Below are 114,247 nucleotides of genomic sequence, written 5' to 3'. Positions count from 1 at the left end.
CTCGTCCGACGGTATTATTGAAGCCATTGATATGACGGAGAAGGGATTGATGGGTGTCCAATGGCATCCGGAATCGATGACCGCCGGCGGCAGTGAAACCATGCTCAACTTATTCAAGCACTTTGTCGATGCCTGCATCGAAATGAAACAAGCAAATTCGGAAGTGTAAGGCCGCGTTTTTGATTATAAGGAAAGAAGATCTTCCTTTAGGAGGATTTTTTTTGCGTAAATAAAAGTGTTCTTGAGTAACGGATGTGCAAATAAAACGCATCGATACATGAAAAATGTCTATTAAAAAAGCTTCTGAACCGCTTGTTCGGTTCAGAAGCCTTTTTCAATTTTCAAGAGCATTCATAGCAAGTGCGGCCAGTACGGCGGATCCGTAAGGCAGGGCGCGTTCGTCAACGGTGAATTGCGGGTGGTGGTTTGGGTGACGCGGTATCGCATCGCTGCCTGCTCCAAGCACAAAAAATACGGATGGGAGCTGCTCCGTGTAGAACGAGAAGTCTTCTCCTCCGAGGCTCGGCTTACTTTGCAAGCGATGACCTTTGCCAAGCAGCGCATCAACGGTTTGCTGTGCGAGCAGCGTCATGCGGTCGTCGTTAATGATCGATGGTGAGCTGAATGTGTAGTCTAGATCATAATCTGCTCCGAAGGCTGAGGTGATGCCTTTTACAATGCTCGTCATTCGTTCGGGCATCGTTTTGCGCAGTTCGGGATTCAATGTACGCACCGTTCCGGTCATTTTGACTAAAGGAGCAATGGCATTGTTTGCCGTTCCGCCATGGATGGTAGCAATCGTCAAAACGACGGGATCAGCGGGATCTATCTGGCGGCTGGCTAATTGCTGGAGTGCAGTAATCACCTGCCCGGTGACTGCAACAGAGTCAACGGTAAGGTCAGGATGTGCCGCATGACCGCCTTTTCCTATAATTGTTAAAGAGAAAAAATCAGTAGATCCGCAGCCAATCTTTCCTGAGAAGGCGATCTTGCCAAGATCGATACCCGCATTAATGTGAAGGCCAGCCATCTCGTCAATTCCATTTAAGGCGCCGGCATCAATCATCGCTTTGGCTCCTTTGCTGACCTCTTCGGCAGGCTGAAAGAGAAAGGCAATGTTGCCGTGCTCCGGTTGACGCTTTGCCAAAAGCTGCGCGGCACCCATCAGCATGGCCGTGTGCGCATCGTGGCCGCAGGCGTGGCTTTTACCGTCATTCTCAGATTTGAAGCAGAAAGTGTTCTGTTCCTGAATCGGAAGTGCATCCATATCCGCTCTCAAACCAATTGTTTTGCCAGGCTTTTTGCCTTTAAGTAAGGCAACCATCCCGGTTTCGGCAAACGGTCCGCTAATTTCAAGATTGAGTGATTTGAGAAAGCAGCTAACCTTTTCAGAGGTGCGCTGTTCTTCAAAAGCAAGCTCGGGATGCTGATGAAAATCACGCCTCCATGCGGTTAATTGGGGCTGCAGCAGCTGAGCTTCCTGCAGCAATTGCTTCGATCGTTGCGCGTTCAGGGCGATCACTCCTTAACCGCGGCGGAACCGCTCACTTTTTCAAATGTCTTGAGTACTGCAGTGGCTAAAATCAGTACGCCGTCATACATGGCATCGTGGTTAAAGGTCATATATGGGTGATGCAGGCCGGGCTTGAGATCGCAGCCGAGTCCAAGCATCGTCGATTTCAGTTTTGGTGTGCGAATCGCATATTGATGGAAATCGTCGCCGCCGCTTGATAAGCTGGCAGGGTCGAAATGGTCGTCGCCAAGGACCTCTTTAATAGCAGCCCCCATAATCGCGATCGCTTCGGGATCGGAAACGGCGGCAGGGCTGCCATGTGAATCGTCAAGGCTTATGCTGACTCCGTAACTCGCTGCTACTCCTTGAACAATCTGTTTAATTTTCTTTTTGAATTCGGCCATGACTTCATTTGTCTGTGCACGCACATCCAAACTGAATTCAGCGTGACCCGGTATAATGTTGGTTGCCGAGCCAGCATGGAGATTGGTCATCTTGACTGAACTCGGGATCATCGGATTGACGTGGAGGTGTCCAAGTGCATTCACGATGGAGGCTGCGACTTCAATGCTATTGGTTCCGAGATGGGGACGAGCACCATGTGCGTCTTCACCATCGATTACGCCGCGGATCGTGCCGCAGGCACCGTGCAGGATTGCAGGCCGGGCGCGGCCGTCTTTTGTTTCTTCAATAGGGCGCAGATGTACGCCGTAGAAGTAGTCGGCATCGTCCAGAACGCCTCGTCTGCTTAACTCCAGAGCGCCTTGACCGATTTCTTCAGCAGGTTGGAACACAAGACGAACCGTGCCTGCGCCAGAATCAAGTTTTTCCTTCAGCACCATGGCGGCTCCGAGTACCATCGACATGTGAGCATCATGGCCGCAGGAATGATTGGCCTGCAATTTACCGTTGACTTCCTGCCAAAGCGCGTCCATATCGGCACGTAAGGCGACGATCGGTTTTCCGCTGCCGATTTCGCCAATAACACCGGGACAGTCATCAAATGTACGCGTACGATATCCGAGCTCGTCCAATTTTTCTTTAATAAAAGCGGTCGTTGCGGTTTCTTTCATGCTGATCTCTGCATGGGTATGCAGGTAGTGGAAAAGGTTCATCACATTTTCTCTTACGGAGCTGCTTAATTCTCGATGCATCGAATCGCCCTGCCTTCTCATTTTATTTGTTAATCAGTTCTTCATTAACAATCGCTACTGCCAATCACAGGTTCATGTCCATAAACGACTTGGTCCACATAAATAAATAATTCCTCGGCAATATCAACATCGGATACTTTTGATATGGTCCTAAAGCCTGCATTACCATTCACTTCGCAAACGGTAAATCCGTTGTTGGTGAATAATAAATCGATTCCGCAGAATTCCAGATTAAGAGCTTTTGCGGCTTGGACTGAGAGCAATTCAATAGCTTTACTCGTTTCATAGAACTCAGCGGTGCCGCCTAATGAGTAATTGGCTCTGAATCCTGACTTTGATTTTCTAAGAACACTCCCTATTACACGCCCGCCAAGCACATACACTCTAAGATCTTTGCCATAGCTGTTGTCCATGTATTCCTGACAAAGACAATACCCTTTTGTTGTGTTGAATGCTTCTGTAAAATCATGTTCATTTTTGATTAAGAAAACATTTTTTCCCTGTGATCCTTCCACCTCTTTTAAGATGAAAGGCTTTTTGCTAAAGTGATTCGAAATCAGGGAATAGTCATTCGTAACGGTGTAAACGGTTTTCGGTGTCGGAATCCCTGCATGAGTGAGAAGCTGCGACGTAATGACTTTGTTGCGCGACTGAAACATGGCGGATATAGGATTGATGACCCTGATCCCTAATTGTTCCAATTGAGAGCCGACAATTCTGTTGTAGCAACGCATGAGAACAAAATCCGGGAGCTTCAACTGCTCATTTTTATGATAGAAAGTCACCGATGATGCGATTTGAATCATTAAGTCTTCAACAAAAAGAATATCCAAATGGATATGATGTTTGGCGGCAGTCTCCGTCATCCAAGCAAATGCATTGTTGCCATATCGATTATGTATTGCTGATTTCGAATAGATCATCCATCCGTATTTCACATTTTTCACCACTAGTTTGATAGTTTATCGCATTCGTAAGCGAGACCGATGACCAAACAGAACCTGAATATTCCGGCTTTTAAAAAAACGTTTGTATCTTGTTCAATCATAGCACGGTTCGATTGTCAGTCATACGTAATTTGTGCCGAAAAAGGATTGGGATACATACAATTAAATCAGCTCAAGGTTTCTTGCAATCGCTCGAATGTATGGTGTCTAATGAATAGTCAAAAAAAACAGCCGAGTAAAAAGTGTGAACAAATGGAAGAAAACATCTGAGTAATCTTAATTAACGGAATTGTAACATACCGAAGTACCGTGTTCAACAAAGGATTGGCACCATGAATACAATCTATTGAATCATTTTATTTAGAGTACCTCGGTTGTTTTTGGTATATTAATAACTGAACGCGAGTAGTGCGTGGAACAGAAATCATCATTGATTAATCGGAGGGTTCGTCATGCAAATTCTTTTTTGTGTCGGTAAATCATATGTGCCCATCCACAGGCAAATGGCGGATCAGTTGGAAGCGATGGGTGCGCATGTCCGCTGCCTGATGTATGACCAGGCTCTGGATAAAGAACTGATTAAGAAGTCAATTCGAGACTGTGAGGTCTGCATCACTGCGATTGCTCCTTGCGACCGTGAAGTCATTGAGGCAGCTCCTAACCTTCGCTATATACTGAAGACGGGAACGGGATTGGATAATGTGGCAATCAGTGACGCGACGGATCGGGGTATTCTGGTCAGCAATGCACCGGGCGGAAATGCTACCTCGGTTGCGGAAATGGCTTTTGGCCAAATGATCAGTTTGTCGCGGATGATTCCAATGTTGGACCGTGGAACGAAAAAGGGCGAGTGGCCGAGCGGCGAGGCTTATGAACTTGACGGAAAGACGGTTGGAATTATCGGTTTCGGTTCCATCGGGCAAAAGGTAGCACAGTTCGCAGGCGGTTTTACTATGCGTGTACTTGCTTTTGGCAATTATCAAGATCAAGACGCAGCCAGTAGACTGCACGCGACGTTTGTAGATTTGGATCGTCTTCTGCGCGAAGCGGATTATATCGTGATCAGCACAGCGCTATCCTCCTCAAACTACCATCTTATTGATCAGCATGCGATCGATAAGATGAAAACAACAGCCTTTCTAGTCAATATTTCCAGAGGAGCGTTGATTGATGAGCAGGTACTGCTCGACGCTCTGAAGAAAAAGCGGCTTGCAGGAGCTGCGTTGGATGTGTTTGAGCAGGAGCCGCCTGAATCTTTGCCGGATTTGGATAACCTGATTGTTTCGCCTCATGTTGCCGGAACAACGCGGGAAAGTATTGCCCGAGTCGCTCGCGTGACCGTCGAGAATGTGCGCAAGTTCATGAATCATGAGCAACCGGATTTTGTCGTAAACACAGAAGCGCTGCGGCAGAATCAATGAGTATGAATAAAAGATAGATTTTAAAAAGTGACGGACGGTGATCGTCCGTTTTCTTTTTTTTGAAATTTTATAGAGCCGTTCAGGAACATTTTTTTCTGAACATGCAGTACATATGGTTATGGTGTGATGCATTTTACAGACATCAATTTGTCTGCAGATCTTCTGGCTAAGGGTGATATACTAAAAAAAAGAACAAGTACAAAATCGTCTGACAGCACGATTCATACGTTGGATCGAGCGGCGAAGCTGATTCATGCATCGCCTGAATCGCTCAAGAACGATACTGAGAAGAATATTCTTGGCGGTGCTGCGTTGCCTTCTGATTATCAAAAACAGATCACTGGTACACGTTCAAGGGATCTCGAGGATTGGTTTGGCACTGTCGCTGAAGATAGCGGATCTGTGCCGATTATGAAACGCGTCCGATTTTGCCGATCAAGTCTATAAAACGAACAAGAAAGGTGCTGTGTGCACCTTTTTTCAGACGAAACGCTTCGACTTTCGGCGAAAAATGTTAAGCCTGATAAAAGTAGTTTGGCACATCTTCATCTGCAAAAACACAAGCACAGCAGCGCTGACGGTCCGAAAGGAGTCGACATGCAGAACGTTCCTGCATTATACAAAGCATTTTCCGATGCGGACGGTGATTACGGCAACTATGACCTTGCTAATCGTCCGTATGACGGACAAAAAATCCGTTACATTATTATTCATGATTCAGAGGTCAGCTATGAAGGCACGATGAACACCTTTTTACAGCAGAACTATGTCAGCTCGCATTATGTAATCCGATCCTCAGATGGACAAATTACCAAGATGGTGGATCCGAAAGATGTTGCTTGGCATGCAGGCAACTGGTACATCAACAGCCATTCAATCGGCATTGAGCATGAAGGTTATGCGGTTGAAGGCTCGACATGGTACAGTGAACTGATGTATCGTGCTTCAGCAAAACTGGTTAAGTATTTAGCGAAGAAATATGATATTCCTCTGGATCGCGAACACATCATTGGCCATGAGGAAGTACCGGGTCTCAGTCCGTCACGACAGGTGGGCATGCACTGGGATCCTGCAGCGTATTGGGACTGGGCTCATTACTTTGATTTACTTGGTGCTCCATTTTCCAAAAAAACGCATGCGTTAAATCTGAAGAAAAATAATGGAATTATTACAATCAATCCGGATTATAAAACGAACAAACCGGAAACGTCTTATAATAACCAGCCGCTTGAACCGAAATCTTCAAACTTTGTTTATCTATATACGGAGCCAAGTTTTGACGCGCCACTGATCAGCGATCCGCTTCTTCATTCGAACGGCAGCGGGACAAATGTGCTTAATGATTGGAGCGATAAAGCCGTTGCCGGTCGTTCCTATTATACAGTAGATCAGATGAAGGATTGGACGGCTATCAATTTCGGAGGCCAAAAGGCGTGGTTCTACAATCCAAAGGGCGTCAATACAGTTACGGGCAGCGGTCTGATGATCACGGCAAAAAAAGGCGCGGCATCAATCCCTGTTTACGGATCTGCCTATCCGGAGGTATCTGCCTATGAAAAATTCAGCATTCCTGCTGTGGAAATTACGCCGATTTATTCGATGCCTGCCGGCCAAAATTATGTCGCTGAGAAAGCAACTTGCTCGGATTATTACTATGCCAAGCTGTTTAATAAACCAGAAACCGATCATGTTGTGAGCGGTGAGGATCAGTATTACCAGATTTCTTATAATCACCGCATTGCATTTGTGAAAAAGAGTGATGTTCGCATCATGCATCCTTTTTTCCACTGATAAGCTATTTTAAATGCCGCCTCAATAATGAGAGCGGTTTTTAAATGTTTTGAAAAGTATTGCAATGACTGCTCACCTAACGTTAGAATATCTATGTACAAAAGCAAATGACCAAATTCAAAAAGGTTTGGTAGGATCAGGTTTTCTAAGCATTAACACCTTCGCCAGAAGCTTGACGAAACCAAGTCTTCGAATCAAGTGCCATTCTGTTTGCAAACTGTTGGAAGTTGCCAAATAGATCAGGTATGCTAGTTTTATAGTTCAATCATACAGCATGGATTTATTACACTAACGAGGTGAACACGTAATGACAATAAATAATTCTTATGTAGAACAGGCGCCGAAGCAACTCTTTATCGGCGGGAAATGGATCGATGCGGAAAGCATGGAGGTCGATGATGTTGTTAATCCTGCTACCGGTGAAGTGATTGCTCAAGTAGCGCATGGAGGCGCGGCAGATACGGAAAAGGCGATTGAGGCTGCGCAGGCGGCTTTTCCTGTTTGGTCATCGATGCCTGTAGACGAACGCGCTAAAATCATGCGTAAGGTTGCGGATCTGATTACAGAAAAAGCGGATGAGCTTGCAGAGATTATGACAATCGAGCAAGGCAAACCGCTCGCTCAGGCTAAAGGCGAAGTGCTTGGCGGTGCGGAGAGCGTGCGCTGGCACGCGGAAGAAATGCGCCGCATCTATGGGGAAACCATTCCGGGACCAGGCGGCCATTTATTTCTTGTCAAAAAAGAACCACTTGGCGTGGTCGGTGCAATTACGCCTTGGAACTTTCCGTCTTCAATGATTACTCGAAAGATTTCACCTGCCCTTGCAGGCGGAAATACAATCGTGCTGAAGCCGTCACCGGAAACGCCGCTTTCTGCGACTTCACTGATGAAAATTTTCCAAGAAGCAGGAATTCCTGATGGGGTCGTAAATCTTGTAATTGGCGACGCACCTGCAATCGGTAAGGCACTGACTTCGAGCAACGTGGTGCGTAAAATCACTTTTACAGGTTCAACCGGAGTTGGAAAGATGCTATTCGGACAGTCAGCCGATACATTGAAAAAAGTATCCTTAGAGCTTGGCGGTCACGCACCGTTTATCGTATTCGATGATGCCCCAGTTGATCAAGCGGTGACCGATTTGGTATCATCGAAATTCCGCAACAACGGACAAGTCTGCACATCGCCTAATCGAATTTTCGTGCATGAATCGATTTTCGATGAATTTACAGACAAGCTTGTCTCCGCTGTGAAAAAAGTTAAAGTCGGCAATGGCTTGGAGGAAGGCGTGGATGCCGGACCGCTTATTCGTGAAGATGCAATCGGAAAAATCCAGCGTCAAATTAACGACAGTGTTGAAAAGGGTGCGTTGCTCGCAACCGGAGGCAAGCGTTTGACCGATGGTGATTACGCAAACGGTTACTACTATGCGCCTACCGTTCTGATTGGCGTCACGAATAAAATGGATATTTTTTACCAAGAAACGTTCGGGCCGGTGCTTCCGGTAATTAAGTTTAAAGATACAGATGAAGTAATTAACATGGCTAACGACACCAATTACGGGCTTGCCAGCTATTTTTACACTTTGGATCTGAAGCGGATTGCCAAGGTCAGTCAAGGATTGCAGTACGGCATGGTCGGTGTCAACAGCAACACGGTTGCTTACACTCAAACTCCATTCGGCGGTGTTAAACATTCCGGATTCGGCAGAGAAAACGGTCATCAAGGCATTGATGATTATGTAAATGTAAAATTTATCAATCTCAATTACGGGATTTAAACAATTTAATTAAGAAACTCCGGATCCGGAAAATTGGGTCCGGAGTTTTTGTTTTACAGAGCGGAAACGATTTAAACCGCACGATAAAGTTTCGAGGGCACTTGGTTATCAGAAGATAAGTTCATGAAACATACGAAGCCAAGCTTTAATTTAGCTTTTCTAGGAGCTCTTTGAGATAGCCGTTAGCTCGAAAACGCTGTAATGCGGTTTTTCGAGCATTTGCACCGAGTCGATTGCGTAAATCCGGACGAGCTGCACAGCGTAGCAAGGCATCAGTCAAGCGTGGACCAATGCTGTTTCCCGTTTGGACCACAAGTCCTGTTCCTGTTCCTGTTCCAATAAGTTCGGGAATGGCACCGGCATCGGTTGTGATGATGGCTTTGCCGAGCATCATCGATTCGGCAATTGTTAAGCCGAACGCTTCATTGCATAACGAAGGAAGTGCGACCATATCGGCGACAGAGAGATATGCCGGCAATTCAACATGGCTGATGTAGTTCATCAGAGAATAGGAGTCTTTTGGAAGTAAATCGAGTGCCTCCTGGATTTTCTTCTGCTCCTTTTTGTAAGTATAGCTGCCAAGCAGCACTAAATAGAGTGACGGTTTGACTTTTCGTGCGCGCGTGAAGGCTTTTATCAGTTCCAGCACACCTTTTTCGATATTCAAGCGTCCATAATAGAGCACAACCGGCCGGTTTTCCGGTATGCCGCACTGTTCACGGATTCTGTTTGAGAAACGGTTATCAAAGGACGGCCTGAACAAAGCGTGATCAATACGATTGTAAAGAACACGTGCTTTCCATTTATCCTGCTCAGATGCAGCGGTCTGTACACGATTATTGATAAAGCTGCTGACCGAGAGCACACGGTCGCACAGTAGAACAATTGAGCTCGCCTCATAACACCCTTTATTCAGCGTATCATTATGCAGATGCAGTGCGATGCGCACCTTGCTGCCAAGATGTCTGCGCAGCGATTTGATGAATTTCGGACGATTTTCCACGATGATCCAATCGTAGTGATGTTTTTCAAGCAGACGAATCGTTCGATGCAAGAACATGTCTGAATAAATAGAGATATGATATTTGTTGAAAACTCGATTCATCATACATCGGATAAAATGAAATGGATCGTTCTTTTTTATAAAAAAGAAACGCGTGTGTCGTATGCCCTCACTCTGCAGTCGTGCAGCAGGATCATCAATGGAGTAGATATCAAGTGCAGCCATCGGATTTCGTTCATTATCCTGAATGAGCAGATCGACTAATGTCTCTACTGCTCCCCCTCGTACGGCAGGCACAGGCTGCTTTTCCGTACAAATGAGTGCGATCTTCATAACGCTTCCCTCCGATTCATTCTTGATTTTTTCCATAATGTCCAAAGTCCGCGAATGGTGCTGTGCTGAACAGCAAGGACTAGGAGCAGTATAAAAATGTTTGCGAATGTGATCCAACGAAAGTTCACTAGGTTTAAAAATGCACCGGCAAAGAGAATGAGGAATACCGTGTAATGCTTGACAATTGGAAAATAGACCCAGTGTTTTCCTGAGAAAAATGTTCGCGCCGCAAAAAAGAAGAGAAACGCAACCGCTGTTGCGATCGCCGCACCTTTTGCACCGAACGGCGGTACGAGAAGGATATCGAGTATGACCGCCGGAATCAGGGCACAAAGGCCAACCCAAATGTTCAAATAACTTTTTTTTGAAAAAACAATACCGAGGCAAGTCGTTTCACTTACAGTGTAGATGAGCGGCTGCATACATAAAAAACAAACAAGGTACCGTGCGCTGCTGTAGTGAGAAGATAAAAGAAACACAATCACTCCTTTAAATAGGAAGATACCGGCGGCAAGCAGCGACATCGCGAGCAGAACGGTATCACTAACCAATTTAAAATAGATAACAGGCCGGTCCTCTGAGTACCAGCGATAGGCAGTTGGGACCCAAAAACTGGTAAATCCGCTTTGAAATACGGAAAGAACGGCGGCAATTTTCAAGGTTGCAGAAAAAATGCCGATCTGATCAAAATTACTCCAAAGCCGAAGTGCCAGCCGATCTAATCCACCGAGAAGACTTGAAAGCGAGGTCGCAATCACTATTGGCAACCCGAACGTGACGAGCGTCTTCAACAAAACACGATCCACAGAGAATCCAATTGGGTTGAGCAATCTACGGTAGTGCCAGAGCAGCCAGACATCACCAATGATCTGGCCAAAAACCGTGGCATAGACAACAGTCAAGAAATCTCGACGAATGAAAAAAATGAAAAGCAAGGTTAAAAGAAACACCGCCGATTTAGTCATTATTGCCAGCAGGGAATATTCAAACGCTTTTTCTCGCATACGAACGGAGAGCATGAGAAAGCGTTCCAGAACCATAAATACGGCCATCACACCAAAAAGGATCGTAGGCAATAGTTCACCCTGACGGCCGAATAACAACTGTGAAAGGGGACTGGGATAAAGCAGCGCAGCAAGCAAAACCAGAAGTGCCAGTCCTAGGGGCAGCAGCAATGCATTTTGTAACAGTCTTGTTTTGTCGATGGCACCATGATATTCCCGTGTGTAGGCCTGATCAACGCCAAGAAAGAGAAACGTGCCGACGATTGTCTGGAACAGGAGAAACATGCTTGCTTTTCCATATTCGGCGGGATCAATGTAATACGTAGTAATCGGGATGGTCATGAATGAAATCAGTGCACCAATGATCGGTCCCATCGAAAAGCCGATTAATTTCTTAATCAATTTGTTCATAGGGTTCAGCCGTTTCGTTAGCAGTTTTTACTAAAAATTATGTTATTAGTCTGTCACTTGTATGCGCATTTCATACAGATACACGTAAGCTTTGTTGAAAGGAAGGTGTTGACACTTTAGTGAGATACATTTTCATTTATAACACCAGGCGAATCATGTATAGTAGAGTATAGATTAGTTTTTTCGGACCGTTTGATGTCCCTTCGTTTCTCGGGCAGGGACAGAACAACTGTGGGTGAGAAGGGTGGCGGTTTGTTTTGATTAATAAGAGACTGTTCCGTTTGACAAAAGGCGCAAGAAAATGGTTGTTCATCAGTGTACTGAACAGTTATTTAAGCGCTGTTTTTTATATGGCAAGCATGCTGCTTTTTGCTCTTGTACTTCAATCTGTTTTAATGGGACAGGCTGTGCTTTGGTACGTGATTGCTGCGTTGCCGGTATTACTCGTACTGGTTTTTGCGCGAATGCAGACGAATGGGCACATGGTTGCAGCAGCGGCACGCTATTCAAATGCTGCACGTAGTATCTTAAGGCGTCGGCTTTATCAAAAAGTAGCGGAGCAGGAGATTCGTGAGCATGGCTCATTCTCGACCGCGGAGCTCGCACAGACAGCAGCAGGCGGCATTGATCAGCTAAGTGCTTATTTCGGCCGTTATATCCCTCATGTGTTCAGCACCATACTGATTCCGCCGACGATTTTGCTGGTGCTCAGTGCATTTAATTGGGTTGTTGCGCTTGTGCTTCTGATTTGTGTGCCGTTGATTCCGCTTTCAATTCTTGTTATTCGTAAAATGGCGAAAGGGCAGTCAAGGAACTACTGGCGTGCGTATGTCGGATTGGGTGAACATTTTCTTGAAAATATTCGCGGCTTGACGACACTTAAGATCTTTCAGATGGATGAAACGATTCATCGGGAAATGAATCAGAACTCTGAGCGCTTTCGTACCTCGATTATGCAGGTACTTAAGGGTCAGCTCAATTCGATCACCGTTATGGACTTTATTGTATATGGCGGCTCTGGGGCCGGCATTGCGACCGGTTTGATTCAGGCATCACAAGGCAATCTTAATCTAGTCGGATTGATCCTCGTCCTGTTTTTAAGCACTGAGTTTTTTCTCCCATTGCGGTATCTCGGTTCACTTTTCCATGTTGCGATGACCGGTGTATCGGCTGCAGAACGTCTCTTTCAGTTTTTTGATCTTCCGGAAGAACAACAGGGACAGCAAACATTGCCTGAGGCATCGAACTGTAGAATTGAGGCAAACGGACTCAGTTTTTCTTACGATGGAACCCGTCCTATTCTGCAAGCCATAGATTTTAAAGCGCAAACAGGAGAACGAATTGCGCTTGTCGGCCAATCCGGATCCGGCAAAAGTACACTGGCAGCATTGATTTCAGGTTTGCTTCGAGGATATAAAGGAAGTTTAACAATTAACGGAGACGAATTGCGCAGCGTAGCTCCGGACAGTGTGTTTCAACAGATCGGGCTTATGTCCTCGGACAGTCGGTTATTTACGGCTTCTCTGAGAGAAAATCTGCGTTTCGGCAATCCGAATGCATCAGACAACGAACTTATTGCCGCTTTGGAACGTGTTAACCTTGGAACGTTTCTTGATCAGTTGGAGCAGGGGCTTGATACGCCGCTGACGGAGAATGGCGGCAATTTGTCGGGAGGTCAGAAGCAGCGGCTGATTATGGCTCGGCTTTTGCTCGCTGATCGGCCGATTTATCTTTTTGACGAAGCAACTTCGAATGTCGATGCTGACAGTGAAGAAATCATGCTTGATGTGATACGGGAACTCGCTCGAGAAAAGCTGGTGATAGTGATCGCGCACCGAATGTATTCAATACGTGATGCAGACCGTATTTATGTGCTGGATCATGGTGTTGTGGTTCAGACGGGCATACATGAGACACTGATGAATGAAGAAGGCGTTTATAAACAGTTTGTTGAGGAAGAAGAAAAACTGGAAGAGGGTGTGCATGCAGATGAGAAAAACGAATTCGGCAGTTATTAAACTTCTGAAACTAGCCGGACCACTGACACCTGTATTGCTCTTTTCCGCATTTTCAGGGGTGATGAGCAGTCTGTCCGTGACCGCGATCTTTATGCTGGGTTGTTATGGAATAGAAAAGCTCATGTATAGAAGTCCGCTCATTTTATGGAGCGTGTTTGGCGGCATGCTCGTGCTTGCCTTGATCCGCGGCGTATTTCGCTACACGGAACAGTATACCGGGCATTATGTCGCCTTCCGGCTGCTTGCAGAGCTGCGCAATCATGTCTTCGCGGCGCTGAGACGGCTTGCACCTGCAAAAATGGATGCGAAGAACAGCGGTGAACTGGTCTCAACGGTTACCAGTGATATCGAACTCATTGAAGTGTTTTATGCGCACACAATCGGTCCGGTATTAATCGGTGTGACGGTGTCGACGGTCATGACTAGTGTCCTCTGGATGATGCATCCGATTTTCGGGATGATTGGGTTACTCGCTTATTTAACGCTTGGCTTCGTTATTCCGATTATCAATTATCAGCTCGAAAAAGATAAAGGAACTGCGCTGAGGAAACTAGCCGGTCAATTTCATCACTTACAGCTTGACGTCTTTTCGGGTATTCGTGATCTTCGCTTATTTGGGCGAAAAAAGGTCTATGAGCAGAAGATAGCGGACATGGAACGAGAATTGAATCAGGAAGAAATTGAGCTTGGTAAAAATGCATTTTTTCTTCGCGGCCTCGGTGAGAGCGGGCTGCTGCTTTTTACCTTTGCCATCATTTTTGCGGGTACCATCCTGGTTTCATCCGGAACACTTATCGGGTCAACCGTCCTCTATGCAGCCATAGCTTTATTTGCTTCATCGGCGCCGGTTCTTGCGTTAAATCAGCTCGGCAATGGACTGATTCCGGCATTTGCTGCCTGTCGCCGCGTTGTGCAGCTCATCGAAGAACCGCCGGCCGTGCAGGAGGCAGCAGGCGGCTACGAGCCGAGTACATTTGAGGACCTTGAACTTGGACAAGTAGACTTCGGCTATAACGATCAACCAGAAATACTGAAAGCAATTGATCTTCATTTAGAAGAAGGCAAAAGAATTGGTCTGTCCGGCGCAAGCGGATCAGGAAAGAGTACGTTGCTCAAATTGATGATGCGTTTCTGGGATCCGACTCATGGTGAAGTCACGCTGAATGGAGCGCCCATGACGCTGATTAAAACGCGCGCACTGCGCGCGATCGAAGGCGCATCGCTCCAGGACGCTTTTCTGTTCAATCAATCCATTGCCGACAATATTAGGATCGGCAACCCGGACGCAACGGATGAAGAAGTGGCAACAGCAGCAGAACAAGTTAACCTGAAGCAGATGATTGATACACTTCCTCATGGCTTTGAAACAAAGGTTGGCGAGCTTGGGGATCGTTTGTCAACAGGTGAACGTCAGCGGCTGGCCTTGGCACGTTTGTTTGTGCGCGACAGTGATTTGATTCTGCTTGACGAGCCGACAAGCAATGTCGACCGTTTGAATGAACGGATTATTCTTCGCTCCATTGATGAACGATTTGACGGAAAATCGATGCTCATCGTGTCGCATCGCCGTTCCGCACTGAATCATGCCGATGCGGTTTACGCCTTGGAACAGGGCACACTAAAGAAAATCAGATAGATAAGGATTGAGATGTCATGAAAAAAAGATTTTTAGGTATACGTGATGTAGTTACGATTGCAATTTTTACTGCAGCGATCATGATGATCGGAAGTGCACTTTCTAAAGTGTTTGGGGTTTTAAGCTTTTTGACCGCAGGAGGCGCCATTTTGGTTTCAGGGGCGATTATATCCTTTTTAACGGCACCGCTGTTTTTGCTTATGGTTTTGAAAGTGGGGAAGCACGGAGCAATTTTTCTGCACAGTATTCTTTACGGGTTCATTTTTCTGCTCGCTGGTCTGCCGCATATGGTCATTTTCTATGCTCTGGTCGGACTGATTGGCGAAGTGATGATGATGCCGCGCGGGAACGGGTATCACAATGTGTTCCGAGCAGGGCTTGCCTGCAGCGTTTTTCTCAGTGTTAAGGCGCTTCATCCGGCGGCCATACTATGGATTATCGGCAATTATAATCCGCAGGGTGTTCATGGCTATACCGCGGCACAGATCACCAAGATGATGGACATCTACTTTAATCCGATCACAGTAGCGCTTATTTTCGTTCTGACTTTTGCCGGGTCTGCCGTTGGTTCTTGGGCAGGGGCCAAGATCTTGCGCAAGAATTTTGTTAAATCGGGTATTTTACAGATCAATGAGTAAACCTTTAATTCTGGATCCTCGAACTAAGTTCAGTGTTGTTTTAATTATTGGTTTCCTCATTTTTGGATCAAGCGTGACGCAGCTGCTGTTCTTATTCGTGGTTATGGGAATTTACGGATTTCTGAATGGGGTGCGAAAATCACTGCCCATTTATGTGCTGTTCCTTTTGCTTTATTTTCTATCTGATTATTTAGCATCCGAGACGCGGAATATTCTTTTTGTCAGCATTGCATTTTTTTCTTATTTTATTGTTTGTTTCCTGCCTGCATTACTTGCCGGAGAAGTACTCGTACGCACGCCTGCAGGCCAACTCATGTCTGCACTGGGGCGCTGGCATTTTCCGAAGACAATGATCATTGCCTTTGCCGTCAGTCTGCGTTTTATCCCCATTGCCGGTTTGGAAATACGATCCATTCATGAGGTCATGAAGCAGCGCGGTGTAGCTTTTTTCAGCCGAACAGGCTGGCTGCATCCGTGGCGTACCTTTGAGTATGCACTTGTTCCACTGATGATTCGATTGTTGAAGATTTCCGATGAATTAACGGCATCGGCAGTAACCCGTGGGGTAGAGGCTCCGATAAGACGTACATCAGTGCATGTGATCAAATTTCGTTCCTGCGATTATGTGGTTATTCTGCTGGTTCTTGCCTTAGCATTCTTTTTACTGATGACGAGATAGTCCGCCGATGAATTGATGAAAGAGTTGATCTCATGATCCAATTAAAAAACATTGATGTACATTCGCGTCAAGGAACGCCGATTCTCAATGACTTTTCTTTATCTGTGGCGTCTGGAGAACTGGTTGTATTATCCGGACCAAGCGGAAGCGGCAAGTCAACGATCATTCGCCTGATTAATGGGCTGGCTTACATGGATGATGCATTAGTCATTGAGGGAAAGGCGGAGCTGAACGGCCAATCGATTAAAAGTATGAATTCATGGGAACGATCGGAGCAGGTGGGCAGTGTGTTTCAGGACCCTCGAAGCCAGTTTTTTGCACCGATAGTAGAGGATGAACTTGCATTTTATTGCGAAAATTTCGGTATGAAACCGGAGACAATAACAAAACGTGTGCATCAGGCTGCAAAGGAACAAAACTTGCTGCCGCTGCTTGATCATCGAATCATGACTTTATCGAGTGGAGAAAAACAAAAAGTAGCGATTGCTGCTATCCGTGTTGCCCGGCAAACGGTCTACGTGCTTGATGAACCGTCATCGAATCTGAACTTGGCAGCGACGACTCAGCTCGCCAATCTGATTCGAAAATGGAAGGCGGCCGGCCATACGGTTGTGATTGCGGAGCATCGCCTGCATTATTTAACAGATTTGTTTGATCGAATGGTTTATGTGCAAGACGGCCAAGCAGTGCACAGCTATTCAAAGGATGAACTCACAATGCTGCCGGCTGAACAATTGGCTGCATCCGGGTTGAGGCAGACACGTTTAGTCTGGAAAACGGGTATTAATCGTCGGTCAGTACCGCAGAATATCCATGAATTGAGCATTCATCAATTAACAATTAACAGCTGGTCCGGTGGAGAAGCACTTTTGCATAATCTTACTTTTTCTATTCATTCCGGTGAGGTTGTGATGCTGACCGGCTCAAATGGGATCGGCAAGACAAGTCTTGCTCGCGCACTCTGCGGCCTTTCCAGAAAGAGTGAGGGAAAGGTCACAGTGGATGGACGGCTTGCTCTGCGCAGAAAAAGAAGTCGGCAAATTCGCTATGTCATGCAGGAAGCGGATTACCAGTTATTTGGACAGAGCGTTTGGGATGAACTGTTTGTCGGGATTAAAGAAGATGCTGATCAGGTAACGCGTGCGCAGCAGCTTTTACGAGAACTCGATTTATGGTCGCTGCGTGACAGGCATCCATCGACACTCTCGGGAGGAGAGAAACAACGGGTGACGCTCGCAGCCGCTTTAATGAGTACCGTACCGGTCATTATCCTCGATGAACCGACCTCCGGACTCGATTGGCGCAGCTTAGAAAAAACAGCTGAATGTCTAAAAAGAGAAGCGGAAAAAGATCGGATTTTTCTAGTGATTACGCATGACTATGAATTGATCAGCCAGGCAGGTACGCGGCTGATTCATTTAAAGGACCGCATCGTCACTGATGATTTTCCTTTAGATGACACATCCGGTGCTCGTGTACTAAGCCTTTTAACTCAAGATGAATCATGATGTGGGAAGCCCTTTTTAGGGTACGATAGGAAATAATAAAGGTAAGGGAGGGAAAGCATGAAGAATCGATATGCCATTTATGAAGAGTATGACGGCAGGCAACGATTTCCTATTAATATCCGGCTGCCGAAGAAAATAGTTGAGGCGGCATCAATACGTGATGCGGTCAACGCCTTTTCACTTACCCACAATCTTGAAATCATCCGCTATGCTGAACTTCCCGAGGACGATGTACGGGTATGGTTTCGCCGCACAAATCTGTTTGGACAAAGCAGCAATTTCGGTTATTATTTTCGACTACTTAAGTATGGAGAATTATCTGAAGAAAAAGATCCGTTTCCGGGAAAGTGAAACGGATCTTTTTGTACAATAAAAACGTTCCCATCGATCGTCCATAAAATCTCCCAATACCCAACTCTTTCCCGCCATGCCGAGTGCTGATATAAAATTTAACTAAATTCATGTATTTCCTTAATACTTTCTTTACGTGCGATATTCATAATAAGAACCAATGCATGATTTTATGCGTTCAAGGATATTTTAGTAATTAAAGAGGAAAAATGTGGGGGGACATATATGAAAATCGCAGTGATCGGCACAGGTTATGTTGGATTGGTTACAGGTGTTGCGCTTGCTGAAATCGGTCATACGGTCACGTGTATTGATGTTGATCCGGAAAAAATCGCTGAGCTCAACCAAGGCATTCCAACCATCTATGAGCCGGGACTCGGTGAAATGATGCTGAGAAACCAGAAACGTCAGCGTTTGCACTTTACTGATCAGCACCGGGTCGGATTGGACGGAGCGGATGTTGTTTATCTGGCGGTTGGAACCCCACAGCTTGCCGATGGTTCGGCAAACTTGCGCTATATTGAACAGGCGGCAATGGATGTAGCTGAGCATGTGCAAGAATCAGTTATTGTCGTTATCAAAAGTACAGTACCGGTCGGCACAAACATGCGCATTAAGCAATTGATGCTCAACCATGTTCGTCCCGGTGTTGCCATTCGAATCGCTTCAAATCCGGAATTTCTCCGAGAAGGATCGGCCATTCACGATACCTTTCATGGCGATCGAATCATTATTGGAACGGAAGATCAGGGAACTGCGGATGTGCTGGAAGAAATCAACGCGCCTTTCGGCATTCCTGTAGTTAGAACTGATGTGTCCAGCAGTGAAATGATTAAATACGCCTCGAACGCATTCTTGGCAACGAAAATAAGTTTTATAAATGAAATTGCGAATTTATGCGAAAAATTGGGTGCTGACGTTGAAGAGGTTGCTAAAGGCATGGGCTTGGATCATCGAATCGGCAGTGCTTTTCTGAAAGCGGGAATCGGTTACGGCGGTTCTTGTTTTCCAAAGGATACCAATGCACTGGTGCAGCTGGCTGGAAATCATCATCATGATTTCAATCTGCTCAAGTCGGTAATTGAAGTCAACAATCATCAGCAAAGGCTCTTAATTGAAAAAATGCTTACGCGTTTTGGATCGCTTAGCGGAAAAAAGGTTGCCGTGCTCGGACTTGCATTTAAACCGAATACTGACGATTTGCGTGAATCGCCTGCACTTGTGCTGATACCGAAACTGACAGAGCTTGGCGCGGAGGTTGTGTGCTACGATCCGATTGCGGCAAATCAAGGAAGCAAATGGATCAGTGCACCTGCAGTGTATACGAACAGTGTTGCCAAAGCATTGAACGATGCAGATTGTGCGGTGATTGTTACCGATTGGCCGGATATTAAGCGAATGGATCCGCAGACGTTTGCCCGTCTGCTGCGCGAACCGATCGTTTTTGACGGTCGGAATTGCTACAGTATTCCTGCAGCACGCAAGGCAGATATTGAATATTACTCGATCGGCCGACCAGATGTGATTCCGGAAGTCAGCAAGTAAACGAGCATCGCGGTCGAATGTCTCAACATGATGGTGACACTCAATGAAAATTTTGTATTTTGTCGGGGAGTTTCCTAAACTCTCACAAACATTTATTTTAAATCAAATCACAGGGCTGATTGACGCAGGAAACGAAGTGACCATCCTCGCAAAGAAAAGCGCGCCGGATGCAAAAATTCATCCTGATGTGGTGAACTATGAACTGCTCAGTCGAGTGGTCTATTATGGAGATTCAACTCAGGTGCAAACGCGTATCGGCAAAGGAATGTCTTTCGTTCGAGCACTAGGTGCGCACTTGTATTCCTGCGTTTTTAATCCAAGATATAAATGCGAAGCTGCTTTTCGCGATCTGATCAAGATGCCAAACTTAATAATGCTTATTCGCAAGCTTAATCAAGTTGACTTGACGGATCGAACGGTCATTATGGCTCACTTTGGACCTAATGGGCTGCTTGCGCAAAAGTGCATTGAGATGGGACTGCTCAAGGGAACTTTGTTCACCACTTTTCATGGTTACGATATGCTGCGTTATGTGAAACAAAAAGGTCAGGATGCTTATCGTGACCTTTTTCGTTCGCCGTCATTTATCCTGCCGATCAGTGATTTTTGGCGCAGGCGCTGCATCGAACTCGGAGCAGATTCGTCGAGAATCATCGTTCATCATATGGGGATCGATTTGTTGCGTTTTGACAGCCATCCCTCTCAGCCTGCGAAACCGGCAGTCATTGTCTCCGCCGCACGTCTGGTTGAAAAGAAAGGATTAGTTTATGGCATTCAAGCAGTCGGACAGCTCGTAAAAAAGGGCTATTCCGTCCGCTATTATATTGCGGGGGACGGTCCATTACGGGACAAGCTGCAACAATTGATTGACGAGAATAAACTGACTCGTCATGTTCAGCTGCTTGGCTGGAAAACGCAGGATGAATGGATTGAACTGATGAAGACGGCACAAATTGTGCTTGCTCCGAGCATCACAGCGAGCGATGGTGATATGGAGGGTATTCCTGTTCAGTTGATGGAAGCAATGGCGATGAGAAAAATCGTTGTTTCTACCTATCACAGCGGTATACCTGAATTGATTCACGACAAAGAGAACGGATTCCTTGTGGCTGAGAAAAATTCGGAAGCACTGACGAGTGTTTTGGAGGAAGTCATATTGTCACCGGAGAAGTGGAGCAGAATCACGCAGAATGCGCGTCAAACGATTAAAGATCAGTTTAATATACAAAAGCTGAACGCTGAACTGCTTCGGCTTTTCGATACAGTTTTGTAAGTATAAACGATATAAAAATCAGAAGTAACAAGTAGGAGAAAGAGGAACAAGTTCAAATCATAGTTTTTTTATCGAAAAGGGGAAACAATGAAGGAATTTATTCAACGTCTGCTTGCTTTTTCAATCGGACCTGCCGGCGGTGCGCTCATCGCTTTTATTACCATACCAGTGACCACACACTTTGTGTCACCTGAGGAATATGGCAAAGCGAGCATGTTTGCGCTCGCGTTGACGATGCTGTCAACCTTTCAATATTTAGGCATCGATCAAGCGTATGCCAGAGAATTTAATGAGGTGAATGATCGGAAGACATTGTTTCTTCATGCACTGCTGCTTCCGCTTCTATTTGCCTTACTGTTATTGCTTTTAATCGCTTTGAATTTTGGAACTGCTTCGCATATTCTTTTTGGCGCAAGCGATCAGCATAGTGCGGCACTCCTTCTCGGCGTTTCGCTCGTTTTTATTACGTTCGAACGCTTTATTTTGCTGTCGATTCGTATGGAGGAAAAAGCATTTGCATATTCGATGTTTACCATTTTTATTAAGCTGGTCATCTTGGCCGCCACCTTGCTGTTTGTCTTGATGATTCGAAGAGATTTTCTTGCGGTTGTGTATTCAGCGGCTGCCGGTCAAATTATCGGTGATTTATTTCTGTTGATTCGCTACCGTTCCTATTTTGCTCTTCACGATTTTCATTTTGATCGGGCGCTGCTGCGACGCATGCTTATCTTCGGACTGCCGCTGGTTGTTGCAGCGTCTGCATCGACAGTACTGAATTCTGCCGGACGCATTGCTCTTAGAGCATGGAGCGGTTTTTATGAAATCGGCATGTTCACAGCCGCGCTGAAAATTGCCGCTGTTCTTGCCGTTGTTCAATCAAGCTTCACCAGTTTTTGGGTGCCGACCGCTTATCGGTGGTACAGCGAAGGGCGATCCATTCGTACGTTTCAGGCGGTCAGTGAAGGCGTTCTTTTGTTCATGTCGGTTCTGTATTTTGGTGTTTTGCTCTTTAAGGATCAATTAATGTTTCTTTTATCTCCTCAATATGTGCCTGCCGCAGGTGTGCTCGGTTTGCTTTGCCTTCAACCTGTACTGTATACGGTCAGTGAGACAACGACACTCGGTATCGTTTTTTCTCGCAAGAGCTACTTGAATATTTGGGTTAGCCTTTTTTCGCTTCTGCCATGCCTCATCATCAATTGGCTCTTCGTTCCTTCTTACGGCGTTCTTGGCGCGGGACTTGCAACAGGTATCTCCTATGTTCTGTTCTTTTGGAGTCGAAGCTACTTTTCCTCAAAAAATTGGAAGGGTTTTTCACTCACAAAGCATTACTCGGTTATGCTCGTCCTTTTAACGGCAGGCATCCTCAATGCTTTTCATTTCCCATTCATGGTTTTGGCAAATTTGGGCATGCTTTTATTAGTGATTATCATTCAGAGACGATCGATTATCACTGTTTATATGAAATGGCGCGGGTCGAAAGATAATAACCGTTCATCTGCCTTTTTTCCTTGAGGCAGGCCTAAAATCGGCAAGCATTTCAGAGGTCTTGCCGCTTGCAAACGAAAAAAGTATGTAAATTTTTCTAAAATTTTAGGATGCACTTTTACATTGCCTTAATGAATAGTCCATATTTGCTACATAAACGTTCACTATAATTGAAACAAGTTCAGAGGCAAGTAAACGATGAACTGGAGAGGTGTTTCATGTGAAGGCGGAAAAAGAAATAGAGGTCTATAGCGGTTATTCAGTGGTGAAACCGCCGAGAGTCGTTCTCCCAGAGAATGCACGCACATACCTCTTGGTTAAGAGAGGCTTTGATTTACTCCTTGGCCTAGTTGGAATGGTTATTGCAGCACCGATTATTTTTATTTTTTCAGTGCTCATTGTTATGGAGACGCCTGGATCTCCATTCTATGTGCAGGAACGCGTCGGCAAAGGCGGTAAGACCTTTAGACTTGTCAAGCTCCGATCAATGCGGAAGGATGCTGAACGAGGCGGCGCACAATGGGCACAGGCACATGATCCTCGTGTCACTCGTATCGGACGCTTCATTCGCAAGACAAGAATTGATGAGCTTCCTCAATTTCTTTCCGTAGTTAAAGGGGACATGTCGCTGATTGGGCCAAGACCTGAGCGGCCGATGTTCACTGAGGAATTCGACCGCGAAATTCCGGGATTCAAGAATCGTCTGCTTGTGAAACCAGGATTGACGGGACTCGCACAAGTAAGTGGCGGCTACGATTTGTCGCCGAAAGAGAAGCTCGTTTATGACTTGGAATATGTCCGTAATCTATCGCCGGCGCTTGAGTTGAACATATTGATGCGCACGGTCAAGGTTTTATTGACCGGAGACGGTGCTCGATAAGAACAGGAACAACTTGAAAATCAGGAGGTATTTCCATGGAAAAAGTATTAGTTACCGGTGGAGCAGGATTTATTGGCTCTCACGTTGTTGAGGCTTTGCTAAGACAAGGGTACGCAGTTGCTGTCATGGATAACTTTTCAACAGGGCACCGGGAGAACATTGCCGATCTGCCGGTTGACTTATATATTTGCGATGTTGCCGATCCGGCAGTTATTAATGTCATTCAAGCGATTCAACCCGATTACATCGTTCATCTTGCGGCTCAGATCAGTGTGTCGCATTCGGTTGCCGATCCGTTGTTTGACGAACGTACAAATGTGACCGGTTCGTTGAATGTAATGAATGGAGCACGGCAGACAAAAGTGAAAAAAATTGTTTTTGCATCATCTGCTGCTGTTTACGGCAATCCGATTGAAATACCTGTGACAATTGACCATCCGACGAACCCGGAGTCTCCATATGGACTGACAAAGCTGACTGTCGAGCATTATCTGCGTATGTTTGATAAATTTTATCAGCTGCCTTACAGTATTTTGCGGTTCAGCAATGTTTACGGACCACGACAAGATGCGGAGGGTGAAGGCGGCGTTGTATCGATCTTCTCAGATCGGATTCAAAAAGGAACGCCTCCAATGATCTATGGCGATGGTGATCAGACACGTGATTTTATCTTTGTGAAAGATATTGCATCGGCTATAGTAGCCGCTCTTTCAGTAAAGGAAAGCTTGTGTGTCAACGTTTCATCGCAAACAGCGATCAGCATTAAGGATCTCTTTCTATTAATGAAGGATGTTTCAGGATCTGATCTTGACGTTTATTACGGCCCGAAACGAAGTGGAGATATCAGGCACAGTGTCCTGTCCAACCAGCTGACAAAGGAACTGCTGCAATGGCGGCCGGAAGTATCATTAAAAGACGGTCTCCGAATGACCCTGCGTTCACTTAAGAAACGAAAAAGAGAAGCAGTCTGATACGGAGGAAACAATGACATCAGCGTCACTAACTTTATGTAAAAGCCATCTCAGCGCGCATCGCTCGACGCTTGAAACATCAGCGATCGTCACAGCTTTGTCTGCAGCGCTGATTGGTGTCTACTGGATCGGCAACGCGTGGATGCAGATGCTGCTCGCTTTGGGGTGGATCTGTTTTGCGGCGATTGCCGCTCTTTATTTAAAGAAACATGCATCAAGCTCCATTCTGTTATCGAGCATGATGTATGTACTGGTCGCATCAACCTTTTTAAATCAGGAACTCCTTAGTCTTTCTACCGGATTCTTTACTTTGTTTGTATACCGATTAATTCTGATCTTCAGTCTTATTGCTTTTTTGGTACATGCGGCGAGGATTGGCGGATTCGGTAATCAATGGTCGGCGACTCCTGTTAAAGGAGTGCTTGTGTTTCTTCTGCTATGGCTTGCCTATGCGGCTGTGTCGCTGCTTTGGGCTTGGTCGCTTGTTGAAGGAATGAAAGCTTTGCTTCTTCTTGCGATCGGTATTTTATTTGTTTTTTTGGCCGTATTTACATTTACACATGTCCGTCAGTTGGCTGCCTTTCACTGGATCTGGCTGGTGATGAGCGGTGCACTGATTTTGATCGGTTTGGTCAACCATTTTGCCCGCATTCAGTTGCCGACTTCAACTCTTTTTGGAGGTCCGGTATATAAGCAGGCTTATCCGACAGCGGTGTTTACGAACCAAAATGATTTTGCAACTTTGTTGTCGATCTCGTTCTTTTTTTATTTAGCGGCAGTACGGAATTTCCGGAAACCATTGCTGCGCATGGTTTGTTTTTTATTCGCTGCTCTCTCGGTTTGGCTTATTTATCTGACGGAATCCCGTGCCTGTTTACTTGGCGTTGCGGCCGGAAGTGTTCTCTATTTGTTCTTAATGCTGCCGCCGAGACTAAAAAAGACGTCGCTTTGGATTGGCGGAGTTACAGTTGTCGGAGGACTGCTCATCCTTTTGCCGAAAGTGATTGCAAAAGTGCAAGAGATTTTGTTTGTCCAGGCAACCTATGCTGTAAATGAAAATCCATCGTCAAACACTGTTCGTGTTCATTTATTACAAAGCACATGGAGTTACTTGAAGGAATCGCTTGGTATGGGTGTCGGAGCAGGGAATGTACCTGTTTATCTTGAAAATCAGCCGATTCAGAATACGGATCAGATTTTTGAAGTTCATAATTGGCTAATGGAATTGACGGGTAATTTCGGGTTTTTAATTGGTGCAGGCTATTTAGCCATGTACTTGACACTTTTTTTCACATTAATGAAGATACATTCAAAGCTAACCAGCAGAAATACACGACTGCTTGCAGAATCCTGTCTGACGGCTCAGATCGCGTTTCTCATATCCAGTATCAGTCCGAGCTCGGTCAGCAACTTGTATTTTCATTGGGTTTTTCTGGGTTTTGTCATTTGCACGGTTTCAGTTCTTCATCAATTGATACAGTCGGGAGAGTCGTATTGAATGAATGTGTTTAGAAATGTTGTGACGAGGTTAAGAAAATACCTGTGGATCGTTGCTGCTCTGCCTATTATTCTCGGCATTGTCGGATTCTTTGTTCCGGCTGGGAAAATGCCCTCGTCGTTCGAAGCGCAAACAACGGTTCAACTAGGCTCGTATGGAGACGATACCACGAACGATCCCAATCAAGTGATCGTGCTTCTTTCGAATGCTCCGTTTTATGAAAAACGGCTGCCTGAACTTTGGGAGCAGCAGGAACAAGCATTGCTCAGTCAGATCAGTATCACGGATTTAACCAATCATTTGATTCAAATTAGTTATAAAGGAACATCCGAGGCTGAGGCGGTTGAAGGAGTCAATCGTGTGACGAGCGCCTTTCTAGATGAGGATAAAAATCGTTTCGATAACAAAGAAAAAATTATTGATGAGGCAATAAATAACTTAAATAAATCGCATGTTTCAAGTGAAGAGACTGTGAGCCGCGCTCGGTTTCTCTATACACTTCAGTCAAGAAAAGTACAAATGAGGCGTGCTCAGGTTCTCGAGTCGGCGCAAAAGAAAAGCGGGTCAGGCGTTTCGACGATTTCTTCGAAAAAGAGAGCGGTACTTGGCTTTATGCTCGGTATTACATTGGTCATTATCGGTGCCGCACTGCCTGAGTTTGTAAGGAAAAAAGAATAGAAAAGAGGCGGAGGGTTCATGGCTATTGAACATACACTTATCTCAATTATCACGCCTACCTACTGCTCGGAAAGGACAATAAGGAAAACGATACGTTCGGTACGTGAGCAAACCTATCCCCATTGGGAAATGATCATTGTTGATGATGCATCGACCGATCGAACACGTCAACTGCTGCAGGAAGCTGCTGCGGCGGACAGCCGTATCCGTCCCGTTTTTCTCAACGAGAATCATGGTGCGGCATTTGCCAGAAATACTGCATTGGAGCAAGCCAAGGGTCGCTTTGTTGCCTTTCTTGACAGTGATGATTGCTGGAAGCCGAAAAAGTTGGAGGAACAACTGCAATTTATGGAGCTTCATCATTATGCGTTTACCTTCACAGGCTATGAACTGATGGACACAAATGGGCATTTGCTCAACAAAATAATCAGTGCACCGGCTCGTGTCACCTATAAACGCATGCTGAAAAACACGATCGTCGGATGTCTGACTGTGATGATTGACCGGAAACAAGTCGGTGATTTTCGCATGCCTGATCTTCGTTCGCGTCAGGACTTGGCTACTTGGCTGTCGTTGCTGAAAAAGGGGGCTGTCGCTTACGGACTTGATAAGATATTGGCAGAATACCGTATAAGCGGCAAAGAATCACTTTCGGGTAATAAATGGAAGGCGGCTAAAAAAACATGGTTTGTGTATCGGCGTGTTGAGCACCTGCCGCTTCTGCCTTCATGCTGGTATTTCGTCAACTATGCAGCGAATGCGGTTATTAAACGGTTTATCAGCATTTAATAAAGAGGGAAGGTCAAATTTGTGAAGGATATACACGTTATTGTCGGCGCCGGCACATGGCAGCAAGACGGTTTGCGCTATCGCCGTCACCGACTTGCTGAATTTCTAGCTGCGCAGCCGAACACGAAACATGTGTTTTGGATCTGTCCGTCGCCAGAACGGCTGACGGATCGAAAGGTTGGCGAATCCGAAACCATTGAACAGTGGACGATTACCGACGTGCTTCCGCACAAATTCTTTCGTTTTGCACGTTATTTGTCGGTCTTCCATAAGCGGCGACTGTCCGAATTGGCACGTTTGCTGAAGTCACATGTCGGTCATGATCATCTCTACTTATGGTATACCTTTCCCGGATTTTCGAAATTAGCTGATCTCCTCACGTGGGATCGCGTCATTTATGATCGCAGTGATCTATGGGCGGCGCCAATAAGCGGCAGAATGTCACTTGCAGCAAAGCTGCGAAGACGTTTGATTGCGCACTCGGAACAAAAAATAGTGCATCGCGCCGATTTAATTTTTTGCACATCCGATTATCTGCATCATGTCACTGATCTGGAAATGCCTGCGGAAAAACGCAGCCGCATTGTGACTTTGGAAAACGGCGTGGATTATTCGCTTTTTGCAGGTAATGATGGATTCGGAGTGCGGAGTACCGGAACGGTTCTCGGATATATTGGCGGAATCAAGCCAAAACTTGATTTTGTTCTGCTGCGTGAAGTCGCGCGCAAAAAGCCGGAGTGGCAGATTCTACTTGTCGGTCCTAATGGGACTCAAGGAGATCCTGATTATTCACGCCTGCTTGAGGAGGATAATGTACGCTGGATTGATGCTGTTCCTCCGGAGGATGTACCGCGCTTCATGAATCAGATTTCTATCGGGCTGATGCCCTATAAAGCATCGCCGTATAACAATGCAGTATTCCCGTTAAAATTATTTGAATTTCTTGCTTCAGGGAAGGCAGCAATCGGCATTCATTTGCCTTCAACGAAAAAGTATGAGCAAGAATCTGCGTACCTCTGTCTGGATTCTTCTGATCCTGAATCTTTGATTCAAGCGTGCGAACATCTTGAACCAGTCGCTTTTGATTCTGAAGCGATACGCGCACGCAAGGAATTCGCAAAAACAAAGGATTGGCCAATCATTTTTAAAAAAATGCTTTCCTATTTGTGATAGAAAAGACTGTAGTTGATCTGGTTAAATAAACTTAAGCAGATGTTTCGCAGAATAAATTTCCGCTAAAAAGTTAGGCATTCTGCCTGCTTTTTTTCTTTGGATAATACTTGCCGATATGTTAATAAATAATAGAAGAAATTCGTTTCTTGAATGGATTTAACTACTTGACTTAAACGTGCTTGTCTATATAATTAAAATAGAATTTTTGCCGCGTTTTTGTTAACATAAGCGAATGAATTCATTTCTTTGCATGCGCAATTATTTTCTTCCTCTTTGAAACGAAGCGGCGCTATAGATCATGAATAACCGGGAAAGGTTGTGAGGATAGGGTTGGAAAATAAGCTGAAATTGTACGGCTTTAACAACCTCACGAAATCACTGAGCTTCAACATTTACGATGTGTGCTATGCGAAGAGTGAACGTGAGCAAAGAGACTACATTACTTACATTGACGAACAGTACAATTCAGAGCGACTGACCCATATTCTTTGCCGTGTAACGGAAATGATCGGCGCCCATGTCCTCAACATCAGCAAGCAGGATTACGATCCACAGGGCGCAAGTGTCACCATCCTGATTGCGGAGCAGGAATTTCCGAAGGATCAAATCGACCGTTCATGCAATCTCGGTCAGTACGCAGACACTGTCGTAGGCCATTTGGATAAAAGCCATGTGACGGTGCATACGTATCCGGAATTCCATCCAGGAACAGCGATCGCGACGTTCCGCGTCGACATTGATGTGGCTACCTGTGGAGAAATATCCCCCTTAAATACATTGAATTATTTAATAGGCAGCTTTGACTCGGATATCATTACTGCGGATTATCGAGTACGCGGTTTTACCCGAGATGTAGATGGTAAAAAATTGTTTATGGACCATCCGATGGCATCGATCCAAAACTATATTGATGATGAGACGCTTGAAAAATATGACGCGATGGACATTAATGTTTATCAGGCCAATCTTTTTCATACCAAAATGCTCATTAAAGAACCTGAGTTGCAGAACTATTTGTTTAATCGTGATGTGCTGGAAATTCCGCCAAAAGAGCGTCTGAAGATCAGCAACAATCTTCGCAAAGAAATGATTGAGATCTTTAGCGGAGCGAACATATTTTGATTAGTGAGGAGAGAACATGACGACTTTATCACAAGAGCGTGCGCCGGTTCTTGAGGCGCTTAATCGTTATAAATCTATGCGCGTCGTTCCATTTGACGTACCGGGTCACAAACGCGGCAAAGGCAATCGCGAACTGACTGATTTTCTCGGTGAAAAATGCCTGACCGTCGATGTTAATTCGATGAAACCGCTCGATAATCTCTGCCACCCTGTTTCGGTGATTAAGGATGCGGAGGCGCTTGCCGCAGAAGCCTTTGGTGCAAAGCACGCATTTTTTATGGTAAATGGCACGACCTCTGCGGTCCAATCCATGGTGATGTGTGCCTGCAAACGCGGTGAGAAAATCATCATGCCGCGCAATGTGCACCGCAGCGCGATCAATGCGCTTATTTTGAGCGGGGCGGTACCGGTTTATGTCAATCCCGGTGTGAATCATGAATTGGGTATTTCACTTGGCATGGCGCTTGCCGATGTGGAGCAGGCGATTCTGGAAAATCCGGATGCGAAGGCCGTTTTGGTCAATAATCCGACTTATTATGGCGTTTGCTCCAATCTGAAGGCGATTACTGAGCTTGCACATAAGCATAAGATGCTTGTGCTCGTCGATGAAGCGCATGGGACACATTTCTATTTTGGAGATGGACTCCCGGCTTCAGCAATGTCGGTTGGCGCGGATATGGCAGCGGTCAGTATGCATAAATCCGGAGGTTCCCTGACCCAGAGCTCGCTGCTTTTGGTCAACGGACTTGACGAGGGTTATGTTCGGCAGATCATTAACCTCACACAGACAACAAGCGGTTCTTATTTGCTGATCTCTTCACTGGATATTTCCAGAAGAAATCTGGCACTCAGAGGACGAGCGATTTTTGAAAAAGTTGCCCAAATGGCTGAATATGCACGTACGGAGATTAATCAGATCGGCGGTTATTACGCCTATTCACGCGAATTGATCAATGGAGATTCAGTCTATGACTTTGATCGTACGAAGCTGTCGGTGCTGACCTTGGATATCGGACTTGCAGGGATTGAAGTCTATGACCTTTTACGCGATGAGTATGACATTCAGATCGAATTCGGTGATATTGGCAACATACTGGCTTATATTTCAATTGGCGATCGAATCCTTGATTTGGAGCGTCTCGTGTCCGCACTGTCCGAGATCAAAAGGCGCTATGCGAAAGATCGCGCGGGAATGCTCAGCCAGGAATATATTCGTCCACAGGTCGTGCTTGGTCCGCAGGAAGCTTTTTATGCGGAAAGCGAATCGACCCCATTGCAGGAGAGCCTTGGACGCATCTGCGGCGAGTTCGTTATGTGCTATCCGCCGGGCATCCCGATTCTCGCACCGGGTGAAAAGGTGACGGACCGGGTACTCGAGTATATTCAGTATGCGAAGGAAAAAGGCTGTTTTCTGACCGGTACCCAGGACAGTCTGGTGAACCGAATACAGACCGTGAAGGAGTGATCGGGATTGGAATTATGGTTTACTGAGAAGCACACAGAAAACGTCAATTTTTCAATCAAAGTGGATCGTCAAGTGTATAGCGGACAAAGTGAATTTCAGCGAATTGATATTTTCGATTCACTTGAATTCGGACGTTTTCTGACCCTGGACGGCTATATGATGCTGACCGAGAAAGACGAGTTCATCTACCATGAAATGATCGTTCATGTGCCGATGTCCGTACTTCCAAATGTGAAAAAGGTACTCGTCATCGGAGGCGGTGACGGAGGTGCTGTTCGCGAGCTCGTGCGCTACCCGGAAATTGAGCAGATTGATCTGGTGGAAATCGATCAACAGGTGATTGAGGCGTGCAAAAAGTATCTGCCGCAGACCGCGGGAAAATTGGATGATCCAAGAGTGACGATTCACTATGCCGATGGTTTGAAATTCGTGCGTTCAAAGAAGGACGAATACGATTTGATCATCGTCGATTCGACTGATCCGTTTGGTCCAGGTGAAGGGTTGTTTACGAAGGAATTTTACGGCAACTGCTATAAAGCACTTACGGACACCGGCGCAATGGTGAATCAGCATGAGAGTCCGTTCTATCCTGTTGACGCAGTAGCCATGCAGCGCGCGCATAAACGGATCATTGATTCGTTTCCGATCAGCCGCGTCTATCAGGCACACATTCCGACCTATCCATCCGGACATTGGCTTTTCGGGTTCGCTTCGAAGAAGTACCATCCGGTTGAAGACTTTAACGCCGCCGGATGGAAAGCGCGAGGCATGAAAACCAAATATTATAATGATAAAATTCACGTTGGCGCCTTTGCATTGCCAAATTATGTAAAGGAACTGTTGGAAGAAATGGAATAAAGCCTTGTGTGTCTGAGGGCTAATGCAGGAATCATGTGGACAGGCTAAATGTTGAACGTGTCCTCAAGTTCCCTAATTCGTATGGGTCAATACAGTTTGCTGACAGAGATAAATTTTTAAGGAGGCGTTTAGTTTGGGTAAAGCATTAATTATCGGCGCAGGCGGCGTTGCTGGCGTTGTGGTACATAAATGTTGTCAGAATTCTGAGGTGTTTGAAGAAATTTGTATTGCGAGCCGCACTGTCTCAAAATGTGATGCGCTTAAAGCGAAGCTTGATGGCGGAAAGACGAAAATTACGACGGCGCAAGTAGACGCAAACAATGTTTCGGAACTGATTGCACTCATTGAGAAGGTGAAGCCGGACATCGTAATCAACGTCGCGCTTCCTTATCAGGATTTAACGATTATGGATGCCTGCCTTGCGACTAAAGTGGATTATGTGGATACGGCTAACTATGAACCGGAAGATACGGCAAAGTTTGAATATAAATGGCAATGGGCATACCGCGATCGCTTTAAAGAAGCGGGAATCACTGCGCTGCTCGGGAGCGGTTTTGATCCGGGTGTGACGAGTGTATTCTCAGCTTATGCACAAAAGCATTATTTTGATGAAATTCATTCAATTGACATTCTTGACGCAAATGCCGGTGATCATGGCTATCCTTTTGCGACGAACTTCAATCCTGAAATCAACATTCGTGAAGTGACGGCGAACGGCAGCTATTTTGAGAATGGAAAATTTATCGAAACCGAACCGATGTCGATCAAGAGTGTTTATGACTTCCCGCAGATCGGAGAAAAGGACATTTACCTGCTACATCATGAAGAGATGGAATCACTCGCCCTCAACATCAAGGGCATTAAGAAGATTCGTTTTTGGATGACCTTTGGTCAAAGCTATCTGACCCATCTTAAGGTTTTGGAAAATGTCGGCATGACCTCGATCGAACCGATTGAATTTGAAGGAAAACAAATCGTTCCGCTACAATTCCTGAAAGCCGTTCTACCGGATCCGGCGTCACTAGGACCGAGGACAAAGGGCAAGACGAATATCGGATGTATCTTCCAAGGCGTCAAAGACGGCAAGCCGCGCACTTACTATGTTTACAATGTCTGCGACCACCAGGAATGCTACAAAGAAGTCGGCTCACAGGCGATCTCTTACACAACCGGTGTTCCGGCAATGATCGGAGCCTCTATGGTCATGACGGGTAAATGGAAGCGTCCGGGCGTGTTCAATATTGAAGAATTCGATCCGGATCCATTCATGGATGCCCTAAATAAATTCGGGTTGCCTTGGCATGAGAGCTTCGCGCCGGCACTGATTGATTGAGGAGTCTGTGAATGACTATTGATTTCTCGGCGGCTCCGTCGCCAAGTTATGTTGTTGATGAACGCCTGCTTGTGAAGAACTTAGAGCTTTTAAAGCAGCTTCAGGACCGCACCGGCTGCAAGGTTTTACTCGCCCAGAAGGCATTCTCGATGTATGCCTTTTATCCGCTCATCGGTCGCTATCTTAGCGGTGTAGCCTCCAGCTCGTTATACGAGGCAAGACTTGGACGCGAGGAAATGGATAAGGAAGTCCATATCTACTCACCGGCTTATGACGAAAAGGATTTTGCCGATATTCTTAAGGTCAGTGACCATATTGTTTTTAATTCGTTCAGCCAATGGGCACGATTCAAGGACCAAGTAAAAGCATCGCCGCGCCGGATTCAATGCGGGATGCGTGTCAATCCGGAGTATTCGGAAGTTGAGACTGGACTATACGATCCCTGTGCTCCATTTTCGCGCATGGGCGTTACGGAAGCAAACTTTGAACCTGACGCTTTGGATGGTCTTGACGGGCTGCATTTTCATACTTTGTGCGAGCAAAATTCGGACGCGCTCGAACATACACTTGAAGCAGTGGAGCGCAAATTCGGCAAGTACCTTAAGAGAATGAAATGGATTAATTTCGGCGGTGGACATCATATTACACGCGCGGACTATGATATGGATCGCCTTGCTCGATGCATTACGTCGATTCAAGAAAAATATGATCTTGATGTTTATCTTGAACCGGGAGAAGCTGTTGCCTTGAATACAGGCTACCTTGTCTCCACCGTACTCGATGTTTTCGAAAACGGCATGCCGATTGCGATTCTGGATACATCGGCGACCTGCCATATGCCCGATGTGTTGGAAATGCCTTATCGTCCTGAAATTATTGATGCCGGAAAACCGGGGGAGCGAGCGCATACGTATCGACTCGGCGGGCCAACCTGTCTCGCCGGTGACGTGATCGGCGATTATTCTTTTGACCATCCGCTTCAGGTCGGTGATCGTCTCGTGTTCTGCGATATGGCGATCTATTCCATGGTTAAAAACAATACGTTTAACGGGATTGCACTGCCTGCCATTGCTTCGTACAACGATACAGAAGGCATTCATGTGATTAAGCAATTCAATTACGAAAATTTTAAAACAAGACTTTCATAATAGAGAGTATTTAATTCAAGGAGAGGCTCATGAAAAACCGTTGGTTTTTCATGAGCCTCTCCTTTATATAGGGTTTCTGTTAGAAAATGTTGCAAGAGAGTGCAGAAATCGACAGAATTTTGCTATACTTAGCGTTAAGGGTTAGACTTCCGTAAAGTTGCACCTTCAGACAAAGACAACAGAGCCATTACTGCGAGTCGTAAAAAATCGCTCCTAAAGGGGGAACGAAACAACTGAGAAACACATTGTACCATAATTGTTCTGAACATTGGCACGATTGGAGGGCAGCCGCCCATGGTTCTCGTTTGTCAGAGTGCCATACGTCAAGCTGCTTGCCAAATGCCGATTATATTTGTGGAATTGAGAGATCGGTAAACGCATTTTTAATAAAATAAACAGACTTTCGTCCTAAGAAAAGAGGTATAATCAATGGATAATGAGAGCGCAATTGAGCTGCTCAAGAACTTATTAAAAATCAACACGACGAACCCTCCGGGAAATGAGGCTGAGGCTGTTGCCCTGATTCGGCCTTTATTTGAAGCGGCGGGTATTGATACTGAAGTTGTTGCATACAGCGGAAAGCGTCACCAGTTAATTGCGACATTAGAAGGTGCAGAACCAGGAAAAACGTTGGCCTTTACCGGGCATATGGATGTTGTACCGGTAGGAGAAATTCCATGGGATTATTCTCCGTTCGGTGCTGAAGAGGCAGATGGAAAGATTTATGGACGCGGTGCTTCAGATATGAAGAGCGGCCTTGCGGCAATGATTGCAGCGATGATTCAATTGAAGGAGGAGGGTGCGTCAATAAAAGGAACACTTAAATTCATTGCGACTGTCGGTGAAGAAACCTCCTCGATCGGAGCGGAGCAGCTGGTTAAAGGCGGTTACGCAGATGATCTTGATGCAGTGCTGATCGGCGAACCGACCGATAATGAGCTCTCAATCGCGGAAAAGGGAGCATTGTGGGTTCGATTGACTACATTTGGCAAAACTGGACACGGATCAACGCCGAGCTGCGGAATTAACGCTAACGAGCACATGATTGCGATCCTCTCAAAATTTCAATCTGAATTTCAATTCGACTATGAAGCAGACGATCTGCTCAGTGAGCCGACCTCCAGCATAGATGTTATGCACGGCGGAAATGGAACGAACGTCATTCCGGACAAATGCACCGTGGAAATCGATATGCGGACACTGCCTTCACAAAATCATAAAGAAATCATCGCTGCAATAGAGTCTTTAATTAATACAGTTAAAAATGATATTCCTGAATTAAATGCGACAATCGACATTCTCAATGATATGCATCCGGTCAAAACACCGAAGGATGATGACTTTGTGCAACGGCTTGTGAAAGTCATTGAGGAAGTACGTGGGAAAAAAGTTGAGCCGTATGGTTTTTCCGGATATACCGATGGTGCATTCTTCTCTCAAGTCGAAAAAACCTTTCCGATCACCGTTGTCGGACCAGGCTATCCTCCGGTCGCGCATCAGCCGAATGAGTATGTTGAGCGTGAACCATATTTTGATTCAATTAAGATCTATAAGAAAATTGCTCTTGATTTCCTTAACTGACAGGGATTGTCTAAAGATGAATAAAGGGATCCGTTCCAGATCTTTTACCGCTGGCGATTTGACGGTGCGCCGAGGATGAATTCACGAGATGACATGCGTTCAGGAGTTATTTATACATTCTTTGCCTTCTCGATTTGGGGTTTCCTCACGCTCTATTGGAAATGGCTGGGGTCTGTTCCATCAAGTGAGGTACTTGCTCACCGCATCATTTGGGCATTTGTTTTTATGGTAGTTATGATCCTGATTCGCAAGAAATTTAACGATTTGATCGTTCAAAGCAAATGGCTGCTGAAGCAGCCGAAGCAGCTGATCATTGTCATCGCAAGCTCGTTATCAATCAGTGCTAATTGGATCATTTATATCTGGGCTGTTGCCAATGAACATGTAATTGAAGCAAGTCTCGGTCTCTACATTATCCCACTGGTCAGCATGCTGATGGGCATTCTCTTTTTAAGTGAAAGACCGGGGAATAAAGGGATCTTTTCTATTTTTCTCGCAGCTGCTGGTGTCCTTGTGATGGCATTCAGCTATGGGCATGTACCTTGGCTGGCATTGTCGCTTGCCGCGACTTCCGGTGTCTATAGTCTCAGCAAGAAATTCGTTCTCTTTGAAGCATACGTCGGCATGACCATCGAAACGCTGGTGGTTGTTCCGTTTGCATTGATCTTTCTCATCGTTCGTGGCATTCAAATACCACAATCCATAAGCGTCTTTTCTCAACCAACAGGACTGTTGCTCATTGGCGCCGGTGTGCTTACTGCGCTTCCACTGATTTGGTTTGCCGAAGGTGCGAAACGTATTCCATTAACAATGATTGGCTTTTTCCAATACATGACACCATCGGCTGCTTTCCTTATTGGCCTTTTTGTTTTTCACGAACCGATGGATCGGATTCAGATCGTATCCTTTATTTTCATATGGCTGTCCATTGCGGTCTATGCATGGAACGAAATGGCTAAAGGATCGAATAGACGTGTGGATCGATCTTCCACTATATAGCGGCGCAGCTGCTCATTCGTTGACAAGCATGAATGTATATTGGACAATAAATATACCTTTATTTTTTTATTATGATAATTGTTTCTTCTTATATTTGATGAACAAGTAGGGCGGTGGTTTTATCAACGCGGAATTAGAAAGGTATAAAGATTTGGTCGATTTTCTGGGAGAAGTGCTTGGAGATGATACTGAAATTATTCTTCATGATGTGACGGATCTCGAGAATTCGATTGTAGCGATTAGTGAAACCAATTTAAGTGGACGCGAAATAGGTTCTCCGGTTACCAATTTGATTCTTAAAATGCTTAAAGAAGGCAGATCGCAAAACAAATCGTTCATCACAAATTATGAAGGCGTAGCCAAAGACGGCACGATTTTGCGTTCGTCGACTTTCTTTATTCGTAATGAAAAAGATGAGATCATCGGCATGCTCTGTATTAACGTTGATTATAAAAAAATGGAACGAGTTATAGACTATCTAAGTAAGTTTATCGGTGTCCGCAAACCGGAAGAAAAGAAGAGCTTGCCGACTGTTGAACATTTAAGCCCGTCCATTGAAGATCTTGCCAAGGCAAGTATTAAAGAAATTGTCGGCGGCGTGAATATACCGCCGGAGCGAATGTCTCAAGAAGAACGCTTGGAAATCATTGAGAAACTGAATGAAAACGGAATCTTCCTGCTAAAGGGGATTGTCAGCATTGTTGCTGAGGAACTCTGCACTTCGGAAGCATCGATCTACCGCTATCTGAGCAAGGTTAAAAAAGTGCACGGCAGTGTGTGAAAAAATAGTGAAAGAACCGGTCCTGAATAAACTGCCCCATAAATTGGACAACAAGATCCAAATTTTGGGGATCAGATCAGGATACCGGTTCTTTTTGTTCTTGGAAGAAAAAAGAAGTGAAGATTTTAATGGATTTTCTGAACAGTAGTCGGAAGATGCTCAAGAACCCGTAAGATGTGCGGATGTCTGGACTTGTAACGAATCGAGAAAAAGTCGTAACGAAATCATGAAAAGTTGAAACGAATGAAGTTCGGTAACGAGATAATAATAGGTGCGGTTCGCTTTCACTTTTATAGGTTTGGCTTTAAACTCTGGGGTTTCGCTTTAATTTTTAATGGATTAGCTCTAAGCTTTCCGCCATTAGTTTTCACTTTTCTCGGGTCCGCATTAGCTTGCAATGTTGCTGCCGTTCATGTCGCTTTCATATACCTCGCAGTTCGTCTTTCTTGCCCACTACTTCATTTCTTTATCGTATAAAAAATGCCTGAAAGACCGGTTTCCGATCTTTCAGGCATTTTCTGTTTGAACCAGATGAGATTATAAATCTGTGACCTTCTTTAACATATCAACCGCTAAATTTGCGAAGAATTTGGCACTTGGGAGAATTGCTGTTTCATCGATAATCAAGTCGGGATGATGCAATCCGGAATTTCCGGAGACACCCATGAAGAAGAAGGCACCGGGAATCTTTTTCATATATTCGGCAAAGTCTTCACCGGCAGACGAAGGAATCGGTGTGATGACATTCAAACCTGATGCTTTAGCGGTATCGACCGCCCAATTCGCCAGTTTCTCGTTATTGATTGTTGCCGGTCCAAGCTTCGTGTAGTGCAAGGTACCTTTTGCACCAAGTCCTGCGGCAACTCCTTCAACAACTCGCTGCATTTTAGCAGGGATCTGGTCGCGTACATGTTCTTGGAACGTGCGCACAGTGCCTTCCATCTGAGACGTTTGCGGAATGACGTTCCAAGTGTTTCCGGCTTCCAGACGTGTGACACTGATTACGGCATTATCCAAAGGCGAAATATTTCGAGCAACAATAGATTGAAGCGCGGTCATGATGTGCGCTGCAACGAGAATAGAATCAATTCCTTTTTCTGGTGCTGCAGCATGAGTTCCAGTCCCTTCAACATCGATGGTGAATTTATCAACAGCGGCCATCAGGGCACCTGGCTTGATACCGATGGTTCCCGTTGGAATATGCGGCATATCGTGCATACCGAAGATGGCTTGTACATCGTCAAGGACACCGGTTTCCAATACTTTTACTGCACCACCGCCATTTTCTTCAGCAGGTTGGAAAATGATTTTAACAGTTCCCTCAAGCTCATCTTTACGTTCATTGAGCAGCAAGGTTGCGCCGAGAATCGATACCGTGTGAAAATCGTGACCGCAGGCGTGCATTTTGCCCGGAACTTTGGAAGCGAAAGGAAGTCCGGTTGTCTCTTGGATGGGTAAGGCGTCGATATCCGTACGCAGACAAATGACCGGACCCGGTTTTTCTCCGCGAATAACTGCGAGTACTCCGGTTTCCAGCGGTAAATCCAGCATTTCCACACCGGCTTCGGACAACCAGCCTTTCAGTGCCTCGGTTGTTTCATATTCTTCAAAGGACAACTCGGGATTTGCATGCAGCTGATGGCGGCATGCAATCAGCTTCTGTTCTAATTCTTTTTCTTCGAGAGTTTTAGTCAATGGTAAGTCCCCTTTATACGGTTTCGTTTATTAGTCCGTTAAAGCCGCAGGATGCGGTTCTAAGCAAAAAATAAGTAGTTAGGGTAATACAGAGGGTGAAGCTTCCGCGATGCCTGAGAATGCGAGTGCGGTCAATAGAACCGTTTGTGCACCGATATAGGCATTTTTTGGATTATAAAATTCTTCCAAAGTATGCATACCGCCGCATTCACCGCCTCCGCCAAGAGTGAGCGCGGGAATGTCTAAATGGATGGCAACATTGGAATCGGTGCTCATCGGCAGCAGTTTCGGTTCAAGGTCAAAATCTTGAATGACAGCCATTGCGGTTTGAACCGCCGGAGCGTCTTTCATTTGAGCTCCGGCCGGGCGGTCTCCGACAAGCCGGATTACTGCTTTAATCAATTCTCCTTTTTTCCAACGCGCATTCTCTTCTTCAACCGCTTGATGGATACAGGCAAGCGCCTTATTCTCCAGCTCCAGCAGCGCTTCCTGCGAAATCGAACGCATGTCCAATCCCATTTCCGCATTCTGTGCAATCGAATTGATCGATGTGCCGCCGCTGACTGTACCCACAGTGAATGTAGTTACCGGATTGTCAGGAACCTGAATCTCACTTATTTTTGCAATAGCTCGTCCGAGTGCGTGAATGGCACTTGGAATGCCGAAGTTTCCGAAGCTGTGTCCGCCCGGTCCTGTAAATGTAATCGAATAACGATGGCTGCCGACTGCAGTCGCCGTGATTCGATCGGGACTGCCGGGCTCAACGGAGATGAAACCGCCAATGTCTCTACGTGTTTTAAAGAGTGCTTTGACGCCGCGCAAGTCTCCCAGACCTTCTTCTCCAACGGTGGCAACAAAAAGGAGTGTACGCTGCGGCTTAATTCCGGATGCACTCAATGCACGAATAAGAGTCAAGAGTACGGCAAGACCACGGCCGTCATCAGAGATGCCTGGAGCGTACACAATGCCATCTTTGATGATGGGTTTAATTTGTGTTCCTTCGGAAAAAACCGTATCAAGATGAGCGGAAACAACGATTTTCTTTGCATCCGAATTACCTTGAATCAATCCCATGACATTTCCTTCATCGTCCGTATGTACATCTGTCAAGCCGAGTGTTTGAAAACGATGAACCATCCAGGCTGCCTTTTTAGATTCTTTGAACGGCGGCGCAGGAATCGATGTCAACTCGATTTGTTCTGTGGTGGTCCTGTCATTGTCCGAAGCGAGATACGTCAATGCATCATTAACGGAGGGAAGTGCCCGCAAGTCGCAAACGATTTTGCTGAAGTTCGGTGATTGATTCTGACCATCCATAACTACTCACCCCTGAAAGAATAATAGAAAAATTAATGAGTCAGAAGATGCCTGACTTTCTTTATTAGAATACACTATTTAAATAATTTATAGTATTTCTTATTGTCAAATCATAAATAATTTATTATTATTGTAATAAATTCTATCATATCTCTCCGAATTAAAGCTCGTTATTCAAAAAAAAGTGAAAAATAATTCATTGTAGTCATAATAATGACTGATGTGTTAGGATTCTTAACGCATATTTGTAAAAACATTTTATCATTTTAATAATTTTTTTGACTAATTGCTTTGCGTCATTTATAATTGCTTTATAGTTTTTGTGAATTCTGAAAATAATTTATAGTTTCATTGTTTTAACTTGTTACTATTCGTAATTAATTCATAGCAGGGGGTCAGAAAATGAACACTTCATGGTCTGACGATTTGGAAAAATCATTCAATTCAATGGTGGAGTGGCGAAGATTTCTTCACCAGCATCCGGAACTCTCATATCACGAGACAGAAACATCGGCGTTTATTTTAGAAAAGCTTAAAAGCTTTGGCATCACCGATATTAAGACTCATGTCGGCGGTTACGGAATTGTTGCAAGAATTCATGGAACAAAACCGGGATTGTCTGTCGCTTTGCGCGCGGATTTCGATGCACTTCCGATCAATGAAGAAACCGATGTTTCTTACAAATCGAACGTACCGAATGTGATGCATGCATGTGGACATGACGGACACACATCCACTCTGCTTGGGGTTGCGAAAGTTATCCAAGAGCATCGAGATGAACTCGCCGGCGACGTTGTGTTGCTGCACCAGCCAGCTGAAGAATTTCCGCCGGGAGGAGCTCAGGCAATGATTAAAGATGGTTGCCTGGATGATGTGGACTTGGTCTTTGGAACACATCTATGGAGTACGGTACCTTATGGCACGATTGGCTACCGTAAAGGCTATTTCATGGCAGCAGCCGATTATATAAAAATTGAAATTCAAGGCAAGGGTGGACACGGATCCGCACCGCACATTTCAATTGACTCTGTTGCAGTGGCCGCTCAAGTTGTCAATCAGCTGCAAATGATTGTCAGCAGGGAAGTCGATCCGCAAAAAGCAGCAGTCGTAACGATTGGAAAATTCAATGCGGGCGTTGCTCCGAATGTAATCGCAGATACGGCGACACTTGAAGGAACTGTTCGAACTTTTGATCCGGAGGTTCGCGAAAAAATAAAGAAGGAATTAGATTCTATCGTTGAAAATGTTTGTGCTGCGTATCATGCACAAGGTCATGTCGACTATCATGACGGCTACCCGGCGGTTTACAATCACGAAAAAGAGACCGATGTTTTCAAAACGGCAATGGATGAGACATTCGGTGAAGGTACAGCCGTTGAAATCGCTCCGCAAATGGGCGGCGAAGACTTTTCAAGCTTCCTGCTGAAAAAACCGGGTATGTTTTGGTTTTCCGGAGCAGGCAATCCGGAAGTGGGAGCCAGCTATCCGCATCATCATCCGAAATTCAATTTTGATGAACGCGTGATGCTGGTAGCCGGAAAAGCATTCCTGTCGCTGGTTGATAAATATCTATGTGCGAAGGAAACGCCACAATTAACCGACAATGCGGCTGCCGTAAAATAACTGAGGAGGGACAACGTTTTGAGTGAACTCTTAAAGGTAGACAAAATTAAAACCGAATTTCAAACGGAAAAAGGTCCCGTTACTTCCGTTGACGAAGTGAGTTTCGATTTAAATGAAGGAGAAACGATCTGCCTTGTCGGCGAGTCAGGTTGCGGGAAGTCAGTGACCTCACTTTCGATCATGCATCTCCTGGATCGAAACGGCTCAGTAACTGAGGGCTCTATCCTTTTCAACGGCAAGGATATCGCACATGCAACTGAATCAGACATGCGAAAAATCCGCGGGAATGATATTTCCATGATTTTTCAAGAACCGATGACGTCACTCAACCCTGTCCTTACTATCGGCGATCAGCTGACTGAAGGTATCAAGCTGCATATGAAGCTTTCAAAGAGTGAAGCAAAAAAATATGCGGTAGAAATGTTGAAAAAAGTAGGTATTCCAAGAGCTGAAGGAATTATTGATGAGTATCCGCATAAGCTGTCCGGCGGTATGAGGCAGCGTGTCATGATTGCCATGGCGCTCAGCTGCCGCCCGAAGCTGCTGATCGCTGATGAACCAACGACAGCGCTCGATGTGACGATTCAGGCTCAGATTTTGAAACTAATGAAAAATTTGCGTGAAGACTCGAATACCGCAATTATCTTGATTACTCATGACCTAGGTGTTGTAGCTGAGATGGCGGATAAAGTTGCGGTCATGTACGCGGGTCAGGTTGTTGAGGAAACGGATGTTTATACCCTTTTTGACAACCCGAAACATCCGTACACACTGGGATTGATGAAATCCATTCCGCACATCACCAATCCGGACGATATGCGTTTGAACTCCATCCCGGGTTCCGTACCGAGTGTTCATAATATGCCGAAGGGCTGCCGTTTCTATGACCGTTGTCCGCACGCAATGAAGCGCTGCTTGGAAGAAAAGCCTGAACTTAAGCCAATTGAGGACAAGCAGGCTCACAGCATTCGATGCTTCTTATATGAAAAAGAAGAGCAAGAATATGAAACGAAGCATGCAGAAAAGGAAGTGAGTTCATAACATGCCATCCGTTGAAAAAAAAGAGCCGTTGCTCCAAGTCAAGAATTTAAAAAAGTATTATCCAATTAAGAAAGGCGTTATCTCAAGAACAGTCGGCTACGTAAAAGCAGTCGATGATGTAAGCTTCGACATTTATCCGGGCGAAACGATGGGTCTGGTTGGCGAATCCGGATGCGGAAAATCCACGACCGGACGCTCGCTGGTTCGTTTGGAAGACCCGACAGCCGGACAAGTTTTATTTCAGGGCAAGGATTTAGCGAGTATCTCGCATAAGGAAATGCGGAAGCTGAGAACCGATCTGCAAATCATTTTTCAGGATCCATATTCCTCATTAAATCCGAGAAAACGCGTCGGCGACTTGCTTGCTGAACCACTGATCGCCCATAAGTTGGCGACCAAAAGCGAGGCAGACAAAAAGGTGAATGAAATTCTGGAAATTGTCGGTCTCTCGAAACAATATAAAAACCGTTACCCCCATCAATTTTCCGGCGGACAGCGGCAAAGAATCGGGATTGCCCGTGCCTTGATGCTGCATCCGAAGCTGATCATTTGTGATGAACCGGTTTCTGCTCTTGATGTTTCCATCCAAGCTCAGGTATTGAATCTGCTTAAAGATCTTCAAAAAGAGCTCAATCTGACTTATGTGTTTATTGCACACGGACTTGGCGCTGTAAAGTACATAAGCGACCGGATCACTGTCATGTATTTGGGAAAAGTTATGGAGCTTGCGACTACACGAGAAATATTTGAACATCCGAAACATCCTTACACGGAAATCTTGCTTAACGCTTATCCAATTCCGAATCCGCATATGCGCGATCGGAATCAGATGGTTGTCGAAGGCGATGTTCCGAGTCCGGCGAATCCGCCGAAGGGCTGCGTGTTCCATACACGCTGTCCGTTCGCAAAAGATATCTGCCGCGAAAAAGTGCCCGCGCTCACAGGAAAAGATCATCTCGTTGCTTGTCATTTTCCGCTTGAGCCAGTAAATGCATGAAAGGAGGACTTTAAGTGTTTCAATACATCATTAGGCGAATTTTAATCGCTATTCCCGTGCTTTTTGGGGTAACCGTACTGAACTTTTTCATTATTAATCTTGCTCCAGGAAATCCCGTGGATATGATGGTCAATCCTTCCGCAACACCGGAGCAGCTTGCTGCCACCAAGCATGCGCTTGGTTTGGATCAGCCGGTTTGGGTGCAATATTGGAATTGGCTTACTCAGTTGTTTCATGGTAATTTGGGCTTTTCCTATTCAACACGTGAACCCGTAACGCAGATTTTGCTTGCTCATGTAGGTCCTACGGTCATGTTGATGGGTGTGTCACTAATTGTCGGCTATCTCATTGCCATTCCACTCGGTATCCTTTGCGCGCGAAAGCAAAATTCTTGGATTGATTATCTTGTTACCGGTTTTTCATTTTTCGGCATTTCAGTTCCTCACTTTTTCTTAGGACTCGGCGTTATTTATGTATTTGCCAGCAAACTGTTGCTGTTCCCAACGGGTAGCATGAATACTCTTGGCGGAGACGGAGGGTTGATGGATACGATTAATCACCTCGTTCTTCCGGTTCTGGTCCTTGCAACAGGAATCGCTGGAAACATGGTGCGCTATGTTCGTTCCAGTATGCTGGACGTCCTCGGCAAAGATTATCTGAGAACAGCGAAGGCTAAGGGACTTTCACAGTTTATAATTACGAATAAGCATGCGCTGAGAAACTCATTGATTCCTATTATTACTGTAATTGGAATTGATATTCCGATGCTGATCGGCGGTGCGATTGTTACCGAGCAGGTCTTCCAATGGCCGGGACTTGGGCTGCTCACGATCCAATCAATTACTTCTCGGGATTACTCGACACTGATGGCGATCAACTTGCTTGCAGCATTAACCGTACTTGTTGCTAACCTGCTGACAGATATTCTGTATGCCGTCGCCGACCCAAGAATCAGGTATGACTAAGGAGGAGCGGAAGAGATGGCTATGAAATTAAACCCGAATAAAAATGTTCCGGAAGCAGACGGCCTTGCGACTTCCGAACAAATGATTGCAAAGCTTGGAGATGAAGAAAGTTATCTGCATATGGTCAGCCGGCGCTTCTTTAAACATCGGCTCGCTTTTATCGGACTAATTGTCTTTCTGTTAATTATCCTTATTGCTGCGCTGGCTCCTGTGATCGCGCCTCATGATCCAAATAAGATTTTTAATGAATTTGAGGCCGCACCATCAGCAACACACATATTAGGTACCGACCCCGTCGGGCGCGACGTGATGAGCCGCTTGATCTATGGCGCTCAAGTATCCATCTCTGTTGGGATTGGAGCTGTGGCCATTTATGTTGCAATTGGTATTGTTTTAGGACTTGTTGCCGGTTATTTCGGCAAATGGATCGACATGATTATTATGCGGCTCACCGATATCTTCATGTCTTTTCCATACTTCATGGTTATTCTTGTCTTGGTTAGTATTATAGGACCTAGCCTTTTCAATATTACCATCGTTATTGGTCTTCTCGGTTGGCCCGCTATTGCCCGCTTGGTCAGGGGCAGTGTGCTCTCTATAAAAGAAATGGACTACGTAAAGGCAGGTGTTGCACTCGGCTATTCAACGCCGAAGATCCTATTCCAGCACATTCTTCCGAATGCGCTGGCGCCAATCCTAGTTAACGCCACATTCGGCGTTGCGTCGGCCATTATCATGGAGGCGTCATTAAGCTTCCTTGGAATGGGCGTTCGTCCGCCGGCGGCGAGCTGGGGAAATATGCTCACACAGGCGGAATCGATTACCGTGCTTTCATCGCAGCCTTGGCTGTGGATTCCGCCGGGCATGATGATTTTACTTGCCGTGCTATCGGTTAACTTTATCGGTGACGGCCTCCGTGATGCAATTGAGTCACAGAACGCAAAATAAGAAACAATAAAAGGGGATGCAAACAACACAATGAACAGACACAAAATCATTTCAAAACGTATCTTAAAATATGTGATCACATCCTTTATGGCTCTGTCCCTCGTTTTTCTCGCAGCTTGCGGTGGCGGTTCAGGATCATCAGGAAGCAGCAAGAAGAAAGATACAATTTATGTTGGAACCGTAAACCCTCCCGGCGGTTTTAATCCGATTAATACCGGAGATATTGGGGGACAATTCGCGATTCGCGTTATGTTCGATGCATTTCTTGATATGACGTCACCATTGAAGTTTCAGCCGAAACTGGCAACGTCGATCGACACGACCGATAACCAGACCTATACAATTAATTTGAATCCTAAAGCGAAATGGACCGATGGCAAACCGGTTACCGCTGATGATGTTATTTTCACGTTCAACTTGATTGCCAACCCGAAATCAGAAGTAGCTGTCGGAACGAATATCTCGACGCTAACAGGCGTTGATGCCAATGGTAAATTGACCGGCGGCGCGACGACGATTCCTAATCTGAAAAAAGTTGACGAACATACGGTTACTTTCAAAACGAAGAAACCGGTTGATCCTAATTACATTAAAGAAATGATCGGTACGAAGATCATTACGATGCCAAAACATGTCTTGAAAGACATTGCTCCGGCAGATTTCTCTAAGAGCAAATTTGTACAGGCACCTAACGTAACAGACGGTCCATATAAATTTGTAACCTATAACAAGAACACATACATTCAATATAAAGCGAATAATGACTATTACCTTGGTAAGCCTAAGACACCTAAGTTCTTCATCAAGATTATGCAAGCTTCTAACCTGTTAGCTGAATTGCAAGCAGGAACCATTCAGGCAAACACATCAGGCGGTATCGGAAATCTACCGTTCCAAGATGTTGAAACAGCTCAGAAACTTAAGAATGTAAAAACAGAAATTCATCCGCAAATTGGATTCCAGACCATGCAGTACAACACAAAGACATTGCCAAACGCGAAAGTTCGTCAAGCACTTGCGTATGCAATTGACCGTCAGCAGATCGTTGACAAGCTGCTCAAAGGAAACGGTGAAATTGTCGACGGACCATACACATCACAAAGCCCTTATCTCGACAAGAGCACAAACGTGATTAAATATGATCCTAAGAAAGCAAAACAAATGTTGAAAGATGCTGGATGGGATTTCAACAAGACGTTGAATTTCGTTGTTCCGATCGGAAACAAAGTGCGTGAACAATCCGCCGATATTATTGTTCAGAACTTCAAAGCGATCGGCGTAAAAGTTAAAGAAACAACTTATGATTTCCCAACGATCATGCAAAAAGGTGCGGCAGGCGATTTTGATCTGCTCTTGATCGGATTTACATTCAACCTTGATCCTGATGTTTCCGCACTTTATGGTCCAACAGGTGCATACAACTTCATGAAATATGAAAATAAGGAAGCAACGAAGCTTATTGCCGAAGGCAAGGCTGAACCGGACAGCGCGAAGAGAAAGGTTATTTACAGCAAGCTTCAATCAATCTGGGAAAAGGATATGCCTGTAATTACGCTCTACTCTGACAACGAAGTTGTTGTGAAGAGTAAGGATCTTGCTTACGGCGGTGCTTCTGCTTACTGGCCGGGCACAGTTGCCAATTTCCAAAAATGGGCTTTTAAATAATAAACAAGCTTGAACTTTTGGATCCAGCTCAATTAAATGGTTAAAAATTTAAACAGCTGCTCTTCTGAGTCAGCTGTTTAAATTTTTTATACCGCTTTAGCGACTTAATAAAACGAGATAAGGAAGCGATATCATGGAGAGCAGCAAGAGAAAAGCACTGGAGGAAGAAGTACGCGCACAAGCGGATCGGTCGATTGAGACACTTTACAGCTATTTGCGGCTTAAAACAGTTTCTGCTCAGAACTTGGCAATTCCGGAAACAGTCAATTTTGTTTCTGAATTGTTGAATGGTCTTGGCGCAGAAGTTAAGGTTCTTGACGATTTGGGTGGCAACCCCGTTATTTACGGTTTTTTACCTGCGGGGGAAAAGGGCAATGCAAACAAAACCTTGCTTTTCTACGATCATTATGATGTTCAACCACCGGATCCGCTTGATGAATGGAACTCAGAGCCATTCGAACCTTATTTAAAGGATGGCATTCTTTACGCACGTGGTACTGCTGATAATAAGGGAACGTTGATGCAGCGTTTGGCGGCGATTAAAGCATTGGAACAAACCGGCGGACTGCCATGCAATATCAAATTTCTTATTGAAGGGGAAGAAGAGATCGGGAGTCCCAGTCTCACCGCATATCTAAAAAAATATGCAGAACTTTTTAAGGCTGACGCATGTATCTGGGAGTTCGGCAATAAGGATGCAGCGGAACGCGTTTCGCTTTTTGCAGGAATAAAAGGATCTGCTTATTATGAATTCTCTACGAAGAGCGCAAATATCGATATCCATTCATCACTTGCCGCTGTCATTGATAACCCGGCCTGGCGTTTGGTGCAGGCACTGGCCAGCATGAAAAACCAGAATAACGACATAACTGTTGAAGGATTTTTTGACGAGATAGAGGAACCCGATGAGGCATTAATTAAAACGGTTCGCGCCGTTCCTTTTAATGATGAAGCATTGAAAAAATCGTTTGGACTCAGTCGTCCGTTTATTACAGAGGCGCGCGGCGAGGTGCCCCAAGACGCACTCATGCTGCATCCGACTTTGACCATTTGCGGTATGGTGAGCGGTTATATCGGTGAAGGCGCTAAAACCGTGCTGCCTAAGGAAGCAAAGGTTAAGATTGATTGCCGCATGGTTCCCGGACAAACTGGAGAACATCTGCTTGCTTGTTTCGAGCGTCATCTTGCCCGTCACGGTTTTTCAGACGTCAAGGTGGACATGATCGAATCACAGCGTGCCTTCCGCTCAGATATTAATGATCCATTTCTTAAATTAGTTAAAAAAACAGCGGAAGAGGCTTATCAGTCTGAGGCCATCCTGTATCCGAATTCAGCAGGAACGGGTCCGATGTATGTTTTCGATAAATACCTCCATCTTCCGATTGTCAGCACTGGTGTCGGCTGGGCTGAATCTAAAGCACATGCACCGAATGAATCGATTCGTATGAAAGATTATGTGGATGGAAGCCTGCACATGGCTTACTTATTGACTGATTTCGCTGCGCAATAAAAGAGAGAAGGAGAATCTAACTTGGGCCTAATTGATGAGATAAAGCATATGATTTATGAAAAAAGAGACAGCTACCAAGCGCTGAGCGAAAAGGTATGGGATTTTGCAGAACTCCATTTTGGCGAAGTGAAATCAGCAGAGCTGCTGAGTCAAGCACTTGAGGATGAAGGTTTTACAGTTCAAAGAGAGATAGCAGGATTAAAAACCGGATTTGTCGGCAGCTATGGTGAAGGTAAGCCGGTCATTGCATTCCTTGGTGAATTCGATGCGCTTGCAGGGTTGAGTCAGAAGCGTAATAAAACGGTTCACGATCCGATCGTGCCGAATGGCAACGGTCACGGCTGCGGCCATAATTTACTGGGCGTCGGCTCGCTTGCTGCGGCATTTGCTGCAAAAGAATACTTAACGAAGCACCAACTCAAGGGTACGATTCGTTATTATGGCTGCCCGGCTGAAGAAAGCGGAAACGGTAAAGCCTATATGGCACGCGAAGGCTGTTTTAAAGATGTAGACGCTGCTTTTTCGTGGCATCCGGATTCAAAAAATACGGTGCAGCATCTTTCAAGCAATGCGGTCATTGAAGCTCGTTTTACATTTAAGGGAGTCAGTGCACATGCTGCTGCTTTGCCGGAACTGGGGCGCAGCGCGCTGGACGCATTAGAATTGATGAATGTTGGTGTCAACTATTTGCGCGAGCATATGGCAGATAAGGCACGTGTCCATTACGCAGTAACGAACACTGGCGGTGTCTCGCCAAATGTTGTTCAAGCAATTGCTGAGGAGCGTTTCCTCGTTCGTTCGCCGAAACCAAATGAAGTAAAAGAATTGTTTAAACGCGTGGTTAATGTTGCCAAAGGCGCAGCATTGATGACAGATACGGAAATGAGCTATAAGATTGAGGGCGGCTGCTGTAATTTGATTCCGAACACTGCGCTGCATCAAGTGATGGCTGATTTAATGGAAGAAATCGGTTACCCTGAACCATCAGAGAAAGATCTTGCTTTCATTAAAGATATCTATGCATCGCTAGGAGATAATGAAAAGAACTTTGCGAAAAAGTTCCTTACGACTGAACAGCGTAAAACGATTGATGAAAAGCCTATTGCTGATTGGGTGATTCCATGTCCTGAACACGATACATTTATGGAGGGCTCTACTGACGTTTCCGATGTCAGCTGGAATGTTCCGACTGCGCAATGCTTTACATCAACATGGGCATTTGCAACGGTACCGCATACTTGGCAAGTGGTTGCTCAGGGAACTCAAGACTTTGCTTTGAATGCGGCTCTCTACGCCGGAGAAGCCATGGCTTGCACTGCACTCAAGGCATTGGAAGATCCGGAACTGCTTGCTGAGGCAAAGCGGGAATTCAAAGAACGACTTGACGGTGAAACCTATGAATGTTTGATTCCACCGGATGTAACGCCATCTAGTTTATAATGAAAAGTCAGCTTTAAGAGGATAGTTGACTTTTTTCAGCAAACATCTAAAGAGAACTTTTTCCGTAACTTGGGAGAAAGTTCTTTTTTTATTGCATGAAATGAGCAGAAATCGTGCAATTTAAATACAGTTGCTCGTGTGAGAATCGATATTTTTTCACAGTTAAAACGGGAAGGGACTCAAAGGCGAACCTAAGATGGCGAGCTTGCCCTCCGGGACAATCGTCCGATACGGAAGGGAGAAGACAGTATGCGGCATATGAACTGGCGAGATTTTTTAGCTGTAAAGATTATGATTGTTATTCTTTTTCTTTGTTGCGTCATTTCAGGGATTCTTAGTCTTTTCCCAGGTAAACAAACGGAACCCAATGCTCAAACGACTAGTGTTAAGCGGCATGCAGTGAATACAAAAATAGCTCACCATGTATTTTTTCAACGACCGAGTTTAAGTCCGGTTGATCATCAGGAACCAAAGGTAGCCCATGAGCTGTTTAAAGGAATTCACTCCATTGATTTTACTTTTGGTGTGCTTCCGGATACGCAATACTACAGTAAATTGCATCCGGATATTTTTAAACGGATGAATCACTGGTTTGTTGCTAATCGCGATTCGTTAAATCTGAAATATATTTTTCACTTAGGTGATATTGTTAATAATTATGATCAGCCTTATCAATGGAAAACAGCTGACAAGGCAATGAAAATCCTGGATGAGGCAAAAGTGCCCTATGGGATTATTACAGGTAATCATGATGTTGGTTTTCAAAAAAAATATGCGTCATTTGATCGTTATTTTGGGGAACAACGTTACCAGTTGAACCCATGGTACGGCGGTTCCTATGATAACAATAAAGGCCATTTTGATTTAATTAACTCAAATGGTCAAAAGTACATTATGCTGGGTATGGGCTGGGGCATGGGCGGTGAAGAAATTTCCTGGATGAATCATGTACTGCAGGTCTATCGCAAACGGATAGCAATCCTGTTCGTGCACGATTACTTGGGAAGCTATGGGAGGCGTACTGCGCAGGGACAGATGCTCTTTGAAAATGTGGTGCGTCCCAATCCCAATGTTCGAATGGTCATGAATGGTCACAGTTTTGGGGCCGCGCGTCGAATTGATAAGATTGACGATAATTTCGACGGAAAACCGGATCGGAAGGTCATGCAAATTTTGTCTGATTATCAATCGGTGAAAGGCGGGCAAGGCTACATTCGTGTCATGGGCTTTGACCTTAAGCATGATAAAATTTATGTGCGCACCTTCTCACCGCAAGTGAATCGAACGCATGCATTTAAGAAAAACAAAGACAACTTTACATTCGGCTTCGACCTTGACCAGAAGACCAAAAAGGTGAAAAAAACGAAAAAAAAACATGTTGCACGGTGACTGGGTATTAAAGTCAAAAATATCACACAATTCGTTAATCTTTTCTTCAAATAACTGCGTTATGATTTAGTTAACAAGAAGAGAGGATGATTGAAATGAGAAAAAAGGTTACGTATCTGCAATTAGTGAAAAAAAATAAAGAAGAGATAATGAGGGATCGGATCGAATTGAACAGGATCGATCGAATACTTGATGAACGCCGCACCTCGCAAGTAAAAAAAAGCGCGACGAGATAAATGATTGTGTTTGGGTACATGAATAACCTGTCTATTGTTGCTTTAAATAGAGACGGCTGAGTTAATCTCAGGCCGTCTTTTTGACAAGTAAAGAAACATCCATGACTTGCTTGAGGGGCGGGGGACACCACTTAATGAAAATACTATGGAACTGAGAAGCTAGCTTGTATTTACGTACAAAAGTATATGATTTTGTACGCCGATAAGATCACAAGCTGCTAGTTCCCAATCCGCATGGATCGGTTAGGCGATCAGTTAAGCGCCCAGTCTGATAAATAGACGGAGAAATTCCGCTTAATTCGAAAATGAACGAGAAAAAAGCCTAAATAGACGGAAAAATTCCGCCTATTGAATAAAAAAAACGTGAAAATGGAGGGCTTTTCTGTGAATAAGCGGAAAAATTCCCCTTATTTACCAGTGAAACAAGCTTCGGAGTGCAAATAGCCGGAATATCTCCGCTTATTTTACTTGTTCCTTATTGAAGGGCAAGGATGCTCAATGCAACGCGAAAATCACCGCATTCTGCCGAAGTAAGGAGCGGGCGCTTTTTGACCGGTTTTTCTTATTTGATGGTGGGTCGACCAATAAGTACAGGTTATTCAACTACTTTAATTCCAAAAGATGAAATCAGACTTGCTGCCTGAAATTGATTGATTTTAAGCCCGTGGGATAAAGTAACATCAATTCGAATCATTGAAAATTCGCAGCTGGACAAGTTGATATCCTTGAGCTTTGTTTCACTAAAATCGGAACCGTCAATCAATGAACGGTTAAATTTCATTTTTTTCATTTGCACATTTTGGAAGGAACTCTCGTTTAGTTTATCTGTTTCAAAGGTGACATTTGTGAACTTGGAATCAGAAAAATTGATATAGGTCATCAAGCAATCCGTGAAAGTAGTGTCTTTAAATGTTGCTTTGATAAAATTGGTTCCCAAAAATTTGCACGCAGTAAAAGTGTCTCGATACAGGATTGATTTCTCAAAATCGCAATTTGAGAAATCACAGTGTGCGAACGAACAGTCAAGCAGCTCCGTTTTTGTAAAATCTTCAAAGAGGAAGACACAATGGTTAAATTGAACATCGCTCAAAAGCTTTTTTTCCTGATGGCTGTCAATTTCACAGTTTTTCAAGACGGATCCTTCTTCAATTTCTTCGAGATAAAGTGTTTTATTTTCAATTGGTGTTCCTGATTCCATTGCTATTCACCAGACTTTCATACAATAATAACCTACTCGGGAACAATTCGTATCCTAATGAGCCTTTTTCAGATAAAATGAGAGAGACACATGCTTCTTAATCATTAATCCATAAGGAATGGTTCATTTGATTAAAAATAGAATTCCAAATCATTATCTTCTCTTATTCTCTTGGATTGCCGCGATCTTTGCTACAGGAGGCAGCTTGTTTTTCAGCCAGGTCATGCATTTCGTGCCTTGCACATTGTGTTGGTACCAGCGTATTCTCATGTATCCGCTGGTCATCAGCCTCGGTATTGCCTACTTACATAACGATGTTTCAATTAGAAGATATATTTTGCCCGTTTCTATCCCAGGCTTTGTTTTAGCGTGCTACCATTATACCATTCAGATGTTGCCGAATGTCAGTACTTCGCAGTTCTGCTCACCGAACAATCCATGTACCGACAAGGAATTTTCAATTCTTGGTTTTATTACGATTCCACTGATGTCCGCAACTGCTTTTTTTCTGATCACTTTGTCAATGTTGCTTCTCAAAGCAAATCATCAAAATGAAATGAAGTGATCGCACTAGTTGTTGCTATGAAAAAATCTCCTTTCCAACTCACCTGGAGTGGAAAGGAGATTGCACGAAGTGATTAAAATCCATAAGCTTTTTCTTGTTCCTCACGAATCGCTGCGTAGGTTTTTGTCAGGACAACGGTGTCCTCAGCCAGACGACTGATTCGAAATAAGATGTCTTCATTAATCATTGCTTTTTGGTAAAAGTCCTTTTCTTCAATAAATACATAGCTCTGCACCATTTGTGCTTTCATATAAGCGAGTATCGGTTTTAACTGCTGTTCGGCAATCAAGTAATGTTTAGGCGAACCTGCGGTTACGATCATGCCGATTATTTTATCTTGGAAGGCATTTACGGGCAGCAGATCAAAGATGTTCTTTAAGGGAGCAGGTATTGATGCTTGAAAAACAGGTGTCCCGATAATAATCGCATCTGCATCCATTAAGCTCTTGGCAACGAACTGCGTGTCGCCGTCATACTCCAAATAATTGCGTCCATCACTGAATCGAATATTATATTCAGCCAGATCAATCAAGGATGCATCAACATTCGGATCTTTTTCTCTTAACGTTGTGAGCATATAATCCATGGCGATCCGCGTTTTGTGACCGACAATTGTGCCGACTAATCCGACAATCTTCATGTTTCCACCTTCTTATTTTTTTGCTGTGTATTTCTTGATCGCCGGTACTATTTCTGTGCCGATCACTTCTACATTCTTCATGACCTTATCAAACGGCATACCGCCGAAATCAATTTGAGCAATATAGCGCTGATGGCCAAATAATTCATATTGGTAAAGTATTTTTTCAATGATTTGCTGAGGACTGCCCACATTAATAATACTATGAGGATCGGCTCCTTGTGCAAAAAGCTGCTTAGAAAATCCCTGACCATTCGTTTTTTTCATGCCTTCATTAATACGCGGATACAGCTCACGAAGTGCTTGCTGCGTGCTCTCCGCAGTGTAGAAAAATCCGGCAGTAGTCACGGGCAGCTCGGCCGGATCAAAGCCGCTCGCTTGAGCCGACTCTCGGTAAGCATCAATGGTACGCTTGAAAATGGCGGCAGGTCCGCCTAAGTGGGCCATAAACATGGGAACGCCGGCATAGCCTGCCTTCATTGCACTGGCAGCCGTGCCGCCTACCGCTCTCCATATCGGCAGCGAACCATTTTTGGGACGTGGCAGTATTTTTGCATTGGTTAAAGGGGCGCGGAAATTTCCCTTCCAATTCACGATCTCTTCTTCATTTATTTTCAAGAGCAGATCAAATTTTTCTTCAAACAGTTCTTCGTAATCCCGAAGATTATAGCCCAGCAAATCGAAAAGGCCGATTCGCGATGCGCGTCCGGCAATGATTTCCGCACGTCCGCCGGAGATCAGATCAATCGTTGCAAAATTTTCATAGACGCGGACCGGATCTGAAGTACTTATAATTGTGGACGAGCTTCCGATTTTTATCTTTTTCGTCGCCTGTGCAATAGCCCCAAGCACAACGGCATGTGCCTGGGTCGCAAAGTAGTCCTGGTGGCTCTCGCCGACACTGAAAAAATCAATACCCGCCTGATCGGCGAGCTTCGCATACTCAATGATTTCATGAATGCGCTGTTCGGCCGAAATCCGCTCACCGGTTACAGGATCCGGCAAGTGATCGCCTAGCGTATAGATGCCGAATTCAAGCCCTTTACTTGAATCAATACGATATTTTCTCATGGATCATCATGCCTTCTTTTCTATTTTCACAAGCTTTGTCTTTTATGTTCCTACGAAAAGATCTTCTCATATATTTCATGTAATGTTATTATAAAAGATAATACCTATTTATGTAAGTACACACTTTCAAGTGGTATAGTATACAAATGGATACTATTGGAGCGAATGAATATGAAAATTGAACCTGATTTATGCCATGTGGAAAACGCATTGAGTATATTAGTGGGAAAATGGAAGCCGATTATTTTATTGTATCTGCTCAGAGACGGCACCCAGAGATTCAGCGAATTGAAACGAAATGTGAACGGTATTACGCAAAAAATGCTCACTAAGCAGCTTCGTGAACTGGAAGAGGAGGACATTGTGAAGCGTGTCGTTTACCCTCAGGTGCCGCCAAAAGTTGAGTATTCAATCACCGAATACGGGAAGAGTCTGCAACCAATTCTAGAAGACATGCATGAATGGGGCTTGAAGCACATCGCACATAAGCAGCAAATGCATCTGACCCGTCTCCATTAAGAAACAAATAGATCGAAAGGCATCTGAGTTCAGGTTTTGAGGAACCTACTCAGATGCCTTTTTCTATTTTCATATTTATTATGGAGCATAGGGGGCTCGAACCCCTGACCTTTGCGCTGCCAGCGCAACGCTCTCCCAGCTGAGCTAATGCCCCGCAATCAAGAATGATAAGCTCTACCTTATGGCAATGCTATTATATTACATGATGTCCGGCGTGAAGGTCAAGAAAAGATCCGATAAATTAGCCATAACCATCTCGAATTATTGAAAAAAACCTCCGCTTGATTTGCGGAGGTTATGCAGAAGCAGTTACTTCATGAAATCGGCAGGCGTTCTGAGGTGCCAATTCAGTGATTGATTTAATTGGTTAATGAATGGTTTCATGGTTTCATCCAAATAGTTCTGCGACATCAGTATTTTTGGGGCACTCATTGACCAGCCGAAAATGAGTTTCTGATAAGGACCAAGCTTTTTCCATGACGGATCAAGTTCCTTATAGACTTGATCGAGCATTTCTTGAATATCTGATTCCGTGTATAAAGAGTTTTTCGCAGCATCAATGGCAGTTGACGGATCATCTAAATAAGACTTAATGTCTTCGATTGTCACAAGTACCACCTCTACGACTATGGTATCACAATCATGGTGAAATCAATTATTTCTTTACGGTAAATCTTTTCCATGCTTCACTGCAGTCAAGCCGTATCCGCTGATCATATTACGACACGCATCGTCTATTAGTCTTGCCTTTGATATAATAAAAGATATAGCAAAAAAACGGAAGGAAGAACAGCCTTCATGAAAGCACAGGACAGAGTATATAATGCCTTAATACAGTCAGCCGATCACAGCGATGAAGGTGTTACCGCTTCAGAACTTGCAGAACAGATGGGGTTGAGTCGGCCGGTCGTCAGTCACTATTTGAGTGGATTGTTAAAAGAAGGCCGTGCTCAGAAGAAGGGAACAAAGCCGGTTTATTGGAGCGCTGTCCAGCGTGAAGCAGATGAGCCGAAACAAGAAACAGACGCTTTCCAAGCATTTGTTGGACATGACGGAAGCCAAAAATCGGTGATTGAACAATGCAAGGCGGCCGTTAATTATCCGCCGAATGGCTTGCCCCTGATCATCAATGGCAGGAGCGGCGTAGGCAAAAGCTTTCTCGCCAGTCTAATCTACCGTTATGCTCTGGACAAAGGCGCGATTGGCGCGGATGCGCCGTTCATTATTTTGAACTGTGCGGATTATGCCAATAATCCCGAGTTGCTTTCTAGCACTCTGTTTGGTCATAAAAAAGGGGCATTTACCGGGGCTGATCAGGACAAAGAGGGTTTGCTGAAGCAAGCGGACGGCGGGTATCTGTTCTTTGATGAAATTCATCGGCTGTCCTTCGAGAATCAGGAAAAACTGTTTGTCTTTATGGACAAGGGACAGTTCCGTCCAATTGGTGAAAATAAACAATGGCAGTCAGCTAAGGTTCGACTGATTTTTGCAACCACCGAACAAAACGATGAGGTTCTTCTTGCCACATTTCGAAGAAGAATTCCGCTAAAAATCCATATCAGCGATTTGAGTGAGCGTCCATTCTCCGAGCGCTTGCAGCTGGTCTATAATTGTTATCTTCAGGAAGCCAAAAAGATGCGCAAAAATCTTGAGGTGAGCAGTGAAGTGCTCAATCAATTATGCTTTCAAAGACTTGAAGGCAATATCGGGATGCTGCGGAACATAATTCAAATCAGCTGTGCTCATGCGTTCACCGAACAGCAGAGCCGGGAATCCTTGCAGATCACGATTGACCAGCTTCCGCTCTCAAAAAAGGACAGAACAGGTGAGAATGTTCTTAAACGGAATTTTTCCCCGTTGCAGATTGGAATGAATGACGAGCTTACTGCTGTGGCAAATGAACCTCGTCATCAGAAGAAGCAAATGACAGGCTTTTTCTCCTATCTGTCGCAGTACCCTGAAGAGGATACAGCCAAGGATCGCGCCGCATTAATCTTGGAATTTAAGAAGCTGGCACAAAGTATTGACCAAGCCAAGCCAACAGATAACGAGATTATCAATCGATTTTCTGCAATTCGTGAACGATTTGATGAACAGGTGCAGTGGATGCAGGAACGCTATGGTGTGACGTGTTCAACCAATACGATTGACGCGATGTTCCATGCGTTTATCTTATTCCAAAAAATGGTGCTGCCCTCAGATCAAGGTGATGTGCTCAATAAAAAGACAGCTACCTTATTTCCAAAGGCACATTATATCGCTGAACGCTTTGCTGAGCGCTCAGCGGCGTTAACCGATCATGGATTAAATTCACTTACACAGCTGTTCACCTTCTATTTACAGCCTTATATTGAAGAGAATATTCGCCTGCACGGTCTGATCGTTGCCCATGGACGGCATACGGCGAGCAGTATTCAGGCAGTGGCGAATCAGCTCTGTCACACGTTCGTATTTGAATCGATTGATATGCCGATTTCAACCGATCTTGGAGAAATCATTGTCAAGGTTAAGGATTATTTGAAGAGGCAGGATACAAGCGACGGACTCATTCTGCTTGTCGATATGGGCTCGTTGACACGACTGTACTCTTCTATTAAGAATCAGCTCAATGGAGATCTTCTGATTATCAACAATCTAACGACACAAGTTGCACTTGATATTGGGATGAAAATGGTACAAAACACTCCGTTTCGGAAAATTGCGGAGCAGGCAAAGACAAATTACACGATTGATGCTCGTTATTTTGAAGGGCTGACTCAAGGAAAAAATATCATTATTTCGTGTATGTCCGGTGTTGGTATTTCCAATCGTGTACGTGAAATCATGACACACTACATTCCTCAGGATCGACTGGATGTTTTGACCATGGAGTACAAGGAGCTCAGAGATGCGATTGCACGCAATGACAAGTCGTATTTTAAACAGACGCTGTTTATTATTACCACATCAGAACTGCCGTCAACACTTGATGTTCCTAATGTTAATATCTATGAAATTCTTGAGGACCGAGGCCAGGGGTATCTGTGGAAAGGGTTGAAGCCATTCATCGGACGTCCGCATTTTGAATTAATGATTCAGGACTTCTTGAAGAATTTCACGATTGAAGGCATTTCTAGCCGCCTGAGCTTCTTAAATCCGACTGTCATTATTAACGAAGTTGAGCATGTGATTTCTTTATATGAGAACTATTACGAAGTTCGGCTGGACGGCAAGGTCAAGTTGAATCTCTATATGCATATTGCCTTGATGGTGGAACGATTAATTACGACCAAAGACAGCAGCGTGCGGGACAATGTCAGCGTTCAACTTTCTAATAAAGAACAGGAATTTATTGCGATCACAAAAGAAATCTTTCATGATATGGAAACCAAGTACAATATTCGCGTAAACGGCTATGAACTTTCACTGCTTTATGAACTGTTGAAACCGTTTATTAAACGAAATAGTGAACAGGAAAATTAAACGGTTTTATGATGTGTTTAAAAAAGACACTGGATTTGTGTATAAGTGTTTAAAGGTAAATAAAATACGTGCTTTGAAAACGGTTAATGAATCGCAAATGGTCAGATAGTGACGCATTTTGCGGATTCTTGGCCGTTTTTTAATGCGCTTACAAAGTGTTTAAAAAAGTTGGCACGAAAATTGCTTAGTAAAAAGAGAAGGCGAGGTGGAAAGAAATGAAAAAGATATTAGTAGCAACTCATGGGCAATTTGCCGACGGAGTAAAAAGCAGCCTGTCAATCTTAGTCGGTAAAACGGATTCGATTACTTTTCTAAACGCTTACGTAAACAAAGAAGATGTGGATGAAACGATTGACCGATTTTTCGCAGATGCTGCAGAAGATGATGAATTGATCATTTTCACCGATTTGCTTGGCGGTAGTGTCAATCAGAAAGTAACGCTGCGTGCACAGAAGCATCATGCATTTATCATTGCAGGATTTAACCTGCCGATTATTTTGGAAGTACTGCTTGCATCCGCGCCGATAACCAAGGAACTTTTAAACCAAAAACTTGAAGAATGCAGGAAAGCAATGGTTCTTGTTGAACCGGAAAAACTGGCAACGGTTGAAGATTCGGAAGAAGATTTCTTAAGCTGAGACAGCAGGCTAAACGGAGCTTTAAAAATAAGAATGGAGCTGATTTAAATGATCGTAGCACTAAGAGTGGACGAACGGCTGATTCATGGACAGATCGCGATGACTTGGTCGAAGGAACTGAAAATTAAAGGAATCGTCGTGCCGAATGATGAAGCAGCGGCCAACGAAATGCAGAAGATGGCATTGAAAATGGCCGTACCAAGTGAAATCAAAGTGTTAATTAAACCGGTAAACGAAGCGATTAAGGTGCTCAATAATCCAAAGGCGGCAAACATGCGCATGTTGGTTATTGTAAAAACGATTAAGGATGCACTCACCATCGTGCAAAACGTCCCGAACATTCAGTACGTGAATATTGGAAACGTCGGCAAATCTGTAAGCGGTGACAAAACGGAACTCAGCAGCTTTGTTCTCTTGACAGACGAAGAAATCGAAAATCTAAAGAAACTTGTTGAACTCGAACCGAAGACCGCATTGCAGGTTGTTCCTTCAGCGGAAAAGAAATTGGCTGTGGATGTATTGGCACAGTTAAAAAAATAACAGAAACTAGGTGATGAAAAAATGTTATACGAAGCAATTATTGTTTCATTGATTGTTATTGCCACAGTCGGCGGTGCTGAATTACTTGGTATGACCATGTTGAACCGTCCAATCGTAATCGGTCCCTTAGTCGGTCTTGCACTTGGTGATATTCAATCCGGCGTGCTCATTGGCGCGTCTCTCGAGGCTGTTTTCATGGGCGTTGTCAATATCGGCGGTGCCAGTGCTGCTGAACCAGGTCTTGCAACCGCAGTTGGTACTGCATTTGCCATTACATTGGGCGGAGGCGCGGGGGTTGCCCTGCCGCTTGCGATTCCAATCGGTATTCTTGGCCTGCAAGTGAAAACGCTTTTATATGTAGGTGTCATTGGCTTCTTTGCCCCGGTGTTCGATCGCTTGGCGGCAGAGGGCAAGGAACGAAAAATTGTACTCTTGCATTATGGAGCATGGGTCTTGCAGTGGGGCCTCTACGGACTGCTGCCATTCATAGGTATCCTTGCGGGATCCGATGCAATCAACGCTTTTGTTAAAGCGATCCCTCAAGTAATTATGAACGGCTTGAACATCTGCGGCGGGCTGCTTCCGGCAGTCGGCATGGCGATGCTGCTGAAGCTGCTCTGGGATAAGAAAATCTATGCATTCTTTTTCCTTGGATTTATCCTGGTTGCTTATTTGAAATTGCCGCTCGTTGCGCTGGCTGTTCTTGGCGCCATTATTGCGGTAACCATTGCACAACGGGACTATCAATTAAGTCAATTGACGAAAAAAATGAATGCTGCTCCTGCCACAGCTGCTCCTGCAGGAAATGCGGGCCAAATGGATACAGAAGAGGAGGACTTCTTTGATGAGTAAAATGACGAACGTCTCCAAAGATGAGAAAAAGATGCTGCGTAAAATGTTCTGGCGCGCGTTTACGCTGTACACAGCCGTAACGCCGGCAAAACAAGGTGCTTCCGGTTTTTGCTACTCAATGATGCCATTTATCGATCATTTTTATAAAGATGCGAAACAAAAGAAAGATGCACTTGTTCGTCACATGGCTTACTTCAATACAACGATTCCATTGTCCACATTTATCATGGGTATTGCGGCGTCAATGGAAAAAGAGAATAGCAAAAATAAAGATTTTGACGCAAACTCAATCAACGCGATTAAGTCGAGCTTGATGGGCCCGCTTGCTGGTATCGGTGATTCGTTCTTCTGGGGCGTACTGCGTGTCATTGCCGCCGGAATCGCAGTCAGCATGGGCCAGTCGGGTAATATTCTGGCACCGATTGTTTTCCTTTTAATTTTCAATATCCCGACAATTTTGGTACGCTATTATGGAACGTTCCTTGGTTACACCCTAGGTTCAACCTATATTGAAAAGATATACCAGAGTGGTTTGATTCACATTTTGACGAAGGCAGCAAGTATTGTTGGACTCATCATGGTCGGCGGGATGACAAGTCAGATGGTCAAATTTACGACAACGATTTCCATGAGCATGAAGGGCGAGTCGGTGCTTAAGTTGCAAGGCATGCTTGATCAAATCTTTGTTGGCATTGTTCCGCTCGGAATTACACTGCTCTGTTTCTATCTGCTGAATAAAAAAGTCAGCATCAATTACTTGATCTTCGGCGTAATCGGATTAAGTATCCTATTATCTGTATTCCATATTGCTTAATGGCACGGGAAAGACAGCATGAAAGGGGAAAAACGATGAGTGAATGGTGGAAAGACGCGGTCATCTATCAAGTCTATCCGCGAAGCTTCAAGGACAGCAACGGCGACGGTTGGGGCGATTTGAATGGAATTATTAAGAAACTCGATTATTTAAAAAAACTTGGCATCGATGCGCTTTGGATCAGTCCCGTTTACGATTCGCCGCAGGATGACAATGGCTACGATATTCGCGACTATCGCAAGATCTATGATCGGTTCGGGTCAAATGCGGACATGGAGCATTTGATTGCCGAAGCGCATCAGCGCGGGATTAAGATCATTATGGATCTAGTCGCAAATCACACTTCGGATGAGCATTACTGGTTTCAGGAAAGTAAGAAATCCAAGGATAATCCATACAGTGACTATTACATTTGGAAGGATCCGAAGCCGGACGGAAGCGCGCCGAATAATTGGGGCTCACATTTCGGTGGATCCGCCTGGGAGTATGAACCGGAACGCGGTCAATATTACCTGCACTTTTACACGAAAAAACAGCCTGATTTGAACTGGGAAAATGAAAAGGTGCGTCAGGAAATCTATGATTTGATGCAGTTCTGGGTGGATAAAGGTGTCGACGGATGGCGTATGGATGTGATCGCTGAAATCTCTAAATATACCGATTTCCCTGATTATCCACCGCAGCCTGGAAAAGAATTTATTGTCGGATCAATGCATCAAAACGGACCGCGCCTGCATGAATTTATTCAAGAAATGAATCGCAAGGTGCTCGCGCCGAACGACAGTATGACGGTCGGCGAAGCACCAGGGTCAAATGCTGAGCTTGCCAAGCTGTTTACCGATCCTGAGCGTAAAGAACTGAATATGATCTTTACATTTGAACACGTCGAACTTGACCGTGTGAAAGGATCGCCTAACCGCAAGTGGGCACTTCGACCATTTGAATTCACAGAGTTAAAGAAGGTGCTTTCCGACTGGCAGGACACCTTACGCGGCTGTGGTTGGAATGCACTGTATTTTGAAAATCATGACCGTCCGCGCATTATTTCACGGTGGGGCAATGACACGAATTACCGCAAGGAATGTGCCAAGGCGTTCGCAACCGTTCTGCATGGTATGCAAGGTACACCTTATGTCTATCAAGGCGAGGAAATCGGTATGGTGAATGCCCATTACGCTCTTGATGAATATGATGATGTGGAAATCAAGAACGCCTATAAAGAATACGTTCTAAAAAATAAATCGATCTCAGAGGAAGACTTTAAGAAAGCGGTCTGGCAGGTCAGTCGCGACAATGCACGCACCCCGATGCAGTGGGATGCAGGAGCTGAAGCGGGATTCACGACCGGCAAGCCATTGTTCAAAGTGAATCCGCGCTATCCGGAGATTAATGTGGCGGAAGCGCTCGACGATCCGGATTCCATTTTCTACTATTATAAGAAACTGATTGACCTGCGGCACAAGGAACCGATTCTGAGAGAGGGAACCTATCAGCTTTATCTTGCCGATGATCCGAACCTGTTTGTTTACGAGCGCACTTATGGTGATGAAAAATGGCTGGTGGTTGCCAACTTCTCAGAGGAGAACACAGATGCTGCTCCACTTTCTCAATTCCTTTACGATCAATGGGAACCTGTGATTGGAAACTATCCATCCGTTGATCCGCACCAACCGCTGAGACCTTATGAAGCCTACATTATTCGCAAAGTGAAGTAAACTTGCATTTCCGCCATACTTGATTCGTTTATGAATCGGGTATGGTTTTTTTATGGGCAAATTTCTGGAGGATTATGGCTTTCATAGAGTTCATGTTTTATTGCCATTTTTGAATAGAAGACGGAAGAGGCGCAATATCGTATCAATTGAAAAAACACTAATAATATTAAGAAAGCTGAATTGAAGAGAAGAAGTTAGACCGAATCCAGGGAAAGCTAGACCGAATCTAGTGAGAATTAGACCGAAAAGTAGAGGTTAGGCCGAACCGATGGAAAGTCAGACCGAACCTGTGAAAAATTAGACTGAACGCTCGAAAAGTTGAACCAAATCTTCCTTTGTTGCGCAGTACGTCTTAACTTTGCGCTAAGGTAAGCTCCACACACAACAAAAAAAGGATCAGGCACAATTTTCCCAATCCGCTCTGATCCATTAAAATTATTCAGGTTGCCACTCGCGAAATTGAGGAAGAAACGGGTCTGAAGCTTGCCAATCTGAAGCTGTTCAACGTTTATTCGGGGTCACCTTTGTATGAAGCGGAAAATGGTGATCAGTACTATACAGTTACGACGATATACAAAACGACCGATTATAGCGGCGATTTGAAAAGTGATGCCGTCGAATCGGAAACGTTTGAATTCCGAGCTTTCGACCAACTGCCTGAGCGGTTGTTTCCGGAACACCGAAAAATTTTACACGATTATTTCGATGGATGTACCGAAGCTTGAGCTTTTCCATACATAGCAAGGGCTGAGTCAGTAAAAAAGCGCATGTTTCCAGTGAGCACTTTGTCTTTATGCCAAGCGATATACGTGGAAATCGATTTTGGGGCTGCCTGCCAATTGAGTTTGGTAAGCAGTCCCTTTTCAATCTCTGCGTGAACGGTGATCTCAGGCAAAAAGGCCAGACCAATCCCGGCGAGGGCACATTGTTTGATGGCCTCAACCGTAACAAATTCCATTACGGTCTCAGGGATAATTTCGTGTTTTTCGAAGGCGTTCTCTAGGGAGTTGCGATAAGAACAGCCTTTAGACGTTAGTAAAAAGGTTTCACCATTGAGATCTTCATCTGTAATTAGCGGATGTCTGCATATCGACTTTTCTGATGCGGCAACCAGCACCATTTTCTCGTCAATTAGATCTTCTTCAGTCATTAAAGGTGAAGGATGATGCGTACCCATCATCCAGCCTAAATCAATACTGCCGTCCATGATCGCTTCACGAACTTCTGAGTCAAAATTAACGGGCTTTAAAATCAGATGTGCTTTTGGATCATGCCGCTTATACTTTTCAAGCAGCAGTGGAAGCCGATAGGTGCACTGACTTTCCGTAACGCCAATCGTCAATGTTGGCGGAGTATTCATCAGTTTTTCTTCTGCTTCACGGGTGAGCTGCACCATCTGATCAGCATAATTTTTGAACTGCCGACCGGCTTCTGTTAAAAAAATCTTTTTGCCCAGTCGTTCAAACAGAGGCTGCCCGAGTTCGCGTTCTAATGCCTGGATCTGAGCAGTGACACTGGATTGAGCAAAGTGCAGGTGACGCGCGGTTAATGTGAAATTAAGATTTTCTGCGGCAATTTTGAATGTCAAAAGCTGTTTTGTATCCATGATCTAGTCTCCTTATCGAATATTTCGATTGATTCATACAAAATAATCGTCTTTCCTGATTGATCCTTTCATTTTATGATGAGGAGGCGAGAAAAACAAGTGTTGAAAGAAGGATGAACATGAAAACGATTCGTTTGCCACAAGCGATTGCATTATATATAGGTGCTGTTCTTGGCGCAGGAATTCTTCTTGTACCAGGGCTTGCTGCTCAAGTTGCAGGTCCGGCATCATTGATTGATTGGGGATTACTCATGATTTTGGTTCTCCCGCTGGCTCTTTGCATGGCCTATTTATCCCAAAAATATCCACATTCCGGTGGTGTTTCTTATTTTGTTACGGAGGCTTTCGGTCATCGTACGGGACAGGTGATTGGCTGGTTTTTCCTAATGTCGGTTCCAATCGGGGCACCGGTGACCGCGATCACAGGAGCTGCTTATTTAAGTACGGCGTTAAGACTTCCTGATTCGATAACCATTGCCTTAGCCGGTTTGGTTTTACTTTTGGCTGTACTGATCAACTATCGGGGAATGCAAATTGCGGGAAAAGTGCAGGTCGCGGTCATTGCCATGATCCTCATCATTTTGACGGCTACCTTGGCGGGGGCATTGCCGCATGTACGGGTGAGCCATTTTCAACCATTCATGCCAAACGGTCCATGGAGTATTGGATATGCATCAACGCTGCTTTTTTGGTGTTTTATTGGCTGGGAAGCAATCACCAATTATTCAACGGAGTTCGTGAATCCGGAAAAAGATGTGCATCGCGCGACGATCATATCCGCACTCATCTTAGGCATCCTTTATTTCATGACCGCATTTGTTATTGTTGGTACAGGAAGTTATCATGTGCAAGGACAGGCAGCCTTGGTTATTGTTTCGGAGCAAGTGTTTGGGCGAGGCGGTGCGATTATTATTGGGGCGGCAGCTTTGTTGATCTGCCTGGCGACGGTCATCGCCTATATCGGTTCTGCAGCGCGAATGGCCTGTGCTATGGCAAAGGAAGGGGCTGCGCCGCGATGGCTCAATAAGCAGTCGGAAAAATATCAGACCCCGACCGGCGGACTTCTCTTTTTAGCAGCCTGCTTTCTCATTGTCATGACCGCTTATTCCAGTGGCCTGATTTCACTGACAAAATTGATTCAATTGCCCAACGCGACTTTTCTGCTTAATTACATGGGCGGGTGCGCGGCAGGATTAATTCTTTTCAGAAAGGAGAAGAAAAAATTTCTCATCAGCCTCGTTGCGTTGCTTGCCACGCTTTTCATGTTCTTTTTTGTTGGATCTGCTATTCTTTATCCACTCATTATTTGTGTGTTCATAGCGGGACAAAGGATGGTTCGCGTGCTAAGAAAAAAACGTTATGAATGATGCTTGCCATTCAGACGCGTGATTTCCAATAATGAAAAAGAATCCTTAGGATCATATGATCTCGGATTCTCATTTTTTGCATATGCGATTATTTTACTGCTTGAATGGTTGATGAGACGATATACTTTTCAATGCCAACCCCTGGAAGCCATTCTTTAATGAATGATTTTGATTCATCCTTGGGCTTAATTTCAATTTGTGCGAAGCCGCTTTGCTCGAGCATGTGCTGTAGATCATTAATGGAAGAAGCGCCGGAAACACATCCGGAATAAGATACATCCAAATCGTTTTTAATTTTTTCCGGCAGCTCGGCGGTCAGAACAACGTCGGAAATGGCCAACCGGCCGCCTTTCTTCAGGACGCGGTACGCTTCTTTGAACACTTGCGGCTTGTCGGGGGAGAGGTTGATGACGCAATTGGACAGAATCACATCTATGGATTGATCGGCGACCGGTAAATGCTCGATTTCGCCTAAACGAAAATCAACGTTTGAAAAGGATCCTTTTTCCGCGTTTGCTCTTGCTCGGCTAATCATTTCCGGCGTCATATCCACGCCGATGACCGTTCCATTGTCGCCGACTTGCCGGGCGGCAAGAAAGCAGTCGAATCCGCCGCCGCTGCCTAAATCCAGTACGCATTCGCCGGGTTTCAGTGACGCGATTGCTTGAGGATTGCCGCAGCCTAATCCAAGATTCGCGCCATCAGGTACAGCGTTTAATTCATCTGTTGAATAGCCGAGCTGCTCGGAAACATCATTTTTGTTTTCTTGTGTCGCGCAGCAGCCGACATCAGGGGAAGAGCATCCGCAAGATGATGCCGACACGTCTTGCAGAGCGATTTGTTTGTAACGGTTGCGGACATTTTGTCTAATTTGATCTTTTGATAGTGCCATGAAAACCATTCCTTTTTATTGGATTATTTTTCTTCTTCAGCGAATGCTTTTATTTTATTTGCAATGCCGTCTCGAACGTTTTGGAAGACGCTCCAGATTTCTTCAGGAGTTCCCTGCGCTTTGGCCGGGTCGTCAAATCCCCAATGTTCTCTTCTTACCTGCGGCGGAGTCATCGGGCATCGATCCTCCGCATCGCCGCATAGTGTGACGACAAGGTATGCGCGGTTGAGCAGATCGGGATCAATAAGCTTGGATTCATGGTTGGAAATATCGACGCCGACTTCTTTCATGACGGCAACTGCGTTTAGATTTAAGCCGTGTGCTTCGATTCCTGCCGATCGAACCTCGTAATCATCACTTAAATACTTTTTTCCGAATCCTTCAGCCATTTGGCTGCGGCAGGAGTTGCCGGTGCAGAGAAAATAAATCAACTTCTTTTCCATTTCGTGAACCACCTTTTTACGCCTTATCCTGGCGATTGAATGGATTTCTAAGTCGCAGAGCAACGTTGACGAGTGCAATCATGACCGGAACTTCAACGAGTGGGCCAATAACTGCAGCAAATGCCTCGCCCGATTGAATGCCGAAGATTCCGACGCTTGTGGCAATGGCAAGTTCAAAATTATTGCTCGCTGCGGTAAAGCTAAGCGCGGATGTTTTTCCGTAATCAGCACCCGCTTTTCTCGCCAAAAAGAACGAGATGAAGAACATGATCACAAAGTAGATCAGCAGTGGTACGGCGATTCTAATGACGTCAAGAGGCAGCTGGATGATCATGTCGCCTTTGATTGAGAACATAATGATGATTGTGAAAAGCAAAGCAATCAGAGCAAGCGGACTGATCCGCGGACAAAAAACAGCTTCATACCATGCCTTTCCTTTTATCTTGACGAAAATAAGCCGAGTCAGCATGCCGGCAAGGAAAGGAATACCTAGATAAATCAACACACTCTGCGCAATATCCAGCATAGTGATCGGGATGCGAAGGCTGTCTAATCCCAACCATCCCGGTAATAAAGTAACAAAAAAATAGGCAAATACAGAGTAGAACAGAATTTGAAAAATAGAATTAAATGCGACCAATCCGGCAGTGTATTCACGATTTCCTTGAGCAAGATCATTCCAGACAATGACCATGGCAATGCATCTCGCAAGACCGATCATAATCAACCCGGTCATATAGGCCGGATAGCCATGGAGAAAGATGACTGCCAAAAGAAACATGAGAACAGGACCGATCAGCCAGTTCTGCACCAAAGACAAGATCAAGATTTTTACATCTTTAAAGACCATCCCCAATTCTTCATAACGAACTTTTGCCAAAGGCGGGTAAAGCATCACAATTAAACCGATAGCGATCGGAATGGATGTTGTTCCGACTTGCAAACGATTTAACGTACGTACAAATGATGGAATCAAATAACTGAGCAAGACTCCCAAAATCATTGCCGAAAAGATCCATACGGTTAAGTAGCGATCAAGAAAGGACAGCTTTTTCATTTTAATGGCTCCAATGGAATGCTCATGCCGGCTTTTTGACAATCGCATGTTTTTGCCTTCAGCGACGGCAGTGCCTGGATAATCTCTGATACATAGCTTGGGAGCTGGTCATTAAGACGGTAATAGACCCAAGTTCCCTGCTTGCGCTCGTTGATTAAACCGGCCGCACGCATTTTCTTCAAATGCTGACTGATTGCCGGTTGCGATAAATCAAATAAATCGACAAACTCGCAGACACATCGTTCACCATTTTTTAAGAAGGCGAGCATTTTCAACCGAGTCTTATCACCGACGATCTTAAGCAAATCGGACATGGATTCAATCTCTTTTTCATTATTCATATATTTATCCTCACTTATATAATAATATAATTATATTAGTATTAACTTATATTTAAGTCAAATTAAAGCACTCAACGAAAGTAATCAGAGCCGTCACGGAGTGTAGGATGTCAATTTTTTATGAATAGTAAATTCAAATCGGCTTTTTGCTCCTCGATTTGATCGCTTACTTTTATTGACATAGAATAGATTATCTTATATAGTTAGCTACATAAGTAATTAACCGATTGGGTGGTGAACCGATGCGTGAACCAATGAATGATGGTCGGCCTATTTTTGTACAGATTGCTGAACACATTGAAAACGAAATTCTTGAGGGATCACTTGAGGAATTAGGCCAAGTCCCTTCAACCAATCAATTTGCTACTTTCTACAAAATTAATCCGGCAACAGCAGCAAAAGGAGTGAATCTGCTCGTGAATGAAGGCATTCTTTATAAAAAAAGAGGGATCGGCATGTTTGTTGCCGAGCATGCGCGTGAAAAATTGATCGAGAAACGCAAAAAAACCTTTTTCAATGACTATGTGGCTGCCATGCTTCACGAAGCAGAAAAACTGCAGATAGAAAAAGAAACATTAATTCAGATGATTGAAGACGGACAAAAGTGATTGAAGCAAAGGAGGATATTATGACAACTGAAATTAAAGCCGATCATGTGTCGCTGCGGTTAGGAAATCACAATGTTTTATCGGACATCTCATTTCAATTAAAGGGAGATAAAATATACGGCTTGCTTGGAAGAAATGGAGCAGGCAAGACATCGTTGTTGTCACTGCTCGCCTCTTTTCGTGAACCAACGGAGGGAACGATTCGAATTAACGATGAGATGCCCTTTGAGAATGATCGAGTGATGAATCAAGTTAATTTTGTCTATGCAAAAGATCAGAGTAATGAGACGGAAACAGTAAAAGGAATGCTCGAATTTGCCGAACGCTATCGTCCGAATTGGAATGCCGAGTATGCATTAAAGCTTGTGAAGCGATTTAAATTGCCATTGGATCAAAAGGTCGACGCGTTGTCCAAAGGAAAACAGTCGGCACTGGATGTGGTGATTGGTCTTGCTTCGCGTACATCGGTCACGATTTTCGATGAGGCATACTTAGGCATGGATGCTCCGGCGCGGTCAGTATTTTATGAAGAACTGATCAAGGATTATGCTGAACACCCACGTTGCATGATTTTGTCGACGCATTTGATTTCTGAAGTAGCCTCTCTCATAGAAGAAGTGATGATTATTGATTGTGGCAAACTGCTCCTCCATGAATCGGTCGACACGCTCATGAGCCATGGACTTAGTGTTACAGGACCGGCTGAAAAGGTGGACCAATTGACAAGTGGTCTTCACCTATTGAAACAGCAACAATTGGGGAGAACGAAATCGGTGATGATTTATGGGCAGCTAGAGAGCGGACGACGAGCAGAATTTGAGTCAGCAGGATTTGAGCTTGGTCCGATCGGATTGCAGGAATTGTTTATTTATTTAACGGAACATGAGGGGGATGAAGAATGAGCGGATTCATGAATCACGTCACTCGAAAAGTCGCTGTGGATATTTTTTGGAGGCTATCGACTTGGATGGCTTGGTGTCTTCCTTTTTATATCGGTTTTTTTATTATCGAGCATTTTGTGCCGCAAATTCAGATTGACCTTAACTTTTTTGACGGCACAATACAGTCGGCAAAAGTTTACATGCTTGTTGTGGGAATCATCCTTGCACTTTCGGTGCCCGGCGCGTACATCAGAAATGGGGTAACTAGGAAAAATATGTTCAACGGCGTGTTTATCGGCATGTCTTGCACGGTAGGTGTTCTGTCACTAGTAGTACAGATTCTTTATGGTCTTTCATTATGGATCTTCGGCAATGAATTTGGGCAATCTAATGGTTTATCACAGATTTATCATAATCAGTTTCTATCTCTGTTTCTTATCTTTTTCTTGCTTTGCGTGATCTACTTTGCGATCGGATGGTTGATCGGCCTGGCATTTTCACGGTACGGCTTTTTGTCAGGTATGTTTTCCATTGCCTTATCAATCGTTCTGGTCGGTTTGTCCGAATATTTTTGGAATTCCTATATGAAGCTTCCTTGGCGGTTGGATTTACTTATGAGCTGGCTACCTGATACACAGATTTTATTTGTTACAGGGTTTGTCGGCAGTGCAGTGATTCTTGCCCTGCTCATTGCTTTGCTCCATATGATGATTAGACGCATGCCAATCAAGCCCTAACAAAGCAAATCATAGGACTTACAATCTCAATATAAGTGAGGTGTATGTTATGGATCTCATATACAAAAATTTTCTTCAACCAACACCCCAACACTACCAGTTGCTTCTCGATGCTGATCCATCAAAGAAGCTCATTGACGCTTATTTACCGCAAAGCATCTGTATTGAAGCATATACGCAAAGAGAAATGGCAGGTGTTGTCATTTTGTTGCCGACAAGACCAGAAACCATTGAAATCGTTAATATTGCGGTAGTGCCTGAACAACGTAATAAAGGGATCGGACAGGCACTGATTGAACATTCGATTCAATGTGCCAAGGAGCGACATTATCAAATTATTGAGATTGGAACGGGAAGTACAAGTTTTGGTCAGCTTTATTTATACCAGAAATGCGGGTTTCGGATGGTTTCCATTGATACCGATTTCTTTGTTAAGCATTATAGCGAGCCAATTATTGAAAACAAACTAATTCTAAAGGATATGGTTCGTTTGCGGTTAAATTTATAAAACAAGTTCTTGTGGCTATGTTTGGAAATCGTCCTCTATATAATAGACTTAAAATAAGTTTTCCTATAATGATTGATTTATAGAGAGAATGGTTCGCATCGCGTCAATTTTATATAGTGCTTTGTTTCAGAGGAGGAAAACAACCGTGAACACTAACGATGTGCGTTTAATTAATAGAGGGATTCAAATTGAAAGCTTTTCTATTGCATGGATGGCGGTCGAATTCATGATTGCATTATGGTCAGGCATGATGGCACACTCTTTGCTGCTGGTTGCTTTGGGACTAGACAGTCTGATTGAATTAATCTCCGGAGCGTTTCTGCTCTGGCGGCTGCAGACGGAAAAGAATCAATCCGGCGAGGAAAAAGTTGCTCATGCGGAGCGGATCTCTTCGTATGTGGTTGGCGCCGCCTTAATGCTGCTCGCACTCTACGTTGTCCTGTCGTCCATTTATCGATTGGTCACGCGACAGACTGCGGAAACGAGTGTGCTAGGAATTGCTCTGGTTATCGGCTCGTGCGCGCTGATGCCGGTGCTGATGATTGCCAAAAAGCGGATCGGTCATGCCATTGGCAGTGATGCCTTGATTGAAGACGGCATGTGCAATCTGGTCTGCGCTTATATGGCGTTTACCGTTTTGATTGGTGCGAGATTTACCGCACTATTCAATTGGTGGTGGGCCGATTCCGTTGCGGCATTGATTCTCGTTTTTTTCATTGTCAGTGAAGGATGGGAAGCCCTCCATCCCGATGAGGAGTGAGCTCATGTGAGAAACCGCGGATCGGTGGTCATTGCGTAATAGCGGAAAAAATTTATTCTTTTGTAGAAAAAGAGGATGAGTGTTTGTGAGAAAAGAAGAAATGATCCGTTTTGTCCGAAGCGCTGTGCCGAAGCTGCCCATTGCTACGAGTGAAGTAAAGACGAACGGTTGGGACAATGACATTTTGATCATAAACAAACAGCAGGTTTTCCGCTTCCCGAAAACAGATCAGATTACTGACCAAATTAAGAATGAATGCGAGCTTTTAGAGCAACTTGCACGAAAGAATCCTGTTCTGCAAATCCCACGATACAAAATGATTTATGAAGGAGAGGTGCTCAAAGCGGTCACCTATCCTTTTTTGAGTGGAGAAGCCTTAAATGAGCACTCTTTTGATGTAAGGAAGAACCCGGAAAATGCTCAATTACTAGGCGATTTTCTCACGAAGCTGCATCAAATGGCGAATGAGCTTGTAAAAATATTTGGACCGGCATTAGCTGTTTTCGTGCTGGCTTTATTGCCAAATGATCTAAAAGCTATTGGTTTTCTTATTGATGCACTGACATACATCGCTGCAGCTCTAATCCTCATAAAATTAGTGAGACATAATCAGGCAAGCTCTCTCCGCTAAAAGATGCCGTAATGTTTAATCTGCTCGTTATTTTTCTGCTTATCTTATTTGGCGTTGCAGGTGCTGATGTGATGTTAACAGCCCATGTGAATGATATTGGACTTAACACATACACTGTCGGTTATGTCGTTGGTGCACTAAGCTTCGGAATATTAGTGACGTCAATGGTTGCGGCCAAATGGGTGATTCATTGGCCTTTGCAAATTCAATTGGGTGTATCCGGTTTTGCGCTTGGACTTAGCTACAGTATCATCGGTTTCGGAGCTAACCTTATAACACTGATACTTGCAGCATTCATGACAGGAGCATGTAACGCTATTTTTAATATGTCTTCATCAACCTTTTGGCAGAAACAAATCCCTTATACTCAATTAGCTCGCTTCTTTGGATTAGTCGGAAGCTTGGCATCGGCAGTGACACTAATCGGTATGGGGGTTAACGGTTTATTGAGTGAATGGATCACAGCAGGATTAACCATTATGCTGTGCGGCTTACTGATCGCACTAGCGGGATTATTATTGATTGTCAATCTATCATTAACCCGTAAATATAAGAAGCAGGTGATACAGGAAAATGAGGTGCAGTAAACGGATGGATTTATGTAATAAAGAAGATGATTATCCAATTAATAGCTGCCAAATTATGCTAGAATAAGATCATGATAAGAACGGCTAAAGAGCGGCGCACACCTTTTGTTTCTGTGTTCCTTGTCTGTGTAGACGACGGAGACGGAGGAGGTGCGATTCTTTTTCATGAGTACGATTATGGCTGTCATTGGCATTCTGAGCTTGCTCTTTATAGGTGGCTCATTCTTGCTAAACCTGCTTGATCATATCTCTAAGGAAAAGAAATAATCCGCTCTGAGCCGACCAGCCGGTAACGGATTATCCTTGAGATATGAAGTTAAAAGGTGATGCGTTGCTCTTAAAGCAACTTCTTATCTAAAGCAGCGTTGATGTTCCAGCATCAATGTTGCCTTTTTCATTATACGTAAATTAGATAGATTTTATGCTTTCATGAAATCCACTATCATACTTTTATAATAATTACACCAGTGACTTTAGTCAATGGGAAGAGCCAGTTAAAGAGAAAGGACAAGGGGGAATTCGCATGACGATCAAAGTTCAAATGTGGGGAAACAGTCTTGCCGTCCGTTTGCCTGGGTCCATCGCAGAATCTGCGGGTATTGAAAAAGGGACTGAACTTGAATTTTTAATTAAGGGTAAAGACATTATTCTAAAATCATTAAAATCCGCTCCGTCTCTTGATCAACTGCTTTCCAGAATCACACCTGAAAATCGTCATGAAGAAATAGATCTTGGTTAAGTAGGAAATGAATTGTTGTAATGACGTATGTTCCTGAACATGGTGATCTTTTTTTTTAACTTCACCTTTCAGAAGGAGCAGTCAAAATATATATAAGGTATAAATTTTCTAAAGAGATGCAATTAAGAGAAAGCTGGTATTCAAAATAACAATAAGGAGAAGATCTGAGAAAATGGATCTTTTATCATTTTGGGGTTCGCCCCCCTTTTTATATATTTGTGGAATAATAATTATCATTTGGCTGGTATCATTTATTAAAAAGATGATATCCATTTTTAAAAGCAAAGATTGATTATACTTTGAAAAAATTGTAATGAAGCGTCAGAGTTGAAAAGAAGGCATCTAAACTAGTAACGAACGGGACAAAAGTTGTAACAAAGCCTCTCAAAATTGTAACAAAAAATCGGAATCGTATTGTTCAACACAAAAAAGTTGAATCGTATGCTCTTGCATCTTGAATTTGAACTGTCTATACTAATCCTATTGATAAATTATGCGATGATGAGAAGAAGTAAGCAGCCGGATTCTCCGCAGAGAGCTTCGTAACTGGTGAGAGAAGCAGAATCCCAAGCTGAAAAATGGCCTCTGAGCATCCATACCGATCCGCGGCATTTGCGGTTAGGCTATGGTCGGGCGGAAACCCGGTTAACAAAACCCGAGTATCGAGCAGACGCTCCGTACTCGCCTGAGATCAGTGATGCGAATGGCTGATAAATTAAGGTGGTACCGCGTGGACACAAGTCCTCGTCCTTATACATGATGAATGTATGAGGTCGGGGGCTTTTTTGTTTTTCTTAAAAAAGGAGTGAGGAAATATGGCAGTATTAATCGCAGGCGCATGGCCCTACGCAAATGGAGATCTTCATCTTGGACATTTATCAAGCTTAATCCCAGGGGATTGTTTGGCACGTTATTTCAGGCAGAAGGGTGAAAAGGTACTCTATGTTTCAGGAAGTGACTGCAACGGTACACCGATCACGATTCGCGCGAAACAGGAAGGTGTCTCGCCAACAACGATTGCGGATCGTTATCATGATTCATTTCAGCGATGTTTTCAGCAACTTGGGTTCACTTATGACTGTTACACGCGCACAGACACACCGATTCATCACAAGGTTGTTCAGGATATTTTTAAAACACTTTATGACAATGGGTATATCTATCATAAGAAGACAAAGCAGATGTACTGTACGCATTGTGCGCAGTTTTTGCCGGACCGCTATGTTGAAGGAACCTGTCCGCATTGCGGCGCACATGCAAGAGGTGATCAATGCGATGCGTGCTCGACCATTCTTGATCCAGTCGACCTTGAAGAGCCAACATGCAAACTTTGCGGTCACACACCGGAACTTCGTGAGGTTGAGCATCTCTATTTTGCACTGAGTAAGTTTGGTATGTCAACACTAAATCAAACAAATTTTTAAAGGTGCTGTAACTTGTATTCAATCGGTGTTAGATAGTCTAGTGAGCCATGGATACGTAGATTATTGAACCAATGGACATAATCAAACAATTCAAGATCAAGTACGTGTTGGTTAGGGAAAACACGCCCGCTAACAAACTCTGTTTTGATCGTTTTAAATGTCGCTTCCGCAACGGCATTATCATAAGGCGTGCCTTTGTGACTTAAGGATCGATTAATTTGAAACGTTTCCAATGCATCATCAATGAGCTTATTTTTAAACTCATTCCCTCGATCCGTATGGAATAATTCGAGGCGATTTAAGTCGCTTTTGACGGTGGAGAAGGCACGATAGACGAGTTGAGCGTCTTTATTGGGTCCTGAGCTGTAGCCGATAATTTCGCGATTATACAAATCAACGAGTACACAGATATAATGCCATTTTTGCTGCACCCGAACATAGGTCAAGTCACTGACAACCACTTTCAGTTCTTCCTCCTGGCGGAATTGACGATTCAACGTATTTCCAATAGGAGACTCGTTACAGCTCGCCTTATGCGGCTTAAACTGAGCGATGGTATATTTTGAAACCAGGCCTTGTTGGCGCATGATTCGTCCGATTCGTCGTCTTGAAACCTGTTTTCCTTGCTTCCCCAGTTCTTTTTTGATTTTTCGCTGTCCGTAGATCGATCGGCTTGCTTTAAAAATTTGAACTACTTGGCGTGTCAATTCCTGCTCAGCCTGTTGGTTCTCACGAACTTTAGCTTCGTAATAGTAGGTACTGCGAGAAAGTTGTAGGACGTCGCACATTGCTGATACCGAGTATTTGTGACGGTTTTGACGAATCACATCTACTTTCGTCCCATGATCAGCGCGGCTTGTTTTAAAATATCATTCTCCATTCTTAGTTGTTGATTTTCTTTTCTTAGATGAATGAGTTCTTCTTGTTCCGGTGTGCGATTATCTTTCTCTTTGAAGGAACCGCTTGTCTTATGTTGACGAATCCATTTATCAAAGGCCGAAGACGTGAGATCGTATTCTTTGATGATTTCATGTCTCGGTTTTCCTGAAGCATGTAAACTGACAATCTGTTCTTTAAACTCTTTTGAGAAGCTTCTCCGTTCCCGTTTCATTTTTCCGGTCCCCCTTGGTATCGTTGAACCAAGTGTACATGACCTTAACTCATCCGTCCAATTAAGTGTAACCTATCCAGTTTCAACCGGAATTGGAGCAGCTGTATGAACGGGCAAAGAAGAATAACGATTGGCGGGAGAACGCGCTGAATCTGACACAACGCTATTTAGACGAAGGCTTGCAGGATCGAGCTGTCACTCGCGATTTGCCGATCGGCGTCACAGTACCGATCAAAGGCTTTGAGGATAAAAAAGTGTATGTCTGGATTGAAGCGGTGTCCGGCTATTACTCGGCAAGCGTTCGCTGGGGAGAAGAACATCACCAGGATATCGCTGAATTTTGGAATGAACAAACGGTTTCCTACTACGTCCAAGGGAAAGACAACGTACCGTTTCACACGATTATTTGGCCGGCCATTCTACTCGGCATCGGCAAGAAAGCATTGCCGACGCATCTTGTTTCTAATGAATATGTGACGCTTGAGCGCAAGAAGCTGTCCACAAGTCGCAACTGGGCGGTATGGGCACCGGACATTCTTGAACGCTATGATCCGGACAGTATCCGCTACTTTTTGTTGATCAATGCTCCCGAAACGCATGACGCCGATTTTTCCTGGAAGACGTTTATCGAGAGCCACAACGGCGAATTGCTTGGTGCGTATGGAAATTTTGTCAATCGTACGCTCAAGTTCATTGAAAAGCTGCCTGATTTTAACGTGGATGAAAACCAGGTTGATCCGCAGATTTTGCAAGAAACGGATGCGCTTTACGAAAAGGTTGGCGGACTGATCGAATCCGCCCATTTGAAAGCAGCACTTAGTGAAATTTTCTCGTGGATTCGCAGCTTGAATAAGTATTTTGATGAACGAAAACCGTGGCAGACGGTTAAATCTGATCAAGCATCGGCCTATGCAACCTTAAATACGTGTTTGTTTAGCATCGCTAATTTGGCGCAGCTTCTGGCACCATTTCTGCCGTTTTCAAGCCGAAAATTGGCTGAGGCACTCCATCTCGGACCATTTAAGTGGGAGACCATTCATTGCCCGGAAAAATTGCCGGAGGACCTTGATCCACTGTTCGACCGCATCGATCCGGAGCAAGTTCAAATTGAGCATGAACGCTTAGCAAAGAATGCGAACGTTGAATGAGTATGTTAATAAACAAAAGCAAACCCGCACTTTTTTCAGGTGCGGGTTTGCTGATGCCTTGATCTTAAATCTTTTTTGACGCGATTAATAATTCATGCTCTTGAATTTTGCGCTTAAGCAGAGGGTCATCTGCGATGAGCAGCATAAAAATTGCTTCGATTGCTGTGACTGCAGACACTCTCGAAAAGAAATACTCGGACATAAAAATCGTACCTCTGCTGGCTGTAACCACATTATGATCGGACAGCGCGGCGATGGGGGAACTCTCATTATTCGTGAGCGTTATAATCGTTACTCTGTTCTTTTTAGCAACCTCCATTAATTGAAGCAGCTGCCTTGATTCTCCCGAGTTGGAAATGATAATAAGCACATCTGAATCGTTTAAGTTTAACGTCTGTCCCATGGCAACTTCCCAAGAACTCGATGTAAAGGCTAACCGACCGATTTGATTAAACTTAAAGCAAGCATCGAGTGCGACAGGAAACGTATTGCCTTCCGCCATGATTTGAATTAACCGGGCATCTTTAATGACGTTCATTGTATTTTTGATGAGTGCTTTGTCAAAACCCTCTAAGGTTGCTTGAATTTCCTCTTCCTTGTCACTCATTAATTTATCTAAAATTTTATCGTGACTGGTTAAGGAGGTACTACTTGACGACTCAGCATTAATTAATGAACTCTGTGCCAATATTACCTTTAGATGATGAAATCCATTCAAATCGATTCGTTTACAGAAACGCGAGACAGATGCTTCACTAATACCGGCTCGGTTTGCCAGCTGTGAAATGGTTGCATTGATCACAAACTGGGCATCGCTGATAATTAAATCAACAATCTTCTTTTCCGATTTAGAATAATTGCCTAAATTTGAGTAGATTCTGTTTACGAATTCCTTATTAGTCGCTTCCATGTTACAGTCCTTATTTAATAGTCTGTACGATCAAACGGGTATTTCATCCCCCATTGGTTGCGTACGTTGGTTAATATGTCCATGATGTCGAAGGATAGTGCAAATTCACCGTCGTCATGGCCTTGTTCAATATATCTTTGCATGTCTTGAACTTCGTATTGCAGGGCAAGCGATGCATCTCCGGCTGTAATCACTTCATGTGATTCCGTATGTGCATCATCGGTATAGGTGATCGCTGCTTCTGTGGCGCGCGGATAATTAGAGATTTCAATATAGCCCTTGGTACCTGAGATGACCCCGCGTTTCGGCTGTTTCGCGCGCATCGACAATGACAGCACAGCAATTTGATCATCCAGATTTTTCAGAAGAATACCTGATTGTTCATCAACACCCGTTTCAAAATACTTAACGGTGGTCAAAACATTAACAGGCTGTGTCTTTAAGAATGAACGTGCAAAGGCAGTCGCATAACCACCAATGTCTAAGAGTGCACCGCCGGCCAAATTCTTGTTAAAGAAGCGATTTTTGACATCGTAATCTTTTAAACTGCCAAAATTAACTTGTACCAGGTTAACATCACCAATTTTTCCGTCGCTGATCACCTGTTTTACTTTTTTATAAAGCGGCATGTGAAATAACGTTAAGCCTTCAGTCACAATTAATCCTTTTTCAGCAGCTAAGTGTCTTACATTACTTAATTGTCGGGAATTAACCGTAATCGCTTTCTCAGCAAAGACATTTTTGCCGGCTTCCAGAGCTTTCATAATATATTCATAGTGAAAATTATGCGGGGTCGCAATGTATACGATATCAACATTTGGGTCTTTAAGCAAATCATCAGGATTCGTGAACGTACGTTGAATCTTTTTTTCCTCACTGAAGGCCTTTAAAGCGGCTTCATTAACGTCAGCCACTGCGTAAATTTCTCCATTGACACTATTTAATGCATCAGCCATTTCATGTGCAATCCATCCGGTACCAATCATACCCCAATTATACGTTTTCATTTAACTCATCCTTCCAATGATTTATTTTTTGATACGATCCAAGCCAAGCCACTACAAGCGATTGTCTTGCTGTACAAAATGAAAATTATTTTAACTTTTATTTTCATCTTGCAACTAATTTTAATATAACTTCATGAAACTAATTTGTCAATAAAAATTAATTATGAAAATAAATTTAATAATAATGAGATCTGCTATCAAATATTTTAAAAAACATCCCATGATTATCTGATTTTGATACAGTGCGACGAAGAGATTATTTGGTAAAATGGGGTAAGTTCGTCAGTTTGGAATATTAAATCGATGTATCCAAAGGGTGAAATAATGAGGCAACTATTCCTGTCTGAACCATCGAGCAACTATAAGCAGAGCTTTAAGAACTACACACTCGATTATAAAGTTGCAAGTGAAGACTCATATTACTTTAAGAAATATAGCAAGGCATTAGTGGATTTCTCTGGATTTTTGCATCACTTGATTCATGAAGCGGATGGAAATAATCTTCCCAATGGCCGGGTAGCATCGTCAACCTTTTGGCTGATTGATCAAAACGAGGTGGTTGGCGTGGTGCGAATTAGGCATCAGGAAGTTATGTTTGCCGGTCACATCGGCTATGATGTCTCTCCAAAGCACCGAAAAAGAGGATATGGGACGCAGATTCTTAAGTTAGCCTTGGCGGAAGCGCAAAAGCTTGGAATAACAAAAGCAGTGGTAACCTGCAGAACAGATAATGAGCCGTCAAAAAGAATCATCGAAAAAAACGGCGGAAAATTCCTGGGGATCATCTATGACAAAGAGGAAGATGAAGAACTCTTTAAGTACGTCATTGACACTAATGACTGCGGCATCTAAGCGCTATTCCCGCTCAATCTTTCGAATCCATTTATAGTAAGCAGCAACACTCGACAATAAAAATGGGTACACAAAGAACGAGTAGCCTATTCGCCACCAGCCATAGTTGAAGAAACCCCAGGGTTGAGGCAAAAGTGCGATCAACTCATAGGTGGTGATGGCTACATCCCATAAAAGGATATAAAGCAGTTGCTTAACAAACGTTTTTCCAAATGGATAGCTGTTTAAGAAAATGATGTTTACCGGTGGGATCAATACGGTTAATGGAAGCAGTGTCTTCCACTCAAGAGATCCTGAGAAATACCAATATGCATGGTACTTTTTGCACAAATAGCCATCGGTAAGCACCTGCACGGCAACGGTAAACATCCAAATATGTACGATTTGATTTTTAGTGAGTCGTTTATTGATGAGAAAAGCAATGCTATTAAAGAGTGCAACAGCAAGCAGCAGACCGATCATGGTGTCAATCCTTTTTTAATAATATGTTCTCCTTATACTGCTTTATTTACACATCCATTTTGCCCGGTGAAGCTTACATGGTTGGCGATCGGCTTGATTTTGACATTTATCCGGCGAACAAACTTGGGATGAAAACTCTGCAAGGGACGGCTTGGCTGCAGCGGCCGAAAAATTCGGACTATGTCCCGATGATAACCTTTGAGACGATTGAAGGATTAAGTAAAATGTTGTGCCAAAAACAATTGGGAATGGATGATCTAAGTAGGGGGAATGGAAATAAATGATGAAAACGATTAAATACAAATCCAATGATCACGACTATTATCGACAGGCTTTAGCGCTAAGAAATAAGGTTTTAAGAAAACCAATCGGGAAAGATATCTATAACGAGAATTTGTCCATTGAAAAAGATAATGATTTCTATGCGGTTTTAATGGATAACAAGATCATTGCTACGTTTAGTATTTTTGTTGAAGCACCCCAAATCGCTCACTTGACCGCTTTTGCAGTTGATCGTGATTTTCAAAGGCAGGGAATTGGTTCAAAACTTCTGGAATTTGCCATTGGAGATTTAAAAAGTAAAGATTTTAAGCAGATCAAAGTAAACGCCAGGGCAACTGCCCATAGCTTTTATCAAAAAAATGGATTCGTAGATCTTAGCGGTAAATATCATAACCATCAACTTGGCATAGATGATTATCTTATGGTTTATAAGATTAAATAAAATCCGGCCGAGAAAAGGGTGTCAACATAAAAGAATTGCAGCCTCCCCTAGAGAGAGAAAAGCAACTTACTTTTTTTAAAGTAAATTGCCTTGGGTTTGTTTAAATAATCCCTCTTTCTTTGAAAACTTCTTTTGCAATGGCTACTGCATTCAGCACTCTCGGGAATCCGACATAGGGGACACATTGAATAAAAATTTCGGAGATCTCTTCTGCAGTGATACCTACATTCAATGCACCATTGATGTGTACGCGCAGTTGATTTTCCGTACCGCCAATCGAGGCGAGACTGCTCAGTGTGATCAATTCACGCTGCTTCAAATCCAATTCACGGCGGGTATAAATATCGCCGAAAGCAAATTCGATAATAAATGTTCCCAGATCAGGCGCAATGTCCTTCAATGATTGGATAACCATGTCGCCCACTTTTCCATCTACTTCGTTTAATTTTTCTAAACCCGATTCATAACGACTTTTTTTCAATTTTTCCATCTCCTTTTCTGATACAATAAAACTGTAACGGCTGGAGTTCACTCCATGTCAAGAAATCAGGGGGGATTTTCTTGGATTACTCAATTGGCGAATTTTCCAAGTTAACTCGCTTAAGCATCGATACGCTTCGCTATTATGAAAAAGAAGAACTCATCCATCCATCCAGAAATAAGAGTAATCAGAGACAGTACACGGAGAAGGATAAGACGTGGATTGACTTCATACTCAGACTGAAAGAAACAGCGATGCCGATTCGAGAAATAAAAAAATATGCGCGATTACGAGATGAGGGAGATGTCACGTTGAAGGAAAGAATGGAAATGCTGCGTGCACATCGATGCTCAATGCTCAAACAAATAGAAAAACTTGAAAACAATTTAGGACATCTTGACAAGAAAATAGAAACCTATCAAGCGACTATTGCTGCTCTGAAACAATAATTCGGTATGGGGGAACTCAGCAAACCGTCTGAAGGAAACACGAGCTTCGCCACAGCAGTAAAGGAGATAAAAAAATAGAATTTAAAGCATGCAAAATAGAAGTGCTAATCCCTGAAAGCTATATTGCTTCGCTTAGGAATCAACTAAATGAAGCCGGTATTCTAAAAGTAGGAAAATATGACAACGTTATCTCATATTCAGAAGTTAAGGGTTATTGGCGACCGCTCGAAGGCGCCGCTCCCTATGATGGAGAAATAGGTAAACTATCTGCTGGGACCGAATGCAAAATGGAATTTAGATGTCAATTTGAGCATGTTGATGGTGTCAAAACGATCATTAAAGCTGTTCATCCATATGAAGAACCCATTATTAACGTCATTCCTTTGCTATGAATAATGGGTTGTCTTGGCATGTTTCTAATGGGTGTTTCGAATTTAACCGAATCTCCTTTTATTTAAACAGGGAGACTGTTCTTGAAGTATTGTTAATCATTATCGGAGATGTTCATGATGAATCTGTTCGACCTCATTTCTATTTTGTTCGATTTTTTATTCGCTCCTCAGGTTCGGATTCAGTCTAATCTTGAATATCTTGAGGGCGAGGAATGGTTTAAACGCCAATACGACAGGAAAATTCTAAGTGATCCAAAGTTTAGAAGGTTTATCAAGAAATACAATTTAAAAAAAGTATTTCAAAATGATGAACAAAAAGAGGTTTTCAAAGCAGAGTTAGAGAAGTGGGTAGAAAAACACTCTAGGTAGGAAAGAGATTTTGAACAATGAAAAAAGGAAAGAAACGTTTGATTAGTGTCGGCCTTGCAGTCATTTTAGCAGCCATCCTTATGATTAAGGTCTTCACATCGATCGATACATTAGCCAAAGTGAATGAACAAATCAGCGTTAAGGATCATCTTCAATCATTTAAACTAACAGAGGCAAAAATTGATTATCACGTAGTGGTCCGAAAGAGCACGAAACCGTACGACTACATTTCGATCACTGGTTCTGTTCCTTCTTCAATCAAGACAAAACTTGATCAAATGAAAATCGCTTCCAACGCAGTATCCTTAAACTTATACACCTCAAAAAATCTCATCTATGCAGGAAGTAAATCAACAAAAATCACATTGCATGTGAGAAGCCGATCCGATCTGAAAGAAATCTCGCTAAACGGTGAACAGGTTTCAACCTCCAAGAAGACGTTTGATATGCCCGGTGCCGGTGGTTGAAAATAGCGAGTACATTGCGTTCGAAGAAATACAGAGGAGAGGGAAGAACGTGAATCATAAAATAGCTTTGTTTGCTGATGTACATGGAAATACGACCGCATTAGAGGCGGTCATCGAAGACACCATTCGTGAAAAGGTCACTGACTACTGGTTTTTGGGCGATCTAATCATGCCCGGACCGGGATCTGCCAATTTATTGGCTCTGCTGAAAAGAATCAACACATCCGTTTATGTAAAAGGCAACTGGGAAGACTGTCTGCTCGAAGTGCTGGATGGGCAAGTTGATCTCAATGATCCTTCAGATATTTACATTGCAAGGCTCGTTCAGTACCAATGTCAAAGCCTAAAAAATGCTGAACTCGAGTTGCTGAAGCAGTTGCCGATACATACGACCAAGACAATTAATGGATTGAACATTAGTATTGCACATAACCTACCGGATAAAAATTATGGTGGAGACTTGGTACCGGATCAAACGCAACAAAATTTTGATCGCCTTTTTACTCAAAAAAATTGTGATGTTGCTATTTATGCCCACGTGCATCACCAAATGATGCGCTACAGTAGTGAGGACCAGCTGATCATCAATCCAGGCTCTGTGGGACAACCTTATTTCAAGTGGGCGAAGCATCGCGCTGATCGGCGCGCGCAGTATGCCATTCTTGAAATTGATGAAAAAGGTCTCGTTCAAATCAATTTTAAAAAAGTCAGCTACGACGTAAACAAAGAACTAGAAGAAGCAAAACGGGAGAGTATTCCTTATATCACATTGTACAAAGAACAACTAGAAACCGGTAAAACGCATACACACGACAAAGACTTTTTAAAAGAAATCAATCAACGCTTTGGTTATGAGAAAGATGTGGTCGAGTTTTTAAAAGATATCGGAGCAGAATCGACTGCGCATCGCAGTTGACACCTATTGCGAAACAAGGTCTGATTTAAATCCCACTAAAGTTCTACCTAACGAATGAAAAATTCAACCCAATCCTTGAAAAGTTCCACCTAAGAGAGCGAAAGTTGAACCGAAGAAAAAAAGTTCTACCTAACGAATGAAAAATTCAACCTAATCCTTGAAAAGTTCCACCTAAGAGAGCGAAAGTTGAACCGAAGAAAAAAAGTTCTACCTAACGAATGAAAAGTTCAACCCAATCCTTGGAAAATTCGACCAGACAAGGCGAATTTTAACCAAATTGCAGAGCCTGAACAGGCGAGACTATAGATAGCAGAAAAGCTAAGGCTCTGTCAACATCTAGGACATTGCTGGCCCAATTTTTTTCTTTATGTAAAATACGCCACCTCAGCATCTGGAAAATAGCGATGGATGTAGCCTTCAATTGTCTCTTGAAGCAGATGTTCATCTTCTTTTTTATAAATATATTTTCCAATCCCGTAGCGGCCCCATTTATAGCGGCGCTCCTCTTTATCCATGACCAGTTTTGAATTCGGATAATTTTTTTCAATCACGCGCTTTGCGGGACCGGTAAAGCGATGCTGGATTAATTCAAACGTGATCGGAACCGCCATGGGTCCCGGCAGATAGTCATGCAGTGTTTCAAAAAGCTTGCGGTAACCTTCTTGCCAGCCGTCATGAATATAAATCGGCGCGATAATAAAGCCAAGCGGATAACCTGCATCGGACACTTTTTTCGCCGCTTCAATTCGTTCAACAAGGCGGGATGTGCCCGCTTCGAAAAATTTGATCACGTACTCATCATTGAGGCTGAAACGGAATCGGGTACGCCCATTATGCTTAGCGTCCAGTAGATGATCCACATGAGCGAACTTTGTTACAAAACGTAACTCACCAAGATCGCGTTCACCAAAGAATTCAATTGCTTTTTTTAATGAGTGAGTCAAATGATCAATGCCGACGATGTCAGAAGTACAGGCCGCTTCGAATCGTGTAATCTCAGGCGCACGTTCGGCCATGTATTGATCGGCGCGTTCGAGAATTTCATCAACGTTGACATAAGTTCTGATATACGGTTTCGATCCCATTGTGGTCTGCAGGTAGCAATAGTGACAGTGACCCATACATCCTGTTGCAAGCGGAATGGCATACTCAGCCGACGGTTTGGAGCTTTGAAAATCCAAGGTTTTTCTTACGCCAACGACCAAAGTTGATTTGGCGTTGCGGTATTTTTGAAAATCATTGTCACCGGGAAAGTTGCGGATCTGATTGTGCGATGTGGTCTCGCGAATCTCAATTCCCATGCCTTCAAATTTGTCTTTAAGTGTTTGACCTAAAGGGTAGTCTAATGCGCGAGGCTCAATGTAGACAAGCTGGGGAACAAAAGGTTTAACCATGAGTACCGCATCTCCTTAGTCTTCATCATAGATTTGCTTGTACACGCGTTTCGCGTCGTCGATCGTTGGGAACACCGCGTCATCCTCAGCGAACTCATAATACATATCATTTAGGGATAAGATCTTGTCTTCTTTTTTATTTGGATTTTGGACCACTTCAGCTTCCTGAATCAATGTTGCAGTTGCTGTGTGTGGATTTCGGCAAATGACATAGACATGATCACCGATCTGCGTTTCTTCTTTTTTCATCAGATATATACCTCCGATCAAATTGTTTACCTACTAATTATGTCCAGAAAAAACCGGATTATGTTTTGGAAGCAAGGCAGCGATTGTAGACTTTTTAACGACTTGAAATGTGCTGATTTCTTGACTAGTAAAAAAGGCACGGTGATTCTTGTCGAAACGTGTCAAATAAACTTTATTTGATGAAAATCCTCCACTAATTCAGGAGCTTTGGCCGTGTTCAAGAAACCGTCACATTTTGTATAATACGAACAAGCAAGAAAAATATCTCCGGTGAGACCCAATACACGAACGACCTCAAGATTTTCTTCATTTTTCTTTCAAACAGAACCTTACTAAGCGGAAAACCGTCCTAGGGCGGATCCATATACATTCATGGGAGTTTGATTCATGAAGGCTTTTTACACAACGCAAGGGTCGCTCCATTCTGTGAAGCTTCAATACGCATGTCTATCTGCATGCGACAAAACAAAGAGGTTTTTTACTTATGGCAGGGCAAATTCGATTAACTCCGGAAGAATTGCGCAGTTACGCGGCTAAATATGGTCAGGAATCATCGAACACAGGAGAACTGATCGGCCGTCTCGATGGCATGATCAATCAACTGGCTCAAGTTTGGGAAGGTGCGTCCAGTCGCGCGTTCAAAGATCAATATGAACGGCTCCGTCCTTCGTTCCAACAGATGCAGCAGCTCCTGGAAGATGTGAATCATCAACTCGCCAAAAGTGCAACGATCCTCGAAGATACTGACCGCCAGATTGCCGGACAAATTAACTCATAACGCAAGACAAGTGAAAGGACCGGGCTCTAGGTGGAGTCCGGTTTTTTTACAGCGTTTTGCTTTGCTAGTACGACGATAAGGTCATAAGATTCGATTGGGCAATTAGGTAAGCGCCAAGCCTGAGAAATAAACGGAAGAATTCCGCTTAATTAGAGAATGAACGAAAAAATAACCTAAATAGACGGAGAAACTCCGCTTATCTAATTTGAAAAACGTGAAAATGGCGGGTTTTGCAGTACATAAGCGGAAAAATTACCCTTATTTACCTGTGAAACAAGCGCCATGATGCAGATAACCGGAAAATCTCCGCTTATTTTACTCGTTACTTAATGAAGGCTCTAAATACCTTGTGAATTCAGGGCTCAGGGTCAAGAAAGGAGGCGCGTCTCATGGGCGCATCCGCAACATTAAATGTGATTTTCCGCGCGCTGGCCCTTCAGTCGGCGGCGGTTGACGATCAAATCGAACGGTTGAAACGAGCGAATCGCAAGCTTGGTCAAGAACAAGCAGCAGGTATGCATGCATTGCGCACCTTAACGAAGCCGGAACTTGGTGCAGATTGGACCGGAGCCAGGGCACGCACGTTCCAAAAGAAACGCGATTCCGCGCAGGATAAAATGCGAGTAAAACTCACAACGAGTGTGGACAGTTATCAGCAGCGAATAGAGGCTAAAATCCATGAGTTGCAGCTGAAAAGCGATTTTCTCGCCGGAACGAGTAGCATGGCGCATGAAGCGAGTGCGCTGGTTCACCAAGGTGAAAAGGCAGCAGACGCTTTGGAACATAAGTTATCCAAAATTAAAGGGCGGTTGTTCTAATGGTTCAAATTGAACTCAATACCCATGTTACAGAGGGGCGTATTGTCGCGGCAGAGCATGCACGCCAAGGTGTGTTGCCGCTCAAATCTGTCTCCTGCGGACGGAATCATCTTGCCGCGACATCCGCTTGGCAGGAGGGCGAACAGATGATGGCGCAGCTTTTGTCCGCCTACCTTTCCGGTGTGCAGAAAAACATAGCGGATACGCAGGCGAATGTTGCACTTCTGCAACGACAAGATGAGGCGATCAAATGAGAGCAACGATGAGCGGTGGTTCCGGTTCGGCCTCCGATACGCAAACGTATGAGGCCGAATCGCTGATCGCAGCCGCTAAAGCACATGCCAAACACTATCAAACGCTGCGCGGCCAATTCCACACGTTGCGCCAGGCGTTCCAGCAAATCGAGGGGCTTGGCCCTGATTTTCAGGGGAAGGGCGCCGAGGCAATCAAAAAATTCTATGCCGCGCAAGTGAATGTGGTCGATGCCTGGTTACGGCTGATTGACAAAAAGGTTGCTTATTACCAAGGCGTTGCCGGCACGGTTGAGGAGAAAAATTTGGATGGTGACACGCAGATTCAAGTGCCCTTTCTGAATGAAGACTTATCCATGGGGTATGCGCGTTCCAAAGAAATGGTACGTGAGCAGCGCATGGACATTTCCAAAATACTGAGCAGTATTTCCGATCTTGTGCCGATCAACGTCTTCTCCAACCACGAGGTGGATCAAGCGCTGGATGCAGCGGATAAAAAACGCGCGCAAACAGTGCTCGATGTTCAAGATCTCGATCAGAATCTAACCAATGAATACCGACAAGTGAACGAAGACCTGCCGTACATCGCGTCGCTGTATGGCGAGCTGATCAACGCAACGCGGCAAGGTGCAGAAGTTCAGCCGATGAATTTCAATGCGCAAGCCTATCATAATAGTAAAGTCTACCAAGTTCAGGATGAGATGAAAAAAGAGACGCAAAACTATCTCCATTACAAGCAGCAGCAGGAAAAAGTGAGAGAACTAGAAAAAAATTCAGAGAAAGAACCAATCGAAAACTTAGCTCAAGAAGTCGAGAATAAGGTCATTGACTCTGTAGATCAGGTTGCCGACAACGTTAAGCAGGCAACAAATCAAGCCGGAAAGATCGTTGATGAAATCAAAGATGATGCAGATAACCTGGTCAATTCTGCTCCTGTGCAAGGTGCCGTTCATTTTGCCGTTGGTGCCGGCGATCAAGTCATTGAGAACAACACCGGATTGGAAAAAGGTCATCAGGAGGAATGGGGTCAGTTCAACGCCTATAAAAGTGGAGAACTAGCTGGCGATGTACTCTCCGCTTTTGAAGGGATTGCTGAAATGATTGGCGGTGGTACGCTCATCGGAGGCGGAACCACACTTTCAGTTGCGGGCGCACCAGAAACACTTGGAGCATCTCTGGCTCTAGAACCCGGTGCCCTTGCCGTGGGAACAGCTGCCGTTGGACACGGTGGGTTCGTCACAGCGAACGGATTTAAGAACTCAATCAACGACATTAAAAATCTAAAGCAGAACATGTCGGTTGAGAAGACCAGTGGTGGAGCTAAGAAAGCAGAAAAAGTTGGAGAGCTCAGAGAAAAAAATACGATAAAGTCGGATAAAGTGGATATGCAAGCCGTTGGGACAAAAAATTCAAAAACATTTAAAACTGTAGATGCTTTGAATAAACACTATTCCAAGCATTCCAGTCAATTACAAAAGGCAATGAATAAGGCTAACTATTCTATCCCAGAATATTTAAATGATGCAAATCATGTTTTAAACACTGGGACATATGTACCTGAAATGAATGGTTATGTAAAATTAATTGGGGGGAAAGGAAGTGCTAAGTATGCTTTTGTTGGTCTAGATAGGGTAACTGGAGAGATTACTACTTTTCACGTTAAGACTGTTACTGAGTTAATTAACAAAGCTCCTAGTTTAGGGTTGAAAAAATAAAGCGGGTGATAGGATGATAAAAATTCACCAAATTAACTGGTTAGACAAAACCACTAAAGAGGCAGAAGTAATACTATACGACGGCGTATTCTATTTAGAATGTTTTTCTAGTTTTCTTGAATATAGATTAAATCAAGAATTTAAGGATTATATACATTGTCTTGATGCAGACAACATTTATAAGGTCGCAGGGCAAGAATTTAAGGTCGAAAAGAAAAATCAAGATAACTACCATTTGCAAGGGAAACTTATTTGTCGTAAAGAAAAAATTGTAAAAATAGGGGATTTTTTAATTGATATATCTGAAGCACAAATTGATGGCGATATAAAAGAAAATGATTATGTGGAATTTGACGTAGCGAGATTAGATATATACTGAAAAAATGGTTGCAGAGATTATTAACATACTCCACGTTGAGTATTCTTTCAAACTATTGAGAATTGACTCTAGAAATTGGGTAAAAAATTAATTTTCATCAATTATCGTATGATTAAATGGCCATTGAATTTTAGATGAAGTGTACAGTAATGTTTTTATATCAAGGCTATGGAAATTATTGAAGTTAAGGATCATGGGAAGAAAGGATCAATATGACGATTTATTTCTTATTTAATGAAGGAGATATGAATCGCCATTTTTTATAATGGATTTTAGTCGGTATCAAGCAGGCAACAAATCAAGCCGGAAAGATCGTTGATGAGATCAAAGATGATGCAGATAACCTGGTCAATTCTGCTCCTGTGCAAGGTACCGTTCATTTTGCCGTTGGTGGCGGCGATCAAGTGATTGAGAACAATATCGGAATGAAAATAGGTCATCAGGAGGAATGGGGCAAGTTCAACGCCTATAAGAGCGGTGAACTAGCGGGAGATGTACTCTCCGCTTTTGAAGGGATTGCTGAAATGATTGGCGGTGGTACGCTCATCGGAGGCGGAACCACACTTTCAGTTGCGGGCGCACCAGAAACACTTGGAGCATCTCTGGCTCTAGAACCCGGTGCCCTTGCCGTGGGAACAGCTGCCGTTGGACACGGTGGATTCGTCACAGCGAACGGATTTAAGAACTCAATCAACGACATTAAAAATCTAAAGCAGAACATGTCGGTTGAGAAGACCAGTGGTGGAGCTAAGAAAACAGAAAAAGTTGGAGAGCTCAGAGAAAAAAATACGATAAAGTCGGATAAAGTGGGCAATAATTCAGATTTGTCCACGAATCATGAAGTGAGCAGTGCTAATAAGAAAGCTAGCGGAGCTGGAAAAGGAATTTCTATTCCTACTAAAAAGTTAGATGGTCTGCCAGAAAATGTTACAAAATCGTATAAAAAGTATGACAAGAGTGGGTGGAATGGTAATGCGGCAGGTCAATCCTCTGGAACAAAGGCCGGAAGTGTTTTTAAAAATCGTGATGGTAAATTACCAACTATAGACAAAAATGGAAATCCAGTGACTTATCAAGAATTTGATGTTAATAGTAAATTACCTGATGCTAGAAGAGATTCTGAACGATTTATTAAAGGTAGTGATGATAATTTGTATTATACAGATGACCATTATGAAAGTTTCGTAAAAATTGAATAAGGAAAGGATTAGACTTGAATATGGCAAATAATATTTTAAGAATAAGAGAAAAAGATAACAATTTGTTAGAAAAAATGAATCAAAGTGATTGCTATATTGTCAAAGTGGATGGAAGACAAGTACAATCCAAAAGTGAACTATTTCAAGAAATGATGATAAAATTCAAATTGCCTGATAGTTCTGGTTGGGATTCTTTTATTGATTGGATGACTGACTTGAGTTGGATTGATAAGGAAAAACTTTGTTTAGTAATATATAATTACTCAGAGTTTTTAAAGAAGGATGAGGGAGATAAAGATATATTTTTAGAGGTATTGCAAGAAGATATTTTACCTTTTTGGGAGAAGAATGTTATGGAAACAATGGTTAATGGAAGAGTTAGGTCATTTAATGTGTATTTGATTGGCTAATTTTATGTTTTACACAGTATCTTATGGGCACTAGTGCTTGCAAATTTTTTTACGATCGTTTTAATTCAGCAAGTAGTGGCTGGGAAAGTTGGGAAGTGATCCGTATGGGTCTAGGCAATTGTTAGGTAGTATTTTTCTACAAGTTATCTTTTATGTAGTGTGCTAGTAGTGCGTATTAACAAAAGAGTTGAAGGAAATAAATGAACAAACTCAATTGATTATTGGCTATTCTGTCAAATTGAGTTTGTTTTGCGTAGGATATTAAAAAGCATTCAGTGACCGACTTAGGTCATCACTGAATGCTTTTTTATAGCAGAAGAAATTTCTTCAAAGTATTTCCGATCTTGTGCCGATCAACGTCTTCTCCAACCATGAAGTTGATCAGGCACTGGATGCGGCCGATAAAAAGCGCGCACAAACGGTGCTTGATGTTCAAGACCTTGATCAGAATCTGACCAATGAATATCGTCAGGTGAACGAAGACCTGCCGTACATTGCGTCGCTGTATGGCGAGCTGATCAACGCAACGCGGCAAGGTGCGGTTGTTCAGCCGATGAACTTTAACGCACTATTATGATTATCTTAGAGCGGTCGAAGGCGTTGATCCGGAGACCGGGCGAAAGCTGAGCACCGGCGAATGCGTAGCCGCCGGGGCCATGGCAGGTGTGCCTAATGACTTCACGAACATGAACAACGATGCCGAAGATATAGCGAAGACGCATCGTATGGCGAAAGTTGATGAGGTTGAGAAAACCAGCGGAGCTAACAGTAGTTTTACACCTAAAAAAGTAGTTTTAAGTAATGGAGAGATAGCTTTTAATTCTATAGAAGGTGTACTTGTACGTTCGCCGAATTATTTGGATGAAGCAGGCAACATTAAATGGCCAGAAGCAGATGGCTTCGTTGTTGACAGTAATGGTAAAGCCATAACCTTTGACGCCAATCTAAAATCGGGTCAAATTATTGATAGATATGGTGATGCAAGAGGGAGGTTTACTAGTCCTTTAATGAACGGAGAACAAATTTCCTATGATTCTAGAGGCCTTCCATATCTGGAAAGTACTATGGATTATCATAGATATGAAGTTGTTAAAGACATAAATTTTGAAAATATGGCCGAAGGTTTTGAACAGTTATCACAATTGGATAAAACTGAATTAAGTATTTTGATGGAAAGATATAATTTTTCATTAGCTGATATGGCAAATGTACAAAAAGGGACAATATCAGAAGTCTTCGGTTCTGGTGGGGGACTTCAAATTAAATTTGAGTCATCAGTTGATTGGTATGAAAAATTAGGATTAATAAGGGAGATAAAATAATGGATATGCTCAGTGATAAAAAAAAATTACTGAATAAAGAAATTCAGAAATTAGGTTATGATAGTCTACGTGTATCTATTTTTAACCAAAAAGATGAGAATAGGATGGAGTGGCAAACAAGAATTGAATACGATTTAGATACAGGGGTATATCAAATTTACTCTTTGGGAGATAGAGCTAGTTTGATTGGAAAAATCACTAATTATACAAGCTTCCACAGTGCAAAAAATGTTTTTTTAAATAAATTAGAATTAACGGTTAAGTATAATAAATTAAGGGTTAGCAGAGGGGAACAGCCAGAGTACTCTTCTCCACTATGGGATGATGAATGAAAAATGATTGAAATTCTATTCTTACAGCAAGAAAATAAAATTTTGACAGTCAATTAATAATTAACTAAAACTAAAACTAAAACTTGAAGTTGAAAAAGTATTCCAACCTCTTGCCAGCTCTGCATTCTCAATGAATAAAAAAGGCCAAAATGCCTTTTTTACCAGCTGTTGCCGGCAGTTTGGCTGGCAACTTTTCAAGAAACGATACGATGATCTGTTCGACGACTTTCTCAGAGAGGAACTTACTCATCGTCAAACGCAGAGTAGCAAATTCCCATATAAAAAAAGCCCAAGATAAACTAAGCTAGTGAAGGTGGCTAATGTATGGAGTATCTAGATCTCATCTCAAACAAATAGTCTTTTCTTTACTCTGTAACCACCTTCAAATAATCAATTAGAAGCAAGAGACTACTGAATTCATGGGACCAAAAAATCAATAAAGGGCAAAGAACAGCACCTTAGCGCTAACGTGAGGGTGCTGTTTATTTACCTGATGGTGATGAGCAAAGAAACGGCCACGTCCTGAGCGCCTACGATCAGGCAAGCCGAACGCTCAAGGTGCTCAGTCAAAGCGAAAAAGGAATCAACGCGCTGCTCGCCGCGAACGGCATCACCCAAGCCGCCACCGGCAGAGATCTGTTCGGCAAGCAGCTGACAAAAGATGAGCAAAAGAACAGCCTCCTCCAAGGCGTGTTCATGATGAACCTATTCACCCGGAAGCTTGCCATCTCACCTGCGCAAAAAGCGATTGTGCATGAGCAAGGCCAAGCGTTTAAAGAACATGTATCCAAAATTGTCCGAGATACAAAAGCATCGATCAGTTCAACCAAATGGAAACCGGCAATGGCCGGAGTGCCTAATGACTTTGCAAAGATAAGCGATGATGCGAAGGATATAGCGAAGATACATAGTATGGTGAAAGCAGAGGGAACAGGAAACGTTGGTGACGTAAGTACAGGAAAAGGTACTGGCAATGGAAATTCAGTCCATAGAAACATAAAATTGTTATAATTAACGAAACAGGTTTAACAATTGGAAGTGATGGTTGATGTGGACGGTACGGCATTTCGTAACGGGAAGAGAAAAGGTAAACTATAAAATCAGGGAATCCGGCGATCCATCTTCATCTGAGACTGTGGTGCTTATTCATGGACAGTCATGGACCGGTGAAGTTTGGCGAATGGTTGCCAAGCGATTGCAAGACCTGCATAGTGTTGCTCCGGATATGGCGGGGTGCGGGGACAGCGGGTTAAGTACAGACTATGATTTCACTACATTATCCAAGCAGCTCGTGGACGTACTTGATCAAATGCATGTGCAAAAATTTTGGCTGGTCGGTCACTCATGGGGCGCTTCTCTAGCTCTTCATTTTGCCTCTCATTATTCTGAACGAGTAAAAGGGCTGATGCTTGTTGATGCCGGTTACCTCAATTATCAAGAGTGGCCAGGCATCAGTTGGGAGGCATTCACCGACTTTTCGTATCCTGAGGATTTTTTTAGCAGCATGGATCATTATCTTCATCTTCAAAAACAAGATACGTCATTTTGGAATGGGGATGTCCAAAGGGCTGTTGTGGATCAAGTCAACGAGATGGAAGACGGATCGCTTCGCTTTAAATGTTTGCCTGAAACAGAACTGGCCGGATCTCGCGCATTATGGACCTTTGATCCGGATGAACATGCAGCCCACTTAAAAATGCCCGTCTTCCTCATTGTCGCAGAGCCTCAATCACAAACAAATGACGAAATCGCAAGGTATAAAAAGAAGTCGGTAGAACACTTTTGTTCACTCGTTAAGCAGTGTCACTGTATTAAAATGAAAGAAACCTCACATATGGTGATGCTCGAGCGTCCTGAACAATTGGCACAGGAAATTCGAGAGATGATGGAGAAATAATTTCATTATAGATATTGAACATACACCAAGGAGGGGTAGTGATGGATCTTAAAGAACAAATGTTTCGCGGCGATCTATACGACCCAAGCGATAAAGAACTATTAAAACAACAACAGAAGTGGAATGAAGTGCTCTATGACTTTAATCAAACACGGCCGTCTGAAACAGCCAAGCGTGAAAAATTATTGAAATCGCTATTGGCTGAATGTGGCGAAGACTGTTATGTGGAGCCTCCATTACGAGCAAACTGGGGATCAAATACACATTTTGGAAATGCGGTCTATGCCAATTTTAATTTGACACTTGTGGATGATGCCCCTATTTATGTTGGGAATGACGTCATGTTCGGCCCTAATGTAACCATCGCTACCGCAGGTCACCCGATTAATCCTTATTTGAGACGAAAGAAAATGCAATTCAATCTATCAGTTACGATTAAGAACAACGTTTGGATTGGCGCACAATCGATTGTGCTGCCCGGAGTCACAATCGGAGAAAATTCAGTAATTGGTGCGGGAAGCGTTGTTACAAAAAATATACCCGATAATGTGGTAGCCGTTGGTCATCCGTGCAAGGTTCTCCGTGAAATTGGTGAGCGCGATAAAAAATACTATCATAGAAATAGGAAAATCGATGATACATTATTTTTGGAAAATAAATTTAATCTTGAAAATTGAAATCCGTCAAAAATACAAACCATTTTCTCGTTTCATCGTTCTAATCATCGATCATGGGTTCATCATGGAGAATAGCAGACAAAGATGATACAATAAAACAACGTTAAGAACAAAATTTTTAAAGAAAAGTGATAATCCATGAACATAGCAGTATTTGATTCCGGCGTTGGCGGCATGACCGTCCTCCATCAAATTATAAAATTATTGCCGAATGAGGACTTTCTTTATTACGCGGATACCGCACATATCCCGTATGGTGAAAAGCCGAAAGATGAATTAAAAAAATACATTTTTGAAGCCGTTGACTTCCTTGTTGCTCATGACATCAAAGCACTGGTAGTGGCTTGTAATACAGCCACGAGTGCGGCAATCGAGGACTTACGCAAGAATTACCCGATTCCGATCATCGGCATTGAACCTGCGGTTAAACCTGCAGTGATCGAAACCGAACCGGAAAAAAAGAAAGTGCTTGTTATGGCGACACGGACGACGCTAAAGGAAGAAAAATATCATCGGCTTGTTGAACAGATCGACAAGCACGATATTGTTGATCCGCTTCCCATGCCGAAATTGGTTGAGTTTGCCGAAGCGTTTGACTTTAATCCGGATCATATCATCCCTTATTTAATGGAGCAGTTGAAGCCGTTTGATCTGTCTCATTATGGCACGGTTGTACTTGGCTGTACACATTTCCCAATTTTTAAAGACATTATTGAGCGGATTTTCCCAAAAGGCACACATGTCATCGACGGTGGACTGGGTACTGCAATGAATCTGAAACGTACGCTGGATAGACTGCATCAAATTGGTGGAGGAAGCGGAAAAATCACCTTCTACAAGTCCGGTGTGGAAGTCAAAGATAAGGAAACACTCATGAATTATAAGGAGCTGCTGAATAAATTGGACAGCATGCTTTAATAAGCACATAAATACATGATAAAGCACAGTTGGTTCATTATGATCGACTGTGTTTTTACTTTTTTCATTTGGTTCTGTTGAAAGAATCGCTTACATAACTTTTAATCATTGTTTATAATGAATGCAACATGAATCGTTTCAAAAACGGAATTTGGGAGGTAGGTACGATGGCAGTTGCAATGTATGCACCGCTCGTTATTATGATTCTATTTTGGTTTGCTGTTATTGCGGTTATCTATTTTTTAATCAAGCGGCTGATTCGCTTTACCATTCAGGAAATTAAGCGGGAACTGAAAGATAACCAGAAAGATGACTAGAAATAATTGAGATTATTGACCAATCACACTGAGGAGGTATTCTCCCTTGCTGCGCTTTGAACCGTTGGACGTGGAGAAATATAAAAATAAGATTCTCGCTTTTCGCAGGGATTCGTTTGTCATTAGTTTTGGAACGGATCGTGATTTCCATGCTGGTGATTATTTAATGTGGCTGCAGAAGAAAATCAGCCAATTTCCCGACGGATTTGTCCTTGCTTTTGAAAAGGATCAAGTGATTGGTCAGCTGGAACTGAGCATTCGCGAATACGAAGGCAAAAGGATCGGCTATGTTCATCTTTATTACCTCATTGCAAAGAAAAGAGGCAGTGGATTAGGACATGAACTTCATCAGTATGCGATGCGCTTTTTCGAAAAACATGGCGTGTCCGAATATCACCTCCGCGTCTCTCCAACCAATGTACGAGCTAGGGCTTTCTACAAGAAAAACGGAATGAAGCGATTAACAAATGAATGTGATGGCAAGGTTTTGAGGATGAAAGGCACCGTTGGATAAATTGAAAACACGGTCACTTTACAAACGTTTTGCAATCAAAAGCTTCTCAAGAATTTGAGCAACACCATCCTCATCATTTGAGGCAGTGGTCATTGACGCATACTTTTTTAATTCAGGCTCCGCATTTCCCATGGCAACGGAATAGCCGCAGTTCTGAAACAAGTCCAAGTCGTTCCAATCATCACCAAAGGACATGACGTTGTTCATAGAAATATTCATTTTTTTACAGAGTGCAGAAATGGCACGGCTTTTTGAAACGTTCTTAGCCATGATTTGAGTTAACTCTTTTGAATCGGTTTCGACAATGCTCAATTCATTGCTATATCTCATCACGTAGCGCTTTGATTCCACTGAACTATGAAACAACAGAATTTTGTTCGCGGGCAGCCGCTTGAAATCAGATTGAGAGACAATCGTTGGCGGGAGAACCATATGCTTGGCGTTTTTTGCAAAGGTTTTGTCGGTAAGCGCGTACAGTGTATCCTCGGATTCAATGGAAATGGCATCTGTTCCATTATGGTTGCACATAAAATCGATGAGTTCGCTTGAATCAGCACTCGGGATCGTATAACTCATTGCTTTTCCATGAACATCTTTTACATACGCACCATTGTAATAAACTGCCGACGCACAATTGAGTAATTCATTTGGGACCATTTTACTTACGGAACGCGGGGGACGAGCAGTTGCGATAAAAAGAGTAAAACCGGATTGATAGCAACGCATGAGCGTTTTTTGAGTTCTTCGAGAAACTCTTTTCTGAGAATTAAGAAGTGTGCCGTCCAAATCAAAGACAAGTGCCTTAATTGGTGATGATCGATTCATATGTCTCCGCCTTTTTTTGCATTTCATTATAACACCGATAGATGGAAAGAAACGAGAAGTTAATATTGCTGCCATTAGGTTACCTTTGTTGCGAAAGAAAATAACAAGAAGTGAGAAAATAAGACAGGAGTATTGCTCATGCTTATTACGACGTTAGCATTTGGATGGATTGGTGTCATGCTGTTTTTATTATTGGCTGTTTTTCTTAAAATGCTAACGAAAAAAAACGAATTTGCGCTCATCCATTTGCTGCTTATTTTCATTTTTACGTGTTGGTTGCCGGTCGCGTTTTCGTTAGTATTTTTCATCAGCGGCTGGGCAGCGAGAATAGGGACACTGTTTTGTGTACTGGCCCTTATCATTTTTATCATTGCGATGGCGCTTCAAACCGGGCAAATTGTCTATTCAAATAAGCATTCAAAGGAAAATATAGACCGCTGGGAAGCAAATGACGAGTGGATGATGAGTATGCTGTCAGATCCGATTGAGATGTTTGCTGGTATTTTTAACTGGGTCGGTGCGATTTTTATTGGTTTGTCCTTGCTGCAAAATAATCATTCATTCTTTGCAGCAATCATATTTCTTTTAAGCATCCAACTGATTTATTGTTTTGCGTTACTTTTCCGAACATGCTTGAATACTCCGCCAAAAGTGATTCAGTCAATCAAACCGAATCCAATCATTCTTAATCTAGGACTCTTTTTGTATTACATTGTTCTGCTCATGTTTTTGATGATCAATCATAGTGCATGACGAAGGGAATGTGAGAAGGGGAGGATTTTAATTGAGATGTATTGCTTTTAGAGTTTTACAATTATCAGTATTTCTCGGCGAATGGTTACTGTTTTATCAATTAATTGCATTGACGCCTTTTCCTGACATTTCACAGCTTACTAGTATTCTGTCTTTACTCATGATAACCATTGTATCTTTTGCGGTAACCATGGTCGTTTTTCGTAATCGTTAATATGAAGAAGATTATTTCACAGACAAGTCTAGAAGCAGTTTTGGAACTTATTCGCAGCACAATAAAAAATAGACAGGAATGAGAAGACAGATGATTCAACTTAGTGGAAATCAAATCGTTGTCCGCGATTGGAAATTAGAGGATAAGGATGATTGTATTTTCTGGAGGTCACCTGGACAAGAGTGGCAGAAGTTCGACGGACCGTATTATCCTCGGAAAACAAAAGAGGAGATTATTGAATTAGTCGATGCGCAATGTGAAAAAGTCAAGACGGATTCATTTGAGACGCCGAGAAAGGATCTCGCCATTGCTGATAAGAAAACAGATAAACTAATTGGTCAAGTCGGCTGGTACTGGGAGAGCAAGGAAACGAATTGGCTCAGTGCCGGGATTGCAATTTACAACCCGGAATACTGGGGACACGGACGCGGCTATGAAGCTTTTGGCCTGTGGACAGATTACCTTTTTCAAGCGATGCCGGAAATTGTGCGGGTTGATCTGCGCACATGGTCCGGTAACTTTGGTATGATGAGGCTTGCCGAAAAACTCGACTATACAAAGGAAGCCTGCTTTCGCAAAGCAAGAATCGTAAATGGCGAATATTATGATTCTATCGGCTATGGTGTTCTCAGAGAAGAATGGGACGCATGGCATCCGCAGGGATTTCAGAAAGATTTGGTAGATTGAATAAGAGAAAATAGCCCTTATTTTTAAACGTTTTCAAATGGAAAATAAGACCATGATCATATATACGAATAAATGTTCGCTTGTTATAATAGAAGAACAATAGAATGATTGCTCAAGGGTGGTCGGCGCACAAGCCCTCATGGAGGGAGGTGCTGCCGATGACAGTTGCAGATGCTTTAATGCTGATGATCTCATTTGGTGCGTTAATCGTTGCGATTATGTCAGATAAAAACGAAAAAAAATAACCACCCTTGAGTAGATGGCTCATTAATGGGTAGGTTATTTTTTTACCTAAACATATGCGCTGACCCCTTGCGGGAATCATACTGTTGTCATTGACCGTTTGGTGTACGAGCACCGACGGTCATTTTTCATTATATGACGTCTACAAATAATTATATACAAATTTTATTCAGGAATAAAGGGGAATGAAATTTCTAGTCAATCAAAAATTTTTAAAATTGAGAAAGAAGGCACACCTTTTTTTCACGCGATACAAATCTTCTTTACTCATAAACTTAGTCATTTATCGTTTGCTTCTTGCTTCCTGCTTCTTGCAGTAATCTTTCGTATTTTCGCTTCGTTTGAGGATCAAAGGAACTACCTTTCCTTTATTGACATCGATCAAACCATAATCCGTTATTTTCAAAGATGGGCTTACAGCAAGTGAGTGAGTGCATAGGGACATGATTGGATTGTAGTGGACATAGCCCAGCTGTTTCATGGAGCTTCTTAATTGAGCCACTGCTTTGCCGGCTTCTTCAAAGGGCAGTTCGGTGAGGATTCCACCTAGCGGCAACGCAAGTAGGGAAAGCACCTGTCCGTCTCGTACAATGCAAATACCACCTTGATGGCGAATAACCTCATTTGCGGCTAGCGTCATATCGGTTGCGTTATGACCAATTACCATTAAATCATGATTATCATGTGAGTAGGTAGTCGCAATTGCACCTTCTTTGATTGTGTCTCCGCTGACCAATCCGTATCCTGTATTTCCATTTTTGCCGTAGCGCTCGAAAACACAGATTAATGCATAAGGACTCTTTTCCCATTCGAGTATCCCATTTTTGATTATAAGTGCGTCAATTTTTTCTTCAGTAAAAGTTGTCCCGTCCTTGACGTCCATGATACGACAGTTATAGCTACCGTCCGGATTCAATGAATGAACAGAAAAAACATCTTCAGACAGCGAAGATAGCATTACGGAATGATAGAATGCAGGCGGAAATTGTCCGGTATGCGGCTGATTCGCTTCTGGATGGGCAGCATCATATACCTTTTGTCCATTTTTAAATACAGACTCGATCGTAAAGTCGCTGAGTGAAGAGAGCAGAACAAAATCTGCTAATTTACCGGGACTGATTGCACCACGGTCAGACAGCTTCATGCGACATGCCGGTGCATAGGTGCTTGCATAAACAGCATCTTCAGGACGCATGCCCATCTTCATTGCTTTTTTTACAAGATGATTCAAATGACCAGTTTGAACGAATGAATCCATCATCACATCGTCCGTGACAAAACAGAAGTGTTCTTTAATTTCTTGATTGATCAGTGCCTGCATAACATCCTTAGTCATTGACTTTTCTTGTATTTCAACAAAGACTCCTTGAGCAATCCGTTCCTGCAGACCTTTAACTGTCTGCAGTGTATGATCTGAATTTACTCCTGCATAGACAATCTGGCTGAGTTCAAGATCCAGCAGTTTTGGAACATGCCCCTCAATAATCATTTCAGGATAATGTGCTTTGATATGATGAATAATACGGCTGATTTTAGAATCGGGTTTTGAGATGACGTCGACATAGTTCATGACTTCACCAAGGCATCTTACCTTGCCGCTCTGAATTAGCTCATCAATTTCTTTGATGTCAATATCACCGCCATTGGTTTCAAGACTTGTGGCAGGAACAGAGCTTGGAATCGCATAAAACATATCTGCCGTGCAGGAATCGCTAGCATGAATCATTGCTTGAACACCTTTTAAACCGAATACATTAGCCATTTCATGCGGTTCAGGAATAATGGTAGTTACCCCATTTTTGATCAAGCCGTATGAGAAGGTTTCTGGAGTCACCATTGAACTTTCAATGTGTAGATGAATATCAATAAGACCAGGAATGAGGTATCCGTTACATCCGTCTACCGTTTTTGTTGCTTCAAATTTGCTGATCGATTGCGTGCCGACATAGAATACTTGACTTCCTTGAACGGCAACATCAGATTTAATAAATTTTTTTAGATAACTATTGAAAACATGGACATTATTAATTAATAAATCAACATGCATCATGAGGCCTCCTATTAATCAACGAATACCAGCTTATCTTTTGGAAAGCTAAGATTGACCGTCTCTCTAACTGCCAGCGGCGATGTTTCACTGCTGCGATTGACATGAAAAACGCCAAGCGGTGTGAGTACCTTGTATTGATAATTTTGCCCGAGAAATGTACTGAGCTGGATTTGTCCGGTCAAGAGATTTTCACCCGTTTGACTTTTTGACCCAGGTTCAGATGAAGTGTAAATTTTAATATCGTCGGGACGGATTGCAAGTTTAAGCGAGGTATTTGATTGAACTTCACCATTATTCTCGGCGTGGAAGGTACCTTGTGTGGTGCGTAAGACAGCTTCGTGATTAACATCTTCCCTTTTTACACCTGAAATAAAATTTTTAAATCCGATAAATCGAGCAATAAATTCTGTTTTTGGATTGTTATAAATTGCTTTCGGCTGATCCATCTGTTCAATGATGCCATGATTCAGAATGGCGACTTTATCGGATATTGAAAAGCATTCTTCTTGATCGTGCGAGACATAAATAGCGGTTATACCAAGTTCCTGCTGAATGCGGCGGATTTCCTCACGCATGGTGATGCGCAAATTAGCATCCAGATTGCTCAAGGGTTCATCGAATAACAACAGATCCGGTTTAATGACCAATGCACGTGCAATGGCAACACGTTGTCGCTGACCACCGGATAATTCTGCTGGGAAACGCTTTTCAAAGCCGGTCAGATTGACAACCTCAAGAATTTCTTTGACTTTTTGTTCAATAATTTTTTTGCTTATTTTGCGCAAACGCAGACCAAAGGCAACATTTTCGAAAATTGTCAAATGAGGGAACAGGGCATAGTTCTGAAAGACGAAACCGAAATGCCGTTTATTGATTGGCACGCGTGTATAGTCACAATTATTAAAAAGAAATCGGCCGTTTTTGGCATGCAAAAATCCGGCGATCAGTCGAAGTGTTGTCGTTTTTCCACATCCGCTTGGCCCTAGAAGTGATACGAGTTCGCCTTTTTCTACAGTTAGGCTGAGATTTTTCAGAATTGTGTTTTGTCCATATGCCACGGACACATCGTTCAAAGAAAGAAGTGACATCATTTATACCTCCTTAGTTTTTCGTGAAATAGGACAGACCCATTAATCGCTCAATAAAGAACATTAGTGCGGCAGTCAGCAGCATCATCAGAACTGAAATGGCGGCGATGGTTGGATCAAAATAGTTTTGAACATATTGAAGCATCTGGATCGGCAAAGTACTCACACCAGGCCCAGTCATGAAAATTGAGATATCGACATTATTAAAGGATTCCAGAAATGCGAGTACTACGGCTGCGATTAATCCAGAACGAATATTCGGCAGAACAACTGTGAAAAAAGTGCTGAGCCTTGTCGCACCAAGACTGATTGCCGCTTCTTCAATGGAAAAATCAAAGTTGGCTAGGCTTGATTCGATCACACGAATGACAAAAGGGAGCATAATAATTGCGTGACCAATCAGTAAACCGGTATAGATGGAAAAGTGATAGGTTACGATGACATATTTTAATAAGGCGAACCCAAGGACTATGCCAGGAATCAACAGTGGGGATATAAACAGTGAATTTAAAAATTTCTTACCCCGGAATTGATAACGGCTTAGTCCGTATGCTGCCGGCAGTCCAATTAATAAAGCAATCAAATTTCCAAAAAAAGAGACAATCATCGATGTTTTAAAGGTTGATAGAAATCCTTCAGTCTCAAAAATATGCTGGTACCAGTGAAACGACAGACTTTTTGGTGGGAAGCTAAGATAGCTGTCCGCTCCAAATGAGGTTGCCATAATAATGACGAGTGGTCCAAGCAGAAAAATAAATGTCAAAATGGTAAACGCGGCAAGTATGCGGCTGTTTTGCTTCATTTTCTGATTACCCCCTTGGATTCAATTTATTGGCTGCCAGATTCATTAGTCCAACGATGATAAAGGTAACGGCTACCATAATTGCAGCGACAATTGAAGCAGCGTGCCAGTCGTTTAAGGTCATGGCATTCTGATAGAGAAACACTGAGATCACTTGCTCTTTCCCACCCAAAAGTGCGGGGGTGGTGTATGCTGTCAAACTTCCCACGAATACCAGAATGCTTCCTACTATAAGGCCTGGAATACACAGCGGGAAAATGATTTTGCGGAAAGAAGTAAACCGCGAGGCACCAAGACTTTCCGCGGCCTGGATTAAGTCGTCGCTGATGTTCTCCATTACACCTATAAGTGAGATAATCATTAGTGGCAGAAAAAGGTGAACAAGCCCAATAATTACTGACGTCGATGTGTACAGAATATTGAGTGGTTCTTTAATGATGTGCAGCTGCAGAAGCAGTTCATTAATCAGTCCTTTTTTACCTAAAATGATCATCCAGCTGAATGAGCGCACAATGGCACTTGTTAAAAGCGGAAATACAGATAGACCGATAAGAATGGATTTCATTCTGCCGTGCAGTTTTGAAATGTAATAAGAAACCGGTAGACTGACTAAAATACAAAGCACAGTGGTAATGAGACTGATTTTCAGCGTGTTTAGTAGAATTTGAATGAAATATTTATTTTTAAAGAAATCCAGATATCCATTAAAGGAGAGCTGTCCTTGATTCTCAAGAGTGGAACTGATGGTGAGAATAATAGGTACGACCATGAACAAGATGAGAAAAACAAGACCTGGCAGCAAGAATAAATAAGCTTTATTTTTCTTCATGAAACGGTTCTCCTTTTAGGGTATTCATAAATAGGTTCAAGAAGCGTTCACTATGGACCTTGGTGCTGACTTGAATATTCGGCGCCTTGCCCCAGCGATTCTGAAAATCGCAAACAGTTTGTCCGTCACATAAGTCGCTACTTGTTTCCACATCAACGAAATAAGGATGTTTTTCTACGAGTGACGGATCAAGAGCAACCCCGACGGCCAGAGGATCATGGAGTGCACAGGAACGTCTACCGGTTCTCTTTGCAGAAACGTCTATATATTGAGCGGTTGCCTGTCGTACAAATGATCCGAACGGAGTGCGATCAAGCTCTGACAAATGTTTTTCATTTAATTGTACCTGACGTGTGACATCCAGTCCGACGAGCGTAATCGGGAGTCCTGAGTGAAAAACAATTTTCGCTGCCTCTGGATCCACATAAATATTAAACTCAGCAACAGGGGTGATATTTCCATAGCCTTGAACAACCCCACCCATGATGACGGCTTCTTTGACTAAAGAGGCAATACTCGGCTTTTGTGTTAGTGCTCGTGCAATATTGGTTAACGGAGCTGTTAAAATTAAAGTGAGTTCATGTGGGTTTTCCTCGATTTTTTTTATCAAAAAATCAACTGCATCTTCTCCGTTAGGAAGTTTGACTGGATAGTCAGCAAGGGCCCCCCCCAATCCGTCATTGCCATGGACGCGATGTTCAAAAAACGGCATCCGTTTTAAAGGTTTCACAGAACCCCGAAGCACAGGAATCTTTTTCTTCAGTTGTAACCACTGAATGACCTTGTTTGTATTTATAAATGCCTGATCCAGTGATACATTACCTGATGTGACGGTAATGCCCAGAATATCAAAAGCTTGCGATTGAGTGGCCAAAATAAGTGCAAGTGCATCATCAACTCCGGTGTCAACATCCATAATGACTTTTTGCTTTTGCATTGTTCGTTGCCTCCTTTGCATTAAAAAATAAAAAGGTGATCCAGAAACTGGCTCACCAAATTGACTAGACAGACAAAACACAACTTCTAAAACAACATCAAAGTTTTATTTAGTGAATCTCTTGATTCCAACGAGTAATCCATGATTTCAGATTCTTATTCACAAATTCCATATCCATTTTTTTCAGTGCTGTAATAGCATCAGATCCGTATGTTAATCCTTCAGCTTGTTTTTTGGTTAATTTAACGGTTTTATTTGCTGGTGAGTCAATTTTTGCTTTAGCCGATCGTTCTTCAGCTTCTTTGCTGATTGCCCAGTTGATAAATTTTTCCGCAAGCGCTTTGTGCTTAGAACCTTTGACGACATTCAATGTGTTTTGAATCGCATAGGCACCATCTGAAGGAACAACGAATCGAGCTGCAGGTTCAGCTTTTTTGATATCGCCGTAATACATTTCCATCATGGGTCCGACGGCTGCCTCCCCTTGAGCAAACATATTGACGAAGTCTGAAGTCTGATTATAGTATTTCACCGTATTTTTATTCAGCAATTTCAAATTCTTAAAAGCTTCATCTTCATTAAACGTCTTTCCAGAGTGATTGGAAGCAATATCAACAAGCATTGGTCCTGAAGTTGACGTGATACTTGGAAGAGTCAATTTGCCCTTTAAATTAGTATCCCACAGATCATTCCACGACGTTATTTTTGTTTTTATTGATTTTGTATTATAGACAATTCCAAGACGTGAAATGGTGTACGCAGGACCATACGATTTGCCGAGCGGTGCTTGAGCGATTGGATACAATTCTTTGAGATTTGTCAGCTTCGATGTATCAATTTTTTCAAAAAGTCCTTCATCAATTGCCTGCTGAGCAAAGTAATCCGATAAATACATGACATCTACTTTTGAGTTACCTTGACGGATTTTGTTCAAACGATCTGCATTATTTCCTGTTTCAACAACAATTTTTACATTGTTTTCTTTTTCAAATGGAGCATAAATTTCTTTGTTAAAGAAATCCTGATCAAATCCCCATGTTGAAATAACCAATTCTGTTTTCTTTCCCTTACCTGAATCATTTCCTGAAGCGCAACCGGATAATAAGAGCACTGTCATTGAGAAAATAGAGAGAATAGCGACAATTTTTTTCATAAGCTGTTTCTTCCTCCAATTTATCATTTATATAAAATAAGGTAGTACCAATGGTTTGTGTTCTAATTGACAGAGTCAATCAGAATAGTGAAATGTAATCGGCATAAAAAAATCTGAGTGCCGCAACCATTTCGAGCAACTCAGACTATAATTTAGGACACATCGATGAAGCAAACTCGATAAACAAATCGACAGCATCCATTTTCATAGTCCGATGATTTAGTGGTTATCGGGTAGAGACGCCCGGACCATATTACCGGGCATATATGAAAATATTTAATTGTAAAAAAACAAAGAGACTCCTGGTTAGAAAAAATTGATTTCCAACCAAGAGCCCTTTTTCGTAAACAAAAAACAGCCGCTTGACAGTTAAACTGAATGAGGGTCCGTATCTAAGAGTGAATCAAAAATGCAGAAGCCCGGCTATTTGATTTTAATCGGAAATAATTACATTAGTGATTGTCCATGGTGTTGACGGATCATAATCCCGTAAAACGGTTTCGACCGATAAACCCAGTTCAATCTCCAAACCTTCTCTAAGCCGCTTTTTAAAAATGCGCGACATTTGTGCATCTACTTCCTGCTGTAAGGATGGAACCTCCTGCTCTAAAATACGGGAGCGCGGAGAACGACGGTGTTTTGAACGGAAGATGATCAGGTCATCCAATGTTTCAATGCGAAGCAAAACCGCTCCCATTCCGAACAATTCCTTAGAAATCTGATTATAAATTCGGGACAGGCTCTTTTTAAAATCGCCCGGATCACTTGTAATGGTCATCACCTTACAATCAAATAAGTAATGAATACTCATTCATTATAGAATAGACCTTTAGATTTATGCAAGAATATTTTTGGGAAAAGACGAATTATATAGAACGTTGCTTATGAATATGTTCGGGTTTTTAGTGGATAAGTATTTACAAGAGGGTCACCTGAACCATATAAAATGGATGAACAAACATGAATAGGCGGAATGGATGTTACTCACAACTTGAACCGAGCCATGCTATATGATGGCATAGCGACGACTTGTAATTTTTGCCATGATTGTGTAATCAGTGAATGACAAAACGAATGTACTGATTATTTTTCCATGGTGTTATATATTTTCTAAGTATCTGATTATCCTTGTCTTTTTTTGACGACGTCTCTTTTTGTACCGTGCTATTTTTTATTTTTAATTGACCTTTTTTTTTGAAGTTTTTCACTGGGTTGATTTTTGAAGGATAAAGATCAATTCGGTATTGTGATCCCTTGTCCAAAAAGAAGGTTTCAGCTTTCTTATCAATCCACTTGATGCTATAGAACATGAGTGTACCAGGATCCGGATGGGTTTTGTTCACACTGATTCCATAGTAGCGAAAGCGATTAGTCTGATCGATGATATGAATACTGACTTTTACTTGTTTTTCCGTTTGCTTCTGTGGATGAACTTGTTTTGTCCCATCTGTTGATGCGCATCCGGATAGGAGTATGACGAAACAGCCGAGCAGCAAGCATAATCTTCTCATCTAGATATCCCCTCAGAAAAGTACAATTATCTGTATTATAATGCTACTGAGACATTTAGCCATCGATAAAAAGATTAACGTGCGGAAAAGGAGCAAATTTTATGGTGGAAATCAGACGAGCATGTCTTGCAGATACCAGTGGAATTATTTATGTTTGTTCGGAAGGGTATCGAAAAACATATGAATCACTTATTCCCACGCACTATATCGAAAAAACGATCAAACAATTTTACAATGAAGACAGAATTAAGCATGAAGTTTTAACGGTCAACAAAAAATGGAACGGATGGTTTGTTGCAATTGATAAGGATCGTGTGGTGGGTGCTGGTGCCGGCGGTTTTATCGATGATGAAAAGTCGGAATTATTTGTCCTTTATCTAGATCCGAACCGAAAACGTGAGGGAATCGGCACTAAGCTGCTCGATGCGATCACAAATGATCAAGTTAATCATGGAGCGACCGAGCAGTGGGTTTCTGTGTTCAAAAACAATGTGATGGGTATCCCGTTTTACGAAGCTATGGGGTTTATGTACCCATGTGAACATCCGACCTATGCATTTCCGGATGGCGACGGATTTGTTTCGTTGCGCTATAAACGATTCGTGTGAGGAGGAATGAAGATGCCATACTATCAAGAAGTTCAGAAAATGAAGCAGTGGTGGCTATGGATGGTGGTTTTGGGTATTACTGCCCTGATCTGGTACGGATTCATTATCCAGATCGTTTTTGGCAAGCCATGGGGAACGAATCCGATGCCGGATTCCATGATGATTGTGTTCTTTATCATTTTTGGAATAATCTTTCCAATCTTTTTCGCTGTGACACGTTTGACCTGCGAGGTTCGGAAAGACGGTCTGTATGTTCGTTTTTTCCCGATTCATCTGCATGCGCGCCGTTTCACATGGCGCGAAATAAGAAGCTGCAAAGCCATTGAAGATGCCGGAATTTCTCGATTTGGCGGCTGGGGAATTCGGATAAATTTTAAAGGTGAAAAAGCGTATACAGCAGCCGGTAATCAAGGAATCGAGATTGTTCTGCAATCCGGAAAAGTTCTTGTCATTGGTTCACGTCACGCATCAAAATTGAAAAAAGCGATGGATCTGGCAAAGATGGATGCCGGAGAGTAAGAGATTGAGAATAGCACCGTTAAAAAGTTAGTGACATTAAAAGAGTATTAGCAGAATGATGCGGCCCAAAATGTAATATATATATTGCGCTAATGTAATATATATATTACAATTGAGTTGTGGAGGTGATTGTATTCGTTGATGAATCACGTGAAAAGTGCCCGGATCGAAGCGGGCTTGACACAATTACAGCTTGCAGAGAATACCGGAGTAACACGACAAACCATCAGTTTGATTGAAAAAGGGAAATATAATCCAACTCTGAAGTTATGCTTGGCTATTTGTTACGTAGTCGGGAAATCACTCGATGAACTTTTTTGGATAGACGAGGGGGAAAAGCAGTGAAAAGGATTACAGATGAGCGATTAATTCTTGTTAACTTGAAAAATATTCGTATTGCCTATGTATGCCAAACGGTTGGTATGCTCGCAATTTTATTTTACACGGCATTCAGCAGCGGCGTGCATGCAGCGTTTCAATCTCCGATATTTTTTGTTCTAATCATGACAACTATTTTACTTTCTTTTCTGCAGATGGGCGTAACGGCCGATGTTGAGACAACCGAAGGAAAACGAAAAAAGGTTTTGCCATACTATGCCCTGGTCCTCATTTCTTTAGCGGTCGGTGTACTAATGGGAATGATCATTTGGCTCACTGACCGTCAGCACCCTTCCAATGCATGGATCAGCGGAACGGTCTTTTTTGTTTGCTTTCTTGGTTCCTTCTCAGTTATGTATTATCTTAAGAAAAAACGAATGGATGACGACGAGGAGGAGTAAAAACCGATTCAGGAGGCGATTATATGAGCTTTCTCTCAAAATTAAAAAGCAATTACGTCTTTACGTGTACGGGATGCGGAAAACTAATTAAACCTGGCGAATTCATGTGTATCATTGCTAAATCACCGGAAAAGTCATGGTATGGTGTGACGGAAACGATCATCCATCGATTTGTGAAAGACACTAATGGTAAAGTCTATTGCCGGACGTGTTTTGATCGTCAAAGCAAAAGGGAGTGAATCAAACGTGAACATCATGACGATGAATCGAGCTCAGGCAGAGGAATATGTCCATTGGATCTATGGGGAACCCTATACCTTTTAAAACATTCCAGAAGAAGGAATTGAGGAGACCTATAAAGAAATATTCTCCGTTCCTGCGAACCATTACTTTTCGGTTTTGAAAGATAGACGGTTGTTTGGTATTTTTGAATACACCGTAACTGAAAATGGTTTTGAAATCGGACTGGGCATTTGTCCGAAAGAAACGGGGAAGGGAAATGGCAAGGCGTTTGTATCCAATTGTCTTGCTTTTGGTAGAAAACACTTTCATTACCAAGGAATCATCACGCTTGATGTTGCTGATTTCAACCAACGTGCCATTCACCTATATAAGCAGTTTGGGTTTTCTGAAACAGGCAGAGAGGCGCGACTCAGTTTCGGTAAACCAGTCATGTTTATTAAAATGGAAACCGAACAAACGAATTTTGTCCTATCATATCAGGATTGCTGAGCTCGTTACTCGTGAACAAAGAGTACGGGTAAGATGAAGTTATGCTCCCCTTTTCAATACATAGAATGTTAGAGCGAGGGGGGAAGAAGTACATGGGAGAAACCAACAATTCGATCATTCAACAGGCGAGCTCTTTAATGGAGCAAGGACATCATGAACAAGGTTTGAATGTGTTTCAAGCGTTAAGTGATCAATACCCTCAGGAGAGCCAGGTCTGGTTACAGTATGCACTAGCGCTGGATGGATTGGCCATGGAAGAGGCAGCAATACCCAAATATAAGAAAGCACTCGAGCTCGGTTTATCCAAAGAAGATGAACGGATCGCTTTAATCTGCTTAGCGTCATCCTATCGAAATGTAGGTCAAAATCATTCAGCCCTAGAAATAATTAAGAAAGCACTTGAAAAATATCAACAAGATGTCGCGGTCCATTGTTTTTACAGCCTTATTCTTATCGATAACAATAAACCATCCAAAGCTGTTAAAACGTTAGGCGAACTTTTATTAAATGAGGTAGATGCGCAAAGGTTTGAGGGATTTGCTCAAGCATTGCGCAACAAATTTGATGATCTATGATCAGGAATCCTAGTGATTAAAAGCGAGAGGGATTATATGATAGATAAGCCTATCAAAAATTGCTGAAAATACTCAATTGATGTGGGGGAAAAGAATGAGCGAGCATTTGATGCAAGTGGAATTGGCATTTTATCATGAATCTTTGCTAAAGCAATTACAAAACGATCAATTTGGGCAAACAAAATTTTCTTATCATCCCGTTCAGGCACTTGAGTCATTAACGGATTCGACAAAAGCGTATCCAATCGTCGTTTTTGTCAGAGAGGCGATTGCCGGTTTTTTTGTCTTGGAGGAGCT

126 protein-coding genes, 1 tRNA gene, 1 pseudogene and 1 riboswitch (2 of these 129 cut by a window edge) are annotated in these 114,247 nt (G+C 43.3%); of the genes and pseudogenes, 93 read left to right on the top strand and 35 right to left on the bottom strand.

Annotated elements, in window-relative coordinates; all coding sequences use genetic code 11:
* A protein-coding gene (locus AC1MBV_RS05805) for a gamma-glutamyl-gamma-aminobutyrate hydrolase family protein (RefSeq protein ID WP_255748468.1) crosses the window boundary here: on the top strand, nt 1-169 show its 3' portion. 572 nt of this gene lie to the left of the window's left edge; 169 of the gene's 741 nt are visible here — the last part of the coding sequence; its start codon lies off the left edge, out of view; it ends in the stop codon at nt 167-169.
* Nucleotides 170-334: 165 nt separating this feature from the next.
* Here the strand turns inward: AC1MBV_RS05805 and AC1MBV_RS05800 are convergent, their stop codons facing one another.
* From AC1MBV_RS05800 to AC1MBV_RS05790, 3 genes are read right to left on the bottom strand one after another with little or no spacing between them, the layout of a single operon-like run.
* The gene (locus tag AC1MBV_RS05800) at nt 335-1,522 is read right to left on the bottom strand and encodes a M20 metallopeptidase family protein (protein WP_255748469.1); all 1,188 of its coding nucleotides are present in this window, start codon (nt 1,520-1,522) and stop codon (nt 335-337) included.
* Nucleotides 1,519-2,688 (bottom strand): M20 peptidase aminoacylase family protein, encoded by a 1,170-nt coding sequence (locus AC1MBV_RS05795; RefSeq protein WP_370646057.1) that lies wholly within the window; start codon nt 2,686-2,688, stop codon nt 1,519-1,521. Before AC1MBV_RS05795 ends, AC1MBV_RS05800 begins: the two co-directional genes overlap by 4 nt.
* Nucleotides 2,689-2,711: 23 nt before the next feature.
* Nucleotides 2,712-3,590, bottom strand: coding sequence for an ATP-grasp domain-containing protein (locus AC1MBV_RS05790; RefSeq protein WP_480947798.1), 879 nt, complete (start codon nt 3,588-3,590; stop codon nt 2,712-2,714).
* Nucleotides 3,591-4,066: 476 nt separating this feature from the next.
* On the opposite strand from AC1MBV_RS05790, the gene AC1MBV_RS05785 reads away from it, so the two are divergent.
* From AC1MBV_RS05785 to AC1MBV_RS05770, 4 genes are all read left to right on the top strand, one after another.
* Nucleotides 4,067-5,035 (top strand): phosphoglycerate dehydrogenase, encoded by a 969-nt coding sequence (locus tag AC1MBV_RS05785; protein WP_480947797.1) that lies wholly within the window; start codon nt 4,067-4,069, stop codon nt 5,033-5,035.
* A gap of 123 nt (nt 5,036-5,158) precedes the next feature.
* A complete protein-coding gene (locus AC1MBV_RS05780; RefSeq protein ID WP_480947796.1) occupies nt 5,159-5,482 on the top strand; it encodes a hypothetical protein in 324 nt (107 codons plus the stop codon).
* A 21-nt stretch (nt 5,483-5,503) separates the two neighbouring features.
* A complete protein-coding gene (locus AC1MBV_RS05775; protein WP_480947795.1) occupies nt 5,504-6,826 on the top strand; it encodes an N-acetylmuramoyl-L-alanine amidase in 1,323 nt (440 codons plus the stop codon).
* 307 nt (nt 6,827-7,133) lie between these two features.
* On the top strand, nt 7,134-8,603 hold the full coding sequence (locus AC1MBV_RS05770; RefSeq protein WP_480947794.1) for an NAD-dependent succinate-semialdehyde dehydrogenase: 1,470 nt from the start codon (nt 7,134-7,136) through the stop codon (nt 8,601-8,603).
* Nucleotides 8,604-8,748: 145 nt separating this feature from the next.
* Here the strand turns inward: AC1MBV_RS05770 and AC1MBV_RS05765 are convergent, their stop codons facing one another.
* Together AC1MBV_RS05765 and AC1MBV_RS05760 are read right to left on the bottom strand one after the other, a co-directional pair.
* On the bottom strand, nt 8,749-9,939 hold the full coding sequence (locus tag AC1MBV_RS05765; protein WP_255748476.1) for a glycosyltransferase family 4 protein: 1,191 nt from the start codon (nt 9,937-9,939) through the stop codon (nt 8,749-8,751).
* Nucleotides 9,936-11,354, bottom strand: a complete 1,419-nt coding sequence (locus AC1MBV_RS05760; protein ID WP_480947793.1) for a lipopolysaccharide biosynthesis protein — start codon at nt 11,352-11,354, stop codon at nt 9,936-9,938. Before AC1MBV_RS05760 ends, AC1MBV_RS05765 begins: the two co-directional genes overlap by 4 nt.
* A gap of 257 nt (nt 11,355-11,611) precedes the next feature.
* On the opposite strand from AC1MBV_RS05760, the gene AC1MBV_RS05755 reads away from it, so the two are divergent.
* From AC1MBV_RS05755 to AC1MBV_RS05645, 23 genes are all read left to right on the top strand, one after another.
* On the top strand, nt 11,612-13,372 hold the full coding sequence (locus tag AC1MBV_RS05755) for an ABC transporter ATP-binding protein/permease (RefSeq protein ID WP_480947792.1): 1,761 nt from the start codon (nt 11,612-11,614) through the stop codon (nt 13,370-13,372).
* Nucleotides 13,344-15,008 carry a thiol reductant ABC exporter subunit CydC gene (cydC, locus tag AC1MBV_RS05750; protein ID WP_480947791.1) on the top strand — a complete coding sequence of 555 codons (1,665 nt, stop codon included), beginning with the start codon at nt 13,344-13,346 and terminating at the stop codon, nt 15,006-15,008. Before AC1MBV_RS05755 ends, cydC begins: the two co-directional genes overlap by 29 nt.
* A gap of 17 nt (nt 15,009-15,025) precedes the next feature.
* Nucleotides 15,026-15,646 (top strand): MptD family putative ECF transporter S component, encoded by a 621-nt coding sequence (locus tag AC1MBV_RS05745; RefSeq protein WP_480947790.1) that lies wholly within the window; start codon nt 15,026-15,028, stop codon nt 15,644-15,646.
* Complete coding sequence (locus tag AC1MBV_RS05740) at nt 15,639-16,325, top strand: energy-coupling factor transporter transmembrane component T (protein ID WP_255748481.1); 687 nt, start codon at nt 15,639-15,641, stop codon at nt 16,323-16,325. The genes AC1MBV_RS05745 and AC1MBV_RS05740 overlap by 8 nt, the downstream gene beginning before the upstream one ends.
* Before the next feature lie 32 nt (nt 16,326-16,357).
* The gene (locus AC1MBV_RS05735) at nt 16,358-17,833 is read left to right on the top strand and encodes an ABC transporter ATP-binding protein (protein ID WP_480947789.1); all 1,476 of its coding nucleotides are present in this window, start codon (nt 16,358-16,360) and stop codon (nt 17,831-17,833) included.
* Nucleotides 17,834-17,890: 57 nt separating this feature from the next.
* Nucleotides 17,891-18,184: a hypothetical protein gene (locus AC1MBV_RS05730; RefSeq protein WP_255748483.1), complete on the top strand. Its 294-nt coding sequence runs from the start codon at nt 17,891-17,893 to the stop codon at nt 18,182-18,184.
* 225 nt (nt 18,185-18,409) lie between these two features.
* Nucleotides 18,410-19,729 (top strand): UDP-glucose dehydrogenase family protein, encoded by a 1,320-nt coding sequence (locus tag AC1MBV_RS05725; RefSeq protein ID WP_480947788.1) that lies wholly within the window; start codon nt 18,410-18,412, stop codon nt 19,727-19,729.
* A gap of 43 nt (nt 19,730-19,772) precedes the next feature.
* Entirely contained in the window at nt 19,773-21,002 is a 1,230-nt protein-coding gene (locus AC1MBV_RS05720) for a glycosyltransferase (protein ID WP_480947787.1), read from the top strand.
* A gap of 87 nt (nt 21,003-21,089) precedes the next feature.
* Complete coding sequence (locus AC1MBV_RS05715; RefSeq protein ID WP_480947786.1) at nt 21,090-22,517, top strand: lipopolysaccharide biosynthesis protein; 1,428 nt, start codon at nt 21,090-21,092, stop codon at nt 22,515-22,517.
* Between the two features lie 235 nt (nt 22,518-22,752).
* Nucleotides 22,753-23,370 carry a sugar transferase gene (locus tag AC1MBV_RS05710; RefSeq protein WP_370646065.1) on the top strand — a complete coding sequence of 206 codons (618 nt, stop codon included), beginning with the start codon at nt 22,753-22,755 and terminating at the stop codon, nt 23,368-23,370.
* Nucleotides 23,371-23,405: 35 nt separating this feature from the next.
* Complete coding sequence (locus tag AC1MBV_RS05705) at nt 23,406-24,341, top strand: NAD-dependent epimerase/dehydratase family protein (RefSeq protein ID WP_255748488.1); 936 nt, start codon at nt 23,406-23,408, stop codon at nt 24,339-24,341.
* A 13-nt stretch (nt 24,342-24,354) separates the two neighbouring features.
* A complete protein-coding gene (gene tuaE / locus AC1MBV_RS05700) occupies nt 24,355-25,839 on the top strand; it encodes a teichuronic acid biosynthesis protein TuaE (RefSeq protein ID WP_480947785.1) in 1,485 nt (494 codons plus the stop codon).
* Nucleotides 25,840-26,517, top strand: a complete 678-nt coding sequence (locus tag AC1MBV_RS05695; protein ID WP_255748490.1) for a hypothetical protein — start codon at nt 25,840-25,842, stop codon at nt 26,515-26,517.
* Nucleotides 26,518-26,535: 18 nt separating this feature from the next.
* Complete coding sequence (gene tuaG, locus AC1MBV_RS05690; protein ID WP_480947784.1) at nt 26,536-27,306, top strand: teichuronic acid biosynthesis protein TuaG; 771 nt, start codon at nt 26,536-26,538, stop codon at nt 27,304-27,306.
* Between the two features lie 21 nt (nt 27,307-27,327).
* A complete protein-coding gene (tuaH, locus tag AC1MBV_RS05685; protein ID WP_480947783.1) occupies nt 27,328-28,476 on the top strand; it encodes a teichuronic acid biosynthesis protein TuaH in 1,149 nt (382 codons plus the stop codon).
* Between the two features lie 333 nt (nt 28,477-28,809).
* Entirely contained in the window at nt 28,810-29,601 is a 792-nt protein-coding gene (speD, locus tag AC1MBV_RS05680) for an adenosylmethionine decarboxylase (protein WP_255748493.1), read from the top strand.
* Nucleotides 29,602-29,617: 16 nt separating this feature from the next.
* Nucleotides 29,618-31,066 (top strand): aminotransferase class I/II-fold pyridoxal phosphate-dependent enzyme, encoded by a 1,449-nt coding sequence (locus tag AC1MBV_RS05675; RefSeq protein ID WP_255748494.1) that lies wholly within the window; start codon nt 29,618-29,620, stop codon nt 31,064-31,066.
* A 6-nt stretch (nt 31,067-31,072) separates the two neighbouring features.
* Nucleotides 31,073-31,924, top strand: coding sequence for a polyamine aminopropyltransferase (speE, locus tag AC1MBV_RS05670; protein WP_480947782.1), 852 nt, complete (start codon nt 31,073-31,075; stop codon nt 31,922-31,924).
* A 133-nt stretch (nt 31,925-32,057) separates the two neighbouring features.
* Nucleotides 32,058-33,257: a saccharopine dehydrogenase family protein gene (locus AC1MBV_RS05665; RefSeq protein WP_480947781.1), complete on the top strand. Its 1,200-nt coding sequence runs from the start codon at nt 32,058-32,060 to the stop codon at nt 33,255-33,257.
* An 11-nt stretch (nt 33,258-33,268) separates the two neighbouring features.
* Complete coding sequence (nspC, locus tag AC1MBV_RS05660) at nt 33,269-34,405, top strand: carboxynorspermidine decarboxylase (RefSeq protein WP_255748497.1); 1,137 nt, start codon at nt 33,269-33,271, stop codon at nt 34,403-34,405.
* 429 nt (nt 34,406-34,834) lie between these two features.
* Nucleotides 34,835-35,986, top strand: a complete 1,152-nt coding sequence (locus AC1MBV_RS05655; protein WP_255748498.1) for a M20 family metallopeptidase — start codon at nt 34,835-34,837, stop codon at nt 35,984-35,986.
* Between the two features lie 75 nt (nt 35,987-36,061).
* The gene (gene rarD / locus AC1MBV_RS05650) at nt 36,062-36,985 is read left to right on the top strand and encodes an EamA family transporter RarD (protein ID WP_255748499.1); all 924 of its coding nucleotides are present in this window, start codon (nt 36,062-36,064) and stop codon (nt 36,983-36,985) included.
* Between the two features lie 121 nt (nt 36,986-37,106).
* On the top strand, nt 37,107-37,766 hold the full coding sequence (locus AC1MBV_RS05645) for a helix-turn-helix transcriptional regulator (RefSeq protein ID WP_255748517.1): 660 nt from the start codon (nt 37,107-37,109) through the stop codon (nt 37,764-37,766).
* A gap of 537 nt (nt 37,767-38,303) precedes the next feature.
* Here AC1MBV_RS05645 and AC1MBV_RS05640 read toward each other — a convergent pair.
* Together AC1MBV_RS05640 and AC1MBV_RS05635 are read right to left on the bottom strand one after the other, a co-directional pair.
* Complete coding sequence (locus AC1MBV_RS05640) at nt 38,304-39,461, bottom strand: amidohydrolase (RefSeq protein ID WP_480947780.1); 1,158 nt, start codon at nt 39,459-39,461, stop codon at nt 38,304-38,306.
* Between the two features lie 78 nt (nt 39,462-39,539).
* Nucleotides 39,540-40,778: a M20/M25/M40 family metallo-hydrolase gene (locus AC1MBV_RS05635; RefSeq protein ID WP_480947779.1), complete on the bottom strand. Its 1,239-nt coding sequence runs from the start codon at nt 40,776-40,778 to the stop codon at nt 39,540-39,542.
* 402 nt (nt 40,779-41,180) lie between these two features.
* Between AC1MBV_RS05635 and AC1MBV_RS05630 the strand changes: the two genes are divergently transcribed.
* The 10 genes from AC1MBV_RS05630 (at nt 41,181) to AC1MBV_RS05585 (ending at nt 52,592) form a co-directional block, all read left to right on the top strand.
* Nucleotides 41,181-42,401, top strand: coding sequence for a M20 metallopeptidase family protein (locus AC1MBV_RS05630; RefSeq protein WP_255748502.1), 1,221 nt, complete (start codon nt 41,181-41,183; stop codon nt 42,399-42,401).
* 18 nt (nt 42,402-42,419) lie between these two features.
* The gene (locus AC1MBV_RS05625) at nt 42,420-43,442 is read left to right on the top strand and encodes an ABC transporter ATP-binding protein (RefSeq protein WP_255748503.1); all 1,023 of its coding nucleotides are present in this window, start codon (nt 42,420-42,422) and stop codon (nt 43,440-43,442) included.
* A 1-nt stretch (nt 43,443) separates the two neighbouring features.
* Nucleotides 43,444-44,439 (top strand): ABC transporter ATP-binding protein, encoded by a 996-nt coding sequence (locus AC1MBV_RS05620; protein ID WP_480947778.1) that lies wholly within the window; start codon nt 43,444-43,446, stop codon nt 44,437-44,439.
* A 14-nt stretch (nt 44,440-44,453) separates the two neighbouring features.
* On the top strand, nt 44,454-45,404 hold the full coding sequence (locus AC1MBV_RS05615; protein ID WP_255748505.1) for an ABC transporter permease: 951 nt from the start codon (nt 44,454-44,456) through the stop codon (nt 45,402-45,404).
* 15 nt (nt 45,405-45,419) lie between these two features.
* On the top strand, nt 45,420-46,352 hold the full coding sequence (opp4C, locus tag AC1MBV_RS05610; protein WP_255748506.1) for an oligopeptide ABC transporter permease: 933 nt from the start codon (nt 45,420-45,422) through the stop codon (nt 46,350-46,352).
* 30 nt (nt 46,353-46,382) lie between these two features.
* A complete protein-coding gene (locus AC1MBV_RS05605; protein WP_480947777.1) occupies nt 46,383-48,017 on the top strand; it encodes an ABC transporter substrate-binding protein in 1,635 nt (544 codons plus the stop codon).
* A gap of 133 nt (nt 48,018-48,150) precedes the next feature.
* Nucleotides 48,151-49,527, top strand: coding sequence for a M20/M25/M40 family metallo-hydrolase (locus AC1MBV_RS05600; RefSeq protein WP_255748508.1), 1,377 nt, complete (start codon nt 48,151-48,153; stop codon nt 49,525-49,527).
* Between the two features lie 21 nt (nt 49,528-49,548).
* Nucleotides 49,549-50,967: a M20 family metallopeptidase gene (locus AC1MBV_RS05595; RefSeq protein WP_480947776.1), complete on the top strand. Its 1,419-nt coding sequence runs from the start codon at nt 49,549-49,551 to the stop codon at nt 50,965-50,967.
* 258 nt (nt 50,968-51,225) lie between these two features.
* Entirely contained in the window at nt 51,226-52,356 is a 1,131-nt protein-coding gene (locus AC1MBV_RS05590) for a metallophosphoesterase (RefSeq protein ID WP_480947775.1), read from the top strand.
* Between the two features lie 95 nt (nt 52,357-52,451).
* Complete coding sequence (locus AC1MBV_RS05585) at nt 52,452-52,592, top strand: FbpB family small basic protein (protein ID WP_255748511.1); 141 nt, start codon at nt 52,452-52,454, stop codon at nt 52,590-52,592.
* 595 nt (nt 52,593-53,187) lie between these two features.
* Here the strand turns inward: AC1MBV_RS05585 and AC1MBV_RS05580 are convergent.
* Nucleotides 53,188-53,790 (bottom strand): pentapeptide repeat-containing protein, encoded by a 603-nt coding sequence (locus AC1MBV_RS05580; protein ID WP_480947774.1) that lies wholly within the window; start codon nt 53,788-53,790, stop codon nt 53,188-53,190.
* Between the two features lie 127 nt (nt 53,791-53,917).
* Between AC1MBV_RS05580 and AC1MBV_RS05575 the strand changes: the two genes are divergently transcribed.
* Nucleotides 53,918-54,355: a disulfide oxidoreductase gene (locus tag AC1MBV_RS05575; RefSeq protein ID WP_255749531.1), complete on the top strand. Its 438-nt coding sequence runs from the start codon at nt 53,918-53,920 to the stop codon at nt 54,353-54,355.
* A gap of 73 nt (nt 54,356-54,428) precedes the next feature.
* Here the strand turns inward: AC1MBV_RS05575 and AC1MBV_RS05570 are convergent, their stop codons facing one another.
* Entirely contained in the window at nt 54,429-54,995 is a 567-nt protein-coding gene (locus AC1MBV_RS05570; protein WP_255749532.1) for an NADPH-dependent FMN reductase, read from the bottom strand.
* Between the two features lie 12 nt (nt 54,996-55,007).
* Nucleotides 55,008-56,066, bottom strand: a complete 1,059-nt coding sequence (locus tag AC1MBV_RS05565) for an LLM class flavin-dependent oxidoreductase (RefSeq protein ID WP_480947773.1) — start codon at nt 56,064-56,066, stop codon at nt 55,008-55,010.
* A 171-nt stretch (nt 56,067-56,237) separates the two neighbouring features.
* On the opposite strand from AC1MBV_RS05565, the gene AC1MBV_RS05560 reads away from it, so the two are divergent.
* Nucleotides 56,238-56,585, top strand: coding sequence for a winged helix-turn-helix transcriptional regulator (locus AC1MBV_RS05560; RefSeq protein WP_255749534.1), 348 nt, complete (start codon nt 56,238-56,240; stop codon nt 56,583-56,585).
* Between the two features lie 81 nt (nt 56,586-56,666).
* On the opposite strand, the gene AC1MBV_RS05555 is transcribed toward AC1MBV_RS05560, so the two are convergent.
* Both AC1MBV_RS05555 and AC1MBV_RS05550 read right to left on the bottom strand, forming a co-directional pair.
* Nucleotides 56,667-56,739, bottom strand: a tRNA-Ala gene (locus AC1MBV_RS05555).
* 155 nt (nt 56,740-56,894) lie between these two features.
* Nucleotides 56,895-57,194: a hypothetical protein gene (locus tag AC1MBV_RS05550; RefSeq protein ID WP_255749535.1), complete on the bottom strand. Its 300-nt coding sequence runs from the start codon at nt 57,192-57,194 to the stop codon at nt 56,895-56,897.
* A 189-nt stretch (nt 57,195-57,383) separates the two neighbouring features.
* Between AC1MBV_RS05550 and AC1MBV_RS05545 the strand changes: the two genes are divergently transcribed.
* The 7 genes from AC1MBV_RS05545 (at nt 57,384) to AC1MBV_RS05515 (ending at nt 65,331) form a co-directional block, all read left to right on the top strand.
* Nucleotides 57,384-60,047, top strand: coding sequence for a sigma 54-interacting transcriptional regulator (locus AC1MBV_RS05545; RefSeq protein WP_255749536.1), 2,664 nt, complete (start codon nt 57,384-57,386; stop codon nt 60,045-60,047).
* A gap of 215 nt (nt 60,048-60,262) precedes the next feature.
* Complete coding sequence (locus tag AC1MBV_RS05540) at nt 60,263-60,685, top strand: PTS sugar transporter subunit IIA (RefSeq protein WP_255749537.1); 423 nt, start codon at nt 60,263-60,265, stop codon at nt 60,683-60,685.
* 48 nt (nt 60,686-60,733) lie between these two features.
* A complete protein-coding gene (locus AC1MBV_RS05535; RefSeq protein WP_255749538.1) occupies nt 60,734-61,225 on the top strand; it encodes a PTS sugar transporter subunit IIB in 492 nt (163 codons plus the stop codon).
* Between the two features lie 21 nt (nt 61,226-61,246).
* Nucleotides 61,247-62,077 carry a PTS mannose/fructose/sorbose/N-acetylgalactosamine transporter subunit IIC gene (locus AC1MBV_RS05530; protein ID WP_255749539.1) on the top strand — a complete coding sequence of 277 codons (831 nt, stop codon included), beginning with the start codon at nt 61,247-61,249 and terminating at the stop codon, nt 62,075-62,077.
* Nucleotides 62,070-62,891 (top strand): PTS system mannose/fructose/sorbose family transporter subunit IID, encoded by an 822-nt coding sequence (locus AC1MBV_RS05525; RefSeq protein WP_255749540.1) that lies wholly within the window; start codon nt 62,070-62,072, stop codon nt 62,889-62,891. The genes AC1MBV_RS05530 and AC1MBV_RS05525 overlap by 8 nt, the downstream gene beginning before the upstream one ends.
* Nucleotides 62,892-62,926: 35 nt before the next feature.
* On the top strand, nt 62,927-64,606 hold the full coding sequence (locus tag AC1MBV_RS05520; protein ID WP_304654940.1) for a glycoside hydrolase family 13 protein: 1,680 nt from the start codon (nt 62,927-62,929) through the stop codon (nt 64,604-64,606).
* Nucleotides 64,607-65,034: 428 nt separating this feature from the next.
* Nucleotides 65,035-65,331 (top strand): NUDIX domain-containing protein, encoded by a 297-nt coding sequence (locus AC1MBV_RS05515; RefSeq protein ID WP_480948266.1) that lies wholly within the window; start codon nt 65,035-65,037, stop codon nt 65,329-65,331.
* Here the strand turns inward: AC1MBV_RS05515 and AC1MBV_RS05510 are convergent.
* Entirely contained in the window at nt 65,304-66,212 is a 909-nt protein-coding gene (locus AC1MBV_RS05510; protein ID WP_255749541.1) for a LysR family transcriptional regulator, read from the bottom strand. The genes AC1MBV_RS05515 and AC1MBV_RS05510 overlap by 28 nt on opposite strands.
* A gap of 113 nt (nt 66,213-66,325) precedes the next feature.
* Here AC1MBV_RS05510 and AC1MBV_RS05505 point away from each other — a divergent pair, with 113 nt between their 5' ends.
* Nucleotides 66,326-67,579, top strand: a complete 1,254-nt coding sequence (locus tag AC1MBV_RS05505; RefSeq protein ID WP_480947772.1) for an APC family permease — start codon at nt 66,326-66,328, stop codon at nt 67,577-67,579.
* A gap of 88 nt (nt 67,580-67,667) precedes the next feature.
* Here the strand turns inward: AC1MBV_RS05505 and AC1MBV_RS05500 are convergent, their stop codons facing one another.
* From AC1MBV_RS05500 to AC1MBV_RS05485, 4 genes are read right to left on the bottom strand one after another with little or no spacing between them, the layout of a single operon-like run.
* The gene (locus tag AC1MBV_RS05500) at nt 67,668-68,471 is read right to left on the bottom strand and encodes an arsenite methyltransferase (RefSeq protein WP_255749543.1); all 804 of its coding nucleotides are present in this window, start codon (nt 68,469-68,471) and stop codon (nt 67,668-67,670) included.
* 23 nt (nt 68,472-68,494) lie between these two features.
* The gene (arsC, locus tag AC1MBV_RS05495; RefSeq protein ID WP_255749544.1) at nt 68,495-68,914 is read right to left on the bottom strand and encodes an arsenate reductase (thioredoxin); all 420 of its coding nucleotides are present in this window, start codon (nt 68,912-68,914) and stop codon (nt 68,495-68,497) included.
* Nucleotides 68,915-68,930: 16 nt separating this feature from the next.
* Nucleotides 68,931-69,971: an ACR3 family arsenite efflux transporter gene (gene arsB / locus AC1MBV_RS05490; protein ID WP_255749545.1), complete on the bottom strand. Its 1,041-nt coding sequence runs from the start codon at nt 69,969-69,971 to the stop codon at nt 68,931-68,933.
* A complete protein-coding gene (locus AC1MBV_RS05485; RefSeq protein WP_480947771.1) occupies nt 69,968-70,312 on the bottom strand; it encodes an ArsR/SmtB family transcription factor in 345 nt (114 codons plus the stop codon). The genes arsB and AC1MBV_RS05485 overlap by 4 nt, the downstream gene beginning before the upstream one ends.
* Nucleotides 70,313-70,554: 242 nt before the next feature.
* Between AC1MBV_RS05485 and AC1MBV_RS05480 the strand changes: the two genes are divergently transcribed.
* The 9 genes and pseudogenes from AC1MBV_RS05480 to AC1MBV_RS05440 form a co-directional block, all read left to right on the top strand.
* A complete protein-coding gene (locus tag AC1MBV_RS05480; RefSeq protein ID WP_255749547.1) occupies nt 70,555-70,920 on the top strand; it encodes a GntR family transcriptional regulator in 366 nt (121 codons plus the stop codon).
* 20 nt (nt 70,921-70,940) lie between these two features.
* Entirely contained in the window at nt 70,941-71,822 is an 882-nt protein-coding gene (locus AC1MBV_RS05475) for an ATP-binding cassette domain-containing protein (protein ID WP_255749548.1), read from the top strand.
* Entirely contained in the window at nt 71,819-72,538 is a 720-nt protein-coding gene (locus AC1MBV_RS05470; protein ID WP_255749549.1) for a hypothetical protein, read from the top strand. The genes AC1MBV_RS05475 and AC1MBV_RS05470 overlap by 4 nt, the downstream gene beginning before the upstream one ends.
* Nucleotides 72,539-72,587: 49 nt before the next feature.
* The gene (locus AC1MBV_RS05465; protein ID WP_255749550.1) at nt 72,588-73,046 is read left to right on the top strand and encodes a GNAT family N-acetyltransferase; all 459 of its coding nucleotides are present in this window, start codon (nt 72,588-72,590) and stop codon (nt 73,044-73,046) included.
* 145 nt (nt 73,047-73,191) lie between these two features.
* Complete coding sequence (locus AC1MBV_RS05460; protein ID WP_480947770.1) at nt 73,192-73,806, top strand: cation efflux transmembrane domain-containing protein; 615 nt, start codon at nt 73,192-73,194, stop codon at nt 73,804-73,806.
* 85 nt (nt 73,807-73,891) lie between these two features.
* Nucleotides 73,892-74,437 (top strand): protein kinase family protein, encoded by a 546-nt coding sequence (locus AC1MBV_RS05455; protein WP_480947769.1) that lies wholly within the window; start codon nt 73,892-73,894, stop codon nt 74,435-74,437.
* Between the two features lie 11 nt (nt 74,438-74,448).
* A complete protein-coding gene (locus AC1MBV_RS05450; RefSeq protein ID WP_480947768.1) occupies nt 74,449-75,024 on the top strand; it encodes an MFS transporter in 576 nt (191 codons plus the stop codon).
* Nucleotides 75,025-75,547: 523 nt separating this feature from the next.
* The gene (locus AC1MBV_RS05445) at nt 75,548-75,763 is read left to right on the top strand and encodes an AbrB/MazE/SpoVT family DNA-binding domain-containing protein (protein ID WP_480947767.1); all 216 of its coding nucleotides are present in this window, start codon (nt 75,548-75,550) and stop codon (nt 75,761-75,763) included.
* 815 nt (nt 75,764-76,578) lie between these two features.
* Nucleotides 76,579-77,154 (top strand): annotated as a pseudogene (locus tag AC1MBV_RS05440) (methionine--tRNA ligase); the annotation flags it as partial.
* A 29-nt stretch (nt 77,155-77,183) separates the two neighbouring features.
* Here AC1MBV_RS05440 and AC1MBV_RS05435 read toward each other — a convergent pair.
* Nucleotides 77,184-78,298, bottom strand: a protein-coding gene (locus AC1MBV_RS05435; protein WP_480947766.1) for an IS3 family transposase whose coding sequence is annotated in 2 segments (ribosomal slippage) — nt 77,184-78,046 and nt 78,046-78,298 — 1,116 coding nt in all. Because the reading frame shifts where the segments join, the coding sequence is not laid out codon by codon here.
* Nucleotides 78,299-78,372: 74 nt separating this feature from the next.
* On the opposite strand from AC1MBV_RS05435, the gene AC1MBV_RS05430 reads away from it, so the two are divergent.
* A complete protein-coding gene (locus AC1MBV_RS05430; protein ID WP_480948265.1) occupies nt 78,373-79,446 on the top strand; it encodes a methionine--tRNA ligase in 1,074 nt (357 codons plus the stop codon).
* Between the two features lie 64 nt (nt 79,447-79,510).
* Here the strand turns inward: AC1MBV_RS05430 and AC1MBV_RS05425 are convergent, their stop codons facing one another.
* Together AC1MBV_RS05425 and AC1MBV_RS05420 are read right to left on the bottom strand one after the other, a co-directional pair.
* Nucleotides 79,511-80,356 carry a MurR/RpiR family transcriptional regulator gene (locus AC1MBV_RS05425; protein ID WP_480947765.1) on the bottom strand — a complete coding sequence of 282 codons (846 nt, stop codon included), beginning with the start codon at nt 80,354-80,356 and terminating at the stop codon, nt 79,511-79,513.
* Nucleotides 80,357-80,370: 14 nt separating this feature from the next.
* Complete coding sequence (locus AC1MBV_RS05420; protein WP_480947764.1) at nt 80,371-81,363, bottom strand: Gfo/Idh/MocA family protein; 993 nt, start codon at nt 81,361-81,363, stop codon at nt 80,371-80,373.
* Between the two features lie 324 nt (nt 81,364-81,687).
* On the opposite strand from AC1MBV_RS05420, the gene AC1MBV_RS05415 reads away from it, so the two are divergent.
* Nucleotides 81,688-82,215 (top strand): GNAT family N-acetyltransferase, encoded by a 528-nt coding sequence (locus AC1MBV_RS05415; RefSeq protein WP_480947763.1) that lies wholly within the window; start codon nt 81,688-81,690, stop codon nt 82,213-82,215.
* Nucleotides 82,216-82,218: 3 nt separating this feature from the next.
* Here AC1MBV_RS05415 and AC1MBV_RS05410 read toward each other — a convergent pair whose 3' ends face one another.
* The gene (locus AC1MBV_RS05410; RefSeq protein ID WP_480947762.1) at nt 82,219-82,677 is read right to left on the bottom strand and encodes a hypothetical protein; all 459 of its coding nucleotides are present in this window, start codon (nt 82,675-82,677) and stop codon (nt 82,219-82,221) included.
* A 23-nt stretch (nt 82,678-82,700) separates the two neighbouring features.
* Here AC1MBV_RS05410 and AC1MBV_RS05405 point away from each other — a divergent pair, with 23 nt between their 5' ends.
* Complete coding sequence (locus AC1MBV_RS05405; protein WP_480947761.1) at nt 82,701-82,961, top strand: HAD hydrolase-like protein; 261 nt, start codon at nt 82,701-82,703, stop codon at nt 82,959-82,961.
* Entirely contained in the window at nt 82,961-83,401 is a 441-nt protein-coding gene (locus AC1MBV_RS05400) for a GNAT family N-acetyltransferase (protein ID WP_480947760.1), read from the top strand. Before AC1MBV_RS05405 ends, AC1MBV_RS05400 begins: the two co-directional genes overlap by 1 nt.
* A 100-nt stretch (nt 83,402-83,501) precedes the next feature.
* Here AC1MBV_RS05400 and AC1MBV_RS05395 read toward each other — a convergent pair whose 3' ends face one another.
* A complete protein-coding gene (locus AC1MBV_RS05395) occupies nt 83,502-83,882 on the bottom strand; it encodes a carboxymuconolactone decarboxylase family protein (RefSeq protein WP_480947759.1) in 381 nt (126 codons plus the stop codon).
* Nucleotides 83,883-83,962: 80 nt separating this feature from the next.
* On the opposite strand from AC1MBV_RS05395, the gene AC1MBV_RS05390 reads away from it, so the two are divergent.
* The 5 genes from AC1MBV_RS05390 (at nt 83,963) to AC1MBV_RS05370 (ending at nt 86,475) form a co-directional block, all read left to right on the top strand.
* A complete protein-coding gene (locus AC1MBV_RS05390; protein WP_480947758.1) occupies nt 83,963-84,331 on the top strand; it encodes a MerR family transcriptional regulator in 369 nt (122 codons plus the stop codon).
* Nucleotides 84,332-84,432: 101 nt separating this feature from the next.
* The gene (locus AC1MBV_RS05385; protein ID WP_480947757.1) at nt 84,433-84,723 is read left to right on the top strand and encodes a cytochrome C biogenesis protein; all 291 of its coding nucleotides are present in this window, start codon (nt 84,433-84,435) and stop codon (nt 84,721-84,723) included.
* 117 nt (nt 84,724-84,840) lie between these two features.
* The gene (locus AC1MBV_RS05380) at nt 84,841-85,092 is read left to right on the top strand and encodes a hypothetical protein (protein ID WP_480947756.1); all 252 of its coding nucleotides are present in this window, start codon (nt 84,841-84,843) and stop codon (nt 85,090-85,092) included.
* Nucleotides 85,093-85,109: 17 nt separating this feature from the next.
* A complete protein-coding gene (locus AC1MBV_RS05375) occupies nt 85,110-85,559 on the top strand; it encodes a hypothetical protein (RefSeq protein WP_480947755.1) in 450 nt (149 codons plus the stop codon).
* 49 nt (nt 85,560-85,608) lie between these two features.
* Nucleotides 85,609-86,475, top strand: coding sequence for a metallophosphoesterase family protein (locus AC1MBV_RS05370; RefSeq protein ID WP_480947754.1), 867 nt, complete (start codon nt 85,609-85,611; stop codon nt 86,473-86,475).
* Nucleotides 86,476-86,840: 365 nt separating this feature from the next.
* Here AC1MBV_RS05370 and splB read toward each other — a convergent pair whose 3' ends face one another.
* Both splB and AC1MBV_RS05360 read right to left on the bottom strand, forming a co-directional pair.
* Nucleotides 86,841-87,869, bottom strand: coding sequence for a spore photoproduct lyase (gene splB / locus AC1MBV_RS05365; RefSeq protein ID WP_480947753.1), 1,029 nt, complete (start codon nt 87,867-87,869; stop codon nt 86,841-86,843).
* A 15-nt stretch (nt 87,870-87,884) separates the two neighbouring features.
* Nucleotides 87,885-88,118, bottom strand: coding sequence for a transcriptional regulator SplA domain-containing protein (locus tag AC1MBV_RS05360; RefSeq protein WP_480947752.1), 234 nt, complete (start codon nt 88,116-88,118; stop codon nt 87,885-87,887).
* 484 nt (nt 88,119-88,602) lie between these two features.
* On the opposite strand from AC1MBV_RS05360, the gene AC1MBV_RS05355 reads away from it, so the two are divergent.
* The 10 genes from AC1MBV_RS05355 to AC1MBV_RS05310 all read left to right on the top strand — a co-directional run bounded on the left by AC1MBV_RS05355 (nt 88,603) and on the right by AC1MBV_RS05310 (nt 95,322).
* Complete coding sequence (locus AC1MBV_RS05355) at nt 88,603-88,896, top strand: WXG100 family type VII secretion target (protein WP_480947751.1); 294 nt, start codon at nt 88,603-88,605, stop codon at nt 88,894-88,896.
* Between the two features lie 389 nt (nt 88,897-89,285).
* Complete coding sequence (locus AC1MBV_RS05350) at nt 89,286-89,714, top strand: hypothetical protein (protein WP_480947750.1); 429 nt, start codon at nt 89,286-89,288, stop codon at nt 89,712-89,714.
* A complete protein-coding gene (locus tag AC1MBV_RS05345) occupies nt 89,714-89,968 on the top strand; it encodes a DUF5344 family protein (protein WP_480947749.1) in 255 nt (84 codons plus the stop codon). Before AC1MBV_RS05350 ends, AC1MBV_RS05345 begins: the two co-directional genes overlap by 1 nt.
* A complete protein-coding gene (locus AC1MBV_RS05340; RefSeq protein ID WP_480947748.1) occupies nt 89,965-91,680 on the top strand; it encodes a ribonuclease YeeF family protein in 1,716 nt (571 codons plus the stop codon). Before AC1MBV_RS05345 ends, AC1MBV_RS05340 begins: the two co-directional genes overlap by 4 nt.
* A gap of 13 nt (nt 91,681-91,693) precedes the next feature.
* Nucleotides 91,694-92,059 (top strand): hypothetical protein, encoded by a 366-nt coding sequence (locus AC1MBV_RS05335; RefSeq protein WP_480947747.1) that lies wholly within the window; start codon nt 91,694-91,696, stop codon nt 92,057-92,059.
* Between the two features lie 362 nt (nt 92,060-92,421).
* A complete protein-coding gene (locus AC1MBV_RS05330) occupies nt 92,422-93,258 on the top strand; it encodes a ribonuclease domain-containing protein (protein ID WP_480947746.1) in 837 nt (278 codons plus the stop codon).
* 20 nt (nt 93,259-93,278) lie between these two features.
* Nucleotides 93,279-93,668: a barstar family protein gene (locus tag AC1MBV_RS05325; protein ID WP_480947745.1), complete on the top strand. Its 390-nt coding sequence runs from the start codon at nt 93,279-93,281 to the stop codon at nt 93,666-93,668.
* A gap of 334 nt (nt 93,669-94,002) precedes the next feature.
* Entirely contained in the window at nt 94,003-94,245 is a 243-nt protein-coding gene (locus tag AC1MBV_RS05320) for a T7SS effector LXG polymorphic toxin (protein ID WP_480948264.1), read from the top strand.
* Nucleotides 94,246-94,324: 79 nt separating this feature from the next.
* Complete coding sequence (locus AC1MBV_RS05315) at nt 94,325-94,990, top strand: TNT domain-containing protein (RefSeq protein WP_480947744.1); 666 nt, start codon at nt 94,325-94,327, stop codon at nt 94,988-94,990.
* The gene (locus AC1MBV_RS05310; RefSeq protein WP_480947743.1) at nt 94,990-95,322 is read left to right on the top strand and encodes an Imm59 family immunity protein; all 333 of its coding nucleotides are present in this window, start codon (nt 94,990-94,992) and stop codon (nt 95,320-95,322) included. Before AC1MBV_RS05315 ends, AC1MBV_RS05310 begins: the two co-directional genes overlap by 1 nt.
* Before the next feature lie 127 nt (nt 95,323-95,449).
* Here AC1MBV_RS05310 and AC1MBV_RS05305 read toward each other — a convergent pair whose 3' ends face one another.
* Complete coding sequence (locus AC1MBV_RS05305) at nt 95,450-95,572, bottom strand: hypothetical protein (RefSeq protein WP_480947742.1); 123 nt, start codon at nt 95,570-95,572, stop codon at nt 95,450-95,452.
* A gap of 236 nt (nt 95,573-95,808) precedes the next feature.
* Entirely contained in the window at nt 95,809-95,991 is a 183-nt protein-coding gene (locus tag AC1MBV_RS05300; protein ID WP_480947741.1) for a hypothetical protein, read from the bottom strand.
* Nucleotides 95,992-96,021: 30 nt separating this feature from the next.
* Here AC1MBV_RS05300 and AC1MBV_RS05295 point away from each other — a divergent pair, with 30 nt between their 5' ends.
* The 6 genes from AC1MBV_RS05295 (at nt 96,022) to AC1MBV_RS05270 (ending at nt 99,645) form a co-directional block, all read left to right on the top strand.
* Complete coding sequence (locus AC1MBV_RS05295) at nt 96,022-96,333, top strand: hypothetical protein (protein ID WP_480947740.1); 312 nt, start codon at nt 96,022-96,024, stop codon at nt 96,331-96,333.
* Nucleotides 96,334-96,370: 37 nt separating this feature from the next.
* Entirely contained in the window at nt 96,371-97,219 is an 849-nt protein-coding gene (locus tag AC1MBV_RS05290; protein WP_480948263.1) for an alpha/beta fold hydrolase, read from the top strand.
* A 41-nt stretch (nt 97,220-97,260) separates the two neighbouring features.
* Complete coding sequence (locus tag AC1MBV_RS05285; protein WP_480947739.1) at nt 97,261-97,896, top strand: sugar O-acetyltransferase; 636 nt, start codon at nt 97,261-97,263, stop codon at nt 97,894-97,896.
* A gap of 138 nt (nt 97,897-98,034) precedes the next feature.
* Nucleotides 98,035-98,814, top strand: coding sequence for a glutamate racemase (gene murI / locus AC1MBV_RS05280; protein WP_480947738.1), 780 nt, complete (start codon nt 98,035-98,037; stop codon nt 98,812-98,814).
* A gap of 167 nt (nt 98,815-98,981) precedes the next feature.
* Nucleotides 98,982-99,131, top strand: a complete 150-nt coding sequence (locus tag AC1MBV_RS05275) for a hypothetical protein (RefSeq protein ID WP_480947737.1) — start codon at nt 98,982-98,984, stop codon at nt 99,129-99,131.
* Nucleotides 99,132-99,177: 46 nt separating this feature from the next.
* Complete coding sequence (locus AC1MBV_RS05270) at nt 99,178-99,645, top strand: GNAT family N-acetyltransferase (protein WP_480947736.1); 468 nt, start codon at nt 99,178-99,180, stop codon at nt 99,643-99,645.
* 18 nt (nt 99,646-99,663) lie between these two features.
* Here AC1MBV_RS05270 and AC1MBV_RS05265 read toward each other — a convergent pair whose 3' ends face one another.
* Complete coding sequence (locus AC1MBV_RS05265) at nt 99,664-100,470, bottom strand: HAD family hydrolase (RefSeq protein WP_480947735.1); 807 nt, start codon at nt 100,468-100,470, stop codon at nt 99,664-99,666.
* A gap of 138 nt (nt 100,471-100,608) precedes the next feature.
* Between AC1MBV_RS05265 and AC1MBV_RS05260 the strand changes: the two genes are divergently transcribed.
* From AC1MBV_RS05260 to AC1MBV_RS05250, 3 genes are all read left to right on the top strand, one after another.
* Nucleotides 100,609-101,223, top strand: coding sequence for a hypothetical protein (locus tag AC1MBV_RS05260; protein WP_480947734.1), 615 nt, complete (start codon nt 100,609-100,611; stop codon nt 101,221-101,223).
* A 304-nt stretch (nt 101,224-101,527) separates the two neighbouring features.
* Nucleotides 101,528-102,124 (top strand): GNAT family N-acetyltransferase, encoded by a 597-nt coding sequence (locus AC1MBV_RS05255; RefSeq protein ID WP_480947733.1) that lies wholly within the window; start codon nt 101,528-101,530, stop codon nt 102,122-102,124.
* Nucleotides 102,125-102,228: 104 nt separating this feature from the next.
* Nucleotides 102,229-102,369 carry a putative holin-like toxin gene (locus AC1MBV_RS05250; protein ID WP_480947732.1) on the top strand — a complete coding sequence of 47 codons (141 nt, stop codon included), beginning with the start codon at nt 102,229-102,231 and terminating at the stop codon, nt 102,367-102,369.
* Between the two features lie 281 nt (nt 102,370-102,650).
* Here AC1MBV_RS05250 and AC1MBV_RS05245 read toward each other — a convergent pair whose 3' ends face one another.
* The 8 genes from AC1MBV_RS05245 to AC1MBV_RS05210 form a co-directional block, all read right to left on the bottom strand.
* Nucleotides 102,651-104,414 carry an adenine deaminase C-terminal domain-containing protein gene (locus tag AC1MBV_RS05245; protein WP_480947731.1) on the bottom strand — a complete coding sequence of 588 codons (1,764 nt, stop codon included), beginning with the start codon at nt 104,412-104,414 and terminating at the stop codon, nt 102,651-102,653.
* Between the two features lie 14 nt (nt 104,415-104,428).
* Complete coding sequence (locus AC1MBV_RS05240) at nt 104,429-105,505, bottom strand: ABC transporter ATP-binding protein (RefSeq protein WP_480947730.1); 1,077 nt, start codon at nt 105,503-105,505, stop codon at nt 104,429-104,431.
* Between the two features lie 13 nt (nt 105,506-105,518).
* Nucleotides 105,519-106,307 carry an ABC transporter permease gene (locus tag AC1MBV_RS05235; RefSeq protein ID WP_480947729.1) on the bottom strand — a complete coding sequence of 263 codons (789 nt, stop codon included), beginning with the start codon at nt 106,305-106,307 and terminating at the stop codon, nt 105,519-105,521.
* Between the two features lie 7 nt (nt 106,308-106,314).
* Nucleotides 106,315-107,136 (bottom strand): ABC transporter permease, encoded by an 822-nt coding sequence (locus tag AC1MBV_RS05230; protein ID WP_480947728.1) that lies wholly within the window; start codon nt 107,134-107,136, stop codon nt 106,315-106,317.
* Entirely contained in the window at nt 107,123-108,073 is a 951-nt protein-coding gene (locus tag AC1MBV_RS05225; RefSeq protein WP_480947727.1) for a nucleoside hydrolase, read from the bottom strand. Before AC1MBV_RS05225 ends, AC1MBV_RS05230 begins: the two co-directional genes overlap by 14 nt.
* A 109-nt stretch (nt 108,074-108,182) precedes the next feature.
* Nucleotides 108,183-109,226: an ABC transporter substrate-binding protein gene (locus tag AC1MBV_RS05220; protein WP_480947726.1), complete on the bottom strand. Its 1,044-nt coding sequence runs from the start codon at nt 109,224-109,226 to the stop codon at nt 108,183-108,185.
* Between the two features lie 187 nt (nt 109,227-109,413).
* A riboswitch (purine riboswitch) is annotated at nt 109,414-109,516 on the bottom strand.
* A gap of 143 nt (nt 109,517-109,659) precedes the next feature.
* The gene (locus AC1MBV_RS05215) at nt 109,660-110,004 is read right to left on the bottom strand and encodes a DUF2294 domain-containing protein (RefSeq protein WP_480948262.1); all 345 of its coding nucleotides are present in this window, start codon (nt 110,002-110,004) and stop codon (nt 109,660-109,662) included.
* A gap of 277 nt (nt 110,005-110,281) precedes the next feature.
* The gene (locus AC1MBV_RS05210; protein ID WP_480947725.1) at nt 110,282-110,737 is read right to left on the bottom strand and encodes a hypothetical protein; all 456 of its coding nucleotides are present in this window, start codon (nt 110,735-110,737) and stop codon (nt 110,282-110,284) included.
* Between the two features lie 101 nt (nt 110,738-110,838).
* Between AC1MBV_RS05210 and AC1MBV_RS05205 the strand changes: the two genes are divergently transcribed.
* The 8 genes from AC1MBV_RS05205 to AC1MBV_RS05170 all read left to right on the top strand — a co-directional run.
* Entirely contained in the window at nt 110,839-111,345 is a 507-nt protein-coding gene (locus AC1MBV_RS05205) for a GNAT family N-acetyltransferase (RefSeq protein WP_480947724.1), read from the top strand.
* A 12-nt stretch (nt 111,346-111,357) separates the two neighbouring features.
* The gene (locus AC1MBV_RS05200) at nt 111,358-111,864 is read left to right on the top strand and encodes a DUF6141 family protein (RefSeq protein ID WP_480947723.1); all 507 of its coding nucleotides are present in this window, start codon (nt 111,358-111,360) and stop codon (nt 111,862-111,864) included.
* Between the two features lie 138 nt (nt 111,865-112,002).
* The gene (locus tag AC1MBV_RS05195; protein WP_480947722.1) at nt 112,003-112,209 is read left to right on the top strand and encodes a helix-turn-helix transcriptional regulator; all 207 of its coding nucleotides are present in this window, start codon (nt 112,003-112,005) and stop codon (nt 112,207-112,209) included.
* Nucleotides 112,206-112,643 (top strand): branched-chain amino acid ABC transporter substrate-binding protein, encoded by a 438-nt coding sequence (locus AC1MBV_RS05190; RefSeq protein ID WP_480947721.1) that lies wholly within the window; start codon nt 112,206-112,208, stop codon nt 112,641-112,643. Before AC1MBV_RS05195 ends, AC1MBV_RS05190 begins: the two co-directional genes overlap by 4 nt.
* Before the next feature lie 186 nt (nt 112,644-112,829).
* Nucleotides 112,830-112,967, top strand: coding sequence for a hypothetical protein (locus tag AC1MBV_RS05185; RefSeq protein ID WP_480947720.1), 138 nt, complete (start codon nt 112,830-112,832; stop codon nt 112,965-112,967).
* A gap of 3 nt (nt 112,968-112,970) precedes the next feature.
* Nucleotides 112,971-113,375, top strand: coding sequence for a GNAT family N-acetyltransferase (locus AC1MBV_RS05180; protein WP_480948261.1), 405 nt, complete (start codon nt 112,971-112,973; stop codon nt 113,373-113,375).
* A gap of 92 nt (nt 113,376-113,467) precedes the next feature.
* Nucleotides 113,468-113,950, top strand: coding sequence for a tetratricopeptide repeat protein (locus tag AC1MBV_RS05175; RefSeq protein ID WP_480947719.1), 483 nt, complete (start codon nt 113,468-113,470; stop codon nt 113,948-113,950).
* 94 nt (nt 113,951-114,044) lie between these two features.
* Nucleotides 114,045-114,247 carry the 5' end (the start) of a GNAT family N-acetyltransferase gene (locus tag AC1MBV_RS05170; RefSeq protein ID WP_480947718.1) on the top strand. It continues 283 nt past the right edge of the window, so 203 of the gene's 486 nt are visible here — the first part of the coding sequence; it begins with the start codon at nt 114,045-114,047; its stop codon lies off the right edge, out of view.

It is taken from the genome of Sporolactobacillus sp. PKPK-6, assembly GCF_056678885.1.
Note: the sequence above shows the minus strand (reverse complement) of the source record. Positions and strands in the feature narration are given on the sequence as shown.

Excerpts from the sequence above, each read along its gene's own strand:
- AC1MBV_RS05795 (WP_370646057.1), bottom strand. The coding sequence starts at position 2,688 with ATGAGAAGGCAGGGCGATTCGATGCATCGAGAATTAAGCAGCTCCGTA.
- AC1MBV_RS05790 (WP_480947798.1), bottom strand. The coding sequence starts at position 3,590 with ATGATCTATTCGAAATCAGCAATACATAATCGATATGGCAACAATGCA.
- AC1MBV_RS05785 (WP_480947797.1), top strand. The coding sequence starts at position 4,067 with ATGCAAATTCTTTTTTGTGTCGGTAAATCATATGTGCCCATCCACAGG.
- AC1MBV_RS05770 (WP_480947794.1), top strand. The coding sequence starts at position 7,134 with ATGACAATAAATAATTCTTATGTAGAACAGGCGCCGAAGCAACTCTTT.
- AC1MBV_RS05765 (WP_255748476.1), bottom strand. The coding sequence starts at position 9,939 with ATGAAGATCGCACTCATTTGTACGGAAAAGCAGCCTGTGCCTGCCGTA.
- AC1MBV_RS05760 (WP_480947793.1), bottom strand. The coding sequence starts at position 11,354 with ATGAACAAATTGATTAAGAAATTAATCGGCTTTTCGATGGGACCGATC.
- cydC (WP_480947791.1), top strand. The coding sequence starts at position 13,344 with ATGAGAAAAACGAATTCGGCAGTTATTAAACTTCTGAAACTAGCCGGA.
- AC1MBV_RS05745 (WP_480947790.1), top strand. The coding sequence starts at position 15,026 with ATGAAAAAAAGATTTTTAGGTATACGTGATGTAGTTACGATTGCAATT.
- AC1MBV_RS05740 (WP_255748481.1), top strand. The coding sequence starts at position 15,639 with ATGAGTAAACCTTTAATTCTGGATCCTCGAACTAAGTTCAGTGTTGTT.
- AC1MBV_RS05735 (WP_480947789.1), top strand. The coding sequence starts at position 16,358 with ATGATCCAATTAAAAAACATTGATGTACATTCGCGTCAAGGAACGCCG.
- AC1MBV_RS05730 (WP_255748483.1), top strand. The coding sequence starts at position 17,891 with ATGAAGAATCGATATGCCATTTATGAAGAGTATGACGGCAGGCAACGA.
- AC1MBV_RS05725 (WP_480947788.1), top strand. The coding sequence starts at position 18,410 with ATGAAAATCGCAGTGATCGGCACAGGTTATGTTGGATTGGTTACAGGT.
- AC1MBV_RS05720 (WP_480947787.1), top strand. The coding sequence starts at position 19,773 with ATGAAAATTTTGTATTTTGTCGGGGAGTTTCCTAAACTCTCACAAACA.
- AC1MBV_RS05715 (WP_480947786.1), top strand. The coding sequence starts at position 21,090 with ATGAAGGAATTTATTCAACGTCTGCTTGCTTTTTCAATCGGACCTGCC.
- AC1MBV_RS05705 (WP_255748488.1), top strand. The coding sequence starts at position 23,406 with ATGGAAAAAGTATTAGTTACCGGTGGAGCAGGATTTATTGGCTCTCAC.
- tuaE (WP_480947785.1), top strand. The coding sequence starts at position 24,355 with ATGACATCAGCGTCACTAACTTTATGTAAAAGCCATCTCAGCGCGCAT.
- AC1MBV_RS05695 (WP_255748490.1), top strand. The coding sequence starts at position 25,840 with ATGAATGTGTTTAGAAATGTTGTGACGAGGTTAAGAAAATACCTGTGG.
- tuaG (WP_480947784.1), top strand. The coding sequence starts at position 26,536 with ATGGCTATTGAACATACACTTATCTCAATTATCACGCCTACCTACTGC.
- AC1MBV_RS05675 (WP_255748494.1), top strand. The coding sequence starts at position 29,618 with ATGACGACTTTATCACAAGAGCGTGCGCCGGTTCTTGAGGCGCTTAAT.
- nspC (WP_255748497.1), top strand. The coding sequence starts at position 33,269 with ATGACTATTGATTTCTCGGCGGCTCCGTCGCCAAGTTATGTTGTTGAT.
- AC1MBV_RS05655 (WP_255748498.1), top strand. The coding sequence starts at position 34,835 with ATGGATAATGAGAGCGCAATTGAGCTGCTCAAGAACTTATTAAAAATC.
- rarD (WP_255748499.1), top strand. The coding sequence starts at position 36,062 with ATGAATTCACGAGATGACATGCGTTCAGGAGTTATTTATACATTCTTT.
- AC1MBV_RS05635 (WP_480947779.1), bottom strand. The coding sequence starts at position 40,778 with ATGGATGGTCAGAATCAATCACCGAACTTCAGCAAAATCGTTTGCGAC.
- AC1MBV_RS05630 (WP_255748502.1), top strand. The coding sequence starts at position 41,181 with ATGAACACTTCATGGTCTGACGATTTGGAAAAATCATTCAATTCAATG.
- AC1MBV_RS05620 (WP_480947778.1), top strand. The coding sequence starts at position 43,444 with ATGCCATCCGTTGAAAAAAAAGAGCCGTTGCTCCAAGTCAAGAATTTA.
- opp4C (WP_255748506.1), top strand. The coding sequence starts at position 45,420 with ATGGCTATGAAATTAAACCCGAATAAAAATGTTCCGGAAGCAGACGGC.
- AC1MBV_RS05605 (WP_480947777.1), top strand. The coding sequence starts at position 46,383 with ATGAACAGACACAAAATCATTTCAAAACGTATCTTAAAATATGTGATC.
- AC1MBV_RS05600 (WP_255748508.1), top strand. The coding sequence starts at position 48,151 with ATGGAGAGCAGCAAGAGAAAAGCACTGGAGGAAGAAGTACGCGCACAA.
- AC1MBV_RS05590 (WP_480947775.1), top strand. The coding sequence starts at position 51,226 with ATGAACTGGCGAGATTTTTTAGCTGTAAAGATTATGATTGTTATTCTT.
- AC1MBV_RS05585 (WP_255748511.1), top strand. The coding sequence starts at position 52,452 with ATGAGAAAAAAGGTTACGTATCTGCAATTAGTGAAAAAAAATAAAGAA.
- AC1MBV_RS05580 (WP_480947774.1), bottom strand. The coding sequence starts at position 53,790 with ATGGAATCAGGAACACCAATTGAAAATAAAACACTTTATCTCGAAGAA.
- AC1MBV_RS05570 (WP_255749532.1), bottom strand. The coding sequence starts at position 54,995 with ATGAAGATTGTCGGATTAGTCGGCACAATTGTCGGTCACAAAACGCGG.
- AC1MBV_RS05565 (WP_480947773.1), bottom strand. The coding sequence starts at position 56,066 with ATGAGAAAATATCGTATTGATTCAAGTAAAGGGCTTGAATTCGGCATC.
- AC1MBV_RS05560 (WP_255749534.1), top strand. The coding sequence starts at position 56,238 with ATGAAAATTGAACCTGATTTATGCCATGTGGAAAACGCATTGAGTATA.
- AC1MBV_RS05545 (WP_255749536.1), top strand. The coding sequence starts at position 57,384 with ATGAAAGCACAGGACAGAGTATATAATGCCTTAATACAGTCAGCCGAT.
- AC1MBV_RS05540 (WP_255749537.1), top strand. The coding sequence starts at position 60,263 with ATGAAAAAGATATTAGTAGCAACTCATGGGCAATTTGCCGACGGAGTA.
- AC1MBV_RS05535 (WP_255749538.1), top strand. The coding sequence starts at position 60,734 with ATGATCGTAGCACTAAGAGTGGACGAACGGCTGATTCATGGACAGATC.
- AC1MBV_RS05530 (WP_255749539.1), top strand. The coding sequence starts at position 61,247 with ATGTTATACGAAGCAATTATTGTTTCATTGATTGTTATTGCCACAGTC.
- AC1MBV_RS05525 (WP_255749540.1), top strand. The coding sequence starts at position 62,070 with ATGAGTAAAATGACGAACGTCTCCAAAGATGAGAAAAAGATGCTGCGT.
- AC1MBV_RS05520 (WP_304654940.1), top strand. The coding sequence starts at position 62,927 with ATGAGTGAATGGTGGAAAGACGCGGTCATCTATCAAGTCTATCCGCGA.
- AC1MBV_RS05510 (WP_255749541.1), bottom strand. The coding sequence starts at position 66,212 with ATGGATACAAAACAGCTTTTGACATTCAAAATTGCCGCAGAAAATCTT.
- AC1MBV_RS05505 (WP_480947772.1), top strand. The coding sequence starts at position 66,326 with ATGAACATGAAAACGATTCGTTTGCCACAAGCGATTGCATTATATATA.
- AC1MBV_RS05500 (WP_255749543.1), bottom strand. The coding sequence starts at position 68,471 with ATGGCACTATCAAAAGATCAAATTAGACAAAATGTCCGCAACCGTTAC.
- arsC (WP_255749544.1), bottom strand. The coding sequence starts at position 68,914 with ATGGAAAAGAAGTTGATTTATTTTCTCTGCACCGGCAACTCCTGCCGC.
- arsB (WP_255749545.1), bottom strand. The coding sequence starts at position 69,971 with ATGAAAAAGCTGTCCTTTCTTGATCGCTACTTAACCGTATGGATCTTT.
- AC1MBV_RS05485 (WP_480947771.1), bottom strand. The coding sequence starts at position 70,312 with ATGAATAATGAAAAAGAGATTGAATCCATGTCCGATTTGCTTAAGATC.
- AC1MBV_RS05480 (WP_255749547.1), top strand. The coding sequence starts at position 70,555 with ATGCGTGAACCAATGAATGATGGTCGGCCTATTTTTGTACAGATTGCT.
- AC1MBV_RS05475 (WP_255749548.1), top strand. The coding sequence starts at position 70,941 with ATGACAACTGAAATTAAAGCCGATCATGTGTCGCTGCGGTTAGGAAAT.
- AC1MBV_RS05470 (WP_255749549.1), top strand. The coding sequence starts at position 71,819 with ATGAGCGGATTCATGAATCACGTCACTCGAAAAGTCGCTGTGGATATT.
- AC1MBV_RS05465 (WP_255749550.1), top strand. The coding sequence starts at position 72,588 with ATGGATCTCATATACAAAAATTTTCTTCAACCAACACCCCAACACTAC.
- AC1MBV_RS05450 (WP_480947768.1), top strand. The coding sequence starts at position 74,449 with ATGTTTAATCTGCTCGTTATTTTTCTGCTTATCTTATTTGGCGTTGCA.
- AC1MBV_RS05445 (WP_480947767.1), top strand. The coding sequence starts at position 75,548 with ATGACGATCAAAGTTCAAATGTGGGGAAACAGTCTTGCCGTCCGTTTG.
- AC1MBV_RS05425 (WP_480947765.1), bottom strand. The coding sequence starts at position 80,356 with ATGGAAGCGACTAATAAGGAATTCGTAAACAGAATCTACTCAAATTTA.
- AC1MBV_RS05420 (WP_480947764.1), bottom strand. The coding sequence starts at position 81,363 with ATGAAAACGTATAATTGGGGTATGATTGGTACCGGATGGATTGCACAT.
- AC1MBV_RS05415 (WP_480947763.1), top strand. The coding sequence starts at position 81,688 with ATGAGGCAACTATTCCTGTCTGAACCATCGAGCAACTATAAGCAGAGC.
- AC1MBV_RS05410 (WP_480947762.1), bottom strand. The coding sequence starts at position 82,677 with ATGATCGGTCTGCTGCTTGCTGTTGCACTCTTTAATAGCATTGCTTTT.
- AC1MBV_RS05405 (WP_480947761.1), top strand. The coding sequence starts at position 82,701 with ATGTTCTCCTTATACTGCTTTATTTACACATCCATTTTGCCCGGTGAA.
- AC1MBV_RS05400 (WP_480947760.1), top strand. The coding sequence starts at position 82,961 with ATGAAAACGATTAAATACAAATCCAATGATCACGACTATTATCGACAG.
- AC1MBV_RS05380 (WP_480947756.1), top strand. The coding sequence starts at position 84,841 with ATGAATCTGTTCGACCTCATTTCTATTTTGTTCGATTTTTTATTCGCT.
- AC1MBV_RS05375 (WP_480947755.1), top strand. The coding sequence starts at position 85,110 with ATGAAAAAAGGAAAGAAACGTTTGATTAGTGTCGGCCTTGCAGTCATT.
- splB (WP_480947753.1), bottom strand. The coding sequence starts at position 87,869 with ATGGTTAAACCTTTTGTTCCCCAGCTTGTCTACATTGAGCCTCGCGCA.
- AC1MBV_RS05360 (WP_480947752.1), bottom strand. The coding sequence starts at position 88,118 with ATGAAAAAAGAAGAAACGCAGATCGGTGATCATGTCTATGTCATTTGC.
- AC1MBV_RS05355 (WP_480947751.1), top strand. The coding sequence starts at position 88,603 with ATGGCAGGGCAAATTCGATTAACTCCGGAAGAATTGCGCAGTTACGCG.
- AC1MBV_RS05350 (WP_480947750.1), top strand. The coding sequence starts at position 89,286 with ATGGGCGCATCCGCAACATTAAATGTGATTTTCCGCGCGCTGGCCCTT.
- AC1MBV_RS05345 (WP_480947749.1), top strand. The coding sequence starts at position 89,714 with ATGGTTCAAATTGAACTCAATACCCATGTTACAGAGGGGCGTATTGTC.
- AC1MBV_RS05340 (WP_480947748.1), top strand. The coding sequence starts at position 89,965 with ATGAGAGCAACGATGAGCGGTGGTTCCGGTTCGGCCTCCGATACGCAA.
- AC1MBV_RS05335 (WP_480947747.1), top strand. The coding sequence starts at position 91,694 with ATGATAAAAATTCACCAAATTAACTGGTTAGACAAAACCACTAAAGAG.
- AC1MBV_RS05325 (WP_480947745.1), top strand. The coding sequence starts at position 93,279 with ATGGCAAATAATATTTTAAGAATAAGAGAAAAAGATAACAATTTGTTA.
- AC1MBV_RS05315 (WP_480947744.1), top strand. The coding sequence starts at position 94,325 with ATGGCAGGTGTGCCTAATGACTTCACGAACATGAACAACGATGCCGAA.
- AC1MBV_RS05310 (WP_480947743.1), top strand. The coding sequence starts at position 94,990 with ATGGATATGCTCAGTGATAAAAAAAAATTACTGAATAAAGAAATTCAG.
- AC1MBV_RS05305 (WP_480947742.1), bottom strand. The coding sequence starts at position 95,572 with ATGAGTAAGTTCCTCTCTGAGAAAGTCGTCGAACAGATCATCGTATCG.
- AC1MBV_RS05295 (WP_480947740.1), top strand. The coding sequence starts at position 96,022 with ATGAACCTATTCACCCGGAAGCTTGCCATCTCACCTGCGCAAAAAGCG.
- AC1MBV_RS05290 (WP_480948263.1), top strand. The coding sequence starts at position 96,371 with ATGTGGACGGTACGGCATTTCGTAACGGGAAGAGAAAAGGTAAACTAT.
- AC1MBV_RS05285 (WP_480947739.1), top strand. The coding sequence starts at position 97,261 with ATGGATCTTAAAGAACAAATGTTTCGCGGCGATCTATACGACCCAAGC.
- murI (WP_480947738.1), top strand. The coding sequence starts at position 98,035 with ATGAACATAGCAGTATTTGATTCCGGCGTTGGCGGCATGACCGTCCTC.
- AC1MBV_RS05275 (WP_480947737.1), top strand. The coding sequence starts at position 98,982 with ATGGCAGTTGCAATGTATGCACCGCTCGTTATTATGATTCTATTTTGG.
- AC1MBV_RS05265 (WP_480947735.1), bottom strand. The coding sequence starts at position 100,470 with ATGAATCGATCATCACCAATTAAGGCACTTGTCTTTGATTTGGACGGC.
- AC1MBV_RS05260 (WP_480947734.1), top strand. The coding sequence starts at position 100,609 with ATGCTTATTACGACGTTAGCATTTGGATGGATTGGTGTCATGCTGTTT.
- AC1MBV_RS05255 (WP_480947733.1), top strand. The coding sequence starts at position 101,528 with ATGATTCAACTTAGTGGAAATCAAATCGTTGTCCGCGATTGGAAATTA.
- AC1MBV_RS05250 (WP_480947732.1), top strand. The coding sequence starts at position 102,229 with ATGATTGCTCAAGGGTGGTCGGCGCACAAGCCCTCATGGAGGGAGGTG.
- AC1MBV_RS05245 (WP_480947731.1), bottom strand. The coding sequence starts at position 104,414 with ATGCATGTTGATTTATTAATTAATAATGTCCATGTTTTCAATAGTTAT.
- AC1MBV_RS05240 (WP_480947730.1), bottom strand. The coding sequence starts at position 105,505 with ATGTCACTTCTTTCTTTGAACGATGTGTCCGTGGCATATGGACAAAAC.
- AC1MBV_RS05235 (WP_480947729.1), bottom strand. The coding sequence starts at position 106,307 with ATGAAGCAAAACAGCCGCATACTTGCCGCGTTTACCATTTTGACATTT.
- AC1MBV_RS05230 (WP_480947728.1), bottom strand. The coding sequence starts at position 107,136 with ATGAAGAAAAATAAAGCTTATTTATTCTTGCTGCCAGGTCTTGTTTTT.
- AC1MBV_RS05225 (WP_480947727.1), bottom strand. The coding sequence starts at position 108,073 with ATGCAAAAGCAAAAAGTCATTATGGATGTTGACACCGGAGTTGATGAT.
- AC1MBV_RS05220 (WP_480947726.1), bottom strand. The coding sequence starts at position 109,226 with ATGAAAAAAATTGTCGCTATTCTCTCTATTTTCTCAATGACAGTGCTC.
- AC1MBV_RS05215 (WP_480948262.1), bottom strand. The coding sequence starts at position 110,004 with ATGACCATTACAAGTGATCCGGGCGATTTTAAAAAGAGCCTGTCCCGA.
- AC1MBV_RS05210 (WP_480947725.1), bottom strand. The coding sequence starts at position 110,737 with ATGAGAAGATTATGCTTGCTGCTCGGCTGTTTCGTCATACTCCTATCC.
- AC1MBV_RS05205 (WP_480947724.1), top strand. The coding sequence starts at position 110,839 with ATGGTGGAAATCAGACGAGCATGTCTTGCAGATACCAGTGGAATTATT.
- AC1MBV_RS05200 (WP_480947723.1), top strand. The coding sequence starts at position 111,358 with ATGCCATACTATCAAGAAGTTCAGAAAATGAAGCAGTGGTGGCTATGG.
- AC1MBV_RS05185 (WP_480947720.1), top strand. The coding sequence starts at position 112,830 with ATGGTAAAGTCTATTGCCGGACGTGTTTTGATCGTCAAAGCAAAAGGG.
- AC1MBV_RS05175 (WP_480947719.1), top strand. The coding sequence starts at position 113,468 with ATGGGAGAAACCAACAATTCGATCATTCAACAGGCGAGCTCTTTAATG.